109 protein-coding genes, 1 tRNA gene, 3 rRNA genes and 2 pseudogenes (1 of these 115 only partly in view) are annotated in these 115,343 nt (G+C 48.5%); 49 read left to right on the forward strand and 66 right to left on the reverse strand.

Annotated features, from left to right (window positions below):
• Both AC5YBZ_RS16795 and AC5YBZ_RS16800 read left to right on the forward strand, forming a co-directional pair.
• Positions 1–1,262 carry the 3' portion of a magnesium transporter gene (locus tag AC5YBZ_RS16795; protein ID WP_494520571.1) on the forward strand. Its footprint begins 109 nt before the window's first position, so the window shows 1,262 of its 1,371 coding nt (coding positions 110–1,371); its start codon lies off the left edge, out of view; the stop codon is at positions 1,260–1,262.
• A gap of 159 nt (positions 1,263–1,421) precedes the next feature.
• Positions 1,422–2,369, forward strand: coding sequence for a YeiH family protein (locus AC5YBZ_RS16800; RefSeq protein WP_494543235.1), 948 nt, complete (start codon positions 1,422–1,424; stop codon positions 2,367–2,369).
• On the opposite strand, the gene AC5YBZ_RS16805 is transcribed toward AC5YBZ_RS16800, so the two are convergent.
• From AC5YBZ_RS16805 to AC5YBZ_RS16845, 9 genes and pseudogenes are all read right to left on the reverse strand, one after another.
• Complete coding sequence (locus AC5YBZ_RS16805) at positions 2,343–2,504, reverse strand: hypothetical protein (protein WP_494543236.1); 162 nt, start codon at positions 2,502–2,504, stop codon at positions 2,343–2,345. The two genes, AC5YBZ_RS16800 and AC5YBZ_RS16805, sit on opposite strands and share 27 nt — an antisense overlap.
• 173 nt (positions 2,505–2,677) lie before the next feature.
• Positions 2,678–3,853 carry a cyclic di-GMP phosphodiesterase gene (locus tag AC5YBZ_RS16810; protein WP_494520569.1) on the reverse strand — a complete coding sequence of 392 codons (1,176 nt, stop codon included), beginning with the start codon at positions 3,851–3,853 and terminating at the stop codon, positions 2,678–2,680.
• A 210-nt stretch (positions 3,854–4,063) separates the two neighbouring features.
• Positions 4,064–4,279 carry a hypothetical protein gene (locus AC5YBZ_RS16815; protein ID WP_475515235.1) on the reverse strand — a complete coding sequence of 72 codons (216 nt, stop codon included), beginning with the start codon at positions 4,277–4,279 and terminating at the stop codon, positions 4,064–4,066.
• Positions 4,280–4,289: 10 nt separating this feature from the next.
• On the reverse strand, positions 4,290–5,048 hold the full coding sequence (locus AC5YBZ_RS16820; RefSeq protein ID WP_494520568.1) for a DNA-binding protein: 759 nt from the start codon (positions 5,046–5,048) through the stop codon (positions 4,290–4,292).
• The gene (locus tag AC5YBZ_RS16825) at positions 5,048–5,587 is read right to left on the reverse strand and encodes a core component of ECF transporter (protein WP_494520567.1); all 540 of its coding nucleotides are present in this window, start codon (positions 5,585–5,587) and stop codon (positions 5,048–5,050) included. Before AC5YBZ_RS16825 ends, AC5YBZ_RS16820 begins: the two co-directional genes overlap by 1 nt.
• 14 nt (positions 5,588–5,601) lie before the next feature.
• A complete protein-coding gene (locus AC5YBZ_RS16830; protein WP_494524126.1) occupies positions 5,602–6,300 on the reverse strand; it encodes a CbiQ family ECF transporter T component in 699 nt (232 codons plus the stop codon).
• Positions 6,275–7,126 (reverse strand): ABC transporter ATP-binding protein, encoded by an 852-nt coding sequence (locus AC5YBZ_RS16835; protein WP_494543740.1) that lies wholly within the window; start codon positions 7,124–7,126, stop codon positions 6,275–6,277. Before AC5YBZ_RS16835 ends, AC5YBZ_RS16830 begins: the two co-directional genes overlap by 26 nt.
• A gap of 78 nt (positions 7,127–7,204) precedes the next feature.
• A pseudogene (locus AC5YBZ_RS16840) lies at positions 7,205–7,660 on the reverse strand (ABC transporter ATP-binding protein); the annotation flags it as partial.
• Positions 7,661–7,686: 26 nt separating this feature from the next.
• Positions 7,687–9,828 carry a TonB-dependent receptor gene (locus AC5YBZ_RS16845; protein ID WP_494543237.1) on the reverse strand — a complete coding sequence of 714 codons (2,142 nt, stop codon included), beginning with the start codon at positions 9,826–9,828 and terminating at the stop codon, positions 7,687–7,689.
• Between the two features lie 386 nt (positions 9,829–10,214).
• Between AC5YBZ_RS16845 and AC5YBZ_RS16850 the strand changes: the two genes are divergently transcribed.
• The 3 genes from AC5YBZ_RS16850 to AC5YBZ_RS16860 all read left to right on the forward strand — a co-directional run bounded on the left by AC5YBZ_RS16850 (position 10,215) and on the right by AC5YBZ_RS16860 (position 13,100).
• Positions 10,215–11,573, forward strand: a complete 1,359-nt coding sequence (locus AC5YBZ_RS16850) for an isochorismate synthase (protein WP_494524128.1) — start codon at positions 10,215–10,217, stop codon at positions 11,571–11,573.
• Positions 11,574–11,893: 320 nt separating this feature from the next.
• Positions 11,894–12,553: a 7-cyano-7-deazaguanine/7-aminomethyl-7-deazaguanine transporter gene (locus tag AC5YBZ_RS16855; protein WP_494524129.1), complete on the forward strand. Its 660-nt coding sequence runs from the start codon at positions 11,894–11,896 to the stop codon at positions 12,551–12,553.
• Positions 12,554–12,638: 85 nt separating this feature from the next.
• Complete coding sequence (locus AC5YBZ_RS16860; protein WP_494543238.1) at positions 12,639–13,100, forward strand: GNAT family N-acetyltransferase; 462 nt, start codon at positions 12,639–12,641, stop codon at positions 13,098–13,100.
• Between the two features lie 291 nt (positions 13,101–13,391).
• On the opposite strand, the gene AC5YBZ_RS16865 is transcribed toward AC5YBZ_RS16860, so the two are convergent.
• Positions 13,392–15,530: a sensor histidine kinase gene (locus AC5YBZ_RS16865; RefSeq protein ID WP_494520561.1), complete on the reverse strand. Its 2,139-nt coding sequence runs from the start codon at positions 15,528–15,530 to the stop codon at positions 13,392–13,394.
• Position 15,531: 1 nt separating this feature from the next.
• A complete protein-coding gene (locus tag AC5YBZ_RS16870; protein WP_494520560.1) occupies positions 15,532–16,917 on the reverse strand; it encodes a sigma-54-dependent transcriptional regulator in 1,386 nt (461 codons plus the stop codon).
• 277 nt (positions 16,918–17,194) lie between these two features.
• Here AC5YBZ_RS16870 and AC5YBZ_RS16875 point away from each other — a divergent pair, with 277 nt between their 5' ends.
• The 8 genes from AC5YBZ_RS16875 (at position 17,195) to mutM (ending at position 24,239) form a co-directional block, all read left to right on the forward strand.
• Positions 17,195–18,007 (forward strand): ABC transporter substrate-binding protein, encoded by an 813-nt coding sequence (locus AC5YBZ_RS16875; protein WP_475515245.1) that lies wholly within the window; start codon positions 17,195–17,197, stop codon positions 18,005–18,007.
• Positions 18,004–18,711 carry an ABC transporter permease gene (locus AC5YBZ_RS16880; RefSeq protein ID WP_475515246.1) on the forward strand — a complete coding sequence of 236 codons (708 nt, stop codon included), beginning with the start codon at positions 18,004–18,006 and terminating at the stop codon, positions 18,709–18,711. The genes AC5YBZ_RS16875 and AC5YBZ_RS16880 overlap by 4 nt, the downstream gene beginning before the upstream one ends.
• A gap of 2 nt (positions 18,712–18,713) precedes the next feature.
• Positions 18,714–19,433, forward strand: coding sequence for an ABC transporter ATP-binding protein (locus AC5YBZ_RS16885; protein WP_475515247.1), 720 nt, complete (start codon positions 18,714–18,716; stop codon positions 19,431–19,433).
• Positions 19,417–20,013, forward strand: a complete 597-nt coding sequence (mobA, locus tag AC5YBZ_RS16890; RefSeq protein WP_475515248.1) for a molybdenum cofactor guanylyltransferase MobA — start codon at positions 19,417–19,419, stop codon at positions 20,011–20,013. The genes AC5YBZ_RS16885 and mobA overlap by 17 nt, the downstream gene beginning before the upstream one ends.
• Before the next feature lie 8 nt (positions 20,014–20,021).
• On the forward strand, positions 20,022–21,827 hold the full coding sequence (locus AC5YBZ_RS16895) for a bifunctional molybdopterin-guanine dinucleotide biosynthesis adaptor protein MobB/molybdopterin molybdotransferase MoeA (protein WP_494543239.1): 1,806 nt from the start codon (positions 20,022–20,024) through the stop codon (positions 21,825–21,827).
• A gap of 66 nt (positions 21,828–21,893) precedes the next feature.
• Complete coding sequence (gene moaA / locus AC5YBZ_RS16900; protein WP_475515250.1) at positions 21,894–22,880, forward strand: GTP 3',8-cyclase MoaA; 987 nt, start codon at positions 21,894–21,896, stop codon at positions 22,878–22,880.
• 82 nt (positions 22,881–22,962) lie between these two features.
• Complete coding sequence (locus AC5YBZ_RS16905; protein ID WP_494543240.1) at positions 22,963–23,415, forward strand: hypothetical protein; 453 nt, start codon at positions 22,963–22,965, stop codon at positions 23,413–23,415.
• A gap of 8 nt (positions 23,416–23,423) precedes the next feature.
• The gene (gene mutM, locus AC5YBZ_RS16910; RefSeq protein ID WP_494543241.1) at positions 23,424–24,239 is read left to right on the forward strand and encodes a bifunctional DNA-formamidopyrimidine glycosylase/DNA-(apurinic or apyrimidinic site) lyase; all 816 of its coding nucleotides are present in this window, start codon (positions 23,424–23,426) and stop codon (positions 24,237–24,239) included.
• A gap of 61 nt (positions 24,240–24,300) precedes the next feature.
• On the opposite strand, the gene AC5YBZ_RS16915 is transcribed toward mutM, so the two are convergent.
• Positions 24,301–25,809, reverse strand: coding sequence for a capsule assembly Wzi family protein (locus tag AC5YBZ_RS16915; RefSeq protein WP_494543242.1), 1,509 nt, complete (start codon positions 25,807–25,809; stop codon positions 24,301–24,303).
• A gap of 10 nt (positions 25,810–25,819) precedes the next feature.
• Positions 25,820–26,296 (reverse strand): pantetheine-phosphate adenylyltransferase, encoded by a 477-nt coding sequence (gene coaD, locus AC5YBZ_RS16920; protein WP_494520557.1) that lies wholly within the window; start codon positions 26,294–26,296, stop codon positions 25,820–25,822.
• A gap of 361 nt (positions 26,297–26,657) precedes the next feature.
• Here coaD and AC5YBZ_RS16925 point away from each other — a divergent pair, with 361 nt between their 5' ends.
• Genes AC5YBZ_RS16925 through AC5YBZ_RS16945 form a run of 5 tightly spaced genes read left to right on the forward strand, consistent with a single transcriptional unit; the run spans position 26,658 to position 31,517 of the window.
• Complete coding sequence (locus AC5YBZ_RS16925; protein ID WP_494543243.1) at positions 26,658–27,674, forward strand: glycosyltransferase family 9 protein; 1,017 nt, start codon at positions 26,658–26,660, stop codon at positions 27,672–27,674.
• A gap of 60 nt (positions 27,675–27,734) precedes the next feature.
• Positions 27,735–28,688, forward strand: coding sequence for an ADP-glyceromanno-heptose 6-epimerase (gene rfaD / locus AC5YBZ_RS16930; protein ID WP_494543244.1), 954 nt, complete (start codon positions 27,735–27,737; stop codon positions 28,686–28,688).
• Positions 28,689–28,731: 43 nt separating this feature from the next.
• Positions 28,732–29,577, forward strand: a complete 846-nt coding sequence (locus tag AC5YBZ_RS16935) for a glycosyltransferase (protein WP_494520554.1) — start codon at positions 28,732–28,734, stop codon at positions 29,575–29,577.
• An 18-nt stretch (positions 29,578–29,595) separates the two neighbouring features.
• Positions 29,596–30,372, forward strand: coding sequence for a glycosyltransferase family 25 protein (locus AC5YBZ_RS16940; RefSeq protein WP_494520553.1), 777 nt, complete (start codon positions 29,596–29,598; stop codon positions 30,370–30,372).
• An 8-nt stretch (positions 30,373–30,380) separates the two neighbouring features.
• Positions 30,381–31,517, forward strand: coding sequence for a glycosyltransferase family 9 protein (locus AC5YBZ_RS16945; protein WP_494520552.1), 1,137 nt, complete (start codon positions 30,381–30,383; stop codon positions 31,515–31,517).
• 139 nt (positions 31,518–31,656) lie between these two features.
• On the opposite strand, the gene AC5YBZ_RS16950 is transcribed toward AC5YBZ_RS16945, so the two are convergent.
• The 3 genes from AC5YBZ_RS16950 to AC5YBZ_RS16960 form a co-directional block, all read right to left on the reverse strand.
• Positions 31,657–32,775, reverse strand: a complete 1,119-nt coding sequence (locus tag AC5YBZ_RS16950; RefSeq protein ID WP_494521561.1) for a glycosyltransferase — start codon at positions 32,773–32,775, stop codon at positions 31,657–31,659.
• Positions 32,772–33,848, reverse strand: a complete 1,077-nt coding sequence (locus AC5YBZ_RS16955; protein WP_494520551.1) for a hypothetical protein — start codon at positions 33,846–33,848, stop codon at positions 32,772–32,774. The genes AC5YBZ_RS16950 and AC5YBZ_RS16955 overlap by 4 nt, the downstream gene beginning before the upstream one ends.
• 112 nt (positions 33,849–33,960) lie before the next feature.
• Positions 33,961–35,004 (reverse strand): glycosyltransferase family 9 protein, encoded by a 1,044-nt coding sequence (locus AC5YBZ_RS16960; protein WP_494520550.1) that lies wholly within the window; start codon positions 35,002–35,004, stop codon positions 33,961–33,963.
• 462 nt (positions 35,005–35,466) lie between these two features.
• Here AC5YBZ_RS16960 and AC5YBZ_RS16965 point away from each other — a divergent pair, with 462 nt between their 5' ends.
• Positions 35,467–36,192, forward strand: coding sequence for a 3-deoxy-D-manno-octulosonic acid kinase (locus tag AC5YBZ_RS16965; RefSeq protein ID WP_494520549.1), 726 nt, complete (start codon positions 35,467–35,469; stop codon positions 36,190–36,192).
• A 77-nt stretch (positions 36,193–36,269) separates the two neighbouring features.
• On the opposite strand, the gene waaA is transcribed toward AC5YBZ_RS16965, so the two are convergent.
• On the reverse strand, positions 36,270–37,535 hold the full coding sequence (gene waaA, locus AC5YBZ_RS16970) for a lipid IV(A) 3-deoxy-D-manno-octulosonic acid transferase (protein ID WP_494520548.1): 1,266 nt from the start codon (positions 37,533–37,535) through the stop codon (positions 36,270–36,272).
• 302 nt (positions 37,536–37,837) lie between these two features.
• Between waaA and AC5YBZ_RS16975 the strand changes: the two genes are divergently transcribed.
• From AC5YBZ_RS16975 to glpG, 5 genes are all read left to right on the forward strand, one after another.
• Positions 37,838–38,491: a TetR/AcrR family transcriptional regulator gene (locus AC5YBZ_RS16975; protein ID WP_494520547.1), complete on the forward strand. Its 654-nt coding sequence runs from the start codon at positions 37,838–37,840 to the stop codon at positions 38,489–38,491.
• A gap of 436 nt (positions 38,492–38,927) precedes the next feature.
• Positions 38,928–40,124 carry a glycine C-acetyltransferase gene (locus AC5YBZ_RS16980; RefSeq protein WP_475515264.1) on the forward strand — a complete coding sequence of 399 codons (1,197 nt, stop codon included), beginning with the start codon at positions 38,928–38,930 and terminating at the stop codon, positions 40,122–40,124.
• 90 nt (positions 40,125–40,214) lie between these two features.
• Positions 40,215–41,240: an L-threonine 3-dehydrogenase gene (gene tdh / locus AC5YBZ_RS16985; RefSeq protein WP_475515265.1), complete on the forward strand. Its 1,026-nt coding sequence runs from the start codon at positions 40,215–40,217 to the stop codon at positions 41,238–41,240.
• A gap of 88 nt (positions 41,241–41,328) precedes the next feature.
• Entirely contained in the window at positions 41,329–41,634 is a 306-nt protein-coding gene (glpE, locus tag AC5YBZ_RS16990) for a thiosulfate sulfurtransferase GlpE (RefSeq protein WP_475515266.1), read from the forward strand.
• A 19-nt stretch (positions 41,635–41,653) separates the two neighbouring features.
• Complete coding sequence (glpG, locus tag AC5YBZ_RS16995) at positions 41,654–42,490, forward strand: rhomboid family intramembrane serine protease GlpG (protein ID WP_494520546.1); 837 nt, start codon at positions 41,654–41,656, stop codon at positions 42,488–42,490.
• Between the two features lie 31 nt (positions 42,491–42,521).
• Here the strand turns inward: glpG and elbB are convergent, their stop codons facing one another.
• On the reverse strand, positions 42,522–43,175 hold the full coding sequence (gene elbB, locus AC5YBZ_RS17000; RefSeq protein WP_494520545.1) for an isoprenoid biosynthesis glyoxalase ElbB: 654 nt from the start codon (positions 43,173–43,175) through the stop codon (positions 42,522–42,524).
• A gap of 386 nt (positions 43,176–43,561) precedes the next feature.
• Between elbB and polA the strand changes: the two are divergent.
• A pseudogene (polA, locus tag AC5YBZ_RS17005) lies at positions 43,562–46,322 on the forward strand (DNA polymerase I).
• Positions 46,323–47,048: 726 nt separating this feature from the next.
• On the opposite strand, the gene yihA reads toward polA, so the two are convergent.
• A complete protein-coding gene (gene yihA, locus AC5YBZ_RS17010; protein ID WP_110458406.1) occupies positions 47,049–47,705 on the reverse strand; it encodes a ribosome biogenesis GTP-binding protein YihA/YsxC in 657 nt (218 codons plus the stop codon).
• A gap of 168 nt (positions 47,706–47,873) precedes the next feature.
• Here yihA and AC5YBZ_RS17015 point away from each other — a divergent pair, with 168 nt between their 5' ends.
• From AC5YBZ_RS17015 to hemN, 5 genes are all read left to right on the forward strand, one after another.
• Positions 47,874–48,494: a c-type cytochrome gene (locus AC5YBZ_RS17015; RefSeq protein WP_494520543.1), complete on the forward strand. Its 621-nt coding sequence runs from the start codon at positions 47,874–47,876 to the stop codon at positions 48,492–48,494.
• A 717-nt stretch (positions 48,495–49,211) separates the two neighbouring features.
• Positions 49,212–49,880 (forward strand): methyltransferase domain-containing protein, encoded by a 669-nt coding sequence (locus tag AC5YBZ_RS17020; protein ID WP_494520542.1) that lies wholly within the window; start codon positions 49,212–49,214, stop codon positions 49,878–49,880.
• A 47-nt stretch (positions 49,881–49,927) separates the two neighbouring features.
• A complete protein-coding gene (gene yihI, locus AC5YBZ_RS17025) occupies positions 49,928–50,461 on the forward strand; it encodes a Der GTPase-activating protein YihI (protein ID WP_475515272.1) in 534 nt (177 codons plus the stop codon).
• Positions 50,462–50,545: 84 nt separating this feature from the next.
• Positions 50,546–51,013: a DUF2489 domain-containing protein gene (locus AC5YBZ_RS17030; protein WP_494520541.1), complete on the forward strand. Its 468-nt coding sequence runs from the start codon at positions 50,546–50,548 to the stop codon at positions 51,011–51,013.
• Positions 51,014–51,189: 176 nt separating this feature from the next.
• The gene (gene hemN / locus AC5YBZ_RS17035; protein ID WP_110458411.1) at positions 51,190–52,566 is read left to right on the forward strand and encodes an oxygen-independent coproporphyrinogen III oxidase; all 1,377 of its coding nucleotides are present in this window, start codon (positions 51,190–51,192) and stop codon (positions 52,564–52,566) included.
• Between the two features lie 88 nt (positions 52,567–52,654).
• On the opposite strand, the gene add is transcribed toward hemN, so the two are convergent.
• Positions 52,655–53,650: an adenosine deaminase gene (add, locus tag AC5YBZ_RS17040; protein ID WP_494520540.1), complete on the reverse strand. Its 996-nt coding sequence runs from the start codon at positions 53,648–53,650 to the stop codon at positions 52,655–52,657.
• 273 nt (positions 53,651–53,923) lie between these two features.
• Here add and AC5YBZ_RS17045 point away from each other — a divergent pair, with 273 nt between their 5' ends.
• Complete coding sequence (locus AC5YBZ_RS17045; protein WP_494543245.1) at positions 53,924–55,726, forward strand: DUF885 domain-containing protein; 1,803 nt, start codon at positions 53,924–53,926, stop codon at positions 55,724–55,726.
• 64 nt (positions 55,727–55,790) lie between these two features.
• Here AC5YBZ_RS17045 and AC5YBZ_RS17050 read toward each other — a convergent pair whose 3' ends face one another.
• The 25 genes from AC5YBZ_RS17050 to flgB all read right to left on the reverse strand — a co-directional run bounded on the left by AC5YBZ_RS17050 (position 55,791) and on the right by flgB (position 76,807).
• Complete coding sequence (locus tag AC5YBZ_RS17050) at positions 55,791–56,078, reverse strand: hypothetical protein (RefSeq protein ID WP_494520538.1); 288 nt, start codon at positions 56,076–56,078, stop codon at positions 55,791–55,793.
• Positions 56,079–56,086: 8 nt separating this feature from the next.
• A complete protein-coding gene (locus AC5YBZ_RS17055) occupies positions 56,087–56,533 on the reverse strand; it encodes a PilZ domain-containing protein (protein ID WP_494520537.1) in 447 nt (148 codons plus the stop codon).
• A 19-nt stretch (positions 56,534–56,552) separates the two neighbouring features.
• Positions 56,553–57,545: a flagellar motor protein MotB gene (locus AC5YBZ_RS17060; RefSeq protein ID WP_494520536.1), complete on the reverse strand. Its 993-nt coding sequence runs from the start codon at positions 57,543–57,545 to the stop codon at positions 56,553–56,555.
• A complete protein-coding gene (motA, locus tag AC5YBZ_RS17065) occupies positions 57,545–58,402 on the reverse strand; it encodes a flagellar motor stator protein MotA (protein WP_494520535.1) in 858 nt (285 codons plus the stop codon). The genes AC5YBZ_RS17060 and motA overlap by 1 nt, the downstream gene beginning before the upstream one ends.
• A 27-nt stretch (positions 58,403–58,429) precedes the next feature.
• Entirely contained in the window at positions 58,430–59,143 is a 714-nt protein-coding gene (locus AC5YBZ_RS17070; RefSeq protein WP_494520534.1) for an RNA polymerase sigma factor FliA, read from the reverse strand.
• 10 nt (positions 59,144–59,153) lie between these two features.
• A complete protein-coding gene (locus tag AC5YBZ_RS17075) occupies positions 59,154–59,612 on the reverse strand; it encodes a flagellar basal body-associated FliL family protein (protein WP_494520533.1) in 459 nt (152 codons plus the stop codon).
• A 15-nt stretch (positions 59,613–59,627) separates the two neighbouring features.
• Entirely contained in the window at positions 59,628–60,905 is a 1,278-nt protein-coding gene (locus AC5YBZ_RS17080; protein WP_494520532.1) for a flagellar hook-length control protein FliK, read from the reverse strand.
• Positions 60,895–61,221, reverse strand: a complete 327-nt coding sequence (locus AC5YBZ_RS17085) for a hypothetical protein (RefSeq protein ID WP_494520531.1) — start codon at positions 61,219–61,221, stop codon at positions 60,895–60,897. Before AC5YBZ_RS17085 ends, AC5YBZ_RS17080 begins: the two co-directional genes overlap by 11 nt.
• Positions 61,190–61,570 carry a flagellar export chaperone FliS gene (fliS, locus tag AC5YBZ_RS17090; RefSeq protein ID WP_494520530.1) on the reverse strand — a complete coding sequence of 127 codons (381 nt, stop codon included), beginning with the start codon at positions 61,568–61,570 and terminating at the stop codon, positions 61,190–61,192. Before fliS ends, AC5YBZ_RS17085 begins: the two co-directional genes overlap by 32 nt.
• A gap of 16 nt (positions 61,571–61,586) precedes the next feature.
• Entirely contained in the window at positions 61,587–62,936 is a 1,350-nt protein-coding gene (gene fliD, locus AC5YBZ_RS17095; RefSeq protein ID WP_494543246.1) for a flagellar filament capping protein FliD, read from the reverse strand.
• 281 nt (positions 62,937–63,217) lie between these two features.
• A complete protein-coding gene (locus AC5YBZ_RS17100; RefSeq protein ID WP_494518922.1) occupies positions 63,218–64,546 on the reverse strand; it encodes an IS4 family transposase in 1,329 nt (442 codons plus the stop codon).
• Between the two features lie 125 nt (positions 64,547–64,671).
• Complete coding sequence (locus AC5YBZ_RS17105; protein WP_494543247.1) at positions 64,672–65,472, reverse strand: flagellin N-terminal helical domain-containing protein; 801 nt, start codon at positions 65,470–65,472, stop codon at positions 64,672–64,674.
• Between the two features lie 297 nt (positions 65,473–65,769).
• A complete protein-coding gene (locus AC5YBZ_RS17110) occupies positions 65,770–66,891 on the reverse strand; it encodes an ISAs1 family transposase (protein WP_096035922.1) in 1,122 nt (373 codons plus the stop codon).
• A 156-nt stretch (positions 66,892–67,047) separates the two neighbouring features.
• On the reverse strand, positions 67,048–68,058 hold the full coding sequence (locus AC5YBZ_RS17115; RefSeq protein WP_494524140.1) for a hypothetical protein: 1,011 nt from the start codon (positions 68,056–68,058) through the stop codon (positions 67,048–67,050).
• A gap of 12 nt (positions 68,059–68,070) precedes the next feature.
• Entirely contained in the window at positions 68,071–68,988 is a 918-nt protein-coding gene (gene flgL, locus AC5YBZ_RS17120) for a flagellar hook-associated protein FlgL (protein WP_494520526.1), read from the reverse strand.
• 11 nt (positions 68,989–68,999) lie between these two features.
• A complete protein-coding gene (gene flgK / locus AC5YBZ_RS17125) occupies positions 69,000–70,373 on the reverse strand; it encodes a flagellar hook-associated protein FlgK (protein ID WP_494520525.1) in 1,374 nt (457 codons plus the stop codon).
• Positions 70,370–70,774, reverse strand: a complete 405-nt coding sequence (locus tag AC5YBZ_RS17130; RefSeq protein ID WP_110458427.1) for a rod-binding protein — start codon at positions 70,772–70,774, stop codon at positions 70,370–70,372. The genes flgK and AC5YBZ_RS17130 overlap by 4 nt, the downstream gene beginning before the upstream one ends.
• The gene (locus AC5YBZ_RS17135) at positions 70,774–71,889 is read right to left on the reverse strand and encodes a flagellar basal body P-ring protein FlgI (RefSeq protein ID WP_494520524.1); all 1,116 of its coding nucleotides are present in this window, start codon (positions 71,887–71,889) and stop codon (positions 70,774–70,776) included. The genes AC5YBZ_RS17130 and AC5YBZ_RS17135 overlap by 1 nt, the downstream gene beginning before the upstream one ends.
• 15 nt (positions 71,890–71,904) lie before the next feature.
• Complete coding sequence (gene flgH / locus AC5YBZ_RS17140) at positions 71,905–72,579, reverse strand: flagellar basal body L-ring protein FlgH (protein WP_494521560.1); 675 nt, start codon at positions 72,577–72,579, stop codon at positions 71,905–71,907.
• Between the two features lie 9 nt (positions 72,580–72,588).
• Positions 72,589–73,374 (reverse strand): flagellar basal-body rod protein FlgG, encoded by a 786-nt coding sequence (gene flgG / locus AC5YBZ_RS17145; RefSeq protein ID WP_475515288.1) that lies wholly within the window; start codon positions 73,372–73,374, stop codon positions 72,589–72,591.
• A gap of 13 nt (positions 73,375–73,387) precedes the next feature.
• Positions 73,388–74,122, reverse strand: coding sequence for a flagellar basal body rod protein FlgF (locus AC5YBZ_RS17150; protein ID WP_494543248.1), 735 nt, complete (start codon positions 74,120–74,122; stop codon positions 73,388–73,390).
• Positions 74,123–74,133: 11 nt separating this feature from the next.
• A complete protein-coding gene (gene flgE / locus AC5YBZ_RS17155; RefSeq protein ID WP_494543249.1) occupies positions 74,134–75,342 on the reverse strand; it encodes a flagellar hook protein FlgE in 1,209 nt (402 codons plus the stop codon).
• Between the two features lie 23 nt (positions 75,343–75,365).
• The gene (locus tag AC5YBZ_RS17160; protein ID WP_494520522.1) at positions 75,366–76,028 is read right to left on the reverse strand and encodes a flagellar hook assembly protein FlgD; all 663 of its coding nucleotides are present in this window, start codon (positions 76,026–76,028) and stop codon (positions 75,366–75,368) included.
• On the reverse strand, positions 76,029–76,448 hold the full coding sequence (flgC, locus tag AC5YBZ_RS17165; protein ID WP_494520521.1) for a flagellar basal body rod protein FlgC: 420 nt from the start codon (positions 76,446–76,448) through the stop codon (positions 76,029–76,031).
• 8 nt (positions 76,449–76,456) lie between these two features.
• Positions 76,457–76,807 carry a flagellar basal body rod protein FlgB gene (gene flgB, locus AC5YBZ_RS17170; protein WP_110458435.1) on the reverse strand — a complete coding sequence of 117 codons (351 nt, stop codon included), beginning with the start codon at positions 76,805–76,807 and terminating at the stop codon, positions 76,457–76,459.
• Positions 76,808–77,028: 221 nt separating this feature from the next.
• Between flgB and flgA the strand changes: the two genes are divergently transcribed.
• The 3 genes from flgA (at position 77,029) to AC5YBZ_RS17185 (ending at position 78,479) form a co-directional block, all read left to right on the forward strand.
• Complete coding sequence (flgA, locus tag AC5YBZ_RS17175) at positions 77,029–77,643, forward strand: flagellar basal body P-ring formation chaperone FlgA (protein ID WP_494520520.1); 615 nt, start codon at positions 77,029–77,031, stop codon at positions 77,641–77,643.
• A gap of 94 nt (positions 77,644–77,737) precedes the next feature.
• Complete coding sequence (flgM, locus tag AC5YBZ_RS17180) at positions 77,738–78,025, forward strand: flagellar biosynthesis anti-sigma factor FlgM (protein ID WP_475515294.1); 288 nt, start codon at positions 77,738–77,740, stop codon at positions 78,023–78,025.
• Entirely contained in the window at positions 78,018–78,479 is a 462-nt protein-coding gene (locus tag AC5YBZ_RS17185; RefSeq protein WP_494520519.1) for a flagellar protein FlgN, read from the forward strand. Before flgM ends, AC5YBZ_RS17185 begins: the two co-directional genes overlap by 8 nt.
• 18 nt (positions 78,480–78,497) lie before the next feature.
• Here the strand turns inward: AC5YBZ_RS17185 and AC5YBZ_RS17190 are convergent, their stop codons facing one another.
• The 8 genes from AC5YBZ_RS17190 to AC5YBZ_RS17225 are packed head-to-tail and all read right to left on the reverse strand — an operon-like array spanning position 78,498 to position 86,219.
• Entirely contained in the window at positions 78,498–78,932 is a 435-nt protein-coding gene (locus tag AC5YBZ_RS17190) for a hypothetical protein (RefSeq protein ID WP_494520518.1), read from the reverse strand.
• A complete protein-coding gene (locus AC5YBZ_RS17195; RefSeq protein ID WP_494520517.1) occupies positions 78,904–80,259 on the reverse strand; it encodes a FliI/YscN family ATPase in 1,356 nt (451 codons plus the stop codon). The genes AC5YBZ_RS17190 and AC5YBZ_RS17195 overlap by 29 nt, the downstream gene beginning before the upstream one ends.
• Complete coding sequence (fliH, locus tag AC5YBZ_RS17200; protein WP_494524143.1) at positions 80,237–80,944, reverse strand: flagellar assembly protein FliH; 708 nt, start codon at positions 80,942–80,944, stop codon at positions 80,237–80,239. The genes AC5YBZ_RS17195 and fliH overlap by 23 nt, the downstream gene beginning before the upstream one ends.
• Positions 80,944–81,930, reverse strand: coding sequence for a flagellar motor switch protein FliG (locus AC5YBZ_RS17205; RefSeq protein ID WP_494521559.1), 987 nt, complete (start codon positions 81,928–81,930; stop codon positions 80,944–80,946). Before AC5YBZ_RS17205 ends, fliH begins: the two co-directional genes overlap by 1 nt.
• A 22-nt stretch (positions 81,931–81,952) precedes the next feature.
• Complete coding sequence (fliF, locus tag AC5YBZ_RS17210) at positions 81,953–83,638, reverse strand: flagellar basal-body MS-ring/collar protein FliF (protein ID WP_494524144.1); 1,686 nt, start codon at positions 83,636–83,638, stop codon at positions 81,953–81,955.
• Between the two features lie 12 nt (positions 83,639–83,650).
• Positions 83,651–83,989 carry a flagellar hook-basal body complex protein FliE gene (gene fliE / locus AC5YBZ_RS17215; RefSeq protein WP_494520514.1) on the reverse strand — a complete coding sequence of 113 codons (339 nt, stop codon included), beginning with the start codon at positions 83,987–83,989 and terminating at the stop codon, positions 83,651–83,653.
• Between the two features lie 27 nt (positions 83,990–84,016).
• Positions 84,017–85,324 carry a sigma-54 interaction domain-containing protein gene (locus AC5YBZ_RS17220; RefSeq protein ID WP_494524145.1) on the reverse strand — a complete coding sequence of 436 codons (1,308 nt, stop codon included), beginning with the start codon at positions 85,322–85,324 and terminating at the stop codon, positions 84,017–84,019.
• Between the two features lie 25 nt (positions 85,325–85,349).
• Positions 85,350–86,219, reverse strand: coding sequence for an OmpA family protein (locus AC5YBZ_RS17225; protein WP_494543250.1), 870 nt, complete (start codon positions 86,217–86,219; stop codon positions 85,350–85,352).
• Positions 86,220–87,114: 895 nt separating this feature from the next.
• On the opposite strand from AC5YBZ_RS17225, the gene AC5YBZ_RS17230 reads away from it, so the two are divergent.
• From AC5YBZ_RS17230 to AC5YBZ_RS17265, 8 genes are all read left to right on the forward strand, one after another.
• Positions 87,115–87,996 (forward strand): FliM/FliN family flagellar motor switch protein, encoded by an 882-nt coding sequence (locus AC5YBZ_RS17230; protein WP_494524146.1) that lies wholly within the window; start codon positions 87,115–87,117, stop codon positions 87,994–87,996.
• On the forward strand, positions 87,989–88,345 hold the full coding sequence (fliN, locus tag AC5YBZ_RS17235) for a flagellar motor switch protein FliN (RefSeq protein ID WP_110458447.1): 357 nt from the start codon (positions 87,989–87,991) through the stop codon (positions 88,343–88,345). Before AC5YBZ_RS17230 ends, fliN begins: the two co-directional genes overlap by 8 nt.
• The gene (gene fliP / locus AC5YBZ_RS17240; protein WP_494524147.1) at positions 88,345–89,076 is read left to right on the forward strand and encodes a flagellar type III secretion system pore protein FliP; all 732 of its coding nucleotides are present in this window, start codon (positions 88,345–88,347) and stop codon (positions 89,074–89,076) included. Before fliN ends, fliP begins: the two co-directional genes overlap by 1 nt.
• Positions 89,077–89,080: 4 nt before the next feature.
• Positions 89,081–89,350 (forward strand): flagellar biosynthesis protein FliQ, encoded by a 270-nt coding sequence (fliQ, locus tag AC5YBZ_RS17245; RefSeq protein WP_494520509.1) that lies wholly within the window; start codon positions 89,081–89,083, stop codon positions 89,348–89,350.
• A gap of 1 nt (position 89,351) precedes the next feature.
• Positions 89,352–90,131 (forward strand): flagellar biosynthetic protein FliR, encoded by a 780-nt coding sequence (gene fliR / locus AC5YBZ_RS17250; protein ID WP_494543251.1) that lies wholly within the window; start codon positions 89,352–89,354, stop codon positions 90,129–90,131.
• A complete protein-coding gene (gene flhB / locus AC5YBZ_RS17255) occupies positions 90,128–91,258 on the forward strand; it encodes a flagellar biosynthesis protein FlhB (RefSeq protein WP_494520507.1) in 1,131 nt (376 codons plus the stop codon). Before fliR ends, flhB begins: the two co-directional genes overlap by 4 nt.
• Before the next feature lie 15 nt (positions 91,259–91,273).
• Positions 91,274–93,355, forward strand: a complete 2,082-nt coding sequence (flhA, locus tag AC5YBZ_RS17260; RefSeq protein WP_494520506.1) for a flagellar biosynthesis protein FlhA — start codon at positions 91,274–91,276, stop codon at positions 93,353–93,355.
• Positions 93,356–93,487: 132 nt separating this feature from the next.
• Positions 93,488–94,465 (forward strand): alpha/beta fold hydrolase, encoded by a 978-nt coding sequence (locus tag AC5YBZ_RS17265; RefSeq protein ID WP_494543252.1) that lies wholly within the window; start codon positions 93,488–93,490, stop codon positions 94,463–94,465.
• 707 nt (positions 94,466–95,172) lie between these two features.
• On the opposite strand, the gene AC5YBZ_RS17270 is transcribed toward AC5YBZ_RS17265, so the two are convergent.
• From AC5YBZ_RS17270 to AC5YBZ_RS17285, 4 genes are all read right to left on the reverse strand, one after another.
• Positions 95,173–95,249: transfer RNA gene (locus AC5YBZ_RS17270), tRNA-Asp, on the reverse strand.
• Between the two features lie 78 nt (positions 95,250–95,327).
• Positions 95,328–95,443: ribosomal RNA gene (rrf, locus tag AC5YBZ_RS17275) — 5S ribosomal RNA — on the reverse strand.
• A 136-nt stretch (positions 95,444–95,579) separates the two neighbouring features.
• Positions 95,580–98,473 (reverse strand): 23S ribosomal RNA (locus AC5YBZ_RS17280).
• 351 nt (positions 98,474–98,824) lie between these two features.
• A 16S ribosomal RNA gene (locus AC5YBZ_RS17285) occupies positions 98,825–100,371 on the reverse strand.
• Together the 16S, 23S and 5S rRNA genes with 1 tRNA gene alongside form the textbook arrangement of a ribosomal RNA operon.
• Before the next feature lie 564 nt (positions 100,372–100,935).
• On the opposite strand from AC5YBZ_RS17285, the gene AC5YBZ_RS17290 reads away from it, so the two are divergent.
• A complete protein-coding gene (locus AC5YBZ_RS17290) occupies positions 100,936–101,493 on the forward strand; it encodes a gamma carbonic anhydrase family protein (protein WP_494543253.1) in 558 nt (185 codons plus the stop codon).
• Here AC5YBZ_RS17290 and AC5YBZ_RS17295 read toward each other — a convergent pair.
• Both AC5YBZ_RS17295 and aroE read right to left on the reverse strand, forming a co-directional pair.
• A complete protein-coding gene (locus AC5YBZ_RS17295; RefSeq protein WP_494543254.1) occupies positions 101,490–101,759 on the reverse strand; it encodes a DUF1488 family protein in 270 nt (89 codons plus the stop codon). The genes AC5YBZ_RS17290 and AC5YBZ_RS17295 overlap by 4 nt on opposite strands.
• A gap of 58 nt (positions 101,760–101,817) precedes the next feature.
• Entirely contained in the window at positions 101,818–102,636 is an 819-nt protein-coding gene (aroE, locus tag AC5YBZ_RS17300; RefSeq protein ID WP_494543255.1) for a shikimate dehydrogenase, read from the reverse strand.
• Between the two features lie 188 nt (positions 102,637–102,824).
• On the opposite strand from aroE, the gene AC5YBZ_RS17305 reads away from it, so the two are divergent.
• Positions 102,825–103,253 (forward strand): group II truncated hemoglobin, encoded by a 429-nt coding sequence (locus AC5YBZ_RS17305; RefSeq protein ID WP_494520502.1) that lies wholly within the window; start codon positions 102,825–102,827, stop codon positions 103,251–103,253.
• A 52-nt stretch (positions 103,254–103,305) separates the two neighbouring features.
• On the opposite strand, the gene hemF is transcribed toward AC5YBZ_RS17305, so the two are convergent.
• From hemF to AC5YBZ_RS17335, 6 genes are all read right to left on the reverse strand, one after another.
• The gene (gene hemF / locus AC5YBZ_RS17310) at positions 103,306–104,223 is read right to left on the reverse strand and encodes an oxygen-dependent coproporphyrinogen oxidase (RefSeq protein ID WP_494520501.1); all 918 of its coding nucleotides are present in this window, start codon (positions 104,221–104,223) and stop codon (positions 103,306–103,308) included.
• A 46-nt stretch (positions 104,224–104,269) separates the two neighbouring features.
• The gene (tsaC, locus tag AC5YBZ_RS17315) at positions 104,270–104,827 is read right to left on the reverse strand and encodes an L-threonylcarbamoyladenylate synthase type 1 TsaC (protein ID WP_494543256.1); all 558 of its coding nucleotides are present in this window, start codon (positions 104,825–104,827) and stop codon (positions 104,270–104,272) included.
• 104 nt (positions 104,828–104,931) lie between these two features.
• Positions 104,932–105,495 carry a DNA topoisomerase family protein gene (locus AC5YBZ_RS17320; RefSeq protein WP_110456821.1) on the reverse strand — a complete coding sequence of 188 codons (564 nt, stop codon included), beginning with the start codon at positions 105,493–105,495 and terminating at the stop codon, positions 104,932–104,934.
• Between the two features lie 151 nt (positions 105,496–105,646).
• A complete protein-coding gene (locus AC5YBZ_RS17325) occupies positions 105,647–106,120 on the reverse strand; it encodes a DUF494 family protein (protein WP_475515315.1) in 474 nt (157 codons plus the stop codon).
• Positions 106,121–106,122: 2 nt separating this feature from the next.
• Positions 106,123–107,142, reverse strand: coding sequence for a DNA-processing protein DprA (gene dprA / locus AC5YBZ_RS17330; protein WP_475515316.1), 1,020 nt, complete (start codon positions 107,140–107,142; stop codon positions 106,123–106,125).
• Between the two features lie 84 nt (positions 107,143–107,226).
• Positions 107,227–108,324 carry a LysM peptidoglycan-binding domain-containing protein gene (locus AC5YBZ_RS17335; RefSeq protein ID WP_494524153.1) on the reverse strand — a complete coding sequence of 366 codons (1,098 nt, stop codon included), beginning with the start codon at positions 108,322–108,324 and terminating at the stop codon, positions 107,227–107,229.
• Between the two features lie 125 nt (positions 108,325–108,449).
• Here AC5YBZ_RS17335 and def point away from each other — a divergent pair, with 125 nt between their 5' ends.
• From def to AC5YBZ_RS17360, 5 genes are read left to right on the forward strand one after another with little or no spacing between them, the layout of a single operon-like run.
• Positions 108,450–108,962, forward strand: coding sequence for a peptide deformylase (gene def, locus AC5YBZ_RS17340; protein ID WP_475515318.1), 513 nt, complete (start codon positions 108,450–108,452; stop codon positions 108,960–108,962).
• A 7-nt stretch (positions 108,963–108,969) separates the two neighbouring features.
• Positions 108,970–109,944: a methionyl-tRNA formyltransferase gene (gene fmt, locus AC5YBZ_RS17345; protein WP_494543257.1), complete on the forward strand. Its 975-nt coding sequence runs from the start codon at positions 108,970–108,972 to the stop codon at positions 109,942–109,944.
• On the forward strand, positions 109,944–111,224 hold the full coding sequence (rsmB, locus tag AC5YBZ_RS17350) for a 16S rRNA (cytosine(967)-C(5))-methyltransferase RsmB (RefSeq protein WP_494543741.1): 1,281 nt from the start codon (positions 109,944–109,946) through the stop codon (positions 111,222–111,224). Before fmt ends, rsmB begins: the two co-directional genes overlap by 1 nt.
• Positions 111,225–111,233: 9 nt before the next feature.
• Positions 111,234–112,643 (forward strand): Trk system potassium transporter TrkA, encoded by a 1,410-nt coding sequence (trkA, locus tag AC5YBZ_RS17355; protein WP_475515320.1) that lies wholly within the window; start codon positions 111,234–111,236, stop codon positions 112,641–112,643.
• A 29-nt stretch (positions 112,644–112,672) separates the two neighbouring features.
• Positions 112,673–114,115, forward strand: coding sequence for a TrkH family potassium uptake protein (locus tag AC5YBZ_RS17360; RefSeq protein ID WP_494543258.1), 1,443 nt, complete (start codon positions 112,673–112,675; stop codon positions 114,113–114,115).
• Between the two features lie 8 nt (positions 114,116–114,123).
• Here the strand turns inward: AC5YBZ_RS17360 and rlmF are convergent, their stop codons facing one another.
• The gene (gene rlmF, locus AC5YBZ_RS17365) at positions 114,124–115,299 is read right to left on the reverse strand and encodes a 23S rRNA (adenine(1618)-N(6))-methyltransferase RlmF (RefSeq protein ID WP_494543259.1); all 1,176 of its coding nucleotides are present in this window, start codon (positions 115,297–115,299) and stop codon (positions 114,124–114,126) included.
• Positions 115,300–115,343: the final 44 nt, after the last annotated feature.

The following is a 115,343-nucleotide window of genomic DNA, read 5'->3' on the forward strand; positions in this document are numbered from 1 at the left end:
TGGCCTTTATCAGTGACTACAGTGACGCCGATTTAGCCAACCTATTCGAGTCCATCACAGACCAATACCGTGCGGTCGTGTGTCGCTACATTCCTGCCGAGCGTGGCTGGGCTATCTTACACCTGCTGCATTATGAAACCGCACGCCATGTGCTCGATATTCTGACCGACGCGCAGATGCAGGAATTGCTTAAGCGCATCACAGAAATTGATGTACTGACCTTCGCCGAAATCTTACCCAGTGACGTGGTCGAAGATTATCTCGAGCAACAAGAGTCTCTCACCATAGAGCAGATGCAACAGGCTCTAAGCTATCAAGATGAGGAAGTGGGACGTTACCTCAATAATGATATTTTACGCTCACGCCCAACAGCTCCAGTTAGAAGAGTGCTAGAGCGCATCGCAAAGTATCCCGAACGAGATTTTGTTGCGGTTTATGCCGTCGATGCCCAAGGCGAATACCAAGGCGCATGCACCATAGAGCAGCTTCACAATGTGGCTCCGAGTACGCCACTGGCTGACATTATTGTGGAAGTGGACCCCATCAACGACGATCAAGATATTACTAAAGCGGCGCAACATCTTAATCCCGTGACTGGCTTTGCGTGGCATCCGGTACAAAAAGAGGGCAAGATCATTGGCGCAATAGCGGTGTCCATTTTGATGCAACGCCTCAAAGAGCGTAGTTTAGAAGTGCTGGCCTCAGAAACGGCGCAAGATGAAGAAGATCTGTTTACTCCGGTCACCGTTGCCGCCAGAATGCGCGCTATCTGGTTAACAACCAACTTATTAACCGCCTTTTTAGCCTCTTGGGTCATTGGCTTATTTGGTGATGCGCTGCAACAAGTGGTGGCACTGGCTATCTTAATGCCTGTGGTTGCCAGTATGGGCGGTATTGCCGGTAGCCAAACCTTGGCAGTGGCGCTACGCGGTATTGCACTTAACCACTTAAAACGCAGCAACTTAAAACTGCTACTCGACAAAGAACTTAAAATTGCCGCCTTTAACGGCGTGTTGCTGGGCGCCTTAATTGGGGTGGTAGTGAGCTTTTGGTTTAACTCGGTGCCGCTGGGTGGCATTATTTTTGTCGCCATTGTGTTTAACAGTTTGGCCGCGGCCTCATCGGGCACGGTGATCCCCTTTGTACTCAAACAGATGAAGATTGATCCTGCCGTTGCGGGCTCGGTGATCTTAACCACAGTGACTGATGTGGTCGGGTTCTTTATCTTCTTAGGCTTAGGCAGCTTATTGCTGCTACCTTAAGCGCCTATAACGTGGGCAATCTCAGTTGCCCACGTTTACCCTCACCAACTTATAAAAGATTAAATAAAATTGAATCTTAAGATAAGGCTTATTGAATTTATTAGAACCTAAGTGCTAGTTATACTGCGGCAATCACACTAGAACTCGATCACCTTGTAGATGAAATCTTTGTTTAGCCAACTCATTGACCAGCCTTCACGGCTGATTTTTATGCTGTGCGCCCTGCTCTGTTTAACTCCGGTTATCTCTTCACCTATCGCCTTAGTGCTGGGCTTTACGTTGGCCAGCCTTGGCTTGGTTCCCAGCCAATGGGATATCGGCGCGTTAACCAAAAAACTGCTGGCTTATTCCATCATCGGCTTAGGTTTTGGTATTGAGCTTGAAACGGCGCTCAGTGCCAGCCTCGACAACCTCGGCTTAATCCTAGGTTCAATTGTATTTACCTTAATCTTGGGCACCCTGCTCACTCGGCTGCTCAAGCTAGACCACAAGCTCGGCCATATGATTGCCGCGGGTACCGCCATCTGTGGCGGTAGCGCCATTGCTGCAGTGTCTCCAGCCATCAAAGCTGACAGCCAGCAAACTGCTCTGGCACTCGCCACCGTATTTGTACTTAACTCGGTAGCCCTATTTCTGTTTCCCGCCTTAGGGCATCTATTAGAGATGAGCCAATATCACTTTGGTATATGGAGTGCGATTGCGATCCATGACACCTCCTCAGTGGTCGGTGCGGCTTCTGCCTATGGTGATGAAGCATTAGTCACCGCCACCACCATTAAGCTGGCGCGCGCCCTGTGGATAGTGCCACTGGCATTCATTAGCGCCATGGTATTTGGCGGTAACAAGCGCAAGGTATCTGTGCCGCTATTTATTGTGTTTTATTGTGTCGCCATCGCCATCGCCCATTACCTCCCCCAAGGGCAGGCGGCTTATGAAGCCATCTTTATGTTGTCAAAGCGGGTGCTGGTTTTGTGTCTATTTTTGATTGGCGCGGGGATCACTCTACGCAAGATGCGTCAGGCAGGTGCTAAGCCGATGATATTAGGCTTACTGCTTTGGGTCGCGATTGGGCTGGGTTCGTTATTGTATATCATTCACTTTAGTTGAGCCGTTTATCCGCCACACTAAGGCTAAGATCACTACAAATGCGCCAATATCGATAAGGGCGCGAATCAGACCTGTGGTGAGCATCGAGGCCATAACGAAGATGCCACAACAGATTATAATCAGCCACTTTTCCATTTTGCCTCCGCTGGGCGCTATGTTGAAGTGGCCATTATTTATCGGTATCTAGCATTCACCAAATACCTATTCTTACTAACAAATAGCTCAATAAGCTAACCAGCCACACTGCTGGCGATGACGATAGACTGTGACACAAGACGATGCTGACGTTAACGCCCTTAATCGATTCATTAATAGAAGGGCGTCGGGTCGACATCTAAGCTGCTGGGCGAGAGCCCGCGCTCGATATGCACATCATGTTTTAATAGATCCACCATCACCACATCGGTATAGCGTTTATGGGTATTAGAGTAGAAACACTTAAGCACGGGATGCAACGCATCACGATCTTTCGCATCCCACACAATCCCCACGCGACCATCAGACAGTTGCACCAAAGAACCCACAGGATAAATGCCGATACAGCGGATAAACTCATATACTAATGCCTCGTCTAAATGAAACGGGGTTAAGCTGAGTAGGATCTTAAACGCCGCGGCTGGACTCATCGCCTCTTTGTAGCAACGCGTAGCGGTAAGTGCATCAAAAATATCGACAATGCAGCTCATGCGACCATGCAGGCTTATCTGCTGGCCAGCAAGACCATTAGGATAACCTTTGCCATCGAGCTTTTCATGGTGCATCAAACAGACATCACGACTGATCTGGGACAAGCCTTGGGTATCTGCCAGTATCTCTTTGGCAAACACCTGATGTAACTTCATATGCTCAAACTCTGCGGGCGTTAGCCTGCCGGGCTTATGCAAGATGTTGTTGTCGACCTTCACCTTGCCGATATCATGCAAGATACCGCCTACGGCTAACTGTTTAAGCTCGTCACGTTCAAGGGCCAAATACTTACCAAAGGTCACTAATAAAAAGGCCACATTGATAGAGTGCTCCAGCAAATAGGCATCTTTAGAACGCAGCGCTGAAATACATTTAAAGGCATCGGCGTCTAACATGACTGACTCAATCATGTTCTCTGCTAAATCTTCAAACGGCTCAACGGCAACGGCCTTGCCTTCAAAGGTTTCAGACAAGACTTTTTGCACCAGATCTTTTGCCTCTGCCATTAAGCGTTTGGCTTTATCTTGTGACTGTTCTCGACTGATTTTTTTTACGATAGGAGGAGCCGGTGCCAGCGCGACTTTAGGAGGCGTTAGGCCGCAACTCGGGTCCGAACGATTAACATCGACCCAAACATATTTGAGGTTATTTTTAATTAGCTGCTGGATAGCCGCAGTACTTTTAATTTGCCCAGGATGAGCAATATTAACTTGACCTTGCCGCTCTATCGCCGTGACATACATGCCTATAGACAAGCGCCGCACTGCAATTTTTATAATGTCCGCTTTGTTACCCACTGTTTCACCATCTGCGCCAAGCCTCACCACGAGCTCTCTAACCACTTTCAATCTAGTCAGGATCCAGCCCAACAGGGCCAATTCACAACATCAAGCTCTAAGGGCGCCATGTTATGCTGAGCACACTAAAACTACCACTCATTTTTGCGTATTTTAGGTGGCTCAGCGGTGAAATAAATTATGCCAACATAAACAGAATGTTAACTCACCTTACCTCGCAGTTAATACGGTACATTCAATCGCGTCCACTAACCAACGGCGGCGAGCACAATTGACACAAGAGCGTAGCTGATCATCGACCTGCTCATCTTCGTCGTCGGCGATAAAGTGCTGGCACTGAGCCGCAATATGACGAGCCGCTTGATAATTGTCAGCCTCAACGGCTAACTGCCAACGTCCCTGATGTAGACTAAAATACTGTGTCATAGCGGCCCCATTAATAATGCTTCAGTTGTTGTTTTAGGGCGTTGCGCCAAACACCCTCTTGCTGATACACCAACAGGCAAACTTGATGTTCGCGGTACACCGCCTTCACCTTACCTGACAGTTGCAACGGCGTTTTAAAACACAGTGGCTCACCGCTGTCGGTTAGCACACAATCGACGCCTGTTTGTTCAATCGCCTCGGCAACCGACAATTCCACCGTGCCCGCTTCCAGCCCGGGTAGCTTAAATTGCCCCTTGATCCGGCCATCATTACCTTGCAAACGCAGTCCTAATCCTGCCATGGCGCCAATGACACCTTGGCCAGTGCCACCATGCTCACTTAAGTGAATACCTTGTGCATGCGCTAAGGCGTAAGCTTCAGCCTTGGTTTTCACCACCTTCTTAGCCGCCAGCCCAAAGTCGATTAAGGCTTGATGATCGCAAGCAGCTTGTAGATCGAGCAAGGCGATGCCAGGATCGGACGCCGACGCGCATTCTTGCAGTAAATGGTTAACGGCTATCTCCAAGATCTGAGCCTGACACAAAGGCGTTCGCACTTGAAAACACATGGCGCTATTGTGTGACGTGTAGGGAATATCTGGATGCACAAATAGCTGATGGCGAGTCACAAACGCGCAGCGGCTAGGCTGGCCTGCCGATAATTTTAAGGCAATTTCTTCGGCGATCTCACCCGTGCCTTTAGTGCCAATATCATCGGTATCATCGATACAGACTAACCAAGACGCTAACCCCTGTTGACTCTTCATCATTACAGCTCCTCACGGTCTAACAGATCATGGCTTCTCAAACGTTGTAATACTGGCGGTACCAATAACGCCGCCAGTACAGCAAAAAAACCACCAAACACTAAGCTTTTAGCCAGTTGCAATAGCACCACCTCAAGGCTTAGCCCCACTAAAATATCCTCAATCGTTCCCTTACTCGCCCATGCCACAGTAGCCACTAGGGCTAAGATAATGCAGCGCCATTTGAGTGCCAGCACAGTCGGCAACAGCAGTAAGCACAGATCCATGGCGGCTGCGGGCAAGGCAAATTTAAGCACGATAAAGGGGCCCCCTTTGCCGACACTCAACATCATCGCCATTAAGCCAGCCAAGATGCCACACACAGTGATCGCCCCTTTTTTACCGACGGCGCCATAGCAAATAAGATAAAAAAAAGTCATCAAAAACATCGAGTGTCCGGTCAAGCCTAACTTGAGTCGCAGCAACCCTTTTAAGGCCACCAAGAGCGTGGCGCAAAAGCCAATAAATAGCGCATCGTGCAGTGTAAAACCTTTATTGTGCATGTAATTTAATCTCATTAATCGGGCCAGTGGGTTGGCTTATGGTGGACACCGAAGCGGCGTAATTTAGCGGCTAAGGCCATCTGTTTAGACAGTTTTAGCAGTTGAATTAATAACGGGTAGAGCACACAGTAAATCAGCTCGCCCCAATGTTTCGGTCGACACAAGGCTTTGGGCGTTATCTTCGCGCCGCGCATCACCTGCATCTGATAAATCTCCTTCACCTCCAAGCCAATTCGCGGCAGCAAACTAAAGCTGGCCGCCATCACAAAGGCCCATTTGTGCGGTAAACACCAACTCAATACCTCGCCAATGCGTTGGGGCGCGCAAGTAATGGATAACCACCAGCCGGGAATCATCGCCAGTAATATGCGTACCACCGCCAGCACAGCCTCACCTATCCGCTCGCCCCCATGTAGCAGCAGGTAAAGTGCGCAAGTGATCGCCAATTGAGTCGTAAACAGTAAGCATAATCCTTTAACACCGCCGCCCAAATAGCGCCCTTGGAGTAACAGCACACCATTAAACAGGGCGATAACCGATAAAAACTGATCGGGTACAAAAAAAGCACTGCTCGACAGACACAGGCTTAACAAGATACACAGGGCACACAACTTAGGATTTTTAACGATAAAGTGCTGCGTCATGTCGTTATCTGCCGACGTAACGTGGCCCCTTGCCTTGCTCTGCTTAACCCACACGAGCATACCTTTCATCTTGCTCAGTCAACTCAGCTCCCGTGAGACATTGCAGACGCTTATCGCTAATGTGCCACACCTGATCGATAGGCAATAAGTACAGCGGTCGATGGCTAGCCAATACGATGGCACAGCCTTGCTCGCTCAGGGTTAAAATTAACTTGGCTACCTGGTAGAAGAAGCCACTATCTAGCCCAGCAAAGGGATCGTCCAGCAGCAAGATTTGTGGCTGCAAACAGGCCAATGACGCAAGCGCCACTAAATGCTGCTGCCCATAAGAGAGTTGGTGTGGCGATTGAGAGGCCAGCGCCGACAAGCCTAATCTAGCGAGCATTTGCGGCGCACGTTCGAGCGGCAACCCATAACGTTTTAAACTAAATTGCATCTCTTCGATGACGCTTGACTCAAATAACTGCCGGCTTGGTCGTTGATGTAATAGCGCCAATTGATGCCCATACACACCTAACTTAGGACGTTGATTTAAAACTGAAATACAGAGATTACCCACATCGGCCTGAATACCGGCTAAACATTTAAGCAAGGTGCTTTTGCCTGTGCCATTGTCACCCGTTAAGGCCACGATTTCACCAGGGTACAAACACAGAGCATCACTTTGAAACAATAACGGCTGGCCGCTAAAACCCACCTTAAAAGGCCCGGCATGGATAACCGGAGCCTGCATCGCAGACGTATTAGGCTTAGTGCGCGCGCCGGCCATACTAAGCAGTGCTGGCTCGGCATCATCCTCCTGATAAGGATGCAGCCGCCCAGCATCGAGCAGCCACCTGTGGGTCACGCAACTCGAAAAGGCACGCTTATGATGCTCAACAATCACGATTGCCATACCGGCCTGTTGCAGCTGTGCTAACAGTGCCGTGAGTTCCTGTACCCCTTGATTATCGAGCTGCGCCCACGGCTCATCGAGCAGTAATATATCGGGTTGCAGTACTAACTGCGCCGCAATCATTAAACGGTATCTTTGTCCTAACGACAGGGTCTCTATGGGGGTTTCTAAGCTAATAAACAGCCCGACGTTACGCAGGGCTTGGCTGACTTGGGCATGCATATCTTGCGCTGCCACCCCTAAGTTTTCCAATGCAAATGCCACCTCGGCGCCTAGGGTTTGTCGCAGCAATTGCACATTGGGATCTTGCATCACGACACCTAAGCACAGCGGCGACGCGCAATGGCGATCGCCCACAAAGGGACGTTCCATCACGCCTAAGATCAGTTTTAACAGGGTCGATTTACCTGAGCCAGTATGGCCGTGGATCATCTGGCAATCACCGGCCTTGATAGTAAAATCAAGATTATCAAACAGCGGCTTAGCCGCTGTTTGATAATGAAAACTGATTTGTCGCAATTGAAGTAGCTGCATCAGAACACTCAGTCTATATCTGCCGTCTAGATCTGCCAGTTAATGCCTAAGAACACCTGTCTACCCGCTTGAGGTAACGCCTCACTCTGGTAGTAATGTTCGTCAAGCAAGTTACTGGCACGCAGATACACAGATAAGTTATCCCCCATGATGGGTTGAATTAAGTTGAGATCCACCAAGGTATAGTCAGCTAAATCTTGCTCAACCAACACCTTCTGTCCCGCGACCTTTTGTTGCTGTTGAAACACCTGCCCCATTATGTGCTCAATATTAATATTGATACGTGTAGCGAAAGGCAGCTCGTAATCGGCTTGCAGCCTTAATTGATGACGCGGACGATACTCTAAGGTTGCTAGCCCAGGAGCTGCGTCTTTATCTTCGCTATCGAGGAAGCTATAGGCAAAGGTCACGGCTAGCTTATCAATGCTGTGGTTACTCAGTGCCACATCGACGCCGGTGAACTGATAGCGCCCCATGTTTTGGTATACGCCATCCTTATCTTTAGCAATATAGTTGTCGGCATCGGTGTAGAACCCAGCGATATTCAAGTCGGTGTTATACCCCAAACCTTGATCGACACTCAGCTCGATATGCTCGGAAGTTTCCGCTTGCAATGCTTCGTTACCTGAAGATAACGCATACAGATTACGCATTGATGGGAAACGTACTTTACGCGCGAGCCCTAAGTTCACCCGCGTCGCGTCTAATACCTGCCAATAACCGGCCACTTGCGCCGAATAATCGGTTTCATCGTCTTGCACGCGATCTTGTTGATGCAGTGCTGCACCGACGGTTGCACCTAAGTGATCGTGTTGATACTGATACTCGAGCGCCGCAGTGTACATCCATGAAGTATCGTCAAAGGTTTCCCCAGAGCCGCCACCTGAGCCATTACCACCGCCCGTGCCTGAGCCACTACCGCCGCCCGTACCTGAGCCACTGCCGCCACCCGAGCCTGAGCCACTGCCGCCACCCGAGCCTGAGCCACTGCCGCCACCCGAGCCTGAGCCACTGCCGCCACCCGAGCCTGAGCCACTGCCGCCGCCCGTACCTGAGCCACTGGTATCAAAGCTGTCGCTGCTCGACTCCCAGCTTTGGTGCTCGGCTAATACTGCTCCTGTTAGCAGCTGACCATGCTTAAAGTCGGCGATAAATTGCACGTTAGCACCACTCATTGTTGAGCGACCATCTAAACGCTGCTCGATTAGTTGATAGTTGTCATCGACATAGCGATTTTCTAACACGTCAGATTGGTTTTGATAGGCAAAGCCACGTAGGGTATATCTGTCATTAAATTGATGTGCCATGCCCAATTGAACTGTATGCGCCTGGTAATCATCGACCCGCTCAAATTTAGGGTTACGACTCGTGGTGCCATCAACCGCAGGCTTACCCCAGTCACCCTCACTCAAGTTAACGTTCGCCATCAGTTCGGTACGATCCGATAACCAATATGAACCTTGGCCGAACAGGCTATTGACCGTTTTAGCAGAATTTAAGCGCGTATCGCCCTGTTGCAATGCCGTATCAGGTTGATCACCAGACACAGGCCAGCCATCGGTTTGCTGTCTCGATAACGAGAGCAATCCTTGCCACTGTGCCCCTGAACCCGCCATGGTCAGGTCACCGGCAAAAGTATCATTGTCGGCGCCTTCAAGGTGTCCCGACAGTAAGGGGGCGTTATCGCCCTCTTTAGTACGAATGTTGATCACGCCGCCTGCACCGCCCGGGCCATACAACACAGAGGTGGGGCCTACCGATACCGTCACTGAGGCGATTTGACTCGCGGGGATCACACTAGGATCAAATTGACCATCTTCGGCGCCATTTGCTGGCACGCCATTAATGAGATAGATAACATGGCGCGCTTTAAAACCACGAATATCGACACGCGGAGTGCCTTGGCCACCCACGCGCACAAACACACCCGGGGCATTTTTAAGTACTTGATCGAGACTCTGTACGCCTAAGGCTTGGATTTCATCGGCGGTAATACGCCATGTGGTCGTGCTCTGCTGCTGCGCCGTTGGCTTTTCGCCCGTCACCACAATCACTTCTGACACATCTAAAATAGGGGTTCTATTGGCATTATCAGCCAACACCATAGGACTGCTACCCACCGCAAGAGCGACCAACGACAATTTGATTATTTTTTGATTTTTATACATTTTTAATTAACACTCCGAGTAACCTAATCGCATCATTGTTCAATGTTACGATAGTGGTCTCAAGCGCTCTAAAAACAAAAACCAACCCAGATCGACTAATTACGACTTTGTCTGTGCTTTACTCCCCCCTCGGTGGACATTTTGTCCAATAAGAAAATCACTTAAGACAAAAGTACGCAGTTTTTATCTATCAATAAACCAAATATAAATAAACAATATTTGGACAAGTTCACAGCTTAACTCCCTGTAACTTGACAGTCTTTTACCGGCACATTAGGTTGTGGGAAAGATTCTTATTAGCAATACACCATAAGTCTCTACATTGCATATTGGTGGCGATTGTTGCCATCAAACAAAGATACTTATCGATAAAGCTGGAGTATTTATTGAGCGTTTTCTCGCTATCCCAAGCCATAGCATCCTTAACTAGCACACTTGAGCAACTGGAGATCCATCAGTACGGCGAGCCGATCATTCAGCTGTCTGTGTCTGTGGCTCCCTTGCCCTCTATTGCGTGGTTAGCGAGCCAGTCGTGTTATCCCAAAGTGTACTGGCGCGGGCGTGACACCCAACAAGAGGTCGCAGCTGTCGGGGCGTGCAAAGATTTTATGTTTGAAGATGCTGTCGATGACAGCCAGCTGTGTGCCGCCTATCAGCAGCAGCGCGCATTGTCGAGCAATCCAGAGATCCGCTACTACGGTGGTGTGGCGTTCGATCGTAATACCGATTGCTGGCCAGAATATGGCCGGGCACATTTTATCTTGCCTCGTATCGAATTACGCCGCAGCGGTAATGAGTACAAGTTATTAATTAATCTCAATATTGAAATTAATGACATCGAAAGCGAGCGTCAGTTAGCGCTCGATGCACTGCAGCAATTGTCACCGCCAGCGCCCTTATCGGCGCCCAATAAAATCCACCTGCTCAGTCGCAGCGATCGCCCCAATCAGCAGCGCTGGCGTGAGCTGGTCAATCAGGTCACCCAAGATAAATTTATTCAAGATACCCCCAAAGTGGTGCTGTCACGGCTCACTCAACTGGAAGTGAACGAGAAAGTCGATCCCTGGATGCTGCTCGCCAGTTGGCAGGGGCGCAATCAAAACAGTTTTCAATTTGGCTTCCAGTTTAGTCCAGACAGCGCCTATATCTCTTGCACGCCCGAACGCTTATACCGCCGCTGTCAGCGCGAGTTGTTTACCGAAGCATTAGCGGGTACCACCACTCGTGGCCTTAATGAAGAGGAAGATGCACTGCTGGCCAAAGCGCTCATCGATGACAGTAAAAACAGCCATGAAAACCAACTGGTACGCCAACATATTGTCGATGCGCTCACGCCGCTGAGTAATTATGTCGGTGCCGATGAGCTCGCTAAGATATTTAAACTTAGCCATATTCAACATCTACACCGGGCGATCAGAGCCGAGCTCAAACCAGGCGTGAACGATTTTCAGATTTTATTAGCCCTGCACCCCACCCCAGCGGTAGGCGGTTTACCCAGAGAGTCGGCGATTAATTTTATTCGCCAGCGCGAGGGGTACACCCGCGGTTGGTATGCGGGCGCCTGTGGTTACTTCAACAAATATGAGAGTGAGTTTGCGGTGGCCATTCGCAGCGCCTTGATTGAACCAGGCAGAATCAACCTTTTTGCAGGTGCTGGCATTGTGGCTGGCTCCGAGGCCGACGCCGAATGGGGCGAGCTGGAAAACAAACTGGCGACCATACTGTCGATACTCACCGAAGTGTAACAACCCTAACCTCTATCGTATTCAATGCCTGCCGTTATCTAGCGATACTAAGCAGGCTTCCCCCTGTAAGCACAGAATATCTGGCCTGATGCAGCTAAAAACGTCAATTATGCTTGTACATTGGTAGTAATTATCTATAATTTGCCGCCCAAATCGATAGACCCCATTGCTGCTGGTCACTCTGATAACTTAAGGGTTCTTAAGTAGTGTACGTAAGCAAGGTGTCGTCATAAGCGCTAAACTTACGGCGATGCACAATGGATAAGATTCACCTTAGCGGGTTCCCTCACCCCGCATTAACCGACTAAAAAGGCCACAAGATGTTAATGTTATCTCGCGCGCAATTGCAGCGTGCTCTATTACTGTTAGTCAGTTTTCATATACTGATCATTGCAGCCAGTAACTACTTAGTTCAACTTCCTTTTCAACTGTTTGGCTTTCACACCACTTGGGGTGCGTTTAGCTTTCCGTTTGTGTATCTCGCGACCGATTTAACCGTGCGGATTTTCGGCCAGCAGCATGCGCGTCAAATCATCCTTAAAGCCATGTTACCGGCATTGGTGATCTCCTATTTTATTGGGGTATTGTTTCATCAAGGCAGCTTTCAAGGCGCGCAGTCGTTAGCCGAATTCAATAGCTTTGTCTTTCGCATCGCCTTTGCTAGCTTTGCCGCTTATTTGGTGGGGCAGCTCATGGATATTCGCGTATTTGCCAAACTAAGAAGCACAAAATCATGGTGGGTGGCACCAGCGGCATCGACCGTTGTAGGCAATCTTATTGATACTTTAGTGTTTTTTAGTGTAGCTTTTTACGCCTCTAGCGATACTTTCATGGCTACCCACTGGCCCGAAATTGCCACCGTCGATTACGGCTTTAAATTGATGGTTAGTTTAGGTCTGTTCCTGCCAGCCTATGGCGTATTGCTCAAGGTACTGCAAGATCGGATTTTAGCCTCAAAACCACACAACGAACTGGCCTGACCAGTTGTTTTAGGCTATCATCGCGGCACTTTTTTAATCAATTCCAAGTGCCGCTTTGGTGGCATTGTTGTCTGGAGATCTAAAGATGTACACCACGACGATTGCCCGTCATAGCGACCTGAGCGATGACTTATTGCAAACGCTAATCACCCTAGCTCAGCAAATCCCTGAATTTGATGGCCGTTATACTATTGAAGATTATCGCGCCCGCTTAACCAATAAACCTATGTTGCTTCAACTGATGAGTGTTGAGGGTGAATTAGCAGGCTTTAAAATAGGCTACAGCGAACAGCCAGGCCAATTTTATAGCTGGCTTGGCGGCATACTGCCCGAGTACAGACAGCTAGGGCTGGCCAAAACCTTACTGGCCGATCAAGAGGCTTGGGCAAAAGCACACGGGTTTGAGCGCATAGCGGTTAACACCTACAACCAGTTTACTAGCATGCTGCAGATGCTGATTAAACAAGGTTATAAAGTGGTAGGCCTACAGACAAACAAAGAGCAAGTTGACAATAATAAATTGTTTTTAAACAAGTTATTAAATTGATCGCAATGGCGTTGTTATTTACACGTAAATAACTTGCCAACCCAAATGATAATGACTATCATTTACATGCGTTCCAAAGCTCAGTTTAATTAGCACTTCATCTCTGCTTAATGATTGGGTTATATGCTTAACATTGCTCACGTACTTTTTCGCCGGAATATTTTTATTCCGGCTTTTTTTTACCTGCAATTAAGCGCTCCCCCATATCACTTTAATGATAAGCCTTATCGGCCTTTATCCTTAGCCATAAAAACGGCAGCTCAAGGGCTGCCGTTTTGGTATTGATAGGGTTTAGCCTCTATTTTTATTGGTCATATTGCTGGAGAAATGTAACCCACCATAAGGCGGATTTAATTGATCATCTTTGGCCTTATGGTATAAACCAATGGTAAACAGGGTTCCCTTACCTAAGATTGAGCTGACCTCGATGGTGCCACCTATCCGTTTAATAATACCGTAGCTGAGTGACAAGCCTAAGCCAGTGCCATCTTTACGTGTGGTATAGAAGGGGTCAAAAATCCGTCCGAGCTGCTCCTCGGGAATGCCTTTGCCCTCATCTTCAATCTCAATTTTAACCCCCACAGGCTCACCGTGTTGCAACCAGTCGTAGGTGCGGATCTTGATGCGTCCACGACCGTCCATTGCATGGGCAGCGTTAACGACCAAATTGATCAACACCTGCAGCAATTGAGGCCGATTCACCTCGATGGGATAGCTAGCGTTAAGCTCTTGGATCAATACCACCTCCTGCTGCTGCACCGAGTGACGCACCAAAATCAGCATCTCTTCGATAATGGGCGTCAGCTGATGCATCTCCAGCGGCGCATTAAATTCACCGGGCCGACTGTACTGCAACAGACTACGAATAATGGTACTGATGCGGCCAACCTGTTGGATCACTATCTCAATCTCTTCTTCAACGTCAGCCGCCTGATCGCCCAGCTCATACTTAAGCAGCTCCATATTACCTAAGATCACCGCCGTCGGATTATTGATCTCATGGGCAATACCGGCTGTTAGCTCGCCGAGTGCGGTTAACTTCTCATTAGTGACCAACTGCTGACGCGTCTCGTTTAACAAGGCCACGTTACGCTGTAGTTCTTCGGTTTTTTCTTGCAGGCTGCGGGTGCGCTCTTCGACTTTCACTTCTAGCTGCTCGGCCGCCGCTTGAATTTGGCTATTACGCCGCTGAAGTAAATCGAGCATGCGATCAAATTGCTCAGCCAGATCCGACAGCTCATTATCTTGCTCGAGCCCGAGTGAACCAATACGTAAATTACGCCCCGACTGCACCGCTTTGACCACGTGATGGATCCGCTCTATCGGCAGTAATAAGCTATAGGCGCCGCGGTATACCAGTAAGCCTGACACCAGTAAGACCAACATTAAGATGGTGCCGAGCTCGATAATATTAAGCAGATAATTATGAATAAAGGGCGATTCGGAAAAGCCGGTGTAGATCATGCCGATACGTTTGCCGCGAATATCGGTCAACGGCGCATAGGCCGAGATAAACCAGTCGTTATAGACAAAGGCCCTATCGACCCAAAGCTGGCCATTAATCAAGACTTTTTGGCGCACCTCTTCAGACACTAAACTGCCTAACGCGCGCCCCTGTTTCTCACTGTTTTGCGGCGAGAAATGCAATGGTACATTGGTACTGATACGGATGTTGTCTAAAAAAATGGTCACGGTACCGATAGAGCGCTCTGGCAGTGTGCCTTTGTCGTACACCAAGTCGCGAATATGGTCGACAATGCGCATATCTCGGTTAAGCAAAATGCCGCCATCGAGATACCAGCCAACAGTGCCATCGTTACCGACAATGGGTAACAGGCTACGACTGAGCATGCCGCGCTTTTCTACCACCTTACTGGGTTTCTGTGAGCGTGGCGTATCAACAAGCGGGATCACCGCTGCCGCGTCAAGCTGTTCGCCCAAGCGCGCTAAACGCTGCGGTGGAAGCACCATCAGCCCAGAAACAGCTGCTGTATTGTTGGTTTTAGGTAGCATCATGCGCAAGTCGGGATCAGCAGCCGCCTCTGCAACACTGATAAGCCGCAAAAAATCGAGATGCAACGCCGCCTTTTGTTGCCCCAGCAAGGCGCTAATGTCATCGGCTAAGATGGGCGCTTTGGGGTCGAGTTGGCGAAAGGCGTTTTGAAACTCCCACGACACCATCACCTGTTTAAGCAGATCTTCTTGCTTAGCCTGCACCGCATCCAAAGTATTGCGCGCCACGGTGAGGTCAGCTTTAACCTTCATAAACAGCTGCTTGCCCGTGTAGCTAATGTTCCAATAGATGGTAATAAACACTAGGCTGACTAGGGTCAATAAAATCGGCAGCAAGGTTAATACTAAAATTCGGTAGCGTACTTTAGCCTGCAGTTGCTGCCAGTTAACACCAAACAGTCGAGGAAAAAACGCCACCTTAGCTCTCCGCCTCGTCTTGGCCTTGGTCAAACCACTCTTTGTATTTACGATCTAGGGTTTTTCTAGAGACGCCTAAATCGCGAGCGGCGGCCGATTTGTTGCCTTGATGCAGATCCACCACAGCAGTAACGTGATGTTTTTCTACTTCTTTTAGGCTCCAGTTCAGCGGATAACCGGCTTCGTTTAACATTTCTGACTTAGGTTGCTGCTTCCAATATTCTGCCGGTGGCTTGCCCAGCAAAATACACCGCTCAATCATGTTACGCAGCTCGCGTATATTTCCTGGCCACTCATGTTGTTGTAATTTCAACATATCCTCATGGCTCCACACCACCTCTTTAACCCCAAGCTCGGCGGCCAGTTGACGAGTAAAGTGGTGGGTCAGCTCGACCACATCTTCTGGGCGCGTGCGTAATGGGGGAATGACGATATCGAGCACATTGAGTCGATAAAACAGATCGCGCCTAAAATTGCCCGCCTCAACCTCGTCGGCGAGTTTACGGTTGGTCGCCGCGAGCACTCGCACATCAATCTTGATCTCTTTTTCACTGCCCACCGGACGGATAGTGCGCTGCTCAAGCACCCGCAATAACGCGGTCTGCATTTTTAGCGGCATCTCACCTATTTCATCTAAGAAGATGGTGCCGCCTGAAGCAAAACTAAATAGCCCTTCACGGTTGCCTTTAGCCCCGGTAAATGAACCTGCAGCATGGCCAAATAGCTCGCTCTCAAGTAGTTCTGGGGCAATGGCGCCACAGTTAACGGGCACAAATGGCCCTTGACGACCACTTAAGAGATGCAGCTGTCTGGCCACCAGCTCTTTGCCTGTACCCGATTCGCCTTCGATTAAGATCACCGCATTGGTCGGTGCAACCCGCTCAATCACGTGCTTCACCTCCATCATGGCATCGCTGCTGCCAATAATGGTTGAGGATTGACCGATAGAGACTTCGCGGCGTAGCATCAGGTTTTCACGCTTAAGCAAGCGACGCTCGATACAGCGGTCTACAGCCTTCATCATCTGCTCTAGATGAAACGGCTTCATAATAAAATCGGAGGCACCGGCGCGCAGTGCTTTTATCGCCACATCCATATCGGCGTAGCCTGTCATAAAGATAATGTCAGAGCGGCGCTCATTATCGTTTAGGGCTTCATCCCATTCGATCCCTGAACGTCCCGGCAGACGGATATCGACAATTAACAGATCAAAGTGACAGCGACTGCGGAGCTGTTCGGCATCTTCAACACTGCCAGCCGTCTCTACTAAGGCGAATTTCTTCGACAGAGCTTTTTTTAAAAAACTGCGCATTCCGGGTTCATCGTCAACGATTAACACAGATACGGCAGACGGTAACGGTTTCATCTCTTTATTTGGCTGGCTCATATTGTCTTCTTTTGGACATTTTGACACACATTAAACAGATTCTAGCATCAAAGCTCAGGGAATTGGTCACCCTGAACCAGAGTTCTATGACTTTGGGACATTATGTCTGCTGAAATTTTATTGACCTTGCGATCTGTCTCACACTTTATAACTGACTTGAGACATGTTTTATTTAAATTCCGCATTGGCACCTTTTTTGCTGACTAATCACTGTTTTGTAAAACAAATATATGCGAGAGCGGCAAATCGCATCTTATCACTATGCCAAGGAGTACCAATGTTAAACCTAAAATCCATTTTCAGTCTGGCGGTTATCGCTAGCGCCTTAACCGTATCACCACTACAAGCACAAGAAGTGATTAAACTGGCGACCACCACCAGCACCGAAAACTCGGGCCTACTGAAAAACTTGCTGCCAAAATTTGAAGCTGAATCAGGTTATAAAGTACAGGTTATCGCTACGGGTACCGGCAAAGCATTAAAACTGGCACGCCAAGGTGATGTCGATGTCGTAATGACTCACGCGCCAGCAGCCGAGGCTAAATTTGTAGAAGAAGGCTATGGCGTTATGCCTCGTGGCATAATGGAAAACGATTTTGTGATCTTGGGCCCTAAAAATGACCCAGCAAAGATCCGCAGCAGTAAGACAGCAGCAGAAGCCTTTGCTAAAATAGCCGAATCTGGTGCAACCTTCGTGTCGCGTGGTGATAACTCTGGCACCAACATGAAAGAGCTTATCGTGTGGAAGGCGGCAAACGTTGAGCCTAACTTCGACGGTTATCGTTCAGTTGGCCAAGGCATGGGCAAAACCCTACTAATGGCGAATGAACTTCAGGCCTACACCTTATCTGACCGCGGCACTTACGTCGCTTATAAGGCCAAGCTTGACCTAGCAATTGATTACGATGGTGGCGCAGCATTAGCCAATCCATATCAAATTGTACTGATTAACCCTGCCAAATATCCCGATCTAAACCATCAGGGAGCTAAGGCGTTAAGTGATTGGTTAATCAGCAAGGATGCACAAAATATGATTAACAGCTACACCGTCAATGGTGAGCAACTATTTAAGGCAACATATAGCGAATGAGTGAAGGCTGGTTAGCCCTTATACAGCAGGCGTTAAGCCTGCTGTTTTCATTGGACCCTGATGTATGGGCCATTGTCAGTGTCTCTTTTTCAGTCTCTTTTGCAGCGCTGGCGTTTACCCTGCTGCCGTCACTGATCTTAGGCTTCCTATTGGCATTTATCCCCTTCCCCGGCCGCTGGTTTGCTACCAATTTAATTCAAACTATTCAATCTATCCCCACCGTGGTTATTGGCTTATTGGTTTACTTATTACTGACTCGCATGGGGCCGCTGGGCGATTTGAGGTGGCTGTTTACCCAACCCGGGATGATCCTTGGACAGATGATGATTTGTGCTCCGGTATTAATCGCCATGAGCCAAGCCGCTTTTACCAGCGTCGATAAACGCGCATGGGAAACCTCTCGCACCTTAGGCGCCTCGTGGCTACGCTCTGTGTGGCAAATTTGCCGAGAATTGAAAGTGCCGTTATTGATGGCCATTGTCGCTGCCTTTAGCCGTATTTTGACCGAAGTGGGTTGTTCTATGATGGTGGGCGGTAACATTGCTGGTGTCACACGTAATATCCCCACCGCTATCGCGCTGGAAACCAGTAAAGGCGATTTTGCCCAAGCCATTGCCTTGGGGCTGGTATTACTCATCCTCTCTTTAATACTCAACTTTACCTTGGGCACGTTAAGAGGCAAAGCCGAGCCGAGGAGCCACTAGTTATGGTTAAAGTAACGGCCAGTAATATCGAAATGCGTTTTGGTAGCCGCCTGCTATATCGTTTCGATAACCTCAGCATTACCCAGCAGCAAACCGTACACCTGCAAGGTGATAACGGTTCGGGTAAAACCACCTTAATGAAACTATTTGCCGGCTTACAAGCCCCGACCAGTGGCAACCTACAGGCCCACGGATTTCCATCATCGCCTTGGTGGCGCCGCAACCCTTTGCTAGGCAAAGCCGTGTATTTACACCAGCACCCTTACCTGTTCGATGGCAACGTTGCCTATAACCTTAATTATGTGCAACCCTTTTGCGAGCTCTCGACTCAAGAGATACAGCAGCGAACACGCACCGCCGTCGAAATGGCACAATTAGGCCCCCTCATGCAACAGCAAGCTGCAAGCCTATCTGGTGGCGAGCGTCAGCGCTTGGCGATTGCACGCGCTTGGGTCATGCGGCCGAAATTATTGATGTTAGATGAACCCACCTCTAACATGGACAAACTGTCACAGCAATTAGTATTGACCATGATAAGTGACCTAAAAACACAGGGAACAGGTATGCTTATCAGTAGTCATCAAAGCTGTTCACTCACCAGCCTGTGTGAACAAAGTTGGCAAATAGAACAGCAACAGATTATTGCTACCGATGCAGCAGCATCGCCCATTGTGGGACTCAACCAACATAAGCAGGAATTACACTATGTCACAGCAAATTGATGCGGTGATCCTTGCCGGCGGCATGGCAAGACGTATGGGCGGTAACGATAAAGGTTTGGTCGAACTCAATGGCCAACCTATGATCAAGCACGCCATTGACAGGATAAAACCTCAAGTTAAGGAGATCCTGATCAACGCAAATCGTAACCAAAATCGGTATGCTGAATTTGGTTTCAAAGTATTAAGCGATGAAGACTCTGGCTATCTTGGCCCCTTGGCAGGCATGATCACCGCACTAGGCCATACCTTGGCCGATTATCTATTAGTGGTGCCTTGCGATTGCCCTTTGTTACCCCAGGATTTAGCGGCAAGAATGCTAGCGGCTATTGACGCTCAGCAGGCCGACATGGCCGTGGCCAGTGACGGCAAACGTGAACAACCCGTGGTGTTACTGATCAAGCCTGAGCTACGCAGTTCGATGAAGGCATTTTTAGATGCTGGCGAGCGTAAAATTGATGTCTGGTACGCTCAACATAACTGTGCGGTTTGCGATTTTTCTGACCAGCCCAATGCCTTTGTCAACGTCAACACGCCAGAACAAAAACAACAGCTTTCTGAGGCAATAGCCCAATCAATTTAGAGGTCTACATGAGCATAGCGTTTAATAATCCCCTGTCGGTGCCCGTTCTCGGATTTTGTGCTTATAGCGGTACAGGCAAAACCACCTTGCTGAAAAAACTGATCCCAGAACTTAATCGTCGTGGGATCCGCCTAGCGGTGATTAAGCATGCTCATCACGATTTTGACGTCGACATTCCCGGTAAAGACAGTTACGAGATGCGTAAAGCCGGTGCACGCCAGATGCTGGTTGCTTCCCATGTACGCTGGGCATTGATGACTGAAGACTTGGTGGCCGATGCGCCAGAGTTACCGCACCTGCTTAAGCAGATTGAACAGGACAAAATAGATATCGTCTTGGTCGAAGGCTTTAAAAAATTGGCCTTACCGAAAATCGAACTGCACCGCGCCGCTCACGGCAAACCCTTTATCCATACTCACGACACTAATATTCAAGCGATCGCCTGTTGCGATGACACCCAGCTGCCATCAGATCTGCAGCGACTGGATATTAATAACGTCGCACAGATCGCCAATTTTGTTATCCAATATGCAAAAAACTGGACACCATCAACCACCCAGGTGCCGCTACAAGCCGCGCCTGAGTGTGGCTGCGAAATGGACAGCAGCAACAGCCTATCTGTCAGACAAGGCGTGGATAATATCCTCTCTTTCGTTAAGCCCGTGACGCAAGTCGAGTCTGTAGCCCTCGATGATTGCAGCAATCGGGTATTGGCCGAAGATGCGATTTCGCCCGTCGATGTGCCGCAGCAGACCAACTCGGCAATGGACGGTTACGCTTTTAAATATAGCGACCCTATGTTGAGCCAATACCAGATTGTTGCCGATGTAATGGCGGGACACAGTTATCAAGGCCGCTTAAATGACGGTGAAGCGGTGCGTATTATGACTGGCGCACCAGTACCAGAGGGCGCTGACACTGTACAGATGAAAGAGTTGGCCGATGATCAAGGTGATAAGGTAAGCTTTAGCGGTAATATCACCTTAGGGCAACACGTACGTCAAGCCGGTGAAGATATCGCCAAGGGTCGCACGGCTCTGGCCGCTGGGCACCGCCTACAAGCGGCCCATCAAGGCATGCTAGCGTCATTAGGTTTTGGCCAGCTGGCAGTGCACCGCAAACCACGAGTGGCGGTTTTTTCTACCGGTGACGAGGTCTGCCAGCCGGGTGAACCATTAAAGCCCAACTGCATTTACGACGCTAACCGCTTCACCATTAAATCTATGCTCAAACAGTTAGGCTGTGAGGTGATAGACCTCGGGATCATTCACGATTCAGAAGCGGCCTTGGTGGAAGCGCTGCAAGGCGCGGCGCAACAAGCCGATGCCGTGATCAGCTCTGGCGGCGTGTCGGTCGGAGATGCAGACTTTATTAAACTCGCCTTAGCCAAAGTAGGCCAAATTAACTTTTGGCGTATCAATATGCGCCCAGGTCGCCCACTGGCCTTTGGTCAAATTGGCGACTGCCTATTCTTTGGGTTACCCGGCAATCCGGTGGCCGTGATGGTCTCTTTCATGCAGTTTGTCCAACCTGCACTGCGCAAGTTAGCTGGCGAGTCAGCTTGGGCTCCCACACTGCTACCCGCCATCGCCGATTGCCAGCTACGCAGCCGTATCGGACGCACCGAATTTAGCCGCGGCGTGTATCACTTAGGCGTCGATGGCAAGCTGCATGTTAGCAGCACGGGGGCTCAAGGCTCTGGGATGCTCAGCTCTATGGTCAAGGGCAACTGCCTTATCGTCATCGGCGAGCAGGATGAACAACTCGCCCCTGGCGACACTGTGTATATTCAGCCTTTTACCGACCTGTTATAAGCGGTCATTATTTTAGCCGGGCCAGTGGGTATCCAGCGCACCACTGGCCGTTGTAGGTGATCTTGTATGAGTTTGATTGTTGATACCTTTGGCCGCACCGTCGAGTATTTACGCCTTTCGGTCACGGACAGGTGTGATTTTCGCTGCGTCTACTGCATGAGCGAAGATCCCTGCTTTCTCGATAGAGAGCAGGTGCTTAGCCTCGAAGAGCTGGCCTGGGTTGGCCAAGCCTTTACCGAACTTGGGGTCAAAAAAATTCGCCTCACGGGCGGAGAGCCTTTAGTGAGAAGCGATTGCGATCAATTAGTGAGCCTGCTGGGTAAGTTACCCGGGCTGCAAGAGCTGTCGATGACCACCAATGGCTCAAGGCTGACTAAATTTGCCGACAAGATGCATCAATCTGGCTTAAATAGGCTCAATATCAGCCTCGACACCCTTAAACCTGAACGTTTTACTGAGCTGACGCGCAAGGGAAAACTGGATCGGGTGATCGCGGGCATCGATGCGGCTAAGGCGGCAGGCTTTAAGCGGATCAAGGTCAACGCGGTGATCCTGCGGGGCCAAAATGATGATGAGGTGCTCGACTTAATCGAGTTTTGCCGCGCGCGCGAACTGGATATTGCCTTTATCGAAGAGATGCCTTTGGGCATTATCGACGAACGTAAACAGAGCCGTCATTGCAGCAGTGACGAGGTGAAAGCCATCATAGAGCAGCGTTACCCGCTGATGCTGTCTAACAAACGTACCGGCGGGCCGGCGCGCTATTACACCATGGCAGGCAGTGCTATCCATGTGGGCTTTATCTCACCGCACAGCAATAACTTTTGCCATGAGTGTAACCGCGTCAGGGTGACGGTTGAGGGACGTTTACTGCTGTGTTTAGGCAATGAAAACTCGGTCGACCTTAAGGCGATTGTACGTCAATACCCTGGAGATATAAGCCGGCTAAAGCAGGCGATTATCGCCGCCATTAAGCTCAAACCTAAAGAGCACCATTTTGGCGGCGAGGATGATACGCAAATCCTGCGTTTTATGAATACCACCGGCGGCTAATGACCCGCTTAAGATAATGCCCTAGTGCTTTTTCGATGATAAACTCATTATCTGTATCGATAACAATTGAGTTAAAGCAACGATGGCATTATCTCGTAAAAAGTGGAATAACATCATTATCTTCGCCTCGGTGGCTATGGTGGCAATTCTCACCTTTTTAGATCGTGAGACCCCTTCGCTCCCCGATGACGCTCAGCCGCTATTTGATAAAGCCGCGCCGTTACATCAATTGCAATATGATGATGTGTGGTTGAGCCAAGGTGGATTTTCATGGCAATGTACGCCGCAGATCCTCAATTGCAGTCAATGGGCCGATGCCTGGAGCTCGATTTTAGTCTCACCTATCAACAAACTGATCCCGCCAGAATCGACACCCCATGAACTGGTGATTCAAATTACCAATATTGCTACGCCGCAGGTGTGGGTCATCTATCCCGAGGAGGGCCTGCTGAGATCGCCCGCAGGCAATTGGTATCAAATTCCTCCCAGTTTACGTGGCGCACTGGTGCCCATCATTAACGCTAGCCCAAAATAGAGAATACCATGCCTGAATTACCCGAAGTGGAAGTGACTCGCCAAGGCATTACGCCGCACCTTATCGACCAGCAGGTTACCGCACTCATTGTACGTAACCCGTCACTGCGTTGGCCCGTGCCTGATATTGCCCAGCAAATTGTGGGGCAGACCATACGCAATATCCGTCGCCGCGCCAAATATCTGCTAATCGACACCGACGCTGGCACCACGATTGTCCACTTAGGCATGTCTGGCAGCTTAAGGATCGTCTCTCGCTCGACCAAGGTTGAAAAACATGATCATATCGACTTAGTCATGGCCAGTGGCAAAATATTGCGTTTTAACGACCCAAGACGTTTTGGCGCTTGGCTATGGTGTGAGCTTCCTGAAACTGCGCACCCTTTATTGTCCAAACTTGGCCCCGAGCCGCTACAAAGCGAATTTAATGTCGATTATTTAGCGCAAGCTTTGACGGGTAAGAAAAAGGCGATAAAACTATGCCTTATGGATAATCATATCGTGGTGGGAGTCGGTAATATTTATGCCAATGAAGCCCTATTTGCCGCCGGTATTCATCCGCAAACCGAAGCAGGGCGAATCGATAACGAACGCCTGACACTGCTGGTAGCCGAGGTGAAACAGATCCTCGCCAATGCCATTAAGCAGGGTGGCACCACACTCAAAGATTTCACCAATGCCGAGGGTAAACCCGGTTATTTCGCCCAAAAATTGCATGTGTATGGTCGCGGCGGTGAGACCTGTACCCAATGCGGTAACCTGTTAAGCGAGATTAAGTTAGGCCAAAGAGCCACGGTCTTTTGTGGTCTGTGCCAGCACCGTTAAGGACGAAACACAAAAAAGGCTGACACACTGTCAGCCTTTTTATTACCACCAGCGACCTAAATTAAAAACGATACTCATAGGTACCAAACAGGGTCGCATCGGTGTCGTTGTCGGCGGTTTCGAACTTCGACTGTGATACCGTCCCCCCCACACTCATCATGCCTTGCCAAAGGGGGAGACGATAGCTTAATTCAAGCATGAGTAGATCTTCTTTAGATGGCTGCGGCGCCCATTCACCACCACGGTTAACACCGTCATTGTTAAGCTGGGCGTAACGTACTACCGACGTTAGACCATGACTATTGGCAAATTGACCAATCAACCCGAGTACATACACCTTGGCATCGCTATCATAGGTACTGCCTAATGAGCGGCCATAGTAACGAGAACCACTTTGATAAGTGCTGTGTTCATAAAAGCAGTTAAATGCATTTTGATTTTCACCGCAGGCGACCATGGTATCTGTGTATTCAAAAAACAGCTTATATTGCTGATGGTCAAAATCGAAACGACTATCGACACCAAATAACTTGGCACAATCGGCTAAGTCCCACGGCATCGGGCCACTAGAATCTTCACAGGTACGCTCTAAATAGATGCCCACAGGAATATCAAACCAGGTGTCGGCGTAACGAATATCGAAACCCGCCATTTGGTTGCCGATTTTGCTTTGCAGCGCAGGATCGCAACTTGGCTCACCATTGACACAGGTAGTATTACCGGCAATCGCATCCCACAAGGTAGACAAACCACACTCTTGCCCATCACCACAAAACATGGTGGTCCACGACAGGCCCATCTCGAGTTGGCGCAGCGGCCTGATGCTACCTCGCATATTCCATAACAAGGGGTTAGCAACCGCACGCTCCTCTTCGAGCTCACTAATGCCAGTGGTCAAGGTCCATGGCCCTATCCAAGAGAGCCAAGGCGTTGCAAATGCCGCGGCGTTATTACGGCTGATCATCACCGAAGGAACGGGGCGAGCATTGTTTGACTTGTGTAGCGCCGAGTCAAAGCCAGGTCCCCACCACTGTTCTATTACGCCTGCGGTGAGCATCCAGTTGCCAAGCGCCATGGCAGCATAACTACCATCGAGACGAAATTCCTCTTCATCGAGTGGATCAAGAGTGGCGGTTGCGGCAAGCTTAAAGGCAAAACGCTCGCCCATATATTCATGGCTCGCCTGTAGCTCAGCCTCTTCACGATAATCAGAGCCAAAGTGTTGGAACCTTGCGGCATCAGTCGCTGCCACCGCTTTGATGCTGGTATTGCCTCGATTACCCACTGCGTTATTGTAATAAAAATTAACCCGCGCAAATGCATCCGCCAAGGCAGGGCTTAACTTAGACGGCTCAATGTTATTCAAATCGACGCCGATCCCTGACCACATAAGCGGATAGGTATTAACTGGTACCGTTATCACCCCCGCATCGGCTAGCGCCTGAATATCGGCACGCAGGTAAATATCAGACACATCGACCCAAGGTGCACTATGCGCGACTGAAGCAAATAGCAGGCTAGTTGCAACCACTGCGGCGGTAAAATAAGCTTTGATTTTATTGATGATCATAACGAACGGTTTAATCCTTGAGTTCGAGCGCTTTGCTCACTGCGGGGTGAACAAACTGACTGACATCGCCACCATGCAATGCCACCTCTTTCACTAATGTCGATGAGATGAACGAATTCTCTTCGGCGGGGGTTAAAAACACACTTTCTAAATCGGCACTGAGACGTCGATTCATATTGGCTAGCTGAAATTCATATTCAAAATCGGACACGGCTCGCAAGCCACGCACCAAGACACTGGCCCGCTGCGCTTTGGCAAAATCAACTAATAGCCCACTAAAACCAACCACTTCGACATTATCCAAGTGAGCGGTCACTAACTTCACTAGCTCGACACGTTCGGCCAAAGTAAAGCGCGGCTGCTTAGAAGGATTAGCGGCAATACCGATAACTACATGCTTAAATAGCTTGGCGGCCCGCTCTATGAGATCCGCATGGCCATTAGTAATAGGATCAAATGTTCCAGGGTAAATCGCTTTCGTGTGCATATTTGACTCACTTTAGCTCACGTCGTAATGGCGCATAGTGTAACGATTTTATCCGCTAGAATGAACCAATCTTTTTAGCTTAATCGCCGCCAAAACTGCGATCTACTATCAGTGATTATAGCTGCCACAACTATCGGCCAACATTGTTACCTTCATGACCGCCCGATGACAGTAACGTTCTCAATTACCCAGAATAAACTGAGATAGCCCCTGCATATCTCACGCTTAAAACACAGATCAAAAGCGTTATAATTGTTATACTGCTGCAAATTTTATCCTGTCGCAGGCGGTTCGGGAGTGATTATCGCTAACAAGACTGGGCCTCGCTTGACGTAATAAACTGTAGTTGGTTGATTTTTATATGATAAAAAGAGTCTTACTGATAAAACACGATAAGATTGGGGACTTTGTCCTCACTTGGCCGTCTTTGTATCTGCTCAAAACGGCATTGCCTCAAGCCAGCATTGAAGTGTTTGTCTCGCCTGCAGTCAAAGCCTTTGCCCAAGCGTGCCCCTATATTGACCATGTCATCGTCGATAATGGCGACGACGCCGCCATCAGCCAACAATTTGCCGAGCGCCAATATGATGCGATTTTGGTTTCATTATCAGAGTTGCGCACCTATAAACTGATCCGCCATTTAGATGTGCCTTACAAGCTGGCTCCTAAGCACGCTTGGTTTCAGTATCTCTATCGTCATAGAGCCAATGTCACCTACCGTAAAGATGAACCCTGCTGGCGCGGCAGCTGCATGCTTGTAGAGCATTTTTTACGTCATCACGGCTACCCTATCCCTGCACTGCCCAAGCAATATTGGGACATGAGTCAACACAGACAGAAATGGCAGCAATATTATGGTCAACAAGGTAATGAGTTATTAATTTTTGCTCATGCTGGCACTGGAGGCTCTTCTGGCGCTTTAGCGCCAGCAGATTTTGCCGCCCTGTTACGTAAGGTAAATCAGCAGACGCAGCGAGATTGCAAGTTTGTTCTAACCTTTAGTGGTGACGAAGAGGTGCTGGCGCAAAGCATTTATGACAACTTACGCCAAGATGACATTAAAGTGGTGATGGCTAAGCCACTGCCCAGCTTGGCCGACTTTGCCGAATCCATTGTCGCGGCGGATATGTTTATCGCGGGCTCAACTGGTCCGTTGCATCTAGCCGGCTTACATGACGTACCCACAGTGGGTTTTTATGCGGGTAGACGCTCAGCACCCAAGATACGCTGGCAAACGTTAACTCAAAGCCACAAACGTTTAGCGTTTACCCCACCGGTAGGCAAGCGAACTGGCCGTAATATGGCGCTGATAGATTTTGATGCCGCGGCCAACGACATCGCGGCTTTTTTAGATACTCATTACGCGGATCAGCAATAAGCAATCGAGCTTCATCATTGCGCTTATCCTTAGGTTTGCTAAAAAATTTGGAAGAATAATATGATAGTAGTGACAGGTGCAGCAGGATTTATTGGTAGTAACTTAGTCAAGGCCCTCAACGACATGGGCCGCAGCGATATTATCGCGGTGGACGATCTGACCGATGGCACAAAAATGTTCAATCTGGCCGATTGTGAAATTGCCGATTATCTCGATAAAGATGATTTTCTTGCAAAAATAACCAGTGGCATGTTCGACAACCAACTCGAAGTTATTTTTCATCAAGGTGCGTGCTCTTCTACCACAGAGTGGGATGGCAAGTTTATGATGACCAATAATTATGAGTATTCTAAGGTGTTAATGCACTTTAGTACCCAAAATAACTGCCAGTTTATTTATGCCTCATCGGCATCGGTTTATGGCGGCAGTGACAAGTTTATCGAGCAGCGTGAGTTAGAAAAACCACTTAACGTTTATGCCTATTCTAAGTTTTTATTCGACCAATATGTGAGAAGACAAAACGTTAATACCCAAGTCGCTGGCCTACGTTACTTCAACGTTTACGGACCTCGCGAGCAACACAAGGGTGGCATGGCCAGCGTGGCTTTTCATTTTAATAATCAGATTAATGCTAACGGTATTTGCCGTCTGTTCGAAGGCATCGATGGTTACGACAATGGTGAGCAATTACGTGATTTCGTCTATGTTGAAGATGTCGTCAAAGTTAACTTGTGGTTATGGCAAAACCCCAGTATTTCAGGTGTATACAACTGCGGTACCGGCCAAGCCCAGAGCTTTAATGATGTCGCCAACGCCGTTATCGACTATCACGCGAAAGGCCACATTGAGTACATTCCTTTCCCCGATAAGTTAAAAGGTGCCTACCAGAGTTACACCCAAGCCGATTTGACTCAACTGCGGGCGGCGGGCTACACCGACGTATTTAAGACCGTTGAGCAGGCCGTGCCTGAATACTTAAACTGGCTTAAAACACAGCATTTCATTGGCCAATGACCTGCAAGTTCACCGTACCTAATTCTTCAACATGGACACAATGATGAAAAAAGCTATTTTCACTCTTGCTATTGGCGATGAAAATCCGATGTATCGTGCGGCGTTACTGAGCTTCGAACAGTACGCCAAAAAAGTCGGTGCCGATCTCATTGTTTCGAAAGAGCTGCATTACCCGATCACGATTAGCGAACCTAAACATACTGCAAGCCCTGCATGGACAGAAAAGCTCTATATTAAAGAGCTACTTAAAGAATATGATCGGGTTTTGTATGTCGATGCCGACATCATTATCACTCCAGATGCTAACAATATTTTTGAGGTGTACGATGACCTCGAAACCCTGTATCTGTTTAATGAAGGTGAGTTACTCGAACGCCAACCGGTTATTGATAAAATTACCCACATCATGGGTGACCTACCCAATTGGCCTCAGGTTAATCAACGCCCTGTGTACTACAACTTAGGCTGCATGCTGATCTCAAAGCAGTGCCCTTTATTTGAAATTGCACAGTTAGATGATTTACAAAAAATATGTAATCACATTAAGTATTACGAGCAAACCTATGTTAACTATCTTATTCATAGAGATAATTTAAAGCATCAAAGCATTTCTGCCGAATTTAACAGAATGGATGTATTAGGTCTCGATGGTTACAAGCAGGCTAGCTTTATTCATTATGCTGGACGAGGATATACCAACTCATCGCTAAAGCGCGAAGTAAGGTTTATCAATGATTTTTGTGAACTGTTCGACCAGCATCTTGATAGCGAAACCCTAGCAGATCTGCAACAAGCAGGATGGCAGCTGTTTATCGATAAAGCGCATAAACGCTATAAATTGCCCAAACCAATTATCAATACGCTAGCTAAAAGCTTCGTCACCATATAACGAATAAGACAGATCATCATGCTGAAATACAAAGTATTTGTGATTAACTTGGCTCGCTCGCCAGAACGTATGGCTCGTATAAGCCAGCAGTTAGCAGACGCCAACGTCCCCTTTGAACGCATCGAAGGAGTCGATGGTAATTTGCTCTCCGATGCCGAAATTGAACAAGTATCACCGGCCGCTTTAGTTAAAAAGCATTATTACAGAGCACTGAATAAGGGCGAAGTCGGCTGCAGTTTAAGCCATAAAAAAGCCTGGCAGCAGATAGTCGATGATCAATTGGATTTCGCTTTTATTTTAGAAGATGATATCGATCTTGAAAGCAACTTTGCCGACGTAGTCGAGCTGATGGCTGGGCTACCTCACGCCAATTGGGACTTTATTAAGCTGTATCCATTGCGCAAAGGAAGTCCCAAAAATATTCGCCAATCGGTCACTTATAAGCAGCACCAGTTTATTAGCTACCACAAGTTTCCTCTCAGCGCGGTAGCGCAGGTGATTAGCCATCAAGGGGCGACAACACTATTGCAGCGTATGCCCTATGTAGTACAACCGGTTGACGGGCATTTAAAGTCTTGGTGGACATTAGGTATCTATCCATTTGGTTTAATTCCTTATTGTGTCTCGGTCGATTTACAAGGACAATCAGATATTAATCCAACGGGTGGGCTAGAAAAATTACCACAACGTCGTCTGCATAAATTGTATTTAAATTGGCAACGTGCCTTTATGCGGCTGGTGTCAACGCCCAAATTAGATAACGCTTTTAGCTTATTTAGTAAGAGCCTGAAGTAAGGATTTATGTGGCAGCTTTAATTAATCACTCAACCTTGCAGGGCGCCAAGCGCCTTTTGTATATGACTCATCTTGCCATTGGTGACTTTGTGTACCAAGGTGTGTGGTTACGCGCTTTAAAAGCAAAATACCCACATTTAATCATAGATATTTGGTTTGATGATTGCCGCACTAAACCCCATGACTGGGCTACTGGACGTAATAAGATTTTAGGGGAGTGGATTGAGGCCATTGGTGACTTTAATGAAACTTACCCCATTGTCAGCAACCTAGATGAACGCCAAGCGGCCATCAAACGAGCCCAAGATAAGCATTACGATGCGATCGTCTTTATTGGTAAAAATAGACCCGAGCAATTTGCCAAAATTGCTCGGCAAATTTCACCCACCGCTACCATAGTGGCATCTAAAAGTGGCAGCCTTATCCGTACGATTAAAGGCTACCAACACTTTAAAAAGCTAGATGCGACCTTTAACTACGATAAGCTTGCCAACAATAGCCAACATGTAACCGATCTTTACCGTCAATGCTTTAAAATAGCCTTGGGAGTGGAAACAAAAGATCTGTTAGATGGCAAAACCCAGCTTAGTATCGATATCAAACCTCAATACCACGACAGCGTAAAGCCGCTTATTGCAGCGTTAACCGATAGCGATCCTAATAAGTTAGTGGTGTTTATCAACCACCTCTCTACCGCAACCAAGAAAGACTACCCTTGGGAGCAAGTCAAAGCCCTACTATTGCAACTCAATCACCAATATAACAATCTGGTTTTTGTGATTAATACTCCGCCGGATCAATTACACGCTGTCAAAGATGTGATCAATCAAGATACGACATTGAAGCCATTACCCATACTCACTTTCACAGCATTGGATAACTTTTTCGAACTACCCGCCTTGATTGGTCTGTGCGATATCGTGATAAGTGTCGACACGGCAACGGCGCATTTAGCCGTTTGTATGGGCAAACCACAAGTGACTATCATGGCGAGCGATTTTAAGCTGTGGCAACCTTTGGGTGATAGCCTAGTTTTAGAGGGCACGGGTAAGGCTAGAACGGTGACGCCAGAGCAAGTTTGCAAGGCATTTACGTGCCAAGTTGAGACTCATTTTAACGGCACTAGCAAGTATCAGCCTCGTTAAGCCCACTAGCGACTAATACAGCAGCAGAGCGTCACTGTGCAAAGTGATGCTCTGCTGCCTCACTGAGCTTAATCGCATGCTAACCATTCTGAATGGCTAGCATGCGACAATAATGATTAAAGCTCCCCCGCTAGAGGGATCATGAGTTTGATTGGTTTGACTCAGACTCCGCATCACACAGGGCCAAATAAGCCTGAGTTATCTCAGCTATTGCCACACGATCAAACATATCAATATGAGTAATATCGGGATAAGCCGTTAATGCGGCGTCCATGGCTTGGCTCAACGCCACAGCATCTCGTCTCGGCACCAGATATTGGGCTAACCCCTGAGTTAAGATCTCATCGGGCCCATGAGGGCAGCGAGTACTCACCACTGGCGTGTTACAAACAAGCCCTTCGAGCAGCACATTACCAAACCCCTCATAATCAGAGCTCAGCACCAGCAATTTGGCTTGCTTTATCCAAGGAAACGGGTTGGCCTGAAAACCGGGGCAGATCACTCGGTCGGCGACGCCATGCTTTTTAGCCAATTTAAGCGCCTTTTTCGGATTATTACATAATAGGACTAACGGCAATGGCTGGCGCATCTTGGCTAAGGCTTTAAATAAAATATCGTGACGTTTCTGCTTAGCCACTCGTCCGACATGAATAAGATAATTGCCTTGAGGAATGTCGCTATTCTCCTCGTCGGCTCGCGCACGGATCTGCGCAATATCAAACGGATTGTAGATGGTACGAATTGAGGCGGGGCTCACGCGCTTTGATTGCACAATTTCACGCTCAATCCCTTCGGACACCGTCACCAAGTGCTGACCATTAAGCGCTTTTTTAGCTCGTAGCATATTAAAATAAGCCAAGGGACCTAGCTTTAATTGCCGGGTTAACTCCTCTTCAATCGAGTTATGGATCACGCAGTAAAGCGGAGTGATGCTGGCCTTGGTAAATAATAAATTGGTCTTATCTAAATTGGATAAAAACAGATCGAATTGACCAAACTGCTCGACAAGCCCCTCTAGCCATTGCTGCACTTGCGCCACAGAGTGACGCAGGCGCCATACACTATCGATCTGTTTCTGCTCTGGCGAGAAACAAAAGTGCACCGGAATATCGTCAGGTAACTCGTAGTCACAATTAGGTGTCAGTACTAGGAGGTGAGGCTCATGGCCTAGTTTTTTAAGCTGAGCTGCAAGGGTTAATACAATTTTTTCTGCTCCGCCCCCCGCTAAACTGTCGATGGCGATGCCGATACGTTTCATTTGCACAAGGGTTGTCCTAATAAGCGGGAAATTTCAGCCATACAAATGTCTAACCCTTTAGCCTCTGCTACTTGCTGCATCTGCTGGGTTAATTGCTTGGCGGTATCCTCTTGCAGTAATCGCATGATCTGCTCACTCATTGACGCAACTTCCGGCTCACAGTCAAGCGCCAAGTGTTTTGCTGTGCACTGCTTAATACGACTGGGCTGATCTTTCGACACCGCCACGGCTAGCGTCGGGACTCTTAATGCAATGGCTTGCAACAAGGTATCCCCCCCACTCAATACCGCCGCCTTAGCGCCATCGAGTAAATTAATAAAATCGTCAGTATTAAGCTGCTTAATGGCGATAACCCCCTCAAACTCGGGTAAGGCTTTGGGGTAATTAGGACCAAACACCATCAAACTTGGCACGCCAGTTTGCTTAAACACCGCCAGCGCCGCCTGCGCAAACAGATCGGCGGCTAACCCACCTTTCAACTTATGCCCACCGGAACCGGCACTGTAGAGCAGATATTGCTTAGGGTTAACCTGATAGTGTTGCTGCAAAACCGCTTGCTCGGCTTGAGTCGGGTTAGCAAAGATTGAACCGGTAAAAATGGGCGGCTCACGTTTAATCAAATTGAGTTTTAACTTATCCAACCAATTAATATCGCCAATGACAAATTCAGGTTGAACGACCCAATGACTGTCGGTCACCAGTGCGCGCTCAATTTTCATGCCTCGGGCACGCTTACGGCGATGCTGGCTGATAAACACCACTTTTGCCCCATGTAAATTGGCGTGTTTAAGCTGGGCTTTGCGACCCGACGCATCAAAAATCACCACATCGGGCTTAAATTGGGTAATCAACTGATTGACGGCGCTGATATGTTTTGTCGGTGTGTCATCGACTAAATGAGCACGATAGGGGCAAGACTGAGCATATGGAGCATGACTATTAAGCACAAATTCAACTTGGGCATTAGGCCAACGTTTACACACCTCATCGGCGACAATTTTTGAGCGCATATACTCTCCAATTCCCTCTTCGGAGGAAACTGGGACAAACAGAAATTTTGGCGCTATCGACATTCACTCTTTCCCTATTGCTTCACCACGTAAGCAACCCTTAAGATATTGGGTACCTATTGACTATTGCTCGCTGTAACTTGCCCAAGTAAGCACAGCGCTGGTCAGTTTACCATTAGTGGCTTAACCGTTGCGAGAGCTGATTAAAGCGAGCAAGCACGCTCTCGACGCTAATCATCTGCATCAGTTGAGCACCTTTTGCACGGGTACCCCAGACCACCTTACCCGATGTTTGTGCCCTGATAGCGTCATCATAAACACTCACCACTAAATCTAAGCAAGTATAGGGGCCTGTGCGCCCAGGATTAGAGTGTGCATACAAACCGATCACTGGAGTGCCTTGAGTGACAGCCATGTGAGCGGGACCGGTGTCAGGCGCAAGTACCATGGAGGCCTGTTTGAGTACGGCCAATAATTGCGTTAAAGAGGTGCGCCCGACTTGATTGTCCAACTCATGCTGGGCAAAGCCTTGAATTGCAATGGCTAAATCTTGCTCTAACGCTGTAGGTCCGCCGCACAATATGACGTGATAACCTTGCGCGACCGCATAATCGGCAACTGCGGCATAACGTTCAGGTAGCCAATTACGCTCGGCTTTACTGGCTGCAGGGCAGATAACTAAGGTATTCTGGCCGCTGGGGATCAAATTCTGCGCAAATTCAGTGTCAGAGGCTGGGACTGGAATATTCCACGATGGCTGCAAATCGGTTACCCCTAAAGCTTTAGCAAACCCCATAAAACCGTCTAACACATGGGGAGTCGCTAACGGCGCAACCCGCTGATTGGTCACCAACCATTGGCCCTCTTTAGCCCTAGCGCAATCGAATCCCAAACGGTATTTTGCGGTAATGGCCAATGAAGCAATCGTTGCCCGCAGCGCCACCTGCATATGCAGCAGCACATCAAAACGCTGCCCAGCTATGGCACGCTTAAGATTAAGATAACTTCGCCAGCCTTGTGACTTATCGAACACCACAAACTGCACCCCAGGTAGATGCTTAAGCAATTGATATTCTACCTTGCCTATCACCCAAGTGATCTCTAGATGAGGATAATGCCGCTGGATCGCCTGTACCATGGCAACGGCATGACAAACATCGCCAATGGCCGATAAACGAAGCAAACATAAAGAGTGGGCGGACTGTAAATTTAAGCTCATAAGATTTCAGGGTTCACTGGGATTAATAGCCGTTAAAGATCCGCAACGAGTTTAATGTAGAATGCTGCTAGGTTCCATGTTTAGCCCCCAAAACCGGGCAAATAGCCTTAAGCGCGCTATTACAGCCCTGTCGCCAAAAGATCCAAAGGCTCGCATTGGTAGGCTCCCCCAGACGGCAAGAGTATGGCGGCGCACCAAACTAGCGTCGCAGTTATTATCTGAAATCGGGCCTAAATATTCTGACAAATACCCACTGATGATGTTGTCTATCAAGCTCACAATTAAACGCACCACCTGACTCGCGGCAACCCAGCGGACAATCGCTTGAGCAAGCCCTAGTAGAAGAATATCAACACTGTGATTCAAGCACTTAAACAGTCGGTGAAACAGTTCTGCTCGACGCTGAAGATCAGTTACAATTAAGCCATTCGCTTAATGCCATCAGAGTTAGCTTGTAATTTTATGCAAATCAAACGTACCGACGCCGGTTATATCGCCTTTTGTGAGCCAGAACTTAAACCCATCACACCCGATTGGTTTACCTTTGACTATTGGCAGGATCTGGGTGACATCACAGGATCTTCAACTGGCCGTTACACCACTTGGTTTGTCGACCCACAACATATTACCCGCCACAAGAATGCTCAGTGGGTGATACGTCACTATTACCGCGGCGGCGTGATGGCTAAATTCAGCCGAGACAGCTACCTGTATACCGGACTCAAGCGCACCCGTGCTATCGCCGAGCTGGCATTACTCGAACAGTTATTTAGCGAAGGCTTTGCGGTACCTAAACCGGTCGCGGCGCAAATTCAGCGTCACGGTATGCATTATCGCGGTGATATCATTATTGAACGTATCGAAGGCGCACAAGACTTAGTGGCTCAGTTATCTCATGCTTCCATGACAGACGCCCAGTGGCAAGCCTTGGGTAAGCTTATCGCCACATTCCACCAGCGCGGGGTTTACCACGCCGATCTTAATGCCAAAAACATCTTAATCGGCAATGACAACTTCACCTTGATTGATTTCGACCGCGGTGAACTGCGCACGCCCTCGCCCAAATGGCAGCAGGCTAATCTAGACCGCTTATTACGCTCATTTAACAAAGAGAAAACTAAACTCGCCACGCTGCATTTTAACGACCACAATTGGCAGCAGTTAATGGCTGGCTATTCACAAGCGTAAACTCAGACGATTACGGCGCTATCTGATAAAGATAAATTAACGCAAGCATGCCTCGGTACTCGACAAGTGATGCAGCATTACTGGTCGAGCAAACCACACACCAGTGCAAATTGGGCAGCAAGCGCCCCTTTATTGTCTTCCACCACTTTAAGCCCGGCCTCCCTAGCCAGCAGATACGCCTCTTTGTCATCAAATTTATCCACTAATTGTAGTGACAAGTCCTCGGCAGATTTCACCACAGATAAGGCACCTGCTTCTTGTAGCATGAGCGCAATTTCGGCGAAGTCCCTGAAATTGGGCCCCACGTAAACAGGCAGTCCCATGGCGGCAGGTTCGAGCGGGTTATGGCCACCATTTTCAATAAGCGTGCCCCCGACAAAAGCTTGGTCTGCGGCGCCATAGAAACTGAGTAGTTCTCCCATGGTATCGCCCAGCAACACTTGGGTATCGGTATCTACCTTGTCTGCTTGGCTGCGACGCGCCAGCGTTAATCCCGCAGTGTTAACTCGACTGGCTGCAGCCTCAAACTGCTCAGGGTGCCTTGGCACCATGACCAACAGCGCATGAGGAAAGCGGATCAATACATTTTTATGCGCCGATAAAATGGCGTCAAACTCCCCCGGATGCACGCTGCCTGCAACCCATACCGGCGTCTCTAGGCGCTGCCACTCGCTGCGCAGCTGCCTTGCCTTGGCGATATGCTGCTCACCAATGGTGAGATCGAATTTCAAGCTACCTGTCACCTCAATTTTGCTGGCCGGCACCCCCAAGGCGATAAAACGCTCTGCGGTTGGGCTCGACTGCGCCGCTATCACATCTAAGGTCTGCAACATGGGGCTCACCAGTTTAGGCCGCTGCTGATATTGCTTGGCCGACTTGGCAGATAAACGTGCATTGGCCAACATCAACTTTACGCCACGTTGTTTGGCCTGATGCAGTAAGTTAGGCCACAGCTCGGTTTCCATAATAATGCACTGTTGAGGCTGCACTTGGTTGAGAAAGCGAGCCACACATAGCGGCAGGTCGAAAGGGAGGTAGCAATGTTGTACTCGGTCACCAAACGCCTTAATGACCTCTGCCGACCCTGTTGGACTGGTCGTCGTGACGGTGAGAGTCAGATGCGGATACTGGGTCATTATTTTATTAATCAGCGGGATGGCCGCGAGGGTTTCTCCCATCGATACTGAATGGACTAACAGATCGGTAGCCTGTAAACGACTTAAGCCAAAACGTTCTGCCCAGCGGCCTCGATAAGCGGGACTTTTTATAGCGCGAAACGTCAAATAAAGCAATAACAGGGGTGAAGCTAAATAAAGTAGAGCTGAGTATAAAATCCGGTTCATGAGATAGGCTTGTCAATCGGTTAAGCACAGGAGACCTAATATTAGCATGCTAGGCCGTTATAGGCACTTTCCCCCCAAGGTTAACAGCTTAAAAATAAGGGAGATTATGTGTCACTGATACATACTGTCTCTCAAACTGGTCTGATAAGCCATCGATTGACATTTGCCTAGGGGCTGTTTAAGTTGGCATTTAGAGCCTGAGCTCAACGGGCTTGCACAATAACGACCCCAACCTTAGAGCCTAACGACAACAAAGGCTTTACCTTAAGCATTTTTCTTAATCGACCTAATTTGGGATCTGCATGAAAACCCGCGATAAAATTGTCCATGCCAGCTTAGAACTCTTTAATGAGCACGGCGAAAGAAGCATTACCACTAACCATATTGCCGCGCATTTAGGGATCAGTCCGGGTAACCTCTATTACCACTTTCGCAATAAAGAAGACATTATTCGCTCTATTTTCACCCTCTACCAGCAACACCTTGAATCAGGCTTTCAGCCCTATCAAGACAAAAAAGTGGATGTTGACCTATTAATTGGCTATTTCGATGCCCTATTTTATACCCTGTGGCAGTTCCGCTTTATGTACTCTAACTTAGTGATCATTTTAGGCCGCGATCCCGAGCTCAATAAGCAATATACCCAGGTGCAAGAACAGGTACTTGCACGCGCGAGCAACATTTTAAACCAACTGAAACAAGACGGCGTACTAACCATCGATGATCATGATATCGCCCCGTTGGCCGACACCATTAGAATGGTCGCTTGTTTCTGGATAAGTAATCGCCTCACCCACTCTGAAACCACCATAATCACCAAAACTTCCTTGTATGAGGGTTTACTTAGGGTGTTGATGATTTTTAGAGCTTACGCCAGTGATAATGCTAAGCCCACCTTTATGCGACTCGAGCAACATTATCAGACGCTAGCGCAGAACGAACAACACGCTGATTAAGCACCAAGGAGCAATCACTCATCCCCCCCGCAGCTTTAGTCAACATAAAGCTGCTCCTCACAATGTTGTCTATGTGACATTTCACATTACTTTTTGTTATGCAAAAGTTGTTATTGCACTAGCTAAGTTAATGATGAAAAAAAGAGTGTGGTGCCGAGCCCATTTAAGGTTAGAATTCGGCCAACCTATCGCTTAGCGTGGCTGGTGCTCGCTGTGTTCATGTGTCGATAATACGGCCACCATGGCAGTAAATATCGACAAGTAAACCTAACTTATTGACGTTCGCGTAATGAGCTCAAACAACATCTAAGCCGCGACTCCGGCGACGAAATGGGCCCTTAGTTAGAGGCCATTTCGTTCATTTTGCGTCTAAATAGGCTCGATGAATCAAGCGCAAATGATAACAATAAAATTATCCCCAAGAAGGAGACCTCCTGTGACCAAAACCTCATTCTACGACCAAATTAATCAGCAACTTGTTGAAGTAAAAGCTGAAGGCTTATACAAAAGCGAGCGTGTAATCGCCTCTCCTCAACAGACATCAATCGAAGTAAATGGCAGCGAAGTGATGAATTTCTGTGCCAACAACTATCTCGGCCTTGCCAACCACCCTGAGCTTATCGCCGCGGCGCAGCAAGGATTAAACGATCACGGTTTTGGTATGGCATCGGTGCGCTTTATTTGCGGCACACAAGATATCCACAAGCAACTTGAAGCCAGCCTAAGTGAATTCCTCGGCATGGAAGATACCATTCTTTACTCTTCTTGCTTCGACGCGAACGCCGGCCTGTTCGAAACCCTATTGGGCGCCGAAGACGCGATTGTGTCCGATGCGCTTAACCACGCATCAATTATCGATGGCGTACGCTTGTGTAAAGCCAAGCGTTTTCGCTATGCCAACAATGATATGGCCGATTTAGAAACACAGCTTAAGGCCGCCAAAGCAGCAGGTGCACGCCATATCCTTATCGCCACCGATGGCGTGTTTTCTATGGATGGGGTTATTGCGAACCTCAAGAGTGTGTGCGACCTTGCCGACCAGTATGGCGCACTCGTCATGGTCGATGATTCTCATGCCGTGGGCTTTATTGGCCAAAATGGCCGTGGCACCCACGAATATTGCGATGTGATGGACAGAGTCGACATCATCACTGGTACCTTAGGTAAGGCATTAGGCGGCGCATCGGGCGGATTTACCGCGGGTAAAAAAGAGGTCATCGACTGGTTACGTCAGCGTTCACGCCCATATCTGTTTTCTAACTCTTTAGCGCCAGCCATTGTAACCGCATCGATCCATGTCCTTGAAATGCTCAAATCTGGCCAAGCACTGCGTGAAGCCGTGTGGGAGAACAGCCGTTATTTCCGCGAAAAAATGACTGCTGCCGGCTTTACCTTAGGCGGTGCCGATCACGCCATCATTCCTGTGATGATTGGTGATGCTAAGTTAGCGGGCGATTTTGCCAACCGATTACTCGAAGAGCACATTTACGTCGTTGGCTTCTCATTCCCTGTGGTACCGAAAGGCCAAGCGCGTATTCGCACCCAAATGTCTGCCGCCCACAGCCGTGAGCAGTTAGATCGCGCCATCGATGCCTTTACCCGTATCGGTAAAGAGATGGGCATTATCGGCTAATATAAAACCAAAGGGACTACATTGTGTTGTAGCCCTTATTGAATGACATTTTTTACTGACCGCTAGGGTGAGTCAGTCATAGGGTGGAACATGAAAGCACTAAGCAAATTAAAGCCTGAAGAAGGCATCTGGATGGTCGATGCGCCAAAACCTGAAGTTGGCCATAACGATCTACTGATTAAAATTCGTAAAACTGCCATCTGTGGCACCGACGTACATATTTATAACTGGGACGAATGGTCACAAAATACCATCCCAGTCCCTATGGTAGTGGGTCACGAATATGTAGGTGAAGTGGTTGAGATTGGCCAAGAGGTACGTGGCTTTTCCATTGGCGATAGAGTATCGGGTGAAGGCCATATAACCTGCGGACATTGCCGTAATTGCCGCGCAGGTCGTACTCACTTGTGTCGTAACACTTCAGGTGTTGGGGTTAACCGTGAAGGGGCCTTCGCAGAGTATCTGGTGATCCCAGCTTTTAATGCTTTTAAGATCCCTGATGATATTTCTGATGATTTAGCCTCTATCTTTGATCCCTTTGGTAACGCAGTACATACCGCATTGTCATTCGATCTGGTAGGTGAAGATGTCTTAATCACCGGAGCGGGTCCTATCGGCATTATGGCGGCAGCCGTATGTCGCCATGTCGGTGCGCGTCACGTGGTGATCACCGATGTTAACGAATACCGCCTTGAGTTAGCGAAAAAGATGGGCGCCACTCGCGCCGTTAACGTCGCGACCGAAAAACTCGAAGATGTGATGCACGAACTTGGCATGACCGAAGGTTTCGATGTGGGGCTGGAGATGTCGGGGGTTCCTGCGGCGTTCCACTCAATGCTCGATACCATGAACCATGGCGGTAAAGTTGCTATGCTGGGTATTCCTGGTGGAGAGATGGCAATCGATTGGAGCAAAGTGATCTTTAAAGGATTAATTATCAAAGGCATATACGGTCGTGAAATGTTTGAAACCTGGTACAAGATGGCCAGCCTGATCCAGTCGGGTTTAGATATTTCGCCCATTATTACCCACCACTTCAATGTCGATGATTTCCAAGCGGGCTTTGACGCCATGCGCTCTGGTCAATCTGGTAAAGTGATCCTTAGCTGGGATTAACTCGGTATAATTGAGCTAGTAGGAGGCTGTTCAGCTGCAGCCTCCTATCACACACTCACCAATAATTATTGATTTCTACAGGTTTACTATGTCAGCTTTTAAACACTTAAGCGTTAATCAACTGCTGCAAATGCAACAAGAAAACAGTCCGCTCCAGATAGTCGATATTCGCGACAATGCTAGTTTCGAGGCTGGACACATTGCAGACGCAACCAACCTGACTAACGACAATCTTGCAGCCTATATTGCTGAAGCCGATATGGATCAGCCCTTGGTGGTGGTTTGCTATCATGGCATTAGTAGCCAAAATGCCGCAAACTATTTACACGAACAAGGCTTCGATGACGTATATAGCCTAGATGGCGGCTTTCAAGCGTGGCGCGAAGCGAACTAACCTCAGTGAGAAGATGCTAATGCTAGAAATTGGTCGCTTACCCAACGCACGTGCCGCACAGGCACTTATCGACTATTTAAAAGGTCAAGGTGTAAGCTGCCAACTATCCTACGATGAACAAGATGTTATCGTCTCTGTCGAGCGCGAACAGGACTATGCTCCAGCCCGCGCCGAGTATGAGCAATTTATTCAACATCCCCATGATGATAAATACCTGCAGGCTTCTTGGGATAATGGCAGCCCAGCAACAAAATTAGATTATGGTGCACCTAGCTTACAACTGCTAAGCCAATTTATTTCTGGCGCAGGACCACTCACGCTAGGCATTATTGCCATTTGTGCCGTGATCTATTTAGGCTTTAATATTGGCTTTGCCAATGTGCTATTTGAGCACCTGTCATTCTTTGGCGCCGTCCCCAATAGTGGCTTTGAGCAAGTATGGCGCGTCTTTACTCCCAGCCTGATGCACTTTTCAGCCATGCATATCTTGTTTAATTTACTCTGGTGGTGGTATTTAGGCGGTAAAATCGAAAACAAGCTCGGCGTAGCGCCATTGTTTATCATACTGTTAGTCGCCGGAACCCTACCCAATATTGTGCAGTATTTTATTACTGGCCCTAACTTTGGCGGCCTTTCTGGCGTCGTCTATGCGGTAGTTGGCTACACTTGGGTGATGGGCGTTAAACGCCCTGAAGCTGGCATAGGTCTGCCACCCGCCTATATTGTCTTTATGCTACTCTGGCTAGTACTAGGCTTTACCGATATATTTGGACTCTCGATAGCCAACGGTGCCCATATTGGCGGATTGATTGTTGGAGTTATTCAGGGCTTTATCGACAGTAGAAAACGCACCTAGGCGCTAGCGCCTAGGGCTTAGTGTTAACCGCCTAAGAGGCCAGTTCAATCACCTTCCTCACCAGTTTATTGATACCTATATGTGCTTGGGCAATGTTTTCTGCCAACATATAAGCTGGTGTACTGACTAATTTATTGGCTTCATCAACCACTATCTGCTCCACATTAGTCTCGACATGCTGCCCCCCCATCAAATTAAAGGCATGTGCAGTTTCGGTATCATGCCCAATGGTGCCGCGAGCCTGATGATACAACTTAGGGATCATCACCGGAGAAATACAGATAAAGCCCACTGGTTTTTTTGCTTCGATAAACTCATTAATAAAATGGCTCACCTCTGGTGCGATTTCGCATTCGCTGCCCGCAACAGCAAAGTTACATAGATTCTTGGCGGCGCCAAAACCACCGGGGATCAGTAAGCCATCAAACTCTCCGATAACAAGATCTGTCGTCGCCTTTATCTCACCACGAGCAATACGCGCCGACTCCACCAGCACATTACGTTTATCTTCGACATCTACCTCACCAGTAAGATGATTAACCACATGCATCTGGTCAATATCAGGCGCAAAACACTGGTAACAAGCACCAGCTTGAGTGAGGGATAACAAGGTCAGCACCGCCTCCTGGAGCTCGCTACCATCAAACACCCCCGCGCCACTCAATAACACTGCGAATTTTTTCATTAACAGCTCCTTTTATATACCCAATAGTTTTAACAACAATGAAACAAACAACTTGATCTGTTTATTTTTCGTGCTAAGTTAGTGCATCGACTTTAGCAAGCCGCTGTCAATTCGCCAAGCCAGAGCCGATAAATGGAATGAAAATAAAAGTCCACACATTAGGAAATTTTACTTGGAAGTAATACCTAGTTCACACAAAAAATAAACATCACATAAAATCAATAACTTAAAATCACACCATGTCGTCGCGGTTATAAAGCCTGCTCGTTGATTTTTTTTTAGCTCACAGACTTATCCACAGCCTAGTGAGTAATTTTGCGTGGCCGAAATCGTCCTAATGTGGCATGCTAGCGCCATCATCGAATACCGATAAATGAATAGATATTATGCCTACTATTGCTGAAAACCCACTGATCCTTGTGGATGGTTCTTCTTATCTTTACCGCGCTTATTATGCCCCCCCTCACCTAACGAACTCGAAAGGCGAAGCCACTGGCGCCGTTTATGGCGTAATTAATATGCTGCGTAGCTTGCTAAAGCAATACAAGCCGACACAGATGGCTGTGGTATTCGATGCCAAGGGTAAAACGTTCCGTAATGATTTGTATGCAGAATATAAGGCGCATCGCCCAACGATGCCTGATGACCTACGCTCTCAAATTGAACCGCTACACCGTATTGTGCGAGCACTTGGCCTGCCATTAGTCTGTGTGCCTGGCGTCGAAGCCGATGATGTTATTGGCACCATTGCTACTCAAGCGAGTAAAGAGGGGCGTTCGGTACTGATCAGCACTGGCGATAAGGATATGGCGCAGCTAGTCGATAATAATATTACCCTTATCAACACCATGACCAATACCATATTAGGGCCTGAAGAAGTGCTCGAAAAGTTTGGCGTCGGCCCAGAATTGATTGTCGACCTATTAGCACTGCAAGGCGATAAAGCCGATAACATTCCAGGCTTACCTGGTGTGGGTGAAAAAACCGCACTGGCGATGCTTAATGGCGTTGGTAGTATTGAGCAGATCTTAGCTCATCCTGAAAAAATGCCAGAGCTCGGCTTTCGCGGCGCTAAAACCATGCCGGCCAAAATTGCCGAACATGGCGAGATGCTAAGACTCTCATATGAGCTCGCGACCATTAAGTTAGATGTAGAATTAGAGCAAGATTGGCATCAGCTGAATATCGCTCCAGCCGATAATGAAGAGTTGATCAAATGCTATAGCGAAATGGAATTTAAGCGCTGGCTTGCAGAAGTGCTCGATGGTAAGGGCGCAAATAACATAACCAATGACGCTAAGGACGAAGATACCCCTCCTGTACCACAAGATATCGATGCCGATTACGTCACCATCTTAAGTTGGCAACAACTGGACGAGTGGATTGAAAAACTCGCTAGCGCCGAACTCTTTGCCGTCGATACCGAAACCACCAGCCTTAACTATATGCAGGCTAAGTTAGTCGGCTTATCCTTTGCTATTGAAGCGGGTCAGGCTGCGTATCTGCCACTGGCACATGATTACCCCGACGCGCCAGAACAACTGGACATGACGCAAGCCTTAGCCAAATTAACCCCACTACTGGAAGATGCTAGTATCAAAAAGGTTGGCCAAAACCTAAAGTACGATATGAGTATTCTGGCCAACGTGGGGATCACGCTACGCGGCATAGCCTTCGATACCATGCTCGAATCTTACGTGTTTAATTCGGTCGCCTCGAAACACAATATGGACGACTTAGCTCTGAAGTATCTCGGACATAAGACTATCGGTTTCGAAGAGATTGCAGGAAAAGGCGCCAAGCAACTGACCTTCAATCAAATTCCGCTAGAGATAGCTGCGCCTTACGCCGCTGAAGATGCCGATATCACCCTAAGATTACATCAGCATTTGTGGCCAAGATTAGCCAAAGGCCCCTGAACTTGCGAGCGTGTTCAGTGATATCGAATTGCCGCTGGTGAGCGTACTATCACAAATTGAACGCCAAGGCGTGCTAATTGACAGCATGTTACTCGGCCAGCAAAGTGAAGAACTCGCACGAAAAATTGATGAGCTAGAACAAAAAGCTTACGACATCGCCGGCGAAACCTTTAATCTCAGCTCAACTAAACAGTTACAAGCCCTGTTTTTTGAGAAGCTCGGCTACCCTGTGATTAAGAAAACCCCCAAAGGCGCACCATCGACAGCCGAAGAAGTGTTAGTCGAACTGGCGCTTGACTACCCTTTACCTAAAATACTGCTAGAGCACAGAAGCTTATCTAAATTAAAGAGTACCTATACCGACAAACTACCTTTGATGGTCGATGCAAATACTGGCAGAGTACACACCAGTTATCATCAGGCCAATGCTGCAACCGGTCGTTTATCGTCGAGTGAGCCTAACCTACAAAATATCCCAATCCGCACCGAAGAGGGTCGCCGCATTCGCCACGCCTTCATCGCGGGTGAAGGACGTAAAATTCTGGCTGCCGATTACTCGCAAATCGAATTACGCATCATGGCACACCTATCGCAAGACTCAGGCCTACTGAGCGCGTTTGCCGAGGGTAAAGATATCCATAGCGCGACTGCTGCTGAAGTCTTTGATGTCGATTTTAGTGAAGTGACAAGCGAACAACGTCGCCGCGCCAAAGCGGTCAACTTTGGCCTCATTTATGGCATGTCCGCCTTTGGGCTAGCGCGTCAGCTCGATATTCCTCGTGCCGAAGCGCAAAAATATATCGATATTTACTTTAAACGCTACCCAGGCGTACTCAAGTACATGGAAGAAACACGCGCCGCGGCAGCCGAACAAGGTTACGTATCGACGCTATTTGGCCGCAGGCTCTACCTACCAGCCATCAAAGATAGAAATGCTATGCGGCGCCAAGCTGCTGAACGCGCCGCAATCAACGCCCCGATGCAAGGCACCGCTGCCGATATCATCAAGAAAGCGATGATTGATGTAGCGCATTGGATTGCAAGCGACACTCAAGGTGAGATCACCATGATCATGCAGGTACACGATGAATTGGTTTTCGAAGTTGATAGTGATAAAGCCGAGAGCTTAAAAGAAAAAGTCTGTCAATTAATGGCCAGTGCAGCCAGTCTTGATGTCGAACTACTGGCCGAGGCGGGTATTGGTGACAACTGGGAACAGGCGCACTAATACAATGCATATCCAGTAGCCAACTGACTAAAGGCGCAATATTTGAATTGATTAAGCCTCACTTAGTGTGAGGCTTTTTATTGCAGCAAAAAGCCACATAGACTATCAACGCGCTCATCTTAAGTCATTGCGGGGCATCTGCACCTGAAAAAGTAATTTATTTTCATTTTGAGTGTTAAAACAGCTAAATTATTATTTTAAAGTGCAAATATGAAACTTTAAGATCAAAAAAATGCTGTTTTTATCGCCTAAAGTTTAGATGTTGCTCACATTATTGTCGTTTTTTATAAAAAACAGTTTCCCAAATAACGGCTAATGCAGTATTATTCTCGGCGTAGGGTACAGAGGTTAAGATGTTCTATCTTTCAGACCTTTTTTAATTCACTTGTTAAGTGGATAGCCGAATTATGGCGCCTCAGCGATTTAATTGCTGGGGCTTTTTTTCGCCTAAAATTTAATTTAGAGCAAATACTTTAAGTTGGTCGAGATTCGCGCTATCATGCAGTTATTGAGAGCCATTGATCATCGATTGATGGAACTTGAGTCTTGTTGAATTTAGCTTCTCCTCAAAAGAGCTAATTTATTCGCCGATGGTTTACACCGTCGGTTTTTTTTGCCTAAAATTCCGCTATACCCCTCTTCTTCATTGCTATCTGCAATGCCCGTTCAACTATGAAACAAAAAAAACGCCTCCTCGAAGGAAGCGTTTTAACAGTACAATAAATACTATTCTTGATCGGCCTCGGCCAATGCTTCAACTAACCAGTCAGGGTGACACCATTCATTCAGTATGCTTAATACCTTAGGTTTACCAGTGCCTTTCAGTGAAGAGAAGGGCTCCACCTTAACCGCATCACCAAAATCAATTAGCGCCTTGCGAACCTCGTTAACGGTTTTCATTCTGGCACTTTGAGCCAACTTGTCGCATTTCGTCAGCAGCGCAAGTACCGGAATATGACTATCAACAGCCCACTCTATCATCTGCATATCGAGATCTTTTAACGGATGACGAATATCCATCAGTACCACTAGGCCACTTAAGCATTCACGTTCTTGTAAATATTGACCTAACGCTTGTTGCCACTTCTTCTTTAACGCCAATGGAACTTGCGCAAAACCATAACCAGGCAGATCCACCAAGCGGCGATGCTCGTCGAGGGCAAATACGTTAATTAATTGCGTACGCCCAGGGGTTTTACTGGTTCGAGCTAAGCTTTTTTGTTCTGTAAGCTGATTTAATGCACTGGACTTTCCGGCATTAGATCGGCCTGCAAATGCAATTTCAACACCCACATCTCCAGGCAAATGTTCATTGAGATGCGCGATATCAGGTGCGCTGATCAAAAACTTTGCCTGCCGAAAATCGATACGAGAATCAGTCACTACCCACTCCAAAATTTGTTCATTCTTTAGTTTAAATATCGAAGAGTTGCTTACATTTGCACAATTTCGTGTAAAATATTACTCCGATCACATAAATCATATTTTATCACGCTTGCAGGTCACTCTCGTAAGCTCAGGACAAAAAATTTAACTAAAAGTTGGAACGCCATGAAAAAGCTAGCTATTGCGCTATCAATTTTAGCCACATTATCGACTCCCGCTATTGCAGCAGGTGATGCTGAAGCGGGAAAAACTAAAGCAATCATTTGTTCTGCCTGTCACGGTGTTGATGGTAACAGCATGATAGACATGTACCCTAAAATTGCAGGGCAACAAGAGACTTACCTGAAGAAACAGCTACATGATTTACGTCAAGCGGCTCACACTGGTGGTAAAGAGGGCCGTAACGAGCCACTAATGAGCCCTATGGCAGCAGGATTAAGCGACCAAGATATCGAAGATCTAGCCGCCTACTATGCTTCATTACCACTCACAGTGACTGAAGTAAAAGATGTACCTGAACTGGGTGAGCAACTTTACAAAGGTGGCGATACCGTCCGTGGAATTACCGCTTGTATCGCTTGTCACGGCCCTAACGGTAAAGGCTCTGAAGCAGCAGGTTTTCCAGCAATTGCAGGACAACACGCTAATTACATCAAAATTCAGCTAACTAAGTTCCACGACTCTACTCGTAACAACGACTTAAATGGCATGATGCAAGATGTCGCTAAGAAATTAACTAGCGAAGATATCGAAGCACTAGCAAAATATGTTGCCAGTATTAAGTAATTATTAAGCTTAATGAAAAAGGTGGTTACGATCACCTTTTTTAACCTCAAAAAGCTGACGCTTACGTCAACTGCGCAAATTCGGGCTTGACATAGATCACAGATTTCGGTTTAATTGTGCCCGTACCGAGGTGAACCCAACTGTTTATCCAAAATTTATCTAATAATATTAAACAGATTTCGGTATGTAACATCGCTTAAGATATAAGAATAAAGTGAAACCATAACAATAATAATATTAAGACCACTCACTAATAAAACAATATAGAGTCGCACTTCGAATTTGAAGTCAGGTCATGTTCGATTTTGGTAAGGATTATTGGTTAGGAAGGCCAATTCGCTAATTAGCACTCTCCTTACTCGTTCAGAAATGCTACAACTGAACTCAAGGTTACACCAACAAGGATGGTTGATTTATCATCAAAGATGATGAGCAATATTGTGATGTGTCATTAAGACCATCTACGGAAACTGTTGTCAGGAAGGCGACAGGCTAATAAGAAAGTGTCTGGAAGACCACAAACGATAAAAACTGCATGGATAGCAGACAAAAAATAAGATGGAATCCGACTGGGAAAGTCGCATAGCAAGTAAGGAAACTTGGAGTCAGAATTGAGTACCTAGGGTACTTTTTTGGAAGGCGACAGTCATACTGTCGCCTTTTTTTATGACAAAATGTACACTAAATGGAATCACCTAGAAGAGTCATTCGTTACCGATGCGAAGATGCCCCCTGTGCCATAACGATAATACTACCCCCTTCTATCAAGATAGAAAACGTTGCATACACCGCTGTAAAACCTGCATGTTACTATTTGCCGATGCCAGTTCTCATTTGCCGCCCAAGGCCGAACTCAATAAATACCAAACGGCAACCCAAAAACATAAAGCCACCCGCCAACTAATATTGAGCCTCGTCGGCCAAATCGAACAAGAGACCACAAGCCCCTTAACCGGACTTAATTTTGGCCGTATCGTTATGCCTGCACTTATCGATGAGTTAGCCATTAATGGCCACCAACTGTATCAATACGACCCTTTTTTCGCACCACAACATAAAGTGCTAAAACAGCAATATGACTTTATCTGTTGTTATAAAGTATTTGAACACTTTCGCTTCCCAAATAGAGAGTGGCGTTTACTCTGTTCATTGCTAAAACCGGGCGGATGGATGGCGATAAATACGCAATTGATCACCGAGTTAACTGGCTTTTCCAAATGGCACCATAAGAATAATTTAACCCACGTCAGTTTTTATCAGCAGGCCACCTTCCAATATCTAGCATACCAAGCTGAATTTAAGCTATTATTCGCGTCAAACGATCTCATTTTGGTGCAAAAACCACCAAAATCTGATATAACACGCGACCCAAGTTCTCTTGTCTAATTTGATTAGATAAGTTCACGATATTTTTTGTAGTTGAGATTATTGCTATGTCCCGTAACAAATCGCGCAAAATCAATGAAAATGCGCCTAAGAAACAGCCACGAACGAAAAAGCAAGACCGTGTAGTTGCCGGCAAAAAGCAAAATTCGGGCAACAAACCGGGCAGCCGTCATGACGAAAAGCAGATCCAGCAAACACAATCGGGAGCGGCGAGAGCCAAAGATCCTCGTCACGGCAGTAAGAAGCCTGTGGCCTTAAATCTACCAACCGTTAAACCGGTAGAGAAAAAGCCTGCGGCTCCTAAAATGAGTGATGAGCAGAAGCTACTTAAATTAGAAGATGATCCGCGTCTAAATTCGCTACTCGACATGCTAGAAGAGGGCAAAACATTAACCGCAGCCGATCAGAGCTGGCTTGAAAAACAGCTGACTGAAATCGAACGTTTAATGGAGCGTCTCGGGATCAATGAAGAAGATGATTTAGAGCACGTAATGAAAACCACAGCAACGTCTGATGATGATTTGCTGGAGAAGTTTGAGTCTGGCGCTGATCTACTAAAAGACTACCAACGTAAAGACTAATGCACTCGCATGAGGACTTAATGGCATCGAATTCGATGCCATTTCTATATCTACTCCCCTAACACAGCTTATTTGGACCTGATTATGACGACTTCACTTATGATTATCGGTGCCTTAATTATTATTGGGCTTGCAGGCTACGCCGCCCACCTACTGATAAAATTAAAGCAGCAGACTCGGCAACAGCAAGCACAACAGGCCGCTCAGCAACAAGCGGTCGAGGCTCGAGAGCAAGAGCTGCTCGGCAATATTCATTATATTGCTGCCGCGATGCTAGAGGAGCGCTGTGAACTGTCTGAGGGAGTCATGCGTATCGGCAAACTATTTGGTATTTTGGGTCAAACAGAACAAGCCACCAGCCGTTACCCAGCCTTGTTCGCCCATTTCGAAGTGATTGAGCAGCACCCGATCATGGAGCAACGTAAAGCACTCAGTAAACAGCAGCGCATGAAACTCGACTTAGTCAGAATGAAATCAGAGGCGGCACTCGAGGCCGATATCAATCAAGAAACACAGCAACTGGTTAAAGATTACGCCCCTATCCAAAAATAGCGGCGTGAGTCGGCGCACAAATTTCACCTCGCACCACAGACATTTGGTCTAAATTCAAGGATATTCATCGGCTACTATTACTTGCAGTGTTAATTTGCAACAGAGATCAATGTTATTAATCTGATAACATTGCATACTTCGCTTGTTGCTAATTTACCACCTTCGGAGGACACGCCTTGAAGCAGCCCACCCAAATTAATTGGGATCAGTCAATGATCGAAAAGTATAATTACAGCGGTCCCCGTTACACCTCTTATCCGACCGCACTCGAGTTTGATGACTCTTTTACTGAAAACGATCTGCTGACTTCAATCAAGAACAGTAAAAGCGATAAGTTGTCGCTTTATCTGCACATCCCTTTTTGCGCTAAGCTTTGCTATTACTGTGGCTGCAACAAGGTGATCACTCGTCATCAGCACAAAGCTGACCAATATATTGAATATTTAGCGGCCGAAATTGTTAAGCGTGCGCCCCTGTTTAAAGACTACCTAGTAACACAAATTCACTGGGGCGGCGGAACTCCCACTTTCCTTAATCCTGAGCAGATCCTTAGACTCTCTTCGCTACTGCGCGAGCATTTTAATATTGCCGATGAAGGTGAGTATTCAATCGAAGTCGATCCTCGGGAAATTGAGCTATCTATGCTCGATACCCTCAAAGAAGCTGGATTTAACCGTATTTCGATTGGCGTGCAAGACTTCAACAAAAAAGTACAGGTCGCGGTTAATCGTGAACAAGATGAACAGTTTATCTTTGACCTTATGGCCAAAGCTAAAGCGATGGGCTTTGTATCGACCAATATCGATTTAATCTATGGTCTGCCACACCAAACACCAGAAACCTTTGCAGAAACCATGCAGCGGGTCTTAGACTTATCGCCCGATCGCCTATCTGTGTTTAACTATGCGCACCTGCCAGCACGCTTTGCTGCGCAGCGTAAAATTAAGGATGAAGATTTAGCCTCTCCGCAGCAAAAGCTAGAGATGCTACATCAGACCATCGAAACCCTCACAGGCGCTGGCTATCAGTATATTGGTATGGACCACTTTGCCAAACCTGACGATGAGCTATCTATCCTGCAAAATGAAGGTCGACTGCATCGTAATTTCCAAGGCTACACGACTCAAGAAGAGTGCGACCTACTGGGTTTAGGCGTGTCATCCATTAGCCAGATTGGCGATTGTTACGCACAAAACCAAAAAGACATTCGTCCTTATTATGAGTCTGTCGACGCCGTAGGCCATGCATTATGGAAAGGCTGTAAGCTTAACCGTGATGATGAGATCCGCCGCGTAGTGATTAAACAGCTCATCTGTCACTTTGATCTGGATATGGCCAAGATTGACCAGCAACTTGGAATTAATTTCGAAGAGTATTTTGCAGAAGATCTTAAGCTGCTACAAACCTTTGTTGACGATAAACTGGTCGATATCACCGACAGAAAGATCACCGTTAGCAATACAGGCCGCCTGCTTATTCGTAACATCTGCATCTGTTTCGATGTTTACTATCGCGATAAGGCACGTCAGCAACAGTTCTCACGTGTGATCTAATCGCTGCAGTTAACCGCTAGCGATAATGACCGTCCATTAAAAAGCCGATGATAATTCATCGGCTTTTTTGTTTATCACGCTCAGGTCATTACGCTTTGGCGGCGTATAACGCTTTGCGTTCGCTGTCAGATAAAAAGGCCATCTCCACGCCATTGCGTTGCAATAACGCTAACTCGGCATCGGTTAAGCCCATTTCAGCCTTCACCACCCGATATTCATGCTCAATATCGATAGCGCTCACACCTGGGTCGTCAGTATTCAGCCCAATCAACACCCCTGCATCCATGAAGGTGCGCAGCGGATGCTGTTGATAATTAGCAACCGTCGATGTGTGCAAGTTACTGGTTGGGCAAGACTCGATACCTATCTTGTGTTTAGCTAGGTATTCCATCAACTTAGGATCATGCACCGCATTAACACCATGGCCAATACGAGTCGCACCTAACTCCAAAATCGCCTGCCACATGCTTTCGGCGCCAGCCGCTTCACCAGCGTGAGCCGTAACGGCAAGGCCCGCATCACGCACCTTATTAAAATGGCTGTTAAACAGTGCACCAGGGAAACCGAGTTCATCCCCAGCCAAGTCCATCGCCACTAAGTGCTGTTTATGGGCCAGCAGCGCGTCGAGCTCCAGCATACAGGCTTGCTGGCCAAATGAGCGCGACATAATACCAATCAAATTAATCTTCACGTCATGCTCTTTTACACCGGCATTGACACCGTCGATCACCGCTTCGACAACCCCTTCGAGCGGTAATTGGTGGTTCATCGCCATGTAATATGGGCTAAAACGCAACTCAGCATAATCTAAGCCTGACACGGCTGCATCAACCACGTTTTCATAAGCTACGCGTTTAACGGCATCAAGATCGGCAAGCACGGCCACCATCCAATCGAGCTTCTTTAAAAACGCGACCAGACTCGACTCTTTACCTTGAATTTGTACAAAAGGCGCTAACCCTTCCAATGTATCGGATGGCAACGCAATGTGATGTTGATGACCAAGCTCCCAAATCGTATTAACCCTGACGTTGCCATCAAGGTGACGATGAAGGTCCACCAACGGAATGGATGTATCAATCATATTTAACCCCTATGTAAACCCCTCAGCCAATATTATTTTTTATCTGGTCTGAAGTTGTCAGCACTATAACACGCATTATTTAATCGACTGTACGACTTAATTCAGCTATCGCACCTTCATAGCGCCACTTGCTAGTTGGCGGATAATGAAGCGTAAGCCACACCGATGACAAGCAACACACAGCCGTGCATAATGTTTCACCTACGACTCACACCGATGAGTTAACAGCACAAATAACAACCATAAATAATAGCTATAAATGGAAGGATTCCCATGTACTCTCGCCTCGCCCCGTGTCTCTTACTTGTTAGTCTCAGCGCCTGCCAATTACAGCCATCGGCTCCAGCAACGTCATCATCAGCGGCAGAACCCATTAGCGTAAGCGCCACTAAAAATGCAACCTCGCAGGAGTTACAATCGGTTATCGATGACGCATGGCAAGTTCGCTTAGACTTTGATCCTGAACTGGCTTACGCATTAGGTGATAGCGCCGCAGCAGGCAAACTGGTTAACTTGTCGCCGCAAGCGTTAGCTTTGCAGGCTCAACGGCAACAAGCCTTGCTCACACGCTTACAGCAACTCGACAGCGCCATGCTTACTAAAGATGAGCAGATCAACGACCAAATTTTGCAGTATCAGCTGCAAAACAGTGTCGACATGTACCGCTATCATGATCACTACCTGCCTATTTCAGCAGAAAGCGGTTTTCATGCTTATATCGCTTCGATAGCCAAAGGACGCTTTACTCAAGCGCAAGATTACCAAGATTACCTAGCTAAATTGCAGGCTCTGCCAAACTACTTTGCCCAGCAAACCTATTGGTTAAAACAGGGATTAGCCGCAGGTATCACTCCGGCAAAAGTCGTGTTAACTGGTTTTGAAGACAGCATCAGCGCGTTTATCATTCCGGCTGAACAAAGTGGCTACTTCAAGCCCTTTACTCAATATCCGGCCCACTTTAGCCCACAACAACAAGCGCAGCTCACAGCCCAAGGGCTCGAGTTGATCCGCAGTTCAGTATTACCCGCCTATCGCGCTTATTTCGACTTTATGACCCAAGAGTATATTCCCGGTGCCCGCAGCAGCATCGCCGCCAGCGACCTGCCCAATGGCAAAGACTTTTATGAAAACCGCGTGCGTTACTATACCACCTTACCCATGACTGCCGATGAAGTGCACCAGCTTGGCCTTAAAGAGGTCAAACGGATCCGCGCAGAGATGCAAACCATCATCGACGATATCGGCTTTGAGGGGGACTTTGACGCTTTTTTGCATTTCCTGCGCACCGATCCGCAGTTTTACCCCCAAACCGCCGAGGAGCTGCTAAAAGAAGCCGCTTATATTGCTAAGCAAGCCGATGCCATATTGCCACGTTATTTTGGCCAATTACCCAGAATGCCTTACGGCATTCAACAGGTGCCTGCCGAAATTGCGCCTAAGTACACCACAGGACGATACTCGGGTTCGAGTCGAGACGACGAGCCCGGTTACTACTGGGTTAACACCTACGCCTTAGACAAGCGCCCCCTATATGAGATGGAAGCTTTAACCTTGCATGAAGCTGTGCCGGGACATCATTTACAGATCTCGCTCAATCAAGAGCTCACATCCTTACCCAATTTCCGCCGTTACAGCTATATTTCAGCCTTTGGCGAGGGGTGGGGATTGTATGCTGAGTTTTTAGGTCTAGAGGCAGGCTTTTATCAAGATCCCTACAGTAACTTTGGCCGCTTAACCTATGAGATGTGGCGCGCGGCGCGTCTGGTGGTCGACACAGGCATGCACGCCAAGGGTTGGTCTCGCCAGCAAGCCCTCGACTTTATGGCCAGCAACACCGCACTGTCGATGCACAATGTCACTACGGAGATCGACCGTTACATCTCATGGCCTGGGCAGGCACTGTCGTACAAGGTAGGGGAACTGACCATAAAACGCTTACGCCATCAGGCCGAGACGGCGCTCGGACAAGACTTCGATATCCGCGCATTTCACGATGCCATTTTAGCCAACGGTTCGGTACCCATGTCGGTACTCGAGGCACAAATAGAGGACTTTATTGCGGCGCAAAAAGGCTAATTGAGAATAGGAGGGTGAGCCTGTTTCTGGCTCACCTTCATGGATTAACTTAAGCAGCACAGGGTTAAATAAAAAAGAAAAAATACACCACTAAGAGAAACGAGACGATGGCACCGATGATCACCGGATAGATCATGTAAGCGTCATTGGCGCGCCTAGCCCGAATACGGCATAAGTTGGTTAAAAATAGGCTGTAGACAAACAACATCACCGAAATAATAGCGCCATAGCTAAAACTGAGCGACTGCATTTTTAACGCCGTAATAATCAACAACACCCAGTCGAGTAGGATTAAATAAAGAAAAAACTTCTGTAACTTATTGGTACCTACACGCTTAAAAGATGTTGTCATGCTTACCTCTAATTTACAGAACGACGTTTAAGTTGCTGCAGTAGCGATAACAGCTGCATATTATCGGCTTCGACCCAACGAGCCCCCCAGAACCGAAGCCGCCCCTTTACTTGGTGAGTGCGAGTGATTTCACATAGCAGCCGCTGCTGCTCAAATTGAATATAGAGTTGCTGCCCGATAGCCAAATTCATGCTCGCCAATAGCCCCACACCACTTAAACTAAAGTCTTTAATACTGGCTGCGCCTAATGACTTAGCAGTCAACCAACCCGGTTCGAATAGGGTGACGGCGACGCCATCGCAAGCCAAGACGAGCGAAGCGCTCGGGTTTGGCCGCAGACTAAAACGCTTATGCTCGCGGCGATTGTCATGCTCAAGTTCATCAGATATCGGTGAGTCGCTGAACCTATCCTTAGGTATATCGTCAAAATGAACTAAATCTTCGTACTTAATCACACTGTCATCCTTTTGTTTACTACTGGTAGCGGACTCTAGGTTGATTAGCCATTGCTTGCTGCTTGGCCTCTTGTACGTCCACTCCCGCTTCCAATACTTCTGCAGGCACCCCAACCATGTCACGGATCAGCTGTTCGGTCGATGAGGTTAAGATCAACACTTCAATACGGCGATTGGCCGCAGCGGCTGGCTCATCGGCAATATAAGGCACCTGATCGGCCATGCCTGTCACTTGAATCACTTGTTGACGTTTAACGCCGCCATATTCAAGCACTCGCCGCGCGAGCAGTGCCCGTTTACTGGATAATTCCCAGTTGGTGAACACTGTGCCTGCATAAGGAGTCGAATCGGTATGGCCAGAGATCACCATGGCATTGGTGATTTGACCCAATATTGGGCCTAACGCTAACAGTAAGTCTTCAAAATATGGTTGTATCTTGGCGCTGCCACGGGTAAACATAAACTGGTTAATATTATCGTGGATTAAAATCCGTATTCCTTGTGGCACCAAGGTAATAGCAATATTATCAGCCATTTCAGAGCTTTGCACTACACGATTAAGCTCACGGGCTAACATGGTTAACTGAGCTTGGGTTTCGTACTGCCCAGGTACCATGGCATTGAGCTCTGGGCCCAAACCCGCATTAGGCTCACTTTCTCCCACAGGCACATTATTGTACGCCGCAGGCCCCGCGCGCTCGGCGCCAGTGCCTTGGGTGGGGATCACAGCCTGCTGCACCGCCATCGACCCCTCTAAATCGATCATCGATGAGGCATCACTCATGCTAAACGGGTTCATCGGCCCAGTTTCATTCATCTCACCGCGCAGGTATTGGACTATCATGGTGCGCTCACTTTCGTCAGCAATCTGCATGATCCACAGCACCATAAACAAAGCCATCATCGCCAAGGTAAAGTCGGCAAAGGCCACTTTCCAAGCACCACCATGACCGCCGCCGCGTTTACTCCGCTTACGGCGGTTGATGATGACAGGTTCATTTTTCTGGATCATCAGTTTTTCTGCTCCTCCATCCAGCGCTCAAGCTCGATGAATGATGGGCGGCTTTCACTCTGGATCTGTTTACGACCAGCATCGATAGCCATCATAGGGGGCTTACCTTTAACGAAAGCGCTCAAAATGGCGGCAACACACCGCAGTTGAGCAGACTTACGGTCAACCAGATGCTCCAAAGCTTTTGATAAAGGGTCAAAAAAGCAGTAACAGGCAAAAATACCGATAAAGGTACCGACCAAGGCGGCCGCCACTTTCACACCAATCATGGTGATGGGACCATCGATAGCCGACATGGTAATAATAATCCCCAATACGGCGGCCAAAATACCAAAGCCCGGCATCGCCTCGCCCACTTTATGTAAGGCTTCTGATGGGCGTAACCTGTCCTCTTCGATGCGGTGGATCTCCTCTTCGAGCAGGTGCTCAAGATCATGAGGCGATATTTTACCAATCGACTGGATGCGTAGATTATCGATCAGAAATTGCAACACATCGGGATGCTTTAACACGGCGGGGTACATCAAAAATAGCGAACTGGCCTGCGGATTTTCAATGTGTTCGTCTAACACTTTAAGCCCTTGCATCTGAATTTGAGACATTAAGACCCCCATCAAACCAAACAGTTGCGGGTACAACTCAGGGTCTTCCTGCTCTTTGGTAAACAGCTCTTTAATTTGTTCAGCCATCTCGAGCAATACGGGTTTAGGGTTGGCTATCACAATCGCACCTAGACCCGCACCAAAAATAATCAAAATTTCAGCGGGCTGCCATAAGGATCTCAGTGTGCCACCTGCCCATAAATAGCCGCCAAATACAGAGAACAGGATGATCAGTAACCCAATTAATTTACTCATTATGCTTTACTTACTCCGAATAACGATTTATTGCTGCAGGACGCCTTTCAGCTGTGCTACGGCCAATTTATGCAGCTGACAGATGCGGGTCTCGGTTAACCCCAGCGTCGCGGCAATCTCTTTCAAATTGAGCTCATGTTGATAGTAAAGCGACAGGATTAGCTGTTCTCTTTCATTTAATTTTGCCATGGCTTTGATTAGGGTCTTTTTGAGGATAAATTGGTCGACACTATTGCCACCGGCAATGGGGTCATTACCCAGACTCAACATCTCATCTAGACTCTTCATGGTCTCTGCTTGCGAGGCATAAAGGCGCTCACGGTAGGCTTCCTGACTCAAGCCCATCTCGGCAGCCACTTCCAGATCTTTTGGCTCTCGTCCTAGACGACGGCTCAACGTGCGCACCACATCGTTAAGCTCATGGGCCTGCTGCCTCACCGGACGCGGACGCCAATCTTGACGGCGTAACTCATCCAATATCGCGCCACGTATACGCTGACCAGCAAAAGAGATGAAACCATTGTCATACTCACCAGGGTAGCGCCGAGACGACTCCAGCAGTGCCATCATGCCTATCTGCTCCATATCTTCTATGGCCAACATGGCACCACAATGGCTACGTAACTGAGATACGGCGCGTTTTACCAAAGGCAAATACTGGCGCATTAGCTGCGCTTCACTCATGCGCTGCTGTGGCTCATCGTACACTTGTTGATAGGCTAGCTGACCGTCAGTATTCATTATCGACCCTTTACTGGAGCACCATGCGGGTGAAGAGCACTTCGTCGATATCCGACTGAAAATCATTTTCAGACAATACCTTCACTATCATCACTAAGGCTTCTGACTGTAGGCTTTCGAGTTGATCTCGGTTATTTAACTCTTGAAATGATTTACGTGAAAACATCTTCATCAATGAGTTACGGATCACTGGGTCGGCCTCAAGCAACTCGCTTTCGAGTAGCGGATTACGGCTCTTTACCGTCATTTCAAGTAACATGTAATGGGGATACTTATCGCCTGGAATCGACATGATGAACTTTTCCAATGGATAGTATTTCGCCACCTCTGCCGGCTCTTCTTTAGGCTGTAGATAGGGTTTAGTTAACTCAGGACCTTGCCAACCCAACCATAAAGCACCGCCAGTCCATCCAAGGAACACACAGATAATGGCTAAACTTTTAACTACACTCGATTTCGCTAGTGCCATGTAATTACTCCGGCATTACGCCAATAAATTCAATTGATGCTGGTGCAATTGCGCCGGCACCTCTGTTTCTGTCATAGGTTCAAAATCATGCCCACTGAGACTTGGACTCTTCAAACCTGCACTCTGTTGTTGTCGCTGCTGTTCATTGCCACTGCTACTTTGGCCAATATCTAACTCAATTTGACCGCCATGGTCTTGAGCCAAATCATTGCGTAGCCGCTCAAGTCCGGTTAGTAATGCCTCGCGCACCGCTGGATTAGCCGCATGCATTTGAATATGTAGACGATCGCCATCGAGGCGAATATTTAACTCAACTTTACCAAGCTCTGGCGGATCGAGGCGTAACTCGGCGTGCTTAATGCGTTGATCAATCTGAAAACGCAGCTGCTCGCGCATCGGAGTTAACATCTCATGCGCCTGCTGAGCAACACTGGCCTGTGGGCTAACCGACACTGGCCCCCATTGGCTCACATTGGCACCCTGCCGACCCGCTTGCTGCGTGGCCTGACTGGCAATATCCATCGCCTCACTATGACGAAGCTCTGCCATCGCTGGCAACAAACTTGGGTCGCTGCGAAGCGTAGTCACGCCAGTTGCAGGCAAAGCACTGGTGTTTGATGCCAAGGCCATGTTGGCAAGTGGCATAAACTCGGCTCCAGGGCCGCCACCTTTGATCAGCGACGCGGGTAATGCCACGCTGCTATTGTCCGCAGCCGTTACTGCACCAACCTGTATAGGGGTGGCTAAGGTACCAGCAGGGATCTTGATTGCCGTTTTCATGGGGTTGCTCAAGGTCGCCAAGGCATTGGCCTGTGCGGCGCTATCGCTGCCTGCTGCGGCGAATCGCATTGCCATATCGTTGCCGCCGTCAGCCATGGCGGTTGAAAATCCCAACTGCGCCGCATAAGGGCTGGCGGTGGTGACGATACTGGCCAATGGTGCACTCTGTGGTGACAGCAATTCAGGGTTAAGCAGGCCACGGTAGCTCATATTAGCGGGGGCCATATTCACAGAAGTCATGCTAGCTGAACTCATCGCACCCATAGGCATAGGGCCGCCGCTCAACTCATGAGCTAATGCCTGCTCAAGCATCGCTAAAGCGATGTCAGTTTGCTCACCTTGCGCTGCAGTATCGACTAAAGCTGGCGTATCCTTATCGGCAGGCAATAGGGCAAACTGCGGTATCTCCTCGTGCTCTGACGTGTTAGCCGAAGACGTGTTAGCCGTAACGCTCGCCGCTTTACCACTGGCCTCGGCCGCAACGGGTCGCGCCATTATAAAATCAGATATCATCAACAGCTCCGCTGCTTAGGGTTAATTGATAGGCCGCAAGTCCCGGTTGTTGCTGTTTAAAGCGCTTCATCTCTTCGCTGAGTTCATCGCGCGCCGCCTCCAATTCACGCAACACTTGAGCATGGATCTGTCCAAGATCGGCGCGGGCTTGTCGTTGTGCCTCGCTACTTACCGTACCCGCCTTGGTCAACGCCCTGATAAGGGTGGCATTGACCCGAGTGACATTCTCCCAATCAGCTTGGTCTGCATACTGACGTAACGCGACGCCAAAACGCTGCCACTGCTCAATTGAGATTGGCCCATCCTTCTCTAACATTGGTAATAACCTCGGTTACAGGCTGGAGCGCTTCGGCGCTGTTCTCAATACTGGCACTGATTAATTGACGGCTACAGTAGTCATATAAACGATTTAGGCTGGTGGCCACTTCTCCGCCGTTTTCCAAGTCCAGCATGGAGTCGAGCCCATGAACAATATTGAGACACTTATTGATGCTAATACCCTTAGCCTCATAGCGTTTTCGCTCCATGTGCCCTGCGGCGCGCTCTAACTCTTCAAGCAAACCTTCCAGTAGCATACGAACCATATCGTGGGGATTCGCAGCGGCAACGCGGGCATCTAAAGAGGCTTGCTGATACGCATTAAAGGGATCGTGCTCATTTAACATTTATACTATTTTCCTTTTAAAACAAACCACTGGCTGCACTCAGTTGGTTTATGGTCGCTTCCATGGCCGTAAATTGGGCCAAGTAAATTTGGTAACGTTGCTGCATGTGATAATCGTGACGCTCCATGTTCTCGTTGACTCTGTCTATCTGGCCATCGAGGGTATCTTTCTTCAGATCCATCAAGCCTTGAAAGTCGTTAAAGGGTTTCATCACTGTTTCGAGTCTGTCGACATAACTGCCAGCATCGGTAAACATGGCTTCGATAGCCGATGCATCACCCTTTAGCGCGTCGGTCAACTTAGTTTCATCAACTTTCAACTTGCCGTAGCGGTCTAATTCAATGCCGATATCCGATAAACGCATGCCGTTTGGTGCACTGGCAAATATCGAGTCACGCATCTGGCTTTGCAATTGACGAATAGAAGCGTCCCCTTTCAAGACGCCGATTTGTCCCTCTTTTACCGTAGTGGCTACTTCATCTTCATCGTCTTTATCGGTATTGTTATCTTCCTCAATCACCGAACTGCCCATCGAGCGAGTCAACTGATTGATCTGCTGCAACATGGTGTTAAAGGCTTCAACAAAGTCTTTCACTGCATCTTGGGTACCTTCGAAATCTTCTTCGATTTTAACCCAGCTGCTTTCACCGGCGCCGTGAGTACTGGTTAACTCTAAGCTGACGCCATCGACCACATTTTCGAGGTAGTTGCTGCTACTGGTAATGTCGATACCATTAAGGCTTAGCTTGGCGTCTTGCGCCGCGCGGCGCTCGGTCATACCGAAATCAACCCCATCAAGCTCAACGGTTAAACTGTTGGCCACGCCTGATTCGGTCGCCGACATCATTAATTCAACTTGGCCGCCCGTACGCACCAAAGAGGCTTGCATTCCAGGGTTATCTGGATGCTTGTTAATCACATCGCGTAATTGCGCCACCGTCATGGGCGCGCCACTATTAACCGTCGCAAGATCAATCTCTAAGCGCTGGGCAGGATCGCTACCTAGCTGAATACTAAACACACCTGAGGCCGGCAATAACTCATCTTCTGAGGCATAACTCTTGGTTAATTGCTGTGCCTGCGCCAACTGCTCGATATGCAGCTCATAATTTCCCTTAGGGGCATCGGCCGTCACTGTTACGCTGGCTTTGTCGTCACTGACGCTCGAGGTCTTGCCTTTGAAGGCTTCAGTGTCAAAACTGGTTAACTTAGCCGTTAGCTTGTCCATGCTTTTTTCAAGCAATTTATACGCATCTAACTTGGCGTTATAGGTGTTAAGGTTGTTCTTATATAGGGCATCTTTTCCCGCACGCTCAACCATAATCAGCTGTTCGGAAAACTGCGCCGCACTCATACCTGAAATCATTAAAAAATCCTCTTATTGATAACCTTAAAGCAAACCTTGTACCAAGATTTATCTAATTGTTTTTAATATATTTTTAAAAGAAGCGAGATCCTATTAGGTGAGGAGGCTTCCGTTGTTACAACACAAAGGGAAGTAATGCTTCCGCGCCAATGCGCTCAGTGGGTAACAACAATCGATGTGGATAGCTCAAATAGGCGACCGAAACGGGCTGGAGCTGAAATAAGCAGGGAGACAAAAGTCAATTTAAGAGGATAAAAAAAGGGGCCGCAGCCTAATGCCAGTCAGTTAAGCTGATTGGCATTTTTCTTTTTATGGGGATATTTGCTTGGTTTTGACTTTATAGCCCTTGGGTACACCCTATCTTCTCGTTTCGTTGGTAGCTCGAAGTTACCTAGCATTTCTATCAGTTGCTCGTAATGTTTGGGTAAATTTCCTGGGCTCATCAGTGGTAATCTTGCTAGGTAACTTAGTATCGTACTCGCACAATTACTGAAGCTGAGGCGATTGGCCCATATTCCTTTTCTTGATGCGGCCTCAGTCATTGCTTGACGCATCAGGTTGTAGCCAAGTAGTAAGCCCCAAAGTTCCTGTTCTACCATCTCTGATTTTTTACTTCTTAGCGTATACTCGCTGTTTAGTAGGGTTTGTTTCATCTCTCTGTAGCCAAGCTCTATTTCCCATCGATGATTATATAACTCAACGATGTCAGCACTTGGAAAGCGTAATGGGTCGACCATTGAGGTTAATACCTGATGCGTCTTACCTTTTATTGATTTTGTCACCAGCCTCGCTTCTATATGCGTCGGTAGCGCTGGGTTTTGTTGTCTGGCTTGGGCGGTTATTGCCAATTTCACCTGTTTATCTAACCGGCCATTTGAGTGTAAAACCTCGTACTGAAGCCCCTTTCTCGCAGGGATTAACCAGTGCCGCTCTTCACCACCTAGTTGCCATTGATGTAGCAAGTTTAAGGAGTAAAAACCTTTATCGAACATCGTGAGACTATGGTCTGGAGTTGACTGTATGAGCGCTTCTGCTAGCTTCATTTCACTCGTTTTATAACCATCAAACGCGCTATTTATCAGTTGATGGCTAGTGAGCTCCATATGACACACCATACGAACCTGAGGAAATGAGGTGTCACCATGTTGATTTGATGGTGAGCCAAAAGCATTACGATTATCAGCGGTGTCTTGAGTGCGCCAGACTACACCATCAACGGCTAATAAATTCAGTCCACACCATGTCTCAAATTGAGTGTTGCTATAGTAATGTTTTGCCATCATTTGAAAGGCATTTTTCATACTCTGCACACCTAACCTCTGGCGCCCTTGAACAAGAGCACTGGGGGCAATGAGCTTCTTTTTACCTGGTAGCATCAACTCCATATGAGTCGCAAGCTCCCATACAGACTGTTGTCGGTAAAAACTCATACCAATGACAGACCACATAACTGCATCAAGGGGTAAGCGACGTTTTCTTACTGTGGCGACCCCCGCAGTTTCAAAGGCTTGCTGGATGATGTTTTCATCCAATAAGTGATTAAGATTGGTAAAAGCTGTGGCTTCTTGGTGGTATTCAAAAGCGGTGCAGAAAGCTTGTTCTAAAGACATAAAAAAATCCAATATCATTTCTGATATTGGATTTTGAAGCCTTTTAAAGATCGGTCAACTGATCGTTTATATGCTTAACTGATCAGCATTAGGCCGCAGCCCCTTGATGGTTAAGGTGCTTACAATTAACGTAATAGACCCATAACCAAACCAGTGTTTTGGTTTGCAGAAGACAGGATAGTGGTACCTGCTTGAACTAACATTTGGTTCTTAGTCATGCTTGCAGATTCAGTCGCGAAATCAGCATCCATAATACGACCAGCAGCAGACTTAGTGTTTTCTGTGATGCTAGTTAAGTTAGCCGCAGTGTGACCTAGACGGTTGATGTTAGCACCTAGCTCAGAACGCGCAACACCCACTTCATCGATATAAGTATCAATCGCTGTAATTGCAGCAGTTGCACCAGCAGTCGTTGTTAAATCACCAGCTAGGGCAGTTGGAGCAGTCATGGTGACAGTTAGCGTTTCAGTAGTACCAGCACCAATTTGGAACTGAACACCACCAGTTAGCTTAGCCATTAGGTCGTTACCCGCGTAAGTGGTTTCACCCATAATACGAGTAGATTCAGCAACCAACTCTTGGAACTCAGAGTTAAGTGCCGCCATATCTGTAGTCGAGTTCACGCCGTTGGCTGCTTGAGTGGCCAATTCTTTTTGACGGTTAGCGATGTTAGTCAACTCTTCTAGCGCACCGTCACCAGTTTGTAGCATAGAAGTCGCATCAGAAATGTTACGATTGGCAGTTTCCATGCCACGGATGTTGGCATTCATACGGTTAGCAATCTGTAGACCTGCAGCATCGTCAGATGCGCTGTTGATACGAAGACCAGTAGATAAACGCTCCATAGCGTTAGTCAGTAGATCGTTGCTCTTAGTAACCGCATTTTGTGAAACCAGTGACGCGTAATTAGTGTGAACTGAAAGCATGTGTATTCTCCAAGAAATTAAAATGTTTCATCGTGATTCACAATAGATAAGACGGCAGTGCAAAAGAAAACTGAAAATAAAAATCTAAAATTTTTTAAATAAATTGATCTAACCTGTCACTCGAGCGCCGATCACCATAGCCGCTGTGGTGGTTATCAACTCCTCCAAAATAAAAAGATGCTAAGAACACGATACAGAAAAAGCATAACGACACGGCAAGAGTTACCTCATTGTCATGAAAAAGCCGACCCTAGGGTCGGCTTAATATTCTCACTCACAGGGTGAGAGCATGAATGCTTAAATATCACCCAACGTCTTTAAGCCTGCTGTTAGTACCTGCTCCAGATAATCAGTGCTGCCGTGTGCACGCTTCTGTTTGCGTGGGATACTGATTTTTCGAGTTGTTTCCGCTCGGAGCATATTCAACGCTATCTTCCTTGCTCCGGACAATACCTCCGCCGCATTGCCTCTATATATTTGACATTGGTCTTCCTTCATCGACGCGTCCAATACCCAATGCAGGCTATTTTCAACCGCCCAGTGGCTGCGTACTGCATTGGCAAAACGAGCCTTACTCAGTTTGGCTGAACTGATGTAATAACGGTACTCAAGGGATTCATTGCCGCTTTTCGTTCGACGATAGCTTAACGCAACACCAATACTTTTAAGCCCTTTCCATTCAGGGAAAGCGTCGGCTAAGCTGCCTGCGTCCATTACACAATAGGCTCTAGCTTCGTTACGTCCGTGCTGCTTCTCTAAGCAAAGCACTTCTTCGTCAATCTCGCTGCCAAGCGCCTTACGAACGGCATTATGCAGTGTTTTTTGATTACCTTTTACGGCAAGTAAATAATCTCCACCCCGCTCAATAATTTGTTCGGCGATATCTGTCTGACATCCCATGGCATCTATTGATATCAGACAACCTTTTATATCCAACAGCGCCAGTAATGCGGGAATGGCGGTAATTTCATTCGACTTACTTTCGGTTTTAACTTGCCCAAGCACGACGTTATTTTCTGTTGCGAAGGCATTTACCATGTGGATGGCTGACAGTCTGTTCTCGCGATTATATGAACCACATAGCCGTTTACCATCTATCGCAATAAGCTGACCGTCGGATAACTCAGCAACAGACTTCATCCAGTCGATAAAGCAATACTGAAACTGCTCGCTATCTATTCTCGATATGACTCGAGCAATAGTGTCATGAACAGGTAACCCATTCTTAAAAAGTCCTTTTTTGGCAAACCAGTTAAAGTGGAGATCGCCAAAATCTTCGATATCTTCCCAACCTTGTGCCCCAGCTATTGAGGCACAAACCACGAGGAATAAAATATCAGTAAATAGATGCTCGACTTTGGCTGACTGACGAGGATCTTCTAAGGAACTAAAGAACTGTTGAAATGCACCGGAGTTCATAGGGCTCTCCACAAAAGAGAGTATAAGATCACAGCCAATATGGCCCGTCCAGCTATTTGAGCGAATATCACCCTAATAGCTCAAATTATGTTCGCGATCTCGCCCTGTTCTCACTCACTCGTTGAAGTCAATGATTCCAGCAGAAATGTGCACAATTTAACCCAATAGCGCAGTCACTTGATCGCGATTGGCATTGCCCTGCGCCATCAATGACGTCAACTGGTAGACAAAGGGTTGCGGCTGCATAAACTTGTCCAGTAGTTGTAACTCCGTCTGTGGTGGAATGGCCGCCATCGATGTCTGCATCTGGCTCAGTAATGCGGCGTGGGTGGCTAAGATCACCTGGATCTGACTATCGATTTTTTGTTGTGTCTTGGTTACTTTAGCTAAGGTCTGCTTTAAGTTGCTGTCGGCCTTTAAACCCCACTCGCGGGGATCTTGCACACTAAAGCGCTCATCCAAGTGGATATTACGCAACTCGCCAGCGGGCAAGCGTTGCCCCTCGCCCATCATCAGCAAGCCTTCTTGTACCTGTTGCCACACAGAGCTGGGTGCCTTAAACAAACATTCGCCATTGATCCGTTCAACATTAAGCCCTAAAGGGGCGAGTGCATTAGCTAACACCTGATTAAGCTGCTGCCGGTCCAAGCCGGCAGCCAAGGTCACATGTAATGAGCGCTGACCAAGCTGCACCAATATGCGCTCGTCACGTTGCTTCGGCACAGTTAAGTCGACCGAGCGCAACACAAAAGCATGCGTGGCAGCAGGGGTTTGCGATAGCAGGTTAAAATGATGATCGAGTAATAGTTGACCGCGATAAAAGGGGCGAATTTGGCTCAGACGTTGCCGCTCTTGCTCGGCTTTAAATAAGGTCTGCTGACCTATCTCACCAGAGCCTGAGCGGATCACGCTGTACAACTGCTGGCGAATGTGGCTCAACAAGCTTGATGCCTGCTGCAGCGCTTGCAGTGCCACCTGAGAGGCACTCACTTGATGCTGCTCTTTGGTGCTACTGGCCCAGCGACCATAAGAAGCCAGTCGATGCTTAGGTAGGGCCCGAGTGGGTTGCGGCCCCTGCTGTACAGGGGCGACTGGCGCTGTATGGCTACTGCTAACAGTCTGATTCTGTCGTAACACATTGAGCGAATCACCTATCGCATTAACCATCTAACACACGCCTTATAAATGATTGAACAGGGTTAACTGACTCACCTGAACAAAAGTTTGTTGAGTCACTTTGAGGGCCGTGAGTTTAACATTAAATTCAGCGGTAGCGCTGGCATAATCTAGCTCTTGGGTTTCGCCAATCACCTTTTTATTAAACAGCACCATCTCCTCGTGAGAGGTTTTCATCAACGACAGGCTGTTTTGCTTGCCACCCATATCGGTGATCGCGCTGTTAATACTGTCTAAAGTATCATTAAGCGAGGTTTGCATCGCATCGGCAGCTGTTGCAAAAGCGGCATCGTCTGGCGCAAGCGTGGGGTCTTTGAGCACCGCAATATAATCGGCAGTCTGATTTAGAATGTCTTGGCTGGCGTTAGAGAACAGGAATTGCTCGGCCGTCACGTTGGCCGTCATCCATGATGATCCCGAGGTTTGCACCTCACGCTGGCTATTATCACCTTGATAGACATAACGCCCCGCAGCATCTTGGGTAATAGTCTGCTGCTCGGTGCGATTCCCCGAAAACAGATAATTACCGCCATCATCCTTGGCATTGACGTTATCGACCATCGCCTCGAGTAACTCATCTAGCTCTTGAGCATAGGCACTGCGATCTTCCGGCGATAGGGTCGAATTATTAGTGGCCACGCTGATTTCACGCATCCGTTGTTGCAACTCAACCATGCCCGACAGATAAGTCTCTGAGCGGCCTAAGCTGGTGCTCAGCGAATCGATATTTTTAACATACTGCTCCATCGAGGCTAAATCGCGTTCATTAGCCATAACGCGCACCGCACCAATAGGGTCGTCTGAGGGACGCAATATCGACATTCCCGTCGATAACATCTGGTTCAAGCGGGCCAAATCTATGGTGGTATTTTGCAGACTGTGAATATTGTTAGTGTACAAATTTTGCATTGTCACGCGCATTTTCGGCCCCCTTAAAAGCTGCTTAGCATGGTTTGAAACAGCTGATCGGCTGTCGATATCACTTTGGCATTAGCCATATAAGACTGCTGATAAATGATCAAGTTAACCCCCTCTTCATCAGGGTTAACACCACTGGTGCTGGCCCACTGAGACTGCGCATCTTTTTGTAACTCGACACTGGTCTTGGCATTGGCAATGGCTTGACGCGACGCCGAGCCTAACTGACCCACTTTGCTGCTAAAGGATTCGGAGAAACTGGTACTCACACCTAAACTAGTAAAGGCCAAATCTTTGTTTGCTAAGGCCACCAGCGCTTTTAGGTTGCTGTTGTCACCTTGGGTGCCATCGGTACCAAAAGCCAACTCTTCCGCGGTAAAGCCATTAGTCACCTGTAGGCTGCCAGCGGGGTTGCCCGGCTGAAAACTAAATAGGTTTTGAGTTGGCGCAGCACCATTTAAGTCGGTACCGCCTGCCAACACAGCATTAAACTCATCGGCCAATTTAACGGCTAATTCATCAAGGTACGCTTGCGAGCTGGCTAATTCATTATCGCGATAATCGAGTAACGCGCCCATGCTGCCGCCGGCCGAGGCTTCAAGGGTAAAATGGCTTTGACCAAAATTGATGTCTACATTACTGACCAACGGATTGGCCGGATCGGGCACAACTGACAATTTAGCCACGGTATTGCCCGACAACAAAGGTTCACCACGTGCTAGCGAGATGTTCACCATGCCTTTGTCATCTTCGATAACACGTATATCGACAATGGCTGCTAGCTCATCGATAGCCGCATCACGGCCATCTTGCAATGCGGCTGGCACAGTACCACTGGCGCTGGCGGCCTTAATGTCTTGGTTAAAACGGGCGATGATCTCCAGCTGGGCATTGACCTCTTTGGCCGATGTACCTAACTGACCTGTCACCTGATCGCGCTGAGATACTAAGCTATCGTTGATGCCGTTAATCATCTGGGTTAAGGCTTTCGCCTCGTTTAACACCCCTTGACGATGTGCAACCAGATTAGGCTGCTCCATCGCCGAGTTGAGCGACGCAAATAGCTGATCTAATCCGGCAGAAATATTATTACCTTCGGCGCCAAAGACTTGCTCAGCTTGACCTAAATAACTGCTGCGCACATTATCGAAGCCCACATTACTGGTGGTCTGCCATAGTTGGGCCACTTCATATTGGTCTGAAATGCGCCTAACGCCATCGATAAACACCCCAGCGCCGCCACCATAAGCACCGCCGCCCACAGAGCTGGTCATGACTTGCTGGCGCGAGTAACCCGCCACCATGGCATTGGCCACATTATTAGAGGTTGCATTGAGCGCCGCCATGCTGGCTAACAGCCCAGATTTACCAATGTTTAACATGCTCATTTATTGTCCTTAGCGTGCGGCGGCACAAAAAGTGCGGGCTGCATAGCTGTGGTTGTCATCTGTTGCGGATCATAGGCGACAGGATCGGCGCTCGACTTAAGCGCGCCAGACAATTGTTTAGTCATCACCTCAGACAAGCCCATGCCTTGCATCTGGCTCAAACGGCTAGCCAATTCGGCATCGTGCAGATCGCGATATAAACCATCGTTTTTTGACGACAATGGGCTCTCTTCATCGGCCATCGCATCGGAGGCTGAGCGCATCTGCTTTAAGACGGTTTGCAAAAACTGCGCTTCAAACTGCTGACTCACCACTTTAAGGGCTCCCAGCTCGCCATTGCTTTTAATCAGATCGCCAGCATTTAACTGGTTAAGATAGCCGTTATTATTTTCAAGTTTCATTAGATCACCACTAACTCAGCTTCTAGGGCGCCAGCTTCATCGAGCGCCTGCAATATGGCCATCAGATCCATCGGCGCAGCACCTAAACTGTTCACCGCCTTAACAATCGCTTCGATGGCAATGCCCTCAGGCCAGACAAACATGCGGTTATCACCTTGCTCGACCGACACTTGGCTTTCATTGGTCACGACAGTTTCGCCATTATTGTTGCCAAAATAGCCACCATTAGGCTGGCTAACATTTTGTCCTTCAACTATGGTCACCGTTAGGTTGCCATGACTGACCGCCGCCTTGCGCACTACGACATTGCCCCCCATCACAACCGTGCCGGTGCGGCTGTTAAATACGATACGCGGGCTGCGGCGTCCTTGCTCTATCTGTAACTCTTCGAGCATCGACATAAAGGTCACACGCTCGCGGTTCGACTTAGGCGCTTGCACTAAGACTTTGCCGTGGTTTTCCGCTCTTGCCACATTGGGGCCAAACAGCCCATTAACCGCGCGCTCGATATTGCGCGCAGTCTTAAAGCTGGGATCTTTGAGGTTAAGGATGATATCGGCGTTATCATTAAAGCTGCTGCCAATGGCGGCCTCAAGTAAGGCGCCATTGGGAATACTGCCCACGGTAGGTACATTGACGGTGATCGAGGAGCCATTGCGTCCCGATGCCGAAAAGCCACCGACCACTAAGTTACCTTGGGCCACCGCATAAATTTCACCATCGACGCCGCGCAGTGGCGTCATCAACAGGGTGCCGCCTTGTAAGCTTTTAGCATCACCCAATGATGACACTGTCACATCTATGGTCTGCCCAGGGCTAGACATAGGCGACACGGTAGCGTGCACCGCAACGGCGGCGACGTTTTTCAATTTAGGGTCGCTATTACCATCTATTTGCACGCCAAACTGCTTAAGCATGTTGACCACAGACTGGCTGGTAAATTTCACCTGCGAACGGTCACCGCTGCCATTGAGGCCCACCACGACACCGTAGCCCACCAGCTGGTTGTCACGAATACCTTGTACATCGACGATATCCATCAAATAGCGCGACTGCTCAGCAGCGTTAAGCTGGGCACAGATAAACACTGACAGTAATAAACACAAACGTAGCATGCTAAAAATCCTTGCCTAAAGAGGGAACCATGGGCTGTTGAAATAACGAGAAGCCCAACCCATTGCATTACTGTCGGCAATCGCCCCTTGGCCACCATAAATAATACGTGCATCGGCGATGCGCTGTGACGAGATAGTATTGTCGTTACCAATATCGTCGGTGCGGATAAGTCCTAATAGGCGCAAGTATTCGTCGCCCTGATTGAGCCTGAGCCACTTTTCGCCGCGGATCAGCAGTGCGCCATTGGGCAATACCTTGGCGACGGTTACGGTGATCGAGCCTGATAGCTGGTTTTGCTGGGTGCTTGACCCAGTACCATTAAAACCACGCCCTAAAGACACATCGCCGTCGGCGCCCAGATTATTGGCGCCAATTGAACCACTGGAGCCCGCGGCTAATCCAAAGGACATATCTTGCGCTTTGCTGGTTTTAGTGTCGGCTTTCTTGCTGGAATAGGTTTTTTCATCTAAGGCAACAGTCAATAGATCCCCTTCGCGAAAGGCACGCTTGTCTTTAAACAACGTCAGCATATAACCGGGACGATACAAGCTGCCATCTTTAGCATCTGGCAAACTATAATCTATCTCTGGCGGTGCCCATTCGGCGCCGCCCGGCTTAGTTAACGGCTCTGGTATATGTGAAATACATCCAGATAACAACAAGGTCATCAGCAAGTAAAACCAACGCATCATGCTTCCTTATAACGACTGGTTGAGGAACTTGAGCATATCGTCAGACGCCGATACTACTTTGGCGTTCATCTCATAGGCTCGCTGAGTCGAGATCATCTCGACCATCTCTTCAACTACGTTAACGTTAGCGCCTTCCAAGGCGCCCTGACGCAAACCGCCTAACGCTTGGTCGCCAGCCACCCCTTCAACCGCCACGCCCGATGCCGCAGTTTCGCGATACAGGTTATCGCCGCGTGCTTGTAGGCCCGCTGGGTTGGTAAAGTTGATCAAGGTGATTTGGCCCAGCTCTTGTGGGTCCGCTTGGCCTGCCATTTGCGCGCTCACCAAACCGTCGGTAGCGATGGAAATTGATAACGCATCTTCTGGGATCACTATGTTAGGCACTAACGGTAGCCCCTGAGAGGTCACCATCATCCCTTCGCTGCTGCGATAAAATTGACCATCACGGGTATAGGCTAATTCACCATTAGGCTCTTCCACTTGGAAGAAGCCGTTACCTTCAATGGCTAAATCCAGCTGTTGATTGGTGGTCTGCATATCACCGGTGGTGAAGATTTTTTGGGTGCCTACCACGCGAGTACCTGCACCGAGTTGCAAACCCGATGGCAGTTCGTTCATGGCATCGACTTGACCACCAGGCTGGCGCTGCACTTGATAAAATAGATCGTTAAACGCCACACGATCACGTTTAAAGCCTGTGGTATTCACGTTCGCCAAGTTGTTGGCGATAGTGGTCATTTTAGTATCTTGTGCCGTCAGGCCGGTTTTACTTACCCATAAAGCTGATTGCATGCTGAACTATCCTTTATACGTCACGCAGTAGACGGTTGCCGACTTCGGCCAATTTCTCTGCGCTTTTCATTAATTTCACCTGAACTTCAAACTGACGGCTCAAATCCATTGAGGCGATAAGCTCGCTCACCGCTTGTACGTTACTGGCTTCGAGGAAACCACTATTGACGCGCACTTCATCGTCTTGTGGCAGGTCGGCGCCGTCACGGCGATACAAGAGACCATCTGGGCCTTTTTGCATTTGTGCCATATCGCTATTCACCAGCTTTAGTCGCCCAACTTCCTCAATCACTCCGCCTTCCGATGGCAAAATGCTGATGGTGCCATCTTCACCGACAAACAAGTCTTTATGCTCAGGCAATACCAGTGGTCCATCGACGCCCAACACGGGGCGACCGTCAACGGTCAACTGGCCTTCACCGTCGGCGATCATGGCACCGGCGCGGGTATAGGCTTCGCCGCCATCGACCATGACACTGAACATGCCTTGGTCATGAATCGCCATGTCCAATTTGCGACCCGTGGGGTTCACCGCGCCGCTCTGCTGGCTAAAGCCGCTGCTTTGGGTCAAGGCTAATACTCGGGTGTCAAAGCTACCTGGTGTGTTAGGGATCGCCATGGCGTTCACTCGCTCCAGATCGGCCTTAAAGCCCGTAGTCTCGGCGTTGGCCAAGTTATTCGCGCGAATGGTTTGTGCTTCCATAATACGCGTAGCACCGCTAACGGCTGTATACAGCATCTTGTCCATGTTGTTAGCCCTTAAATAGCGTTAAGTAAGGCTTGCTGCATGGTCGAGTTAACGTCCAGCACCTTAGCGTTAGACTGGTAGTTACGCTGCGCTGACATCAAGTTAACCATCTCTGCGGTGGTATCGACGTTAGAGCCTTCTAAGTAGCCGCCGGTAACGTTACCCATGGTGCCTGTAGCTGGCGCGCCAAGAATTGCTTGACCGGCGCTGTTAGTGGCAATCCAAGCATTGTTACTGATAGGTTCTAGGCCATTAGGGTTAGCGAAGTTAGCCAGTGCCACTTGGCCCTGTAACTGCTCTTGACCGTTAGTGTATGTGCCATATAGCAAACCGTTGTCATCAAGACGCACGCCTTTTAAATCACCAGAGGTGTAACCGTCTTGGCTCAGGCTAGAGTTATTGTACGCCGCCGCATATTGGGTGCTCCTATCGAAGCCCACATCGAATGCCATCGCCGTCGCGCCATCTAAGATAGCTGGGTCGTTGATGTTCATGGTCAGGGTATTGCCTGCGGTTAAGATACCGTTTGAGTCAAAGGTCATGGTGTGACCGCCAGCAGGTGTCACATCAACGCCTTCCATCATGTAGTGCACGCTCCACTCGTTAGAGGCGGTTTTTACATGGTATTGGGTGAGTGCGTGTTCGTTACCTAACGAGTCATACACACTGACGGTGCTTGATGAGTGGTAGCTGTCCATGTTGGCAGGATCGAAGGGTACTAACGCTGGATCAATCACATCGACGCGAGCATCAAGGTTTGAGACTAAGCCAACTGTAGTCGTGGCTTTCGCTGCCAAGGCCGCCGTTTGCACTTGCAGGTCGGTGGTATTACCCGTTTGAATTTGGCCTGTCGCGCCCACTGCATAACCCTGTAAACGATTACCCACTGGGTCGACGATAAAACCTTGTGAGTCCTGATGGAACATACCCGCACGGGCATACATACCGCCACCATCAACGCCTTTTAGCATGAAGAAACCTTCACCCTGGATCCCCATATCTAACTGGCGTCCGGTGTAAGTTAAGCTGCCACCCTGAGAAAAGTTCTGGCTGGTCGACATGACGCTGACGCCACCGGCTTGGCCGCCATTATAGATGGCGGCAAACTCGCTGCGGCCACCACGAAAACCCACGGTAGATGAGTTAGCAATGTTATTACTGATGGTGTTGAGATCTTGTGTCGTGGCCTGTAAGCCGCTTAGCGCTATGTTAAATGACATCCTAATACCCTATTAAAATAAATTTATGAAACTTCAGAAATATCCAGCACTGAAATTGTGCCTAGACCATAGCCCATCTCGGCCATCATCATTCCTGATGCGCTCGCGAAATGAATTTTTTCGATCGGCGCTTTAATGTATGTGGGTGCCATTAACACCGACTCGCCCACGGTGGCGTTGGCTTTAAGCTCATATTTGCCTTCAGGCAAACCTAAGGCTTCGGGGTCAATGTTAAAGGCAATATCGCCTTTAGATTGCGCGCCCAGCTTAACGGTTTGCACCACTTCGCCTTGCTCGTTGATCACCTCAATCTCTAGGTCTTCAACGCCGTTTTCTAAAAACACTTTGCCTTCAACCGCTTCATTGCCTAGCTCAAGGCCAGAGGCTGGCACCATGGCACTCTTACCAATCAGCGATGCCGATTGCACTATGCCTAAGTTCTCCATCATCACCATCTGGTTCGACTGGTTTTCGCGCATATATTCTAAGCTCTCTACTTGCGAGAACTGAGCTAACTGCGAGACATATTCGGCGCTGTTAATCGGCTTAGTCGGATCCTGGTTTTGGATCTGAGCAATCATCAACGTCATAAATTCATTTTTGAGCGAGGCAGCATCATTGCCTGGCGCTTGCAACACATTAGCGCTCTGCTGCGCTTGGCTGTCCGTAGTACGTCCTACTTCCATTTACTTGTTTCCTAATTGCAGTAAGCCCTGCTGCATAGAGCGGGCACGGTTCATCACTTCAACACTGGTCTCAAACGAACGGCTCGCCGCCATCATGTCGGCCATCTCTTCAACGGTATTAACGTTGGAATACGCCACGTAACCTTGCTCGTTCGCAAACGGATGGTTGGGCTCATAACGCATATCCAGCGGCGCATCGGCTTGCACTATATCGCTAATCTCAACCGAGGCGCTGGCGGCTTTGCCTTCTTGCATCTGGCTATAGATAGTGGCAAATACCGGCTTTAACGCACGGTAAGCTTGCTCTGGCGACTCGGCAGCCGTTCCGGCATTGGCTAAGTTACTGGCCACGGTATTTAAGCGTATGGTTTGGGCATTCATGCCTGCACCCGCTATTTGGTAGATTTCTCCAAATGACATAGGGACTCCTAGCGACCTTCGATAGCCGTTTTTAAGCCGGCAATTTTCATGTTAAGAAATGTCAGGCTGGTCTGATAATCCATCGCATTTTGCGAATATCTCGCCTGCTCTTTGCCAAGCTCAACCGTGTTATTGTCGGCAGAGCTTTGATAAGGCACGCGATAACCGATATCGTAGCGATTAGCGTTGCTGGCACCCGATTCAATGCGAGCCATTACCTTACTGAAGTCCAGATCTCGCGCCTTGTAACCTGGGGTTTCGGCGTTCACCAAATTACCCGCCAGCACCTTGCTTCTCTCTACCCTAAAGTTCAGTGTTTGGGGGTGAATTCCCAACGCCGTATCGAGGTTGATAGCCATCTCAATTCCTAGTAATGTATGCTCAACAATGTTTATGGCACTGAGTATCCAATTAATATGCCAAGTATTTTAAATCAAATTAAACAAACACTTAGATGTTGAGGCCTGCCATAGTCGGAAGCCTAACTTCCCTCTTCCTCTTAGGCGGATTCGGTTTACTTCCGCTGCCGGTGTATAGCCAGACAGACACAACTTCCGCCAGCGCACAAATTGAGCAACAGATGCGGCGCTCAATCGAAACACAACTGAGCCGCTGGCAACAGCAACAGGCTATCGATAAGGTGCAACATAAGATGGTGATTCGCGTGCCATCAGGGGCTGATAACCTTGAGCCTTGCCCGCAAAGCATCACCATAGATCCGCCTCAAGGCTTACCCTTCGGCCGAGTGCAACGCAAGCTGAGTTGCCCCTCTCAAGGTTGGTCTTTGTATGTCAGGGCAAAAGTGACGCTGCACGCCTATTTACCTGTCGCCAATAGGAACTTGCAAAGAGATGAGATAGTGACATCTGCCGATCTGCACTGGAAAATGTTACCGCTGAAGGCCTCAGATCAAGATGTGATCACCCAAGAGGCCAACTTGCTTGGCCAACAAGTAACCCGCAAACTGCGTAAAAATAAACCTATTCGCGCCGCCTATCTCGAGGCGCCAAGGCTGATTAATGTCGGCGATGAGGTGATTATCGAGGCCAGCAGTGAGGGGTTTTATGCTAATATGCTCGGCGTCGCCTTGGATGTGGGTAAAGAGGGCGATGCTATTCGGGTTAAAAATAGCAGTTCAGGCAAGGTGATCACCGCCTATGTGGTGGCCAAAGGTCGAGTCCGCACCCAGTTTTAGGCTTATTAGCTTAAAAAATCCCTAAAAAAGTTTTAGCGATGTCACAATCCGGTCGCTCATATAGAGTATCAAGCCGAATTATCGAGTGAGTACAATGGAAATCAATAAAATCAACAGCGCTATTGGTGCTGAGATTGGGGCCAATAAGAGCAATGTTAATGCTCAAGCCACCCCAGCGCCTCAATCAGCCGCTACGTCTGCTCCAGCGCAGCTTTCGATCAGTCAGGATTGGCAGTCGCTTGAACAATCTCAGCAGGCACTACAGCAACTTGACGATGTGGATCATGACAAAATTGCCGCACTGCGTCAGTCGCTGCAAGACGGTAGCTTCTCAGTAGATTTAGATCAGATTGCCGATAAGATGCTTAACCAACATGGATAAACCCCAAGTTGATAAGCGCTTGTTAGTGCAGACGCTGCTACGTGATATTCGCTTAGATGTGGATGACTACAGCCAGCTAAAAAGCATGCTGAAACATCAAAGAGAATTAATGCAGCGCACCGACAACCAAGGGCTATCACTGCATAATACGCGTCAAACGGCACTGTGCGACAAACTAGCACAACGGGCCGCTCAGCGTAGTGAGATCCTGATACAATTGGGGTTTGATGGCGATGCCAATGGTATGAAGCGCTTACTGGCCGCCCTTCCGAATCAGTTGCGTCCACAAATTAAAATTTTGTGGGATAACTTACAGTTGCTAGTGAAAGATAGCCATCAGGCCAATGAAGTGAATGGCCGTCTATTAGCATTGCAGCAAGAAACCCTCACTCGGTTGCTCAATCCTGATAGCCAGCATCAACAGATAGATTACGGCAATCACCTAGCTCGCTAATGTTAAGCTGAAATTGCGTTAGCGAGACACATTGCCCCGCGTATAAAACCCTGCCATATCATCTAAGGTCGCTTGCTCTTGACGCATGCTGTGCTCCAGTAGCGCCTCGTTGGTCTGCTGCTGTAACCACTTTAGTCCTTGCTGCCGCCCCAACTGCTTACGCCATAAATTGTCGACTCGTGCCTGCTCTTGTTGCAGCAAGGTCTGCTGTTGAGCCAGTTTGCTCTTCATCGGCTCTAACGCTTGGGCCATCTGGGTCGCGTTTTGCCATAACAGCGGATGCGCCCCATATTGGCGACCGCTATAATCGCTGATCATCTCACTTAAGGCTTGATGTTGTTGCTGAGCCTGCTGCATACGGCGCAACGCCTCATCACGCTTTAGCCCTAATTGCGCGAGCTTTTTCTCTTCCTGTTGACACAATCTAGACAGTTGTCGCTGACGCTGGCGCATAACCCATCACTTCCATTAATTGCTCTAACTGTTGCAGACTATCGGCGCGGCTGATTTTGGTGTCGGCCGCTTGGCGTAAAAACTTGGCCATCTCGGGATAGGCTTGTACAGCCAAGTCCATCTCGGGATCTTGCCCCGCCTGATAACCGCCTAATGGCAATAATTCACGCACCTCGTTATAGCGACTCAAGAGGTGGCGCATAATATGGCTCTGCTCTAGCTGACTTGGGCTGGCGATCTGAGTGGCTAAACGGCTCACAGATGCATTAACATCGATGGCGGGAAAATGGCCGCGCTCGGCCAGTTTACGGCTCAGTACAATATGGCCATCGAGGATCGCACGGGCCGAATCCGCCACGGGGTCTTGCTGGTCGTCCCCCTCGGTTAGTACCGTATAGAAGGCGGTTAAGGTGCCTTGTGGGTGCTGACCATTACCGGCCATCTCCACCAAACGAGGCAACTGCGCAAATGCCGAAGGCGGGTAGCCTTTAGTGGCTGGCGGCTCGCCCAAGCTGAGGGCGATTTCTCGCTGCGCCTGAGCGTAGCGAGTTAACGAATCCACCAGCAGTAATACTTGCTTGCCCTGATCGCGAAAACCACAGGCAATGGCATGGGATAAACGCATCGCGCGCAGGCGCATCAAGGGCGTGGTATCGGCGGGTGCGGCAATCACCACCGCGCGGCGCCGGCCAGCTTCGCCAAGAGTCTCTTCAATAAATTCGCGTACTTCGCGGCCACGCTCGCCAATCAATCCCACCACCACCACATCGGCTTCGGTGAAGCGGGTCATCATGCCCAAGAGCACACTCTTACCCACGCCTGAGCCGGCAAACAAGCCTAAGCGTTGGCCACGGCCTATGGGCAATAAACTGTTGATGGCTCTCACACCAACATCCAGCGCTTGTTTTATTGGCTGACGCAACAAGGGGTTATAACTGGTGTCTGATTGTGGCACGCGGGCGATACCGGTTAACTCGCCTAAGGTGTCTAACGGCTGACCTAATCCATCGAGTACCCGTCCGAGCAGCCCTTCACCTATGGTTAGCGTTTGCTGCTCGACCATGGGTAGCACGCGGGCGCCGGGCATCAGCCCTTGGGTGGTTTCAATCGGCATGAGACAGAGCACATCCTTATGAAAGCCCACCACTTCGGCTTCGATAAGCCGGCCGTTACGTCCTTCGATTTGGCAGCGATCGCCCATGCCAAGCTGGCAGCCAACGGCCTCCAGCAACAGGCCGTTGACTCGAGTCAACCGTCCATAGACACGGGCAACGGGCACATTAGGCCAGTCCTGCGGTGCTAACTCAGGCTTCAAGTTCCGCCTCATTCAATTTGGCTTCGACCTGCTGCATGCAGGCATCGAGCCGCGTTTCTACCGAGGCATCGGCGTCAGATTTATCGCTGACAATGCGGCAGCTGCCAGCAGAAATACTGGCGTCTGGTACTAGGTTCCAGCCACGGATTTTATCTTCGGCCAGCTCTTTTAACTTGGTCACGGCCGAAGGCTCAAGGTGAATTTTAACGTCACTTTGATCATCGGGCAGTGCGCTTAAGGTCTCTTCCACCAGCTTAAGGATTTGCTGCGGCTGCAGGGTTAATTCACAGCGGATCACCTGTTGTGAGACGCGGCGAACCAGATCTAAAATCAGGCTCTGCTGTTCACTGACCTGTTTGCAATGACCTTCTTCTAGCAAGGCTTTGAGCGCCCCCAGGGGAGCAATTATCTCATTGAGCTGCTCATCGATACTGGCTTTGCCTGCTTGCTGGCCTTCAAGTTTACCTTGCAAAAAACCGGCGGCATGCCCAGCGGTTGTGCCCTCTTGCAAGCCTACTTCATAGCCAGCGTCGCGGCCTTGCTGCATGCCTTCATCGTAGCCTTGCTCGAACGCTTGCTGATAATCTTGCCAGCCAGAGCCTTCACTGCCGGGCTCGCCAGCGCTGGAGAGCGGCGGAAATCGATAGCGTCGTGCTAGCTTGTCATCTAAGCGCCAGCGGGTAGGTTTGTCCGCCATTAGCTCACCACCTGCTCTTCAAATAGCTGTAACTCAATTTCGCCATCTGCCACCATCTGCTTGGCGAGCGTCATAATATCCTTGCGCGCACCGTTGGCGCGGCTTACCGGCACACTCCCCAGGGCATCGACCTGAGTTTCAATCGCCGATGACATACGTTTAGGTAAGGCATCGAGTAGCGCGTCTTTAAGCTCTAAGTCGATCCCTTTTAGGGCTAGGGCTAAGGTTTCACCTGGCACTTGTCCTAATAAGGTCTGCAAAGTATCTGACTTTTGACGCCCCAAAATAATAAAGTCGAACATGTTGTCGGTAACATCGCTGGCCAACTGTTTGTCGAACAGTTTAATCATCTCCATCAACTGCTCACGGTCGCCTTCAAAACGGTTAAGAATATCGGCCACTTGCTTAACGCCTGCCACTTGAGTGTGGCTCTTTTCCATCGCCATCAGCATGCAGCGCTCCACCAGCTGACGCAGTTCATCGACCACGTGGCGGTCGAGATCGCCCAGCTGAGCAATACGAATTAACACCTCGTCTTGGCTGACGCTTGGCAACATTTTTAAAATTTCGGCGGCACTTTCTGGTGGTAGCAAGCCCAGTAACACTGCCTGTAGCTGGCTATGCTCGTGGGCAATTTCTCTGGCAAGCAGTTTAGGTTCCACCCATTCTAAGCGTTTCACCAGCACTTTAATTTCATCGCCATAGATGTTGTCGATCAGACTTTTAGCCACGCGATCACCCAAGGCGATATCGAGGGTTTTTTGTAAATAAGAGCGTGAGGCTCTGGCAATACCCGACTGCTCTTTATAGCGCTCGAAGAAGCGGCTCAATACCGCTTCCGCTTTTTGTTGAGTGATGCTGGAGAGGCGAGCCATTTTGTGGCTCAGGTGCTGGACATCATCACGGTCGAGATGCGCCATCACCATCGCTGCGCCTTCTTCACCCATGCTCAGCAGCAACATGGCCGCTTGCGAATAGTTGTCCATCTTGATGTCGAGATCGTTATTATCATTCACCGTCTTTATTACCTATCCAATGAGCTATTACTTCGGCAACCCGTGCCGGTTCCTTATTTGCCAGCATGCTGAGGTGCTCCATCTTCACCGTTAAGGGTGAACCCGGCTCTGGCAATCCTTGACTACCCAGCCAATCGGCGTCGGCAAGCTGTTTGTCACCACTGGCTTTTGGCGGTAAGGCCGCTGGCGCGGGCTCGCTGATAGCCGCGGTGGGGAGTGCAGCTTGGTTTTCGGCTTCGGTGTTGTCGGCTTTCTTCTGTGAGGTCCGAGTCAAGTGCTTCACCAGTGGACGCAACACGAAGAAGATCAGGCCGATCCCCAACAATCCACCGATCAGATAGCGTAGGTAAGTTTGATAATGCTCAGCCTGCCACCAAGGCATTGGGCTAAATTCGGCCACGGTAATGGGGGCAAAAGCAAACGCATTGATGCTAAAGCTATCGCCTCGCGGAGCTGAAAAGCCGATGGCATCTTTCACCATGTTGCCTAATTTGAGTAGCTGCGCCTCTTCCTGCGCAGCATCGGCGATAGTGGCACTATTGACCAATACCGACACAGAGAGGTTTTCTAACTGCATCTGCTGATAACGGATATGGCGTACTGAGCGGCCAACATCATATTGACGGCTCTCTTCTTGACGCACATTTCGGTTAGTATCTGTGCCTGCATCCTCTTCGTTTGGCTGCGGTGGTTGATTGCTCAAGGCGCCAGGGATGCCTGCCGCAATGGCGGCATTGTTATCGTCTAAACTGGTGCGCTCTTGGGTCATCACGGCTTGTGGATCGAGTGACTCTTTGGTCTCTTCCACTTGGTTAAAATTAACTTTGGCGGTCACTCTGACTTGGAAATTTTCAGCCCCTAGTACAGGCGCCAACATAGATGAAGCGTTGGCGATTAAGCTCTGCTCTAACTCGCGGGTGTATTGCAGTTGGCGGTCGCGCGCCTGAGTAATATCTTGATTATCAGCGATAGCGGCACTTAAAAAGTTACCGTTTTGATCGACCACTTTAACGTTAGCCGGCGTCATACCTGTGACGCTGCCCGCCACTAGGTTCACAATCGACTCTACTTGAGCTTCGTTCAATGTCGAGCCAGAATAGAGTTGCACCATCACCGAAGCCGTGGGGAGTTCGGGCTGCTGACGGATAAACAGGGTACGCTTAGGGATAGCTAAATGCACTCGTGCGGCACGAACCGGCTTGAGTGCCATAATGGTGCGCGATAATTCGCCTTCGAGGCTGTGACGGTATTTCGCCTGCTCCATAAACTGGCTGGTGCCCAGACCTGCGTTGTCGAGCTGATCCATCCCTGATGGCACTTTAGCCTTTACACCACGGGCAGCGAGTAACATCCGCGCCATGCCGAGTTGATCTTCGGCCACCAGCACTAAACCGGTATTGGCTTCGAGTCGATAATTAACACCCTCCGCCTCAAGCACTTCAATAACTTGCGAGGTTTCAACGTTTTCTTGGCTGCCATACAGCGGGCGATACCCTTGACTGGCGGTCCATAGCATAAGCACGATCACGCTCGCCACCACACTGGACAGCAGCGCCAATACCATCACCTGACGGTCACCATTGGTGAACTGACGCCACTTTTGCGCCACACTCGCCAACGGGCTAGTACGGGCATCGGCGTTGATGTCCGGGCTAGATTGAATAACAGAAGTAGACATACAACAATTTCCTTACAAAGGCATCTTCATTACATCGTCGAAGGCTTGCACCAATCGATTACGGATTTGCATCATGGCCGAAAAGGATAGGCTAGCCTTTTGTGACGCGACCATGGCACCTACCAAGTCGTCGCTCTTGCCGCTATCTACCGCTTTCATCATCATTGATGAGTGGTTTTGATCTTGGTTTATCGCCGAGATTTTGTGTTTCATCAACTCGGTAAACGATCCAACAGCCATGCCATTATCGGCAGGATTGGCGCTAATATTGATGGCTCCCTTGGCAATCTCACGATGCACGCTCAGGGTGTCGAGTAGTCCAGTCGAGCTGACGTGCGTCCCATTAACCATAACAATTCCTATTTTTCTTTAGTTGCTTCATGCCGCTTGACCAGCACGTTGTAGTAATTGATCGACGTCGATGCCCGACTCGCGCATTTGTGCCAACTTGTACCTCAGCGCTCGCGTGGTCATCCCTAGTGCATCGGCACTTTGGTTACGATTACCATTGAAACGTTTGAGGATGTCGACGATATATTGAAACTCTGCCTGACGCTTAGACGCCTTGAGGCCATCGCCATTGTCTGTAGGCTCTGGTGACATCAGCAGCTCAACGGCTAAGCCTAACTCTGCCGCTTGTATCGCCTGGCCGCGGCGCATCACTAACGCGCGTTGAATACAGTTTTCTAACTCACGTACATTGCCCGGCCAATCGTGTGCCATTAATAGCTGTTTTGCCGGTTCGCTGAAGTAGCACGGCGCCGCCGACTCAGGGGTGTCGTATAAACATAAAAAATGTTCGGCTAAGGGTAAAATATCGGCCTTGCGTTCACGCAGCGGTGAAATGGTTAGCGGTAACACGTCCAGGCGATAGAAGAGGTCTTCTCTGAAGCTGCCCATCTCAACGGCTTTACGTAAGTCTTTATTGGTCGAGGCGATTAATCTGATATTTAACGGGATCAGCTGATTACCACCCAAGCGTTCGACTTCGCGCTCTTGTAATACTCGCAATAATTTCGCTTGCAACAACAGTGGCATTTCGCCTATTTCATCGAGTAGCAAGGTGCCACCGTTGGCCTGTTCAAATTTACCCGCTTTATCACATACAGCGCCGGTGAAGGCCCCTCTGACGTGACCAAACAGTACCGATTCCAACATGCTCTCAGGAATGGCCGCGCAGTTTATGGCCACAAATGCCTTATTGGCTCGTGATGAGTGGCGATGAATATAATGAGCGAGTGGCTCTTTACCTGTGCCGCTCTCACCACAAAGCAGGACGCTGGCCTCGGTTGCGGCGGCGCGATGCGCTAACATCAATAGCTGGCGGCTTACGGCTGCAGCGACAACTAAACTGGTGTCGGGCTGCTCGAGACGGCGTAACCGGTTTAACAGCGCAAATAGCGACTCGCCAATCACTGGCAGTAATAAGTAATCCTGCGCGCCAGCTTGCATCGCCGCTGCGGCTAATTCACTTTGCTCTGGCGCTAACAGTGCCACCAGATTTGCGGTTTGATACTGGGTGAGTTGCGCAGCCACTTCGGTGGGATCACACTGTGATAAGTTAACCAAGGTTAACCAAGGCTGACTAGTGCTTTGTTGCCATAAACTAAATCCAGCACTAAACAACTGTTGCTGGATTTCATCTGGCAGCTCAATGCCTAGGGTTCTAATACTGAGGGTATTCATATCGATGCTCTCCAATTGGAACCTATCACTTTGAGGTCTGCTTAACTAAACGTATGCTGACTCTGCGATTGGCCTGTCGACCCGCCTCAGATATGTTGCTGCTTTTGGGGTAGCGAATGCCATGACTGCGCACCTGTATCATGGCGCGACTTATCCCCTGCTCAATCAAGCGTGCGACCACTTCGTCACTGCGTTGTCTGCTTAACATCAAGTTCGCCAGTCGATCGCCGTTGCTGTCGGCATGACCATCGACCAAAATTTGGTTAATCTGTTTATCAACCTTAACGTAGGCGGCGATCGCTTTGATGTCGGCCAACTGTGACGCCGTTAAGGTGTCTGAACCTTTGGCAAACAACAATTCACGCTGGCGAACATAAGAAAAAGGCTTGGGTAGCAAATTACGTATGCACAGGCTCATCGCGCGCGCTCCCGCTTGGGTCGATACTGCGCTGGAGTCGATTTGATAGAGCAACTCACCTTGCTCGACGAGCAACATTTGCCACGCATAATTACTTTCTAATGCTTCGAGAAAGAGATCAGCAGAGGCGGTGCTTACTGCGCTTTTCCCCTGACCTTGTAAGGTGGTGTGGGCCAAAATACTGGTCTGAGACTGCCATGCAGAAGGTTCGATACTGGCGGTAATACCTAAATCGTTAAGCGCCAGCCAATCGGCATTGAGTACTAAACGAATCGGCTGGCCTGGCTGAGCGACGAGCGCCATTTCACCAAAACCCATAACCGGGTGGCGTAACTCACAGCCAAAGCGATCACCTTCGAACAGCCACTGAGCTTTTTCAAGCGGCGTCTTATAAACGGTCAGATTAGGATTCGCGATTGCGACTGGGGCCGACAATACCAACAATAAGAGTAAAGAAAAACTAACAAAACCACGCATAAACAACCTCAATGCCTTTTATTCTTATGGCGTGATCGACACTCCTAAAGCTTAATCTTTGGCAATAATTACTCTGGAACACAATTTGTTAAAAACTAGTAACGCGGTCCATCGCAAATTAATCCACGCAAACATCAAATAAGTCACCCAAACGCTTAATAACAAAGTGATAAAGCGATATAAATTAACTCAGATTAATCAACCTATATATTCTGACGATTTTTCACCCAAAAAAAACTAGTAATCAATCAATGAAAATCAATTAGTTGATTCATTAATTAATACCTAGTCCACTGGGAATATAACGACCAATAATTTAGCAAAAAACCTTATCTTTCAAAAAGTAGTGATTAACACTACTTTAGGCGTCTTATCGAGAGCTGCCCGATATAAACGCAAAGTACTTTACTAGTATGACAGATATTATGTCAATTACACACTGATTAAAAAATAGTTCACTATGGGTGATCTTTTAATATTGAAACCGACATACTTGACTGGTATGTTTAGCGCCCAATTAAGAAGGACTGCACTTTAAATATAAAAAGATGACACTTAAAGAGTCAATAAAATAACTATCGACAAAAATTTGGCGCTTATTTAATGATAAAAATAGCTAATTGATAATGAGATGTTTAATAATGATCAATCGGTAAACTTTATCTAACAAACGAATCGAAAGTGATGAGCAAAAATAAAACAAACCCTATATTAGGTTTTATTTTTAAAGTGTGATCCATTGCTCACTTTTTGATTTTGAGCAAACGAATGACATAAATGACATAACAAGGCTAATGTGAGTTATTTTTAGTATTTGTCCTTTTTAAATCAAAACTTTTAAATCAGTACTTAGCGTGAGCAGTTAGGCGAACCTTGCTTTCAATGCGGAGAAAAAATGAAAACAACGACGAAATCTCGCCTACTTAAGGCAGGCTCGGGCCACAAGGTTAGGCCAGTGATGCTCGTACAAGAGAAACTTGCTCGAGCACGCTTACTGCAGCAGTTGGTCCTTAGCCGCAGACCATTACTTGATGCCATCAATGCAGTACTGGCGCCCTTAATCCGTAATGGTCATGGCCCTGCGCATAACGTGACGCTGACAGAGCAAGATAATCCGCAGCAGCCTGAGCATTACCATGCCTGGTTTGTGTGCCGCTATCAACAAACGACCCTAGGTTGGTGGCGCATCGATAGCTGCACTTTAGATCAGCTGGCCAGTTGCTATTACGGTAGCCTAGCCACGCCTCTGAGCTCACCGCTGCGTGAGCCCAGCCAGTCTGAGTTCAGACTAGTGAAAAACTTATTGGTACACACCTTAAATGCACTACCTATGACGGCAATGGACGCTGAGCAGATTGAACTTGAATTGGTGAAACCACCAATGACACTCGATGCGCCAGCAGTCTGGTCTATCGAACTGGGCAAAGAACGTTTCGTACCACCTATGCTGTTTTGCATGACCGAACACTTACTCGGCTTGATGGCTGAGCAGCCTAAGGAGCCTGTCGTCAACAAAGATCTGGCGAAAAAGCTCGAACTTTGGCTACAACAATTACCCATTAAACTGCAGATGACCTTAGGCCAGCACGCCATGCCAGTGCGCTCGCTTAATCAGCTTAACGTTGGCGACATACTGCCAATGAATTTAAACCCTAAGGGCCAGCTTAATGTGGGTAACCGCCCCTTATTCCAGGCTTCTGTGCATAGTCACGAAGGCCAAATGGTCGCCAAATTGACCCAAGATATATTTCAACATGAGGACAGCAACATTGGCTGAACAGGACTTACTATCGAATGACGAGTTTTTACTCGACGATGACATTTTCGCCGAAGATAACTTTTCAACGCCTAAGGCTCAAAATAAACCATTGAAAGATATCTCATTCTTTCAACAGCTTCCTGTGCAGGTCACCCTTGAATTGGCCAGTGCAGAGATGTGTCTTGGTGAGCTGACCCGCATGGGTGAAGGCGACGTGATTGCCTTAGACCGTATGGTGGGTGAGCCCTTAGATATCAGAGTCAACGGTGCACTGCTAGGTAAGGGTGAAGTGGTTGAGGTGGGCGGACGCTACGGTGTACGTCTACTTGAAGTGGAAGATATCGGTTTAGGCGGAGCAAGCGACTAATGCTACTGCGAGCGTTGATACTGTGCCTATGCCTTTTAGCGCCTCAGGCATTTGCCGCTGATGGCCTCACATTACTCACGCTCGATGGGGCTCAAGAGAGCCAAGCCGTCAATATAAAGCTGGAGATCTTAGCGCTGATGACAGCGCTAAGCCTGTTGCCTGCGCTGCTAATGATGATGACCAGCTTTACGCGCATCGTCGTCGTATTGGCCATTTTAAGACAGGCATTAGGCTTACAGCAGAGCCCACCGAATAAGGTGCTTATCGGGATTGCACTGGTGCTAACGATTTTTATCATGCGCCCGGTGGGGGAGCGTATCTATCAAGATGCCTACCTGCCTTATGATCAAGGTCAGCTTGAACTAACCGAAGCGGTCGCTATTGCCAAAGTGCCCTTGAGTCAGTTTATGCTGGCACAAACCCGAGAAACCGACTTAGAGCAGATGCTTAAGATTGCGGGTGAACCTACCAATCTTAAAGCGGCAGATGTGCCCTTTTTTGTGCTAATGCCCGCCTTTGTGCTGAGCGAGCTAAAAACGGCATTTCAAATTGGCTTTTTGTTATTTTTACCCTTTTTAGTGATCGACTTGGTCGTGGCCAGCGTGCTGATGTCTATGGGGATGATGATGTTGTCGCCACTGATCATTTCGCTGCCATTTAAGCTGATGATCTTTGTTTTGGTTGATGGCTGGTCGATGACGGTCAGTACCCTGACCGCGAGTTTTGGGTAACGTCATGGATACCAACCAACTCACGGTTTTATTTGCCGATGCCATGTACCTTGTGGTCGCCATGGTGATGGTGCTCGTGACCCCCGGCCTAGTGCTGGGCTTGTTGATCGCCGTATTCCAAGCGGCAACTCAGGTCAATGAACAAACCTTGAGTTTCTTACCCCGCTTGGTCTTGACCCTGTTAATGGTACTTTTTGCTGGCCATTGGTTAATTCAGAAACTAATGGATTTCTTCGACCAGTTATTTATGAACATTCCCCACATCATAGGCTGACATGCTTTCGCTCACTTCAATCGAGATCAGCACCATGATTGGCAGCTTCTGGTGGCCTTTTTGTCGCCTAATGGGGGCATTTATCGTGATGCCGTTGCTGGGTAATGCCTTCGTACCTGTGACGGTGAGGATTTTACTGGCATTCTGCTTGGCCGCGCTGCTAGGCCCTATGCTGCCCCCTGTGCCTCAGGTGGATGCCGTCTCGGCTGGCGCGCTGTTACTGGCGATTGAACAGTTATTAATTGGCTTTATGCTGGGGTTGTTTCTCAGCATCTTACTGCACGTGATGAGCATGCTGGGCACTATCATGTCACTGCAGATGGGTTTGGCAATGGCCATTATGAATGATCCGGCTAATGGCAACTCTAATCCGATTTTAAGCCAATGGTTTTTGATGTTTGGCACCTTAATCTTCCTAGCCTTAGATGGTCACTTAGTCGCGATTGGCATACTGGTCGACAGCTTTCGTCTGTGGCCAGTTGGCACTGGCATTTTTGATCTGCCGTTAATGGGACTGGTTAATCGCGTTGGCTGGCTATTTTCGGCGTCATTAATGCTGGCGATTCCGGCAGTATTAGCCATGTTGATGGTTAACATTACCTTTGGCGTATTAAGCCGCGCCGCACCCTCGTTGAATATTTTTTCGCTGGGTTTTCCGATGACCATGCTGATGGGCTTGCTGTGCGTATTACTCTCTTTCAGTGGTATCCCTAGTCGCTACAGCGATGTCTGCCTCGATGCGCTCACCGCTATGTATCAATTTATTGGTGGCAGTGCATGAGTCAGGACGATAAGCACGATAAAACCGAGGAACCCACCCAGCAGAAACTGCGCAAGGCCAGAGAAGAGGGCCAGGTACCGCGATCGAAAGATCTGGCGGCAGCGGCACTGATCATTAGCTGTTCTTTGATGCTCACCAGCAGTGCCGACTGGTTTGCCGAGAAAGTCAAAGAGCTGCTCAAATACAATATGTACCTGACCAAGGCCGATCTTAACCAGCCAGATATGATGACACGCCACTTAGGCGCGAGCCTGATGCATATGCTCGAGCTATTGGGGCCGCTGTTTATTATGGTGGCACTATTGGCTGCCGTGGCTGGCGCCCTGCCCGGTGGCCCCCTATTGAGCTTTAGTAATGCGGGATTTAAATATAGCCGCATCGATCCTGTCTCTGGCATTGGTCGCATCTTCTCGGTGCAATCCTTGGTCGAGCTGCTTAAGTCTGTGCTTAAAATTGTGTTGTTGATCGGCATCATGTTTACGTTTTTAAGTAGTCATTTACAAGAGCTGCTGAACTACAGTCAGCTGCCCATCGACGAGGCGATTAGCCGCGGTATGACCCTGCTATCGGAAGGGATGCTTTATTTAGGTACAGGTCTGCTGGCCATCGCGCTGATTGATGTGCCCTATCAATATTGGCATCACCGTAAAGAGCTGCGCATGTCTCATCAAGATCTTAAAGATGAACATAAGCAGCAGGAAGGTAAGCCCGAAATTAAGGCCAAAATACGTCAATTACAACAACGTATGGCGCGCTCTCGTGCCGATACCGTGATTCCAAAAGCCGATGTGCTCTTGGTTAACCCCACCCATTATGCGGTGGCCTTAAAGTATGACCCCAACTTGGCTGATGCCCCTTACGTTATCACTAAGGGCACCGAAGAGTTAGCCCTGTATATGCGTAAGCTCGCCAAGCAACATAATATCGAAGTGATTGAGATCCCGGCGCTTACCCGCGCTATCTATCATACGACACAGGTCGATCAACAAATTCCGGCAGCGCTATTTACCGCGATTGCCCATGTACTTAGCTATGTAATGCAGATTAAGGCGTCTCGCCAAGGCAAACAACAAAAGCCTGAGCCTTTGCCTCATTTCTTCATTCCTCCACATTTACGACACGATTAAAGGATTGCTTAACCTATGAACTGGCTATCACGCACCTTTTCAGGAAACTATAGCGCTATCGGTATCCCTGTGATGCTGCTGGCGATTCTGGCGATGGTGATTTTGCCGCTGCCACCTTGGTTGCTCGACGTCCTCTTTACCTTCAACATCGTCCTTGCGGTGATGGTGTTGTTGGTGAGTGTGTCGATCCGCCGGCCATTGGAGTTTTCGGTATTCCCAACGCTCCTACTGCTAGCCACCTTGATGCGCTTGACACTGAACGTGGCATCCACCCGAGTGGTGTTAATTGAAGGCCACGAAGGCGGCGATGCTGCAGGTCGAGTCATTCAAGCTTTTGGTGAAGTGGTCATTGGCGGCAACTATGTTGTCGGTGCGGTAATCTTCCTCATCTTAATGATCATCAACTTTGTGGTGATCACTAAAGGTGGCGAACGTATTTCTGAGGTATCTGCGCGCTTTACACTCGATGCCTTGCCCGGTAAACAGATGGCGATTGATGCCGATCTTAATGCAGGCACCCTCACCCATGAACAGGCCCGCATCCGCCGCCAAGATGTCGCCAGAGAAGCCGATTTCTATGGTTCGATGGACGGTGCCTCTAAGTTTGTCCGTGGTGATGCCATTGCCGGCCTGTTGATCCTCGCGATCAACATTATTGGTGGTATCAGTATCGGTATCTTTATGCACGATCTCAGTGCCGCCGATGCCTTTAAAACTTACGCGCTACTCACCATAGGTGACGGCCTAGTTGCCCAGATCCCCTCACTATTGTTAGCCACAGCGGCAGCCATCATAGTGACCCGCGTCTCTGATGCTGAAGAGATGCCGGCGCAGTTAACGCGGCAACTACTGGCTAACCCAAAGACTTTAGCGACTGCGGCAGTGGTGATGTTTATCTTAGGCATTACCCCTGGCATGCCAGCAGCGGTGTTCCTGTCGTTTGCACTGTTACTGGGGTTCGCCTCATGGCGACAAAGCCGTAATGTGACGCCCATTGCCGAGAGTAGCGCTGATGAAACCATTGAGAACACCCTCACTGAGCCCTCGGCACCGAGCTGGGACGCGCTGCCCTACACAGATATTATCGAGGTTCGCCTTGGCTATCGTCTAGTGCATTTAGTGGAAAAGACCAAGGGCGCCGAACTGCAAAAACGCCTCACCGGGATTAGACGCACCTTGTCAGAACAAGCAGGCTTCTTGCTTGCAGAAGTGCGGGTACGAGACAACCTCACTCTTGCCCCTAATGCCTATCAAATCAATTTTATGGGCACTCAGGTGGCCTATGCCGAGTTAGAACCCGATCGTCTTATGGCCATTAAAAGTGGTCCAGTCTATGGCAAAATTGATGGTATCTTAACGGTCGAACCAGCCTATCAAATGGATGCGGTTTGGATAGACACGGATATTAAAGCCAAGGCGTTGAATTTAGGCTACTCGGTGGTCGACAACGCGACCGTTATTGCCACCCATGTGAGCAAACAGCTACGAGAATCGCTGGCCGACTTATTGCAACACGATGATATTATGCATCTGAGCGATCGCCTCAGTAAACAAGCGCCTAAACTGGCAGAATCCTTAACCACGGCGTTAACTCCGGTGCAATTACTGAAAGTATTTCGTTTGCTGTTAAAAGAGCAGGTGCCGTTAAAAGATATTCGCACCATCGCCACCACGTTACTTGAGTGCAGCGAGCAGACCAAAGATCCCGTATTACTGGCCGCCGATGTTCGCTGTGCATTGCGCAACAGCATCTTACAACAGATAGTGGGCACCAGTGCCAAATTGAATGTACTGACCCTAGCGCCGGAATTAGAGCAAACCCTGATGACCGCACTCAACCAGTCGCAGCAACAGGGCAAAGTGGCACTCGACAGTTTTCCGGTAGAACCGAGTTTACTCGCCCAGCTACAACAGCGCATGCCACAACTGCTGAGCGAGACCAAAGAGAAAGGTCACAGCCCTATCTTACTGGTATCGCCACAACTAAGGCCGCTGCTGGCTCGTTATGCACTGGCTTTTGCCAGAGGACTACATGTACTCTCCTATAACGAAGTGCCTGAAACCAAAGAACTGATGATCGCTGGGCAACTCGGTTAACCTAGCCGCTAGCCTTGGTGAGCCCCAAGGCTAGCACGCAAGATTGATCGCCATCATAAGCTTTTCTCTGTTACACTCATGAGCTTATAATGCACCCACTTTTATCTTGCTCACTCAATGACTGTAACCCCTATGACACCGACAACTGGCTCAGTAATACCTCATCCTTACAGCAGTGAGCACACGCTTACCTCCCCCCAATTACAACGTTTTTGGCAACAAATAACCACTGGTGAACTGACGGTCAGCCCAGAGATCACACTGGCTTATATGGCAGTGACTCATCCCAGCCATAAGCGCACCCTAGTGCTCAGTAATGGCCGCGTCGAGTCTTACCTTAAGTACCAAGAAGTGATCTACGATTGCTATCAGCAAGGTTACAATGTTTATGCTCTGGATCACCGAGGACAAGGACTCTCTAGTCGGCTGACATTGAATCCTCATAAGGGACATGTCGAGCATTTTGATGACTATGTTGATGACTTTGAAAAATTTATCGAACAGGTTGTCCTACCCGCACAAGCACAAGAGAGCCCTCTTTTTTTGATGGGGCATTCCATGGGCTGCGCCATCAGTAGCCTGTATGTCGCACGTAATCCTCACACCTTTAGCGCGGCTGCATTTTCTGCGCCCATGTATGGCATACGGTTACCCGCGCCTAAACCGGCGGTCCTCTGGCTTGCCACTTGGTTAGACAAATTCAGACGAGATGGCGAACCCAACTATGTACCTGGCGGGTGCAACTATCGTCAGGTAGCCTTTGAAAAAAATGAGCTTACTCATTGTCGAATACGCTATCAGCGTTACCAACAGCTCTATAACGAGCGCCCCGAATTACAGTTAGGCTCACCCACCAATCGCTGGCTAACCGAGTCAATTAAGGCTGCTGAATACTGCGTTAACAGCGTCAAATACAGTACTGTCCCCACGTTAATTCTGCAAGCAGATGAAGACACCATAGTCGATAACACGGCACAAGACAGGGCAATAGGGGAAGAGGCCCAGCGGGTCATTATCCATGGCGCGCGGCACGAAATACTGTTTGAGAGCGACAGCATCCGCAATCACGCCCTTAACAGCCTATTTGACTTTTTCCAGCAATACGCCTAAACCCCATCACTTTGGGGTAGTCATACCCAATAAGGGCTATCCCAATAAACTAGCGGTAAACATCGCTCACCGCTCTCCATTGGCTTTATCTACATACAGATAAACGCAGTCATAAACCACCTCCCCATCTGCATTGAGCCACCCAGTCATATCTATGCATTAAAAACAGCCCTAAACTTATCGAAATAGTGGTTCGATATTCACCAACTTATCCGCAGATACCGCTTCGAGCAATCACAAGGGCACCCTAACCCGCTTAACAAAAACATTCGACCAACATGGAGTAGGGTATATAGACAGCGAAATAGACAGGGAAAATATGACGTAGTAATAAGCTTATGAACGAGAGCTAGAGTCAACTTGGCGACAGCCAAATGCTAGCGAATGAGAAACAAGGATACTGAACTGGCTTTTATATAGGGATATATTGAGTCGAACTGGCTATTGGCAGAATGCAGACGGCTTTCTACTTATAAAGAGTCAGCCATTAGGGTGGGGTGAGTGTCAAACAATATCGGCAACATAGTTGTTCCAACTGAACGACGAAGGGCATGGATGCATAAATGTCATGTAGACCATGGATGATCGAGAGAGACCGCAGCTTTAGCAACGACTTACGCACTACACTTAGTACCATCGTTATCATTTCTCTGATAAACAAATACGAAAAAGCCCTTAGCATTGCTGCTAAGGGCTTATCGTAATGTTGGCGGAGCGGACGGGACTCGAACCCGCGACCCCCGGCGTGACAGGCCGGTATTCTAACCAACTGAACTACCGCTCCTTTAGACCGAAGTCTAAATTCTTTTATCGTCGCTAACGTGTCATGGCTAGGAGACGTGCTCTATTGAGCTTATTAGGCGCCTGGAAATGACCTACTCTCACATGGGGAGACCCCACACTACCATCGGCGCGATTGCGTTTCACTTCTGAGTTCGGGATGGGATCAGGTGGTACCACAATGCTATGGTTTCCAGACAAATTCGGAAATTTGAAAAGCTGCTCTCAATTCTGTATTTCAAGAAGCAAGAGATATTAAATTTGAGTCACACTAAATCAAGTGTCTGTATTCTTTCGCTAAGTATTCACTTAGTTAGAAACCCTTTTGGGTTGTATGGTTAAGCCTCACGGGTCATTAGTACAAGTTAGCTCAACGCCTCACAACGCTTACACACCTTGCCTATCAACGTAGTAGTCTCCTACGGCCCTTTAGAGGACTTAAAGTCCTAGGGATGACTCATCTTAGGGCTCGCTTCCCGCTTAGATGCTTTCAGCGGTTATCGATTCCGAACGTAGCTACCGGGCAATGCCATTGGCATGACAACCCGAACACCAGCGGTTCGTCCACTCCGGTCCTCTCGTACTAGGAGCAGCTCCCTTCAATCATCCAACGCCCACGGCAGATAGGGACCGAACTGTCTCACGACGTTCTGAACCCAGCTCGCGTACCACTTTAAATGGCGAACAGCCATACCCTTGGGACCGACTTCAGCCCCAGGATGTGATGAGCCGACATCGAGGTGCCAAACACCGCCGTCGATATGAACTCTTGGGCGGTATCAGCCTGTTATCCCCGGAGTACCTTTTATCCGTTGAGCGATGGCCCTTCCATTCAGAACCACCGGATCACTATGACCTGCTTTCGCACCTGCTCGACGTGTATGTCTCGCAGTTAAGCTGGCTTATGCCATTGCACTAACCGTACGATGTCCGACCGTACTTAGCCAACCTTCGTGCTCCTCCGTTACTCTTTGGGAGGAGACCGCCCCAGTCAAACTACCCACCAGGCACTGTCCTCAACCCCGATTCAGGGGCCAGAGTTAGAACATCAACACTACAAGGGTGGTATTTCAAGGTTGACTCCACAAGAACTGGCGTTCCTGCTTCAAAGTCTCCCACCTATCCTACACATGTAGGGTCAATGTTCAGTGCCAAGCTATAGTAAAGGTTCACGGGGTCTTTCCGTCTAGCCGCGGGTATACGGCATCTTCACCGCAATTTCAACTTCACTGAGTCTCGGCTGGAGACAGCGTGGCCATCATTACGCCATTCGTGCAGGTCGGAACTTACCCGACAAGGAATTTCGCTACCTTAGGACCGTTATAGTTACGGCCGCCGTTTACCGGGGCTTCGATCATGAGCTTCTCCGAAGATAACCCAATCAATTAACCTTCCGGCACCGGGCAGGCGTCACACCGTATACTTCCTCTTGCGAGTTTGCACAGTGCTGTGTTTTTGATAAACAGTTGCAGCCACCTGGTATCTGCGACTCCCGTCAGCTTAGAGAGCAAGTCTCATCACCAACAGGAGCGTACCTTCTCCCGAAGTTACGGTACCATTTTGCCTAGTTCCTTCAGCCGAGTTCTCTCAAGCGCCTTGGTATTCTCTACCCAACCACCTGTGTCGGTTTGGGGTACGATTCCTGCTAACCTGAAGCTTAGAAGATTTTCCTGGAAGCATGGCATCAACTACTTCAGTTCCGTAGAACCTCGTCGTCAACTCTCAGTGTATGTGCACCCGGATTTGCCTAAGTGCACCACCTACAGCCTTAAACGCGGACAACCAACGCCGCGCTAGCCTAGCCTTCTCCGTCTCTCCATCGCAGTTAGCAGAAGTACAGGAATATTAACCTGTTTCCCATCGACTACGCCTTTCGGCCTCGCCTTAGGGGTCGACTCACCCTGCCCTGATTAACATTGGACAGGAACCCTTGGTCTTTCGGCGAGGGGGTTTTTCACCCCCTTTATCGTTACTCATGTCAGCATTCGCACTTCTGATACCTCCAGCGTGGGTTACCCCTTCACCTTCAACGGCTTACAGAACGCTCCTCTACCGCACTAGCGCAAGCGCTAGTACCCATAGCTTCGGTGTATTGCTTAGCCCCGTTAAATCTTCCGCGCAGGCCGACTCGACTAGTGAGCTATTACGCTTTCTTTAAATGATGGCTGCTTCTAAGCCAACATCCTAGCTGTCTAAGCCTTCCCACATCGTTTCCCACTTAGCAATAACTTTGGGACCTTAGCTGATGGTCTGGGTTGTTTCCCTTTTCACGACGGACGTTAGCACCCGCCGTGTGTCTCCCGAGTAGTACTCATTGGTATTCGGAGTTTGCAAAGGGTTGGTAAGTCGGGATGACCCCCTAGCCTTAACAGTGCTCTACCCCCAATGGTATTCGCTCGAGGCGCTACCTAAATAGCTTTCGAGGAGAACCAGATATCTCCCGGTTTGATTGGCCTTTCACCCCCAGCCACAAGTCATCACCGCATTTTTCAACATACGTGTGTTCGGTCCTCCAGTTGATGTTACTCAACCTTCAACCTGCCCATGGCTAGATCACCGGGTTTCGGGTCTACACCTTGCAACTAAACGCGCAGTTAACACTCGGTTTCCCTACGGCTCCGCTATTCGCTTAACCTCGCTACAAAATGTAAGTCGCTGACCCATTATACAAAAGGTACGCAGTCACGGTCTCAAGAACCGCTCCCACTGCTTGTACGTATACGGTTTCAGGTTCTATTTCACTCCCCTCACAGGGGTTCTTTTCGCCTTTCCCTCACGGTACTGGTTCACTATCGGTCAGTCAGGAGTATTTAGCCTTGGAGGATGGTCCCCCCATGTTCAGACAAGATGTCACGTGTCCCGTCCTACTCGTTTTCACGTAAAGTTAGTTTTCATGTACGGGGCTATCACCCTGTGCCGCTGTGCTTTCCAACACATTCCACTAACACCCTCTACGCTTAAGGGCTAATCCCCGTTCGCTCGCCGCTACTAGGGGAATCTCGGTTGATTTCTTTTCCTCCGGGTACTTAGATGTTTCAGTTCCCCGGGTTCGCCTCACAACACTATGTATTCATGTTGTGATACATGCTTATGCATGTGGGTTTCCCCATTCGGACATCGTTAGCTCAAATGCTTGTTACTAGCTCGCCAACGCTTTTCGCAAGTTACTACGTCCTTCATCGCCTCTGACTGCCAAGGCATCCACCGTATACGCTTAGTCACTTAACCATACAACCCAAATGAGTTTCACAAACTAATGTTTACAAAACACATCCTATCAAGCGGGTAAGCTTGATGGCTGTATCGCAACTAATGGTGTTTACTTTCGCCAAAAGAATACTCATGAATCATCATTACAATGACTCGGCACTTGATTTAAGTGTTTGAGAACTCAATTTTAATTTTCGCGTCAATGCTACAAATAATCACGTACAAGTACGTCACTATCCCTTTCACATTAACACTATCAGCTTTCCAAATTTTTAAAGAACAAGCATCGCCGTTAAGACGTGCCACCTGCTCTAACAAGAACAAGTTATCTGTGTGAACACTCAGCAAATATTGAGTTAGTCGTATAGGTAAGGAGGTGATCCAGCCCCAGGTTCCCCTAGGGCTACCTTGTTACGACTTCACCCCAGTCATGAACCACACCGTGGTAAACGCCCTCCCCGAAAGGTTAAGCTATCTACTTCTGGTGCAGCCCACTCCCATGGTGTGACGGGCGGTGTGTACAAGGCCCGGGAACGTATTCACCGTGGCATTCTGATCCACGATTACTAGCGATTCCGACTTCATGGAGTCGAGTTGCAGACTCCAATCCGGACTACGACAAGCTTTGTGAGATTAGCTCCACCTCGCGGCTTTGCAACCCTCTGTACTTGCCATTGTAGCACGTGTGTAGCCCTACTCGTAAGGGCCATGATGACTTGACGTCGTCCCCACCTTCCTCCGGTTTATCACCGGCAGTCTCCCTAAAGTTCCCACCATTACGTGCTGGCAAATAAGGATAAGGGTTGCGCTCGTTGCGGGACTTAACCCAACATTTCACAACACGAGCTGACGACAGCCATGCAGCACCTGTCTCAGAGTTCCCGAAGGCACTAAGCTATCTCTAGCGAATTCTCTGGATGTCAAGAGTAGGTAAGGTTCTTCGCGTTGCATCGAATTAAACCACATGCTCCACCGCTTGTGCGGGCCCCCGTCAATTCATTTGAGTTTTAACCTTGCGGCCGTACTCCCCAGGCGGTCTACTTAATGCGTTAGCTTGGGAACCCAGTGTTCAAGACACCAAATTCCGAGTAGACATCGTTTACGGCGTGGACTACCAGGGTATCTAATCCTGTTTGCTCCCCACGCTTTCGTACCTGAGCGTCAGTCTTTGTCCAGGGGGCCGCCTTCGCCACCGGTATTCCTTCAGATCTCTACGCATTTCACCGCTACACCTGAAATTCTACCCCCCTCTACAAGACTCTAGTCTGCCAGTTCGAAATGCAATTCCCAGGTTGAGCCCGGGGCTTTCACATCTCGCTTAACAAACCGCCTGCGTACGCTTTACGCCCAGTAATTCCGATTAACGCTTGGACCCCTCGTATTACCGCGGCTGCTGGCACGAAGTTAGCCGGTCCTTCTTCTGCGAGTAACGTCACACCTAAACGCTATTAACGCTTAAGCTTTCCTCCTCGCTGAAAGTGCTTTACAACCCGAAGGCCTTCTTCACACACGCGGCATGGCTGCATCAGGCTTGCGCCCATTGTGCAATATTCCCCACTGCTGCCTCCCGTAGGAGTCTGGGCCGTGTCTCAGTCCCAGTGTGGCTGATCATCCTCTCAGAACAGCTAGGGATCGTCGCCTTGGTGAGCCATTACCTCACCAACTAGCTAATCCCACCTAGGTACATCCAATCGCAGAAGGCCCGAAGGTCCCCTCTTTTCCCCCGTAGGGCGTATGCGGTATTAGCAGTCGTTTCCAACTGTTATCCCCCTCGACTGGGCAGTTCCCTAGGCATTACTCACCCGTCCGCCGCTCGTCAGCAAAGAAAGCAAGCTTTCTTCCTGTTACCGCTCGACTTGCATGTGTTAGGCCTGCCGCCAGCGTTCAATCTGAGCCATGATCAAACTCTTCAATTAAAGTTTTGTTGAATCTTGCGATTCGGCTCAATGAATTCTGATTCCGTTTAAAAGACTCGGAAGAATCTTAAAAACGTTTGTACATATTGCTATGAACACTCATCGTTACATTGATTTAATTCTTTGATTGCCAACCCGAAGGTTAGGCAATTTCGATTAACTCAACACCTGTGAGTGTCCACACAGATTTCTTGTTTCATCTTGTTAAAGAGCGTTGCTAGCATGAGAGAATCAATCTTTCATTTAGCCGCCGTTGACGCTAGGTCGTTGGCTTAGGGATGCGTATTCTACACGTCCCGCTGTTGGCGTCAAGTGATTTTCAATAAGTTTTTCAACTTGTTCACTTTAAACTCAACTTGCTGAGTCACTGCATTCATGTCGCTTAGCGACGCTGTTTGCCGTGTCAGTGGGGCGCATTATAGGGCGTTATCGATTACGCGCAAGGGCTTTTTTAAAGAAAACTATTACTTTTGCACTGTTTGAATGCTTTTTAGCCTGACTAGCTACTTTTTACCCATTATACTGCTAGATTCTCGCTATTTTAGCCGTTTTAAGGACTACCCAATGGCAAATTGTTTACGATCTTATAAGGGTATCAGCCCGCAGTTTGATAACAGCGTCTATATTGACCAAGCTTGTGTATTGGTTGGCGACATTTTTTTAGATACCGATGCTAGTGTTTGGCCTTTAGTGGCAGCTCGTGGCGATGTGAACCACATAAGAATTGGTAAGCGCTCTAATATTCAAGACGGCACTGTATTGCACGTGACCCGTAAATCGGCCGCGCGTCCGCAGGGTCATCCGTTGATTATTGGCGATGATGTCACTATTGGCCATAAAGCCATGCTGCATGGTTGTCAGTTGGGGGATCGTATTCTCATTGGTATGGGAGCGATTATTCTAGATGGGGCGATCATTGAAGATGATGTGATCTTGGGAGCGGGCTCTTTGGTTCCTCCTAATAAGACGCTTGAGAAAGGCCACCTTTATGTGGGAAGCCCTGCGAAAAAGATCAGAGCCTTGACCCAAGATGAATTGAACTTCTTACCGCAATCGGCCGACAACTATGTGCGGTTGAAGAATGAGTATATAGAAGAAGCGCTACAGAACTTACCGACTTAAATTGAATCAATCACTAAACAGCCCTGCTCATCGACCGCTTCCTGGTCGATGAGCTCTTGTGCCTTATCCTCTATATCGAAACGAAATTGTTCAAACAGGTCGATAGCCTGCTGTGGCTGCCCCCCTTCCGTACCTGATAGTCCCTGTAATACCGCTAGGTCAATGTAACAGTCGATCGTCATCCCTTGTTGCTGCGCGACAAAATGAATGGCGCTGCGCTCTGCATCCCATTGGCAACTGTCGCTAAATATGACGCTTTGATTCATGCCCTACCCTTTACCACTTTAAAAAATTACTAAATTACAGGTTTTACTGCGCCTAGTGCTAGCTTAATTGCTCGCGCAAGCTAGCGAGTACTGGGGTAACATCAGGCTCGACGCCACGCCACAAGGCAAAACTTATAGCCGCTTGGCCGACAAGCATCCCGAGACCATCAATCACTTGCTTAGCACCTTGCTCCCGCGCCCACAGATTAAAGGCAGTAAGCTGCTTGGCATACATCATGTCGTAACAAGCGGTATGAGTACCGATTACCGAGCTTGGTAATGCAGGAGCTTCACCGCTTAGGCTCGATGATGTGGAGTTAATCACCAGATCAAAAGGCAGCTCTAGCTCATCTAGTCCCTTAGCCTGAATATCGCCAAAGGGAGCAAATCGCTTGGCTAAAGAGGTAGCTTTCTCGTGGGTACGGTTATGGATAACTATCGAGTCGATGCCACTATTCAGTAGAGGAAGGATAGAACCTCTTGCCGCACCACCAGCACCCACGAGTAATACTTTCTTGCCATGAAGCTTGCCGATATGACGCTGCAGATCGGCAACCAGCCCGATGCCATCGGTATTGTCACCTCTTAATCGACCGCCTTTTAATACGCTTAAGGTGTTCACTGCGCCAGCCAGTTTGGCCTCTTCGCTAAGTTCATCGCATAAGGCAAATGCCTGCTCCTTAAAAGGCACGGTAACATTGGCCCCTTTGCCACCATTAGCAATAAATTGCCGTAAACAAGACTCAAAGCCATCGATTGGCGCGAGTATCGCTTCATAACTTACTGCTTGCCCTGTGGCTGCGGCAAACGCTTGATGAATCGCGGGCGATTTACTGTGACCTATTGGATTACCCAATACGGCATATCTGTCTGTCATCGATTGACTCAGTTTTTTGACGATGGCATCAGTCTACCCATGCTTTATCTGTGAATCAAAGCCAAAAAACCAAGTGTTACTTATTTATAAGCTGCCATTGAAGGGCTAAAGGTGTTAGTTGATCGCTTTGAGCGGATAAGCTAGTGTGCGCTACATATAACAAGGCTAAGGTAATGGCAGTTTTAGCAATGAAGTGGTTAACAAAGTTAATATCTAAAAAGCAGGAGCAACGAGATCCACAGCAGTCGAATGCTTACGATCGTATCGGTGGTGAGAAAGTCATTGCGGCATTAGCAAAACAGTTTTATGTGCAGATGCAGAGCAATCCTGAAACTCAGGCGCTGTTAGCGATGCATCGCTCACCTATCGCCGAATCGGAGCAGAAACTGTTTGAGTTTTTAAGTGGCTGGCTAGGTGGTCCACCGCTGTTTGAGCAAAAATACGGTCATCCTGCTCTTAGGGCAAGGCATATGTCTTTTGCTATCGATAGTGACATGCGCGATCAATGGTTACTGTGTATGAAACGCGCTATTGAGCTAGAGATTAAGCAGCCGCAGCATAGAGAAGCCATCTATCAAGCCATATCGACTCTTGCCGACCATATGCGTAATCGATAAAGATGACGTAATAACCCACAAAAAAGGAGCTTATTAGCTCCTTTTTACTGTGTTACTTAGCGCCTAACCAATCTCTTGGCGCGAGGTAATCGCTATAAAGCAGCGCCTCTGGGCTACCCTCTTCAGGGGTGTAAGCATATTGCCAACGCACTAATGGCGGCATCGACATCAAAATAGATTCGGTACGACCACCGGTTTGCAGCCCAAATAAGGTGCCTCGGTCATACACTAAATTAAACTCGACATAGCGCCCGCGACGATAAAGCTGGAAGTTACGCTCGCGCTCACCATATTCAGTGTTTTTGCGGCGTTCAACTATAGGCGCATAGGCGTTTAAAAACCCATTACCCACCGCCTGCATAAAGGCAAAGCTGGTATCGAAACCTTGCTCATTGAGATCATCAAAGAACAAGCCACCCACACCACGGGTTTCGTTGCGATGTGGCAAGAAGAAATAGTCATCACACCATTTCTTGTATTTAGGATAAACATCATCGCCAAAAGGCTCACATAACTCTTTGGCACTTTGATGCCAACCAATGACATCTTCTTCAAACGGATAATAAGGAGTGAGGTCGAACCCACCACCAAACCACCATACTGGATCGGCGCCCTCTTTTTCGGCAATAAAGAAACGAACATTAGCGTGTGTGGTTGGGATATAAGGATTTTTGGGATGAATAACCAATGACACGCCCATCGCTTCGAAACTACGGCCCGCCAACTCAGGACGATGCGCCGTGGCCGATGCAGGCATGGCGGCTCCCGTCACATGGGAAAAATTAACCCCGGCCTGTTCGAACACTTGTCCATCGGTCATCACACGACTGGTTCCGCCGCCACCCTCTTCTCGCGTCCAAGAGTCAGCAATAAACTCAGCCTTACCATCGAGGCGCTCTAAACCTTCGCATATCTGCTGTTGCAGACCGAGTAGGAATGCTTTGACCTCACTGGTAGTTGGCTTACTCATATTTAGTCCTTGTTATGGTTTTATCTGATTCAACGTAAAAGCGGTTTTATCTCAAAATCTTGCCGCTAATGGCATCGATTATCGTCGAAGGCTTTAGCTCACGGCCTAACTCGCCTGTAACCAGCGCATCGATTTTGCCATCAAACTGCAAAATCACCTCTGCTGCCGTCATCGCAGGATCTTGGCCCGTCAAATTGGCGCTGGTCGAAACAATGGGTTTACCCAGAGCTTGGCATAAGGCTTGTACACCGGGATGATTAGAGACCCTTACCGCCAATGAATTAAATTGGCCGCAGAGTAACTGAGATAAGTTAGGCTTGATGGGCATGATAAAGGTGAAAGGGCCAGGCCATTTGTCGAATGCTTGTTGCAACTGCTCGGCACTAAGCTGCGATTCGTCAATATAGGGCTTTAGCTGTGAAAAATCGCTAGCCACTAAGATCAGCCCTTTTTGCCAAGGCCTTTGCTTTAATTCAAGCAACTTTTGGATGGCGCTGTCATTATCAGGATCGCAACCTAAGCCATATACCGCCTCTGTTGGGTACGCGATGACACCGCCTTGTAAAACAACATCAACTACCGCATGGGGATCTTGCTGCAACATTTAGCCTAACCTTCTCGTCGAACTTATTTAGACGCATTATCATTTTCAATGAGTCGAGATTATACAGAGATGGCTAATACTGACAACGCTGTAAACATAAGCGCCTACAAAGGGCGTTTATATTTACATGCCTTTTGCGGGCATTCCACACGCATACCGGCCGCGCCTTTACGCTCGACCAAGATACCAAACCCACAGTCAGGGCAGGTTTCTGCCACTGGAGGATAATTGACTAAGAATTTGCATTTAGGGTAAGCGCTACAGGCGTAAAATGTTTTACCGAAACGACTGGTTCTATGCTCTATGACTCCCTTTTTACAACTGGGACAAGCAATCTGCGCCTGCTCGTCGTCATGATCATGCTTTTCAATATGAGTGCACTCGGGATAACGAGTACACCCGATAAAAATACCAAAACGACCGGATTTAACCGCTAACTCAGCACCACAGTCAGGGCATTCAGACCCCTCAATGACCTGACTCTCTATCGACTCATGATGCACCAACGGCCGAGTGTAATCGCAAGAGGGGTAATTATTACAACCGACAAACCCACCATGCTTACTGTTTTTTATCGACAACTCACAGCCACACTTAGGGCAGAGTTCATACTCTTTTTCTAACGCGTGCTCATGCGAGCTAAACAGTTGTTGATCTATTTTAGACATGCTTTCCTCAATGGGCGCCGTTGCTGATACTCAGGTATTTTAATCCCTAGGGTATGATGTTAATCAATTATCATCTGCCACTAAACCTATGGTGATTTAAACTCAAAAAGGAGGCTATCGCCTCCTTAATGTGTTGCCATTGCTGTGTCGATTATGAATGGAACCGACCATCTGGCTGCTCAAAAATCAGATCTTCCATCTGCTCATAAGCAGATTCGTTACCAGGCACATTAAATAATACCATTAAGATAACCCACTTGAGATCTTCTAAAATCAGTACAGGTTCATCCAGTTCCATGACGCGATCGATCACCATCTCACGGGTTTCGACGCTCAATACTTTTATCTGCTCTAAAAACAGCAAAAAGCCTCGACATTCGACATCGAGCTTTTCCATCTCATCTTGAGTATAAATACGAAATGAATGTTGATCATGATTGCACAAATAGGGCTGATCACTTTCTTGCAATGAAGCCAAATGCTCTAACCAAGACAAGGCCTTGATAATTGCAGACTGATGAAAACCAGCGCGGGTTAACTCTTGCGTCAACTCATCCTCGTCGACCAACAGCTCAACCTCACCGTGAACATAGTTTTCAAATAGATACATGAGGATATCAAACATGGCTAGCTCCTCTTAAGTCTTATATAACCACCGGGTACCGCTGAAACCCAACCTTGCAGTTCAAGTTCAAGCATTTGCTCTAGTACTAGCTCTATCGTTTTTCCACTATGTTCGACCACCACATCTAATGGCGTGGCCTCATAACCTACACTAGCTAACAGTGAGGTAAATGGCAAATCAGAAGCATCGTTCCCCCCTATATGGTGGCGACGATGTAACTCTTCAAGGTGGAAACTCGATAAAGGTGTCAGCTCTTCAATAATATCGGCCGCACACTCGACAAGTTTGGCGCCATCACGCAGTAAATCATGACAACCTTGATGATCGCCCGCCAAAATATTCCCCGGCACTGCAAACACTTCTCGTCCCTGCTCTAATGCCAACCTAGCGGTGATTAACGAACCACTTTTACGCGTGGCTTCAACCACGAGTACACCTAACGACAGGCCGCTAATTATACGGTTACGTTTAGGGAAGTTACCAGCATAAGGTTTCATATCTGGCCAAAACTCACTGATCACGCATCCTTGCTGCACAATCGCCTGATATAACGTCCTATGGCGCTTAGGATAAACCACATCGACCCCAGTCCCCAGCACAGCGACCGTAGGCTTCTTGGCATCAATCGCCGCCTGATGAGCCGCACCATCAATACCGGCAGCCATGCCACTTGTAACGCCAATATGCGCATCGCTTAGCTCGGTTGCCAATTGATAAGCGGTTGAAAGCCCCGTTTGAGACGCAGCGCGACTGCCCACCACTGCAATACTTGGATGCAGTAAAGCGGTCGGTGCTCCTTTAACAAAGAGCAGGGGCGGAGGATCACTGATGTCGAGCAACAAACTGGGATAAAGAGAAGAAGTTTGACAAATAATATGATGATTATCGGCTTTAGCCAGCCAGTTGAGCGCCGCTTCAACACGGGTAAAATCAGGTGCGAACGAGCGATTCAGCAGTTTCTCAGGCAAAGGTAGCGCATGCGGTTCATGCTCTAGCCTATGCCTGAGTTCCTCTACTTCCATGTAGTTTAATAATTGTTTAATCCGAGCGGGTCCAAGCCCAGATACAGCACAAACAACTAGCCAATCGACCAGTTTGTCGTCTATTTATTCACCTTGTAATAACGTGTCCGGTTGCAGCAGCTTATCGTTAACGCGCACCGGTTTTTTATTGAGTAAGATCAACCCAAGACTCACCTTATCAAACACTTTAAACACCATGAGTTTTCCGTGGTAGATATCGGGCATCTTAATTTCATTATCGGCAGAGATACTCGAAAGAAGATCTTCATAAGTGCTGCGATCTTCTGGTTTTACCGGCATGCCATCGCCATCGATCACTATGGCTTGGCCATCTCTGAAAATGGAATATACCTGACCAGGCTCGACACCCCCATTACTGCCTTTATCGATATACACCACATCGAGTTTACCCACTTCTCGCAAACTCCCCTCGGCCGCCAATACCGAAGCAGGCGTTGTCGCAGCCTTAGGCATAAAGTACGCAGACATGAGTGAGTCATCATCAATAGGTAAGATACGATAACCGGCTTTGGTCTCTTGCAGATTACTCAACAAACGGACTTTTGAAATTGGACCAGACTCAATCACACGACCACTGGCGGTCATGATCACCTCTTGGCCTAAGTTATCGCCCGAGTCGGGGGCCACAAATTCACGCCCAGGTGCATACACGCCCAATTTGTCACCCACGGTGAGTTCAGCCTGCACATAAACAATGTCATTGATGATGTGATGCTTAGATTCACTTTCTCCGCCCATCACCATGGGTTGCTGCTCAAACCAACGGCTATCAACCACACGGTTTTGCACTAAATAAGCTTGGATTAAGGACAAATCGATAGCCGGAATCGCACCGTCTTTGGCCATGATGCGCCCCTGTGGACTTTTACGCACATGGGGTTTAACCACTAATCTGGGCTCGCCATCGATAAACACCAACGTCAGCCTGTCGCCAGGATAAATGAGATGAGGATTGGCAATTTGTGGGTTCGACCCCCACAATTTAGGCCAACGCCAAGGATCATTAAGGAAGTGTGCAGAAATGTCCCAAAGGGTATCGCCTTTCTTTACTATGTAAGAGTCAGGATGACCAGACTTCAATGTCAAAGTGTCTGCGAAAACAGACGAACAACTTAATATCATTAAACCGAGTAAAATTAGTCGTTTCATGGGGGTATCCATGCTGTTTGCTCTTTAAATAGAGCTTTTGCTGTTATTGAATGCCACTAAGGATTAAAATTAACCTATTAGCCTGAGTCAGTATAACTAACTGGCTCAAATTTGACAGACTTGTTAAGAGTTTATGTATGAGCTTACTCAAAGTATTACGTTTTCCAGATGAACGCTTACGCACCATTGCGGAGCCAGTGACAGAATTTACCCCCGAGCTGCAAACACAGATCGATGATATGCTCGAAACCATGTATGAAGAAAAGGGCATCGGCCTAGCCGCCACCCAAGTCGACTTTCACAAACAACTTATCGTCATGGATCTACAAGATGATATAGAGCGACCCAAAGTCTTTATTAATTTAGAAATTCTCGAAAAAAGCGGTGAATTTACCAATGAAGAGGGCTGCCTATCGGTACCCGGGGTTTATGCCAAAGTCGATCGCGCCGAGTGTGTAAAAATCAAAGCCCTCGACCGCCATGGTAACGAGTTCACTTTAGAGGCTGATGGGCTTTTTGCTATCTGTTTGCAACATGAACTTGACCATCTCAATGGCAAGTTATTTGTCGATTATCTGTCGCCCCTGAAACGGCAGCGCATTAAACAGAAGCTTGAAAAAGCCGCCCGTCTCGAAGCCAAGCAAGGATAAGTTGCACTTGAAACCACTCAATATCATTTTTGCGGGCACGCCAGACTTTGCTGCCCGCCACCTACAAGCGCTGATCGAATCTGAGCACAATGTCATAGGGGTTTATTCCCAACCTGACAGACCCGCAGGGCGCGGTAAAAAGCTGCAAGCAAGCCCAGTGAAAGCATTGGCACTTGAGCACAATATTCCTGTGTACCAACCCAGTAGTTTGCGCACACCAGAGGCACAAGCTGAATTAGCCTCATTGAATGCCGATATCATGGTGGTGGTCGCCTACGGATTGATTTTGCCGCAAGTGGTACTCGACACACCACGATTGGGTTGTATCAATGTGCACGGCTCAATACTGCCTCGCTGGCGAGGTGCTGCACCTATCCAGCGCGCACTATGGGCGGGCGACGCCGCCACTGGCGTGACCATAATGCAGATGGATATTGGCCTAGATACGGGTGACATGCTGCTTAAAACCCATCTGCCCATCGAAGATAGCGACACCTCGGCGACCCTCTATGAAAAGCTCGCTCAACAAGGGCCAAGTGCACTGATTGAAGCGCTAGCAGGGATAGCTCAAGGCACGCTCACTCCAGAGCCACAAGATGAAGCCCTCGCCAATTACGCTGAAAAACTCAGCAAAGAGGAAGCGCTGCTCGACTGGAGTAAACCTGCCGTACAACTGTGGCGTGAGATCCGAGCCTTTAACCCTTGGCCGGTAAGCCACTTCAATCATATGGATGCCAGCATTAAGGTATGGCAAGCCGCCGTTGGAGAGCATGCAACTGACGCCGTGCCAGGGACCATTTTAGCCGCCGATAAACAAGGTGTTACCTTGGCGACGGGTGACGGCACCTTAGTGCTACAAACCATACAGCTCCCTGGTAAAAAAGCGCTGCCGGTGGCCGAGATCCTAAACTCGCGCGCCGACTGGTTTACTCCAGGCACTCGGCTGCACAATGGCGCAGACAACCTTGAGGCTAACTCGTGATGAATTTACGCGCGTTAGCGGCCAAAGTGATTTTTCAGGTGCTGGAAAAAGGCGTGTCATTGTCAGTCGCTCTGCCCGAGCAACAGCAGAAACTGAGTAGCGCTAAAGACAAAGCCTTATTGGCCGAACTCAGCTATGGCGTGATGCGTCATTTGCCTCAGTTAGACAAACTAGTGAGCGATTGCATGAGCAAGCCGATGAAAGGCAAGCAACGTATCGTCCACCAACTGCTATTAATTGGTTGCTACCAACTGTATTTCACTCGTATTCCAAGTCATGCGGCCATTTCAGAAACCGCCGAAGCCTGTCGACAGCTTAAATTCGATGGTTTAGTCAAAGTGGTTAATGGTGTATTGCGTAACCTACAGCGTAATCAAGCACCACTGCCAACCGATAACGACACCTTGGCCTTTAATACGCCCGCGTGGCTGATCAAACGCCTTAAAGAGGCGTATCCAGACACTTGGCAACAGGTGATAGAGCAGAGCCATCAACGCCCACCTATGTGGCTGCGTAATAACGCGTTATCACAAACGCGCCAGCGCTACCTAGCATTACTCGCCGAGCAAGAGATTGGTGCCACAGCAGGCAACAGCGACAACGCCATTTTACTGGACAGCCCTAAAGATGTGGCTCTACTGCCAGGCTTTAGCGACGGCGCTGCATCGGTACAAGATGGCGCAGCCCAATGGGCGGCCACCTTACTGGCACCGCAGGCCAACGAATTAATACTCGATGCCTGTGCCGCGCCCGGCGGCAAAACCTGCCATCTGCTAGAAACCGAAAATAGCATAGATCTAGTCGCCGTAGACTTTGACGCCAAACGACTCGAACGGGTACAACAAAATCTGGACCGTTTGTCACTGCACGCCAAGGTGATCCACGGTGATGCCGCCAATATTGACTCATGGTGGCAAGGGGAAAAATTTGATCGCATCTTACTCGACGCCCCCTGCTCCGCAACGGGCGTAATACGTCGTCACCCCGATATTAAGTGGCTTAGAAAACAAGCGGATATCGAAGAGTTAGCCACGCTGCAATCACAAATTTTAGATCACTGCTGGCAGTGGCTAAAACCGGGTGGCACATTGCTATACGCAACCTGCTCTATTTTGCCGCAAGAAAATGCCGAGCAAATCAGCGCCTTTTTGGCCAGAACGGCGGACGCCACGCTCGTACCCATTACGCAGCAGACTCATCGCGACGATATCGGCTGGCAAATCACGCCAGGACAAGACAATATGGACGGGTTTTATTACGCACGTCTGCTTAAAGGGTAACGTTAGTTTATGAAAATTATCATATTAGGTGCAGGACAAGTTGGCGGCACATTAGCCGAAAACTTAGTGGGCGAAAATAACGATATCACTATCGTCGATAACGACAGAGAAAGATTGCGTTCCCTACAAGACAAGTACGATCTTCGCGTTGTACTCGGTCATGGTGCTCACCCCAGCGTACTCAAAGACGCCGGGGCCGAAGACGCCGATATGTTAATTGCAGTAACCAATAGCGATGAATGCAATATGGCCGCCTGCCAGATAGCCTATTCGCTTTATGGTACCCCGACGAAAATTGCCCGTATTCGCTCAGAGCAATACCTTGCCCTGCGTGACAAACTGTTTATTAACAGTGAAACTAAAAACAGCGAAAACCGCCCACGTGGCGGCTTTATTATCGATGAACTCATCGCACCAGAGCAGTTGGTCACCTCCTATATTCGCCGTTTGGTCGAATACCCGGGGGCATTGCAGGTACTAGAGTTTGCCGAAGGGCGCCTAAGCTTAGTGGCCGTGCGCGCCTATTACGGTGGCCCGTTAGTCGGTAATGCATTGGCAGCATTGCGTGAGCACATGCCAAATATTGATACCCGGGTCGCGGCCATCTTTAGGCAAGGCCGCGCTATTATGCCGCGCGGCACCACGATTATCGAAGCCGACGACGAGGTCTTTTTCGTAGCCGACAGCCGCCATGTGCGCGCGGTGATGAGCGAAATGCAAAAGCTCGACAACAGCTATCGTAATATCATGATCGCAGGCGGGGGTAACATAGGCCTAGGGTTAGCTAAGCAGTTGCAGCGCAATCATTCGGTCAAACTGATTGAGCATCGACAAGATCGCGCCGAAGCGCTATCAGAAAAGCTAGAAAACACCACGGTATTTTGCGGTGACGCGTCAGACCAAGAGCTGCTGCTTGAAGAACATATAGATCAAACCGATGTCTTTATTGCCGTAACCAATGACGATGAAGCCAACATCATGGCAGCACTGCTGGCTAAACGTATGGGCGCGAAAAAGGTGATGGTGCTGATCCAGCGTGAAGCCTATGTTGATATTGTGCAAGAGGCCAATATCGATATCGCTATCTCACCCCAACAAGCCACTATTTCGGCACTGCTTACCCATATTCGTCAAGGGGATATCTGTAACGTCTACTCCCTCAGACGTGGCGCAGCAGAAGCCATTGAGGCCATTGCCCATGGCGACCCCAGTACCTCAAAAGTGGTGGGGAAACAGATTGGCGAAATCAAACTCCCCCCGGGTACAACCATAGGTGCCATTGTGCGAGATGAAGAGGTCTTGATGGCCCATGACAGAACCGTTATCGAACAGGGCGACCATGTCATCCTTTTCTTAGTCAATAAGAAGTTTGTTGGTGAAGTTGAAAAACTGTTTCAACCTAGCGCCTTCTTCTTTTAGCCGTTCCTTTAATTCAGTGGCAGCTCAATATGCTTAATATTCGGCCATTACTGTTCATATTAGGCGTTTTCCTGTCGACGCTGACCGCCTTTATGTTTATCCCGCTGCTCTTTGCCCTATTCTATGGTGAAGAAACAGTGGGAGCCTTTATGATCGCCTCATTGGTTACCGGCACTTGTGCAAGTGCCTCGATGCACCAAGGACACAGAGACAAATTGCGTCTTAATATACGCGATATGTTTCTGCTCACCAGCCTCACCTGGCTGATTGTTAGCTTGTTCGCTGCCATGCCTTTTACCCTCTATCACGGCATTAACTACACCGACGCGTTCTTCGAAACCATGTCGGGGATCACCACCACAGGCTCGACGGTATTATCTAACTTAGACACCATGGATCACAGCATTCTTATCTGGCGATCACTACTGCAGTGGCTCGGCGGTATAGGCTTTATTGTGATGGCAGTGGCCATTTTGCCCTTCCTTAACGTCGGCGGCATGCGGCTATTTAGAACCGAGTCATCAGACTGGGGCGAAAAAGCAGTGCCGCGCACGCAGAATATGGCCAAGCAGTTGTTTTTTGTCTACGTGGGGCTGACTGTAGCTTGTGGAGTCGCCTATCACCTTGCCGGCATGACTTGGTTCCAATCCATAAACCATGCCATGACGACTCTTTCAACAGGCGGCTATTCGACCTCTGACAGCTCCATGGCCGCCTTCTCGAACTCGGCGCATTGGGTTGGCATCCTGTTTATGGCAGCAGGTGGATTACCACTATTGATGTTTGTGCATTCGCTGTCACAGCGTTCGGTAAAAATATGGAATGATGATCAAGTTAAAGGCTACCTGTTATTTTTAGTGTGCGTCTCTTGCAGCCTCGCCTTTTGGCTTTGGCAGGGGCACGAAATGACGCCTATCGATGCCTTGCGTCTAGCCAGCTTTAACGTGGTTTCCGTGGTCACCACCACAGGTTATGGGCTCACTGACTATACCGCCTGGGGAGCACTAGCCAACGTTGCCTTTCTGTTTTTAATGTTTGCAGGTAGCTGCTCGGGATCGACATCGGGCGGGATTAAAATTTTCCGCTTTCAAATTGCCATCGCCATTATGCGCGAGCAACTTAAGCAGCAGTTCCACCCTAACGGTATTTTCAAAGAACGCTACAATGGCCGCACCATTAGCGAAGATATTGTGCGCTCGCTGGTCACCTTTATTCTGCTGTTTATGCTGGTTATTGTGACGCTATCGGTCATACTCGTGATGACAGGGCTCGATCCAACCACCAGCTTTACCGGTGCAGTTACCGCTGTGACCAATGTCGGCCCCGGGCTTGGGCCTATTATCGGCCCTGCGGGGAATTTTTCATCGCTGCCTGATGTGGCTAAATGGGCATTAGCAATCGGCATGTTACTGGGGCGCTTAGAAATTTTGACCGTGGCCGTACTATTCCACCCGCATTTTTGGAAATATTAACCTCTGTCTTAGCCGCGAAATTTATGCCACATTTGTCGCTGGGATGGGGTGAGAAAGCTCCACGCCAATACTCGCGTTAGCTTATTGCCTTGGGTCATCTCTATGGTTTTCACCGTGACGGCGCCGAGCCGTTCCAGCGCGTTATAGCAAGGCTTTACGTTCTCTTTTTTCGACACTAAACTGCTAAACCATAAGCATTGCTGGGCAAAGATTTTGCTCTCATCGATCATATCCAGCAAGAACCGCAACTCTCCCCCTTCACACCAGAGCTCCGCCTTCTGACCACCAAAGTTAAGCTTAGCCGTAGGATTGTTGGCCAGGGTTGCATGTCCTTTGGCGCGGCGATTCGCAGCAAGGTTCGCCAGTTTGCGCTCGCTGCCAGCAGCGGCCTGCGCCAATGAGGCATGAAACGGCGGGTTACACATGGTCACATCGAAACGCTCTTGTGGCTTGATCACGCCATTGAAAATCGCCTTAGGTGTGTTCTGCAGACGTAAGTTGATCTTACCCTGTAGCGACGGATTACGGTCAATAATGGTGTGTACATTGGTTATCGATAGGGGATCGATGTCGCTGGCCACAAAACGCCAGCCATAGGTTTGTACGCCTAAAATAGGATAGATACCATTGGCCCCAGTGCCTATGTCTAACACCTGAATTTTTGCACCTTTAGGTGGCTTAACTTGGGTGGCGCGACCACTGACGCGATGCGTATTCGCGGCACTGTCCTCAGCCAAGAGATCGGCTAAGTGATGCAGGTAATCGACCCGCCCAGGGATAGGAGGGCACAAAAACCCGGCAGGGATGTCCCAATAATCGATACCGTAATGCTGCCGAAGTAAGGCTAAATTCAAGATTTTAACCGCCTGTTCATCGGTGAAATCGATCGACAAGTTACCGTAAGGATTCGGTCGCACAAACGGGCTTAGCTGCTCCGTCTTGGCAATCAAGGTGTTAAAGTCATAACCATTACCATGCACGTTCCGTGGATGAAGCCCCTTGCCACCTTGAGCCTCGCGACCTTGCACCTGATTAGGCTTCTTATGTGATGATGGCGTCTTTTTCACTAACTTAGCCTTATTGGTTGGCTTAATCTGGCTCGATTTCGCCGCTGTTGATTTAGATTTACTGTGGGCGCTTGGAGGGGTGTTCGTCGCGCGCCGAGGTTTATCAGGCTGAGTCATGAAGCAATTACCATTAAAGAGGTGGCCGCGCAGGATCGGCTGCG

This window comes from Shewanella sp. 553 (assembly GCF_059338375.1).

Bases quoted from the DNA above. Each gene is read 5' to 3' on its own strand.
- AC5YBZ_RS17105 (WP_494543247.1), bottom strand. From the start codon at position 65,472: ATGCTTTCAGTTCACACTAATTACGCGTCACTGGTTTCACAAAATGCG.
- fliF (WP_494524144.1), bottom strand. From the start codon at position 83,638: ATGTCTACTTCTGTTATTCAATCTAGCCCGGACATCAACGCCGATGCC.
- AC5YBZ_RS17075 (WP_494520533.1), bottom strand. From the start codon at position 59,612: ATGGCACTAGCGAAATCGAGTGTAGTTAAAAGTTTAGCCATTATCTGT.
- AC5YBZ_RS16915 (WP_494543242.1), bottom strand. From the start codon at position 25,809: ATGATCATCAATAAAATCAAAGCTTATTTTACCGCCGCAGTGGTTGCA.
- fliD (WP_494543246.1), bottom strand. From the start codon at position 62,936: ATGATTTCAGGTATGAGTGCGGCGCAGTTTTCCGAACAGCTGATTATG.
- AC5YBZ_RS16935 (WP_494520554.1), top strand. From the start codon at position 28,732: ATGAAAAAAGCTATTTTCACTCTTGCTATTGGCGATGAAAATCCGATG.
- flgH (WP_494521560.1), bottom strand. From the start codon at position 72,579: ATGCGTTGGTTTTACTTGCTGATGACCTTGTTGTTATCTGGATGTATT.
- AC5YBZ_RS16870 (WP_494520560.1), bottom strand. From the start codon at position 16,917: ATGAGCCAGCCAAATAAAGAGATGAAACCGTTACCGTCTGCCGTATCT.
- AC5YBZ_RS16960 (WP_494520550.1), bottom strand. From the start codon at position 35,004: ATGAGCTTAAATTTACAGTCCGCCCACTCTTTATGTTTGCTTCGTTTA.
- AC5YBZ_RS16860 (WP_494543238.1), top strand. From the start codon at position 12,639: ATGTACACCACGACGATTGCCCGTCATAGCGACCTGAGCGATGACTTA.
- flhA (WP_494520506.1), top strand. From the start codon at position 91,274: ATGAACTGGCTATCACGCACCTTTTCAGGAAACTATAGCGCTATCGGT.
- AC5YBZ_RS16965 (WP_494520549.1), top strand. From the start codon at position 35,467: ATGCAAATCAAACGTACCGACGCCGGTTATATCGCCTTTTGTGAGCCA.
- AC5YBZ_RS17265 (WP_494543252.1), top strand. From the start codon at position 93,488: ATGACACCGACAACTGGCTCAGTAATACCTCATCCTTACAGCAGTGAG.
- AC5YBZ_RS17130 (WP_110458427.1), bottom strand. From the start codon at position 70,774: ATGAAACTTGAAAATAATAACGGCTATCTTAACCAGTTAAATGCTGGC.
- AC5YBZ_RS16875 (WP_475515245.1), top strand. From the start codon at position 17,195: ATGTTAAACCTAAAATCCATTTTCAGTCTGGCGGTTATCGCTAGCGCC.
- AC5YBZ_RS17070 (WP_494520534.1), bottom strand. From the start codon at position 59,143: ATGAATACTGACGGTCAGCTAGCCTATCAACAAGTGTACGATGAGCCA.
- rsmB (WP_494543741.1), top strand. From the start codon at position 109,944: ATGAATTTACGCGCGTTAGCGGCCAAAGTGATTTTTCAGGTGCTGGAA.
- flgK (WP_494520525.1), bottom strand. From the start codon at position 70,373: ATGAGCATGTTAAACATTGGTAAATCTGGGCTGTTAGCCAGCATGGCG.
- AC5YBZ_RS17020 (WP_494520542.1), top strand. From the start codon at position 49,212: ATGCGAAGATGCCCCCTGTGCCATAACGATAATACTACCCCCTTCTAT.
- AC5YBZ_RS16925 (WP_494543243.1), top strand. From the start codon at position 26,658: ATGATAAAAAGAGTCTTACTGATAAAACACGATAAGATTGGGGACTTT.
- AC5YBZ_RS17115 (WP_494524140.1), bottom strand. From the start codon at position 68,058: ATGGTTAATGCGATAGGTGATTCGCTCAATGTGTTACGACAGAATCAG.
- AC5YBZ_RS17230 (WP_494524146.1), top strand. From the start codon at position 87,115: ATGAAAACAACGACGAAATCTCGCCTACTTAAGGCAGGCTCGGGCCAC.
- add (WP_494520540.1), bottom strand. From the start codon at position 53,650: ATGATTGATACATCCATTCCGTTGGTGGACCTTCATCGTCACCTTGAT.
- AC5YBZ_RS17290 (WP_494543253.1), top strand. From the start codon at position 100,936: ATGGCAAATTGTTTACGATCTTATAAGGGTATCAGCCCGCAGTTTGAT.
- AC5YBZ_RS16880 (WP_475515246.1), top strand. From the start codon at position 18,004: ATGAGTGAAGGCTGGTTAGCCCTTATACAGCAGGCGTTAAGCCTGCTG.
- AC5YBZ_RS16955 (WP_494520551.1), bottom strand. From the start codon at position 33,848: ATGTCGATAGCGCCAAAATTTCTGTTTGTCCCAGTTTCCTCCGAAGAG.
- AC5YBZ_RS17220 (WP_494524145.1), bottom strand. From the start codon at position 85,324: ATGAATACCCTCAGTATTAGAACCCTAGGCATTGAGCTGCCAGATGAA.
- flgG (WP_475515288.1), bottom strand. From the start codon at position 73,374: ATGCAATCAGCTTTATGGGTAAGTAAAACCGGCCTGACGGCACAAGAT.
- hemF (WP_494520501.1), bottom strand. From the start codon at position 104,223: ATGAGTAAGCCAACTACCAGTGAGGTCAAAGCATTCCTACTCGGTCTG.
- AC5YBZ_RS16855 (WP_494524129.1), top strand. From the start codon at position 11,894: ATGTTAATGTTATCTCGCGCGCAATTGCAGCGTGCTCTATTACTGTTA.
- coaD (WP_494520557.1), bottom strand. From the start codon at position 26,296: ATGCACACGAAAGCGATTTACCCTGGAACATTTGATCCTATTACTAAT.
- AC5YBZ_RS16825 (WP_494520567.1), bottom strand. From the start codon at position 5,587: ATGCACAATAAAGGTTTTACACTGCACGATGCGCTATTTATTGGCTTT.
- AC5YBZ_RS17135 (WP_494520524.1), bottom strand. From the start codon at position 71,889: ATGCTACGTTTGTGTTTATTACTGTCAGTGTTTATCTGTGCCCAGCTT.
- AC5YBZ_RS17320 (WP_110456821.1), bottom strand. From the start codon at position 105,495: ATGTCTAAAATAGATCAACAACTGTTTAGCTCGCATGAGCACGCGTTA.
- AC5YBZ_RS17190 (WP_494520518.1), bottom strand. From the start codon at position 78,932: ATGCGCCAGCGTCAGCGACAACTGTCTAGATTGTGTCAACAGGAAGAG.
- dprA (WP_475515316.1), bottom strand. From the start codon at position 107,142: ATGGAAGTAGAGGAACTCAGGCATAGGCTAGAGCATGAACCGCATGCG.
- AC5YBZ_RS17110 (WP_096035922.1), bottom strand. From the start codon at position 66,891: ATGAACTCCGGTGCATTTCAACAGTTCTTTAGTTCCTTAGAAGATCCT.
- AC5YBZ_RS17050 (WP_494520538.1), bottom strand. From the start codon at position 56,078: ATGACAACATCTTTTAAGCGTGTAGGTACCAATAAGTTACAGAAGTTT.
- AC5YBZ_RS17195 (WP_494520517.1), bottom strand. From the start codon at position 80,259: ATGAGGCGGAACTTGAAGCCTGAGTTAGCACCGCAGGACTGGCCTAAT.
- AC5YBZ_RS16940 (WP_494520553.1), top strand. From the start codon at position 29,596: ATGCTGAAATACAAAGTATTTGTGATTAACTTGGCTCGCTCGCCAGAA.
- flgE (WP_494543249.1), bottom strand. From the start codon at position 75,342: ATGTCATTTAACATAGCGCTAAGCGGCTTACAGGCCACGACACAAGAT.
- AC5YBZ_RS16845 (WP_494543237.1), bottom strand. From the start codon at position 9,828: ATGTATAAAAATCAAAAAATAATCAAATTGTCGTTGGTCGCTCTTGCG.
- AC5YBZ_RS17225 (WP_494543250.1), bottom strand. From the start codon at position 86,219: ATGCGTGGTTTTGTTAGTTTTTCTTTACTCTTATTGTTGGTATTGTCG.
- rfaD (WP_494543244.1), top strand. From the start codon at position 27,735: ATGATAGTAGTGACAGGTGCAGCAGGATTTATTGGTAGTAACTTAGTC.
- AC5YBZ_RS16950 (WP_494521561.1), bottom strand. From the start codon at position 32,775: ATGAAACGTATCGGCATCGCCATCGACAGTTTAGCGGGGGGCGGAGCA.
- flgA (WP_494520520.1), top strand. From the start codon at position 77,029: ATGCGGCGCTCAATCGAAACACAACTGAGCCGCTGGCAACAGCAACAG.
- AC5YBZ_RS17305 (WP_494520502.1), top strand. From the start codon at position 102,825: ATGAAGTGGTTAACAAAGTTAATATCTAAAAAGCAGGAGCAACGAGAT.
- flhB (WP_494520507.1), top strand. From the start codon at position 90,128: ATGAGTCAGGACGATAAGCACGATAAAACCGAGGAACCCACCCAGCAG.
- AC5YBZ_RS16975 (WP_494520547.1), top strand. From the start codon at position 37,838: ATGAAAACCCGCGATAAAATTGTCCATGCCAGCTTAGAACTCTTTAAT.
- AC5YBZ_RS16815 (WP_475515235.1), bottom strand. From the start codon at position 4,279: ATGACACAGTATTTTAGTCTACATCAGGGACGTTGGCAGTTAGCCGTT.
- AC5YBZ_RS16835 (WP_494543740.1), bottom strand. From the start codon at position 7,126: ATGGCAATCGTGATTGTTGAGCATCATAAGCGTGCCTTTTCGAGTTGC.
- fliP (WP_494524147.1), top strand. From the start codon at position 88,345: ATGCTACTGCGAGCGTTGATACTGTGCCTATGCCTTTTAGCGCCTCAG.
- AC5YBZ_RS17150 (WP_494543248.1), bottom strand. From the start codon at position 74,122: ATGGACAAGATGCTGTATACAGCCGTTAGCGGTGCTACGCGTATTATG.
- glpG (WP_494520546.1), top strand. From the start codon at position 41,654: ATGCTAGAAATTGGTCGCTTACCCAACGCACGTGCCGCACAGGCACTT.
- AC5YBZ_RS17185 (WP_494520519.1), top strand. From the start codon at position 78,018: ATGGATAAACCCCAAGTTGATAAGCGCTTGTTAGTGCAGACGCTGCTA.
- AC5YBZ_RS17100 (WP_494518922.1), bottom strand. From the start codon at position 64,546: ATGTCTTTAGAACAAGCTTTCTGCACCGCTTTTGAATACCACCAAGAA.
- flgC (WP_494520521.1), bottom strand. From the start codon at position 76,448: ATGTCATTTGGAGAAATCTACCAAATAGCGGGTGCAGGCATGAATGCC.
- fliH (WP_494524143.1), bottom strand. From the start codon at position 80,944: ATGGCGGACAAACCTACCCGCTGGCGCTTAGATGACAAGCTAGCACGA.
- AC5YBZ_RS17085 (WP_494520531.1), bottom strand. From the start codon at position 61,221: ATGTTAGAGAAGGATGGGCCAATCTCAATTGAGCAGTGGCAGCGTTTT.
- aroE (WP_494543255.1), bottom strand. From the start codon at position 102,636: ATGACAGACAGATATGCCGTATTGGGTAATCCAATAGGTCACAGTAAA.
- AC5YBZ_RS17060 (WP_494520536.1), bottom strand. From the start codon at position 57,545: ATGATCCAGAAAAATGAACCTGTCATCATCAACCGCCGTAAGCGGAGT.
- AC5YBZ_RS17335 (WP_494524153.1), bottom strand. From the start codon at position 108,324: ATGGATACCCCCATGAAACGACTAATTTTACTCGGTTTAATGATATTA.
- fliR (WP_494543251.1), top strand. From the start codon at position 89,352: ATGCTTTCGCTCACTTCAATCGAGATCAGCACCATGATTGGCAGCTTC.
- moaA (WP_475515250.1), top strand. From the start codon at position 21,894: ATGAGTTTGATTGTTGATACCTTTGGCCGCACCGTCGAGTATTTACGC.
- yihI (WP_475515272.1), top strand. From the start codon at position 49,928: ATGTCCCGTAACAAATCGCGCAAAATCAATGAAAATGCGCCTAAGAAA.
- AC5YBZ_RS16905 (WP_494543240.1), top strand. From the start codon at position 22,963: ATGGCATTATCTCGTAAAAAGTGGAATAACATCATTATCTTCGCCTCG.
- glpE (WP_475515266.1), top strand. From the start codon at position 41,329: ATGTCAGCTTTTAAACACTTAAGCGTTAATCAACTGCTGCAAATGCAA.
- AC5YBZ_RS16885 (WP_475515247.1), top strand. From the start codon at position 18,714: ATGGTTAAAGTAACGGCCAGTAATATCGAAATGCGTTTTGGTAGCCGC.
- AC5YBZ_RS17030 (WP_494520541.1), top strand. From the start codon at position 50,546: ATGACGACTTCACTTATGATTATCGGTGCCTTAATTATTATTGGGCTT.
- AC5YBZ_RS17045 (WP_494543245.1), top strand. From the start codon at position 53,924: ATGTACTCTCGCCTCGCCCCGTGTCTCTTACTTGTTAGTCTCAGCGCC.
- flgM (WP_475515294.1), top strand. From the start codon at position 77,738: ATGGAAATCAATAAAATCAACAGCGCTATTGGTGCTGAGATTGGGGCC.
- AC5YBZ_RS17015 (WP_494520543.1), top strand. From the start codon at position 47,874: ATGAAAAAGCTAGCTATTGCGCTATCAATTTTAGCCACATTATCGACT.
- flgB (WP_110458435.1), bottom strand. From the start codon at position 76,807: ATGGCTATCAACCTCGATACGGCGTTGGGAATTCACCCCCAAACACTG.
- trkA (WP_475515320.1), top strand. From the start codon at position 111,234: ATGAAAATTATCATATTAGGTGCAGGACAAGTTGGCGGCACATTAGCC.
- AC5YBZ_RS17295 (WP_494543254.1), bottom strand. From the start codon at position 101,759: ATGAATCAAAGCGTCATATTTAGCGACAGTTGCCAATGGGATGCAGAG.
- AC5YBZ_RS16820 (WP_494520568.1), bottom strand. From the start codon at position 5,048: ATGATGAAGAGTCAACAGGGGTTAGCGTCTTGGTTAGTCTGTATCGAT.
- def (WP_475515318.1), top strand. From the start codon at position 108,450: ATGAGCTTACTCAAAGTATTACGTTTTCCAGATGAACGCTTACGCACC.
- AC5YBZ_RS16805 (WP_494543236.1), bottom strand. From the start codon at position 2,504: ATGGAAAAGTGGCTGATTATAATCTGTTGTGGCATCTTCGTTATGGCC.
- elbB (WP_494520545.1), bottom strand. From the start codon at position 43,175: ATGAAAAAATTCGCAGTGTTATTGAGTGGCGCGGGGGTGTTTGATGGT.
- AC5YBZ_RS16830 (WP_494524126.1), bottom strand. From the start codon at position 6,300: ATGAAAGGTATGCTCGTGTGGGTTAAGCAGAGCAAGGCAAGGGGCCAC.
- AC5YBZ_RS16895 (WP_494543239.1), top strand. From the start codon at position 20,022: ATGAGCATAGCGTTTAATAATCCCCTGTCGGTGCCCGTTCTCGGATTT.
- flgL (WP_494520526.1), bottom strand. From the start codon at position 68,988: ATGCGCGTGACAATGCAAAATTTGTACACTAACAATATTCACAGTCTG.
- AC5YBZ_RS16800 (WP_494543235.1), top strand. From the start codon at position 1,422: ATGAAATCTTTGTTTAGCCAACTCATTGACCAGCCTTCACGGCTGATT.
- motA (WP_494520535.1), bottom strand. From the start codon at position 58,402: ATGAGTAAATTAATTGGGTTACTGATCATCCTGTTCTCTGTATTTGGC.
- rlmF (WP_494543259.1), bottom strand. From the start codon at position 115,299: ATGACTCAGCCTGATAAACCTCGGCGCGCGACGAACACCCCTCCAAGC.
- mutM (WP_494543241.1), top strand. From the start codon at position 23,424: ATGCCTGAATTACCCGAAGTGGAAGTGACTCGCCAAGGCATTACGCCG.
- AC5YBZ_RS17325 (WP_475515315.1), bottom strand. From the start codon at position 106,120: ATGTTTGATATCCTCATGTATCTATTTGAAAACTATGTTCACGGTGAG.
- fliE (WP_494520514.1), bottom strand. From the start codon at position 83,989: ATGGTTAATGGGACGCACGTCAGCTCGACTGGACTACTCGACACCCTG.
- AC5YBZ_RS17360 (WP_494543258.1), top strand. From the start codon at position 112,673: ATGCTTAATATTCGGCCATTACTGTTCATATTAGGCGTTTTCCTGTCG.
- AC5YBZ_RS17205 (WP_494521559.1), bottom strand. From the start codon at position 81,930: ATGGACAACTATTCGCAAGCGGCCATGTTGCTGCTGAGCATGGGTGAA.
- AC5YBZ_RS17080 (WP_494520532.1), bottom strand. From the start codon at position 60,905: ATGATATCTGATTTTATAATGGCGCGACCCGTTGCGGCCGAGGCCAGT.
- mobA (WP_475515248.1), top strand. From the start codon at position 19,417: ATGTCACAGCAAATTGATGCGGTGATCCTTGCCGGCGGCATGGCAAGA.
- AC5YBZ_RS17160 (WP_494520522.1), bottom strand. From the start codon at position 76,028: ATGGAAGTAGGACGTACTACGGACAGCCAAGCGCAGCAGAGCGCTAAT.
- tsaC (WP_494543256.1), bottom strand. From the start codon at position 104,827: ATGTTGCAGCAAGATCCCCATGCGGTAGTTGATGTTGTTTTACAAGGC.
- fliQ (WP_494520509.1), top strand. From the start codon at position 89,081: ATGGATACCAACCAACTCACGGTTTTATTTGCCGATGCCATGTACCTT.
- waaA (WP_494520548.1), bottom strand. From the start codon at position 37,535: ATGAACCGGATTTTATACTCAGCTCTACTTTATTTAGCTTCACCCCTG.
- tdh (WP_475515265.1), top strand. From the start codon at position 40,215: ATGAAAGCACTAAGCAAATTAAAGCCTGAAGAAGGCATCTGGATGGTC.
- fliS (WP_494520530.1), bottom strand. From the start codon at position 61,570: ATGTTAAATGAGCACGATCCCTTTAATGCGTATCAGCAAGCCTCTTTA.